The sequence below is a fragment of the Kitasatospora sp. NPDC101155 genome (assembly GCF_044768305.1).
Lineage (GTDB): Bacteria > Actinomycetota > Actinomycetes > Streptomycetales > Streptomycetaceae > Kitasatospora.
In genome coordinates this window covers 321,243-432,182 of the sequence record NZ_JBIWPN010000003.1, presented here as the reverse complement: position 1 = coordinate 432,182, position 110,940 = coordinate 321,243, and the positions used below count along the sequence as shown (strand labels likewise).

The following is a 110,940-nucleotide window of genomic DNA, read 5'->3' as shown; positions in this document are numbered from 1 at the left end:
TCGGCGGTGTCGATGAACTCGGCGACACCCCAGCGGCGCAGCGCGTCGCGCAGTTCGGCGCGGACCTCGGCGATCCGCGCCAGGTCGGCCTGGCCGATCCGGCGGCGCAGCTGCTGGGTGGTGAGCCCGCCCGCCGGGCCGTCCCAGCGCAGGAGCAGCAGCGCTATGTCGTCCTCGCGCTCGCTGGAGTCGGCGGCCTGGGAGGCGATCCGGTCGGCCAGGTCCTCCAGCGGGTCGCGCACCGCCTCCTCGGGGGCCGGCAGCGGACGGGCGAGCGCACGGGTGAGCCGGCCGATGCCCTCGTCCAGGTCCATGCCGCGCGCCTCGACCAGGCCGTCGGTGCACAGCAGCACGGTCTCGCCCGGGTCCAGGCTGAACCGGGTGACCCGGTACTCCTGGTCCGGGTCGATGCCCAGCGGCAGCCCGCCGGCCACCGGCACGGCGGCGGCGGTGCCGTCCGCGCGGCGCACCACCGGGTCGAGGTGGCCGGCCCGCACCGCGTAGACCACGCCGTAGTCCACGTTGACCTCGGCGTAGGTGCAGGTCGCGAAGTGGTCGGTGTCCAGGTCGGCGAGGAAGCGGGAGGCGCGGGCCATCACCGCGGCGGGCGGGTGGCCCTCGGCGGCGTAGGCGCGCAGCGCGATCCGCAGCTGGCCCATGATGCCCGCGGCGTGCACGTCGTGGCCCTGGACGTCGCCGATCACCAGGCCGACGTGCCCGCCGGGCAGCGGCACCACGTCGTACCAGTCGCCGCCGATCTGCAGGCCGGAGCCGGCCGCGAGGTAGCGCACGGCGGTGGTCACGCCGGGGATGGAGGGGACGGTGCGCGGCAGCATCACCCGCTGCAGGCTCGCCGCCAGCTCGTGCTCGGCGTCGTGCAGCCGGGCCCGGGCCAGCGACTGGGCGACCAGCCCGCCCAGGGTGGTCAGCAGGGTCCGCTCGTCGGCGTCCAGTTCGCGCTCGTCGTCGAAGCTGACCACGCAGACGCCGATCGCCCGGCCGCTGGCCACCAGCGGCAGGTAGGCCCAGGAGCCGCGGCCGGTGCGGCTGGTCTGCTCCCAGACGTCGGCGTGGCGCTCGCGGAACTCCTGGCGGTTGGAGACGAAGACCGGGGCGCGGTGCTTCAGCGCCTCGGCGGCCGGGTGGCCGGGCGGCAGCACGGCGCGGTCCCAGACCGCGAGCGCCTCGGCGCGGTAGCCGGAGGCGCCGAGGATCTGCGCCCGGCCGGCCTCGAAGGAGGCGAGCACCAGGCCGTCCGGCGGCAGTCCGGGCAGCGGCAGCTCGGTGAAGACCCGGGCCACGTCCCGGACGGTGACGGCCTCGGACAGGGCGCGGGCGGCCTCCTTGATGAAGCGGGAGCGCTCCTCGCGCAGCAGGGCGAGCCGGTCGGCGCGGTCGCGCTTGTGCAGTTCGACGGTGGCGTCCCAGACGAAGCCGACCATCCGGGAGGCGCGGCCGAAGGCGTCCGCGAGCACCCGGCCGCGGAAGCGCACCGCGCGCATGCTGCCGTTCGGCCCGACGGTGCGGTAGTAGGCGCCGCACTGGCCTAGTTCGGTCACGGCGCGCTCGACCCGGCGGCGCACCACGGGCGCGTCCTCGGGGTGCAGCAGGGACAGGAAGGAGGCGGCGGTGCGGTCGAAGCGGCCGCGCTCGACGTCGTCCAGGCCGATGATCGCGCAGGCGCGCTGGTCGCCCTCCAGGACGTCGCGGCGGATGTCCCAGTCGAAGGACCCGATGCCGTTGGCGGCCATCGCGGGCTCCAGCCAGTCCGGCATGGAGTCGGCCGTGGCGGGCGGCAGTCCGCCGGACAGCACGGGGGCCAGCCGTCCGGAGGCGAGTCCGGAGGGCGTGCGCAACGGGTTCCGACGGGAGGCCTGCGCGGGCGGGCGGGCGGCGGGCGGCGGCCCCACGGCGGACGCGCCGGGAGGAAGCGCCGGCCCCGGCGACTCGGGCTCAGTGGGCATGCTGCTCCTGCCGCTGCCGTGGCGGACCGCGCCGACCGTCCGGACGGGCCGCGTGGCGATGTGATGGGTCATGCTGGATCGGACGGTGCCGACGGACGGTGGTCAGTCGAGGTTCGGTCTCCCCGCTGCTTTCCCGCACGTGGACACACATTCCCACCATCCTGGCCAATGTTCGGCCGAGCGGCAATGGCAACGGGCCGGAAATCTTGCGTTCCGCCTTCTGTTCAGGGCTTGCTTCGAGAACGGATCAATCGATGACGAACAGTCGCGTGGACAGCGGGTACGAGTGGTGGCGCGGCGCGCGGTCCGACGATCGGGCCGGCGGTCGGTGCGGTACGGGACCCGCGGCAGGACTCAGGGCATCGCGAGCTCGAACCAGGTGACCTTGCCGTCGCCCCTCAGCTGCACTCCCCAGGAGTCCGCGAGCGCCTCCACCAGCAGCAGGCCGCGCCCCGAGGTCGCGTACTCGGAGTCCGGATCGCGGCGGCGCCCGGGCAGTCGGCTCGCACCGTCCTGCACCTCGACCCGCAGCCGGCTGTCCGAACCGAGCACCGCGTCGAAGACCGCGCCCTTGCCGGTGTGCAGCAGCGCGTTGGTGACCAGCTCGGAGGAGAGCAGCTCGGCGGTGTCGGACAGCTCCGGCACCCCCCAGTGGCTCAGCGCCGTGCGCAGCCGGTGCCGGACCGCGCCGACCGCGACCAGGTCGGCCGGGTCGAGCGTCAGGTGCAGCCGGTGGTGCAACGCGCAGCCGGGCGCGGACGCGCCCGACACGGTCGTCCCGGTGCCGGTGGCCGGGCCCTGGGTCTGTCCGGCCCGGTAGGTGTCGCCCGAGCCCGTCCGCTGCCGCGGGAATCGCGACTGACCGTCCATCAACACATGCCCCCGCCCTCAAATCCGGGCCCCCGCCTCCGGATCCCCCGCCGGCCGGGTGGCCCCCTCGTTCTGACCACCCATCCTCATGCCCAGTTGACGGCGTTTGCAACAGTGTGCGTCCGATCACGTGGGGTGAAAGGGGCACGGGGAGGTTCACGTGATCCAACTGCCCGCGCCGGACAGGTTTGCGAAGCGCAGAGGCGCTTTTCGAGGCCGCCCCCACCCGATCCCGCGCACACCCGGCGCCCGTCCGGACCGCGCGCCCGGACACGCGCCCCCGCCCCCGCCCCCGCCTCCGCCACCGCCACCGCCGCGCGCCGGGTCCCGACATCCGCCCTCACCGCCGCCGCCCGCGCGACAGGCCGGACCCGGTCGGAGCGGCAACGCTGGACAGGGCGGCCCGGTCCGGGTTCAATGGCCCCGAGATGTTTGAACGACGTTCTAACGATGGTCCGAACATCACCCCATAAGCCCCCCGGCCCCGTGCCGGCCCCTCTCCCGGCGACGAGCGAGCGAGGAACCGTGCGACTGACCCCCACCGAGCGGGACCGGCTGCTGATCTTCACAGCAGCCGAGTTGGCCCGCGCCCGCCGCGCCCGGGGCGTACGCCTCAACATCCCCGAGGCGACCGCCCTGATCGCGGACACCGTCTGCGAGGCCGCCCGCGACGGCCTGCGCCTGGCCGAGGCCATCGAGGCCGGCCGCTCCGTCCTGACCGCCGACGACGTGCTGCCCGGCGTGCCGGACGTGGTCACCGTCGTCCAGGTCGAGGCCGTGTTCGAGGACGGCACCCGCCTCGCCGTCGTCAACGACCCCTTCAAGGGCGCCGGCTCACTCGGCGACGAGGCCCCCGGCGGCGCGCTGATCGGCGACGGCGCCGGCTACGACCCGGTCGAGGAGACGCTGCTGATCCCCGTCCACAACACCTCCGGGGTGCCGATCTCGGTCACCTCGCACTTCCACTTCTTCGAGGCCAACCCGCGCCTGGCCTTCGACCGCGCCGCCGCCTACGGCACCCACCTGGCCGTCCCGGCCGGGTCCTCGGTGCGCTTCGACCCGGGCGCCACCGTCGAGGTCGGCCTGGTGCCGATCGGCGGCGAGCGGGTCGCGATCGGCTTCGCGGGGCTCGTGGACGGGCCCCTGGACGCGCCCGGCGCGAAGGAGGCCGCCCTCGCGAAGGCCCGCGCGACCGGCTACCTGACCAGCTTCGACGACACGGAGGTGCCCTCATGACGGCGATCAGCCCCCACGACTACATCTCCGTCCACGGCCCGCGCGCCGGGGACCGGATCCGGCTCGGCGACAGCGGCCTGATCGTCCGGGTCGAGTCCGACTCCCAGGCGCCCGGCGACGAGTTCCTGGCCGGCTTCGGCAAGACCGCCCGCGACGGCCTGCACCTCAAGCCCGCCGCCGTCCGCGACACCTGCGACGTCGTGATCAGCAACGTGCTGGTGATCGACGCGATCCAGGGCATCCGCAAGACGTCCATCGGCCTGATCGGCGGCCGGATCGCCTCGATCGGCCGGGCCGGCAACCCGGACACCCTCGACGGCGTGGACGTGGTCGTCGGCACCGGCACCACGATCGTCTCCGGCGAGGGCATGATCGCCACCGCCGGCGCCATCGACACCCACGTCCACCTGCTCTCGCCGCGGATCATGGAGGCCTCGCTCGCCTCCGGCGTCACCACGATCATCGGCCAGGAGTTCGGCCCGGTCTGGGGCGTGGGCGTCAACTCGCCCTGGGCGCTGCGCCACGCGTTCAACGCCTTCGACGCCTGGCCCGTCAACATCGGCTTCCTGGGCCGTGGTTCGTCCTCCGACGAGGCCCCGCTGATCGAGGCGCTGGCCGAGGGCGGCGCCTCCGGCTTCAAGGTGCACGAGGACATGGGCGCCCACACCCGCGCCCTGGACACCGCGCTGCGGGTCGCCGAGGAGTACGACGTGCAGGTCGCCCTGCACACCGACGGCCTGAACGAGTGCCTCTCCGTCGAGGACACCCTGAAGGTGCTGGAGGGCCGGACCATCCACGCCTTCCACATCGAGGGCTGCGGCGGCGGTCACGTCCCCAACGTGCTGAAGATGGCGGGCGTGCCGAACGTCATCGGCTCCTCCACCAACCCCACCCTGCCCTTCGGCCGGGACGCGCTGGGCGAGCACTTCGGCATGATCGTCTCCGCGCACGACCTCAAGGTCGACCTGCCCGGCGACGCCGCGATGGCCCGTGACCGCATCCGGGCCGGGACGATGGGCGCCGAGGACGTGCTGCACGACCTCGGGGTCATCGGCATCACCTCCTCCGACGCCCAGGGCATGGGCCGGGCCGGGGAGACGGTGCGCCGCACCTTCGCCATGGCCGGCAAGATGAAGGCCGAACTCGGCCCGCTGGACGGCACCGGCTCGTACGGCACCACCGACAGCGGCGACGACAACGAGCGCGTGCTGCGCTACATCGCCAAGCTGACCATCAACCCGGCCATCGCGCACGGCCTCTCGGACGAGGTCGGCTCGATCGAGGTCGGCAAGCTCGCCGACATCGTGCTCTGGCGCCCGGACCACTTCGGCGCCAAGCCGCAGCTCGTCCTCAAGGCCGGGTTCCCCGCGTACGGTGTGGTCGGCGACCCCAACGCCTCCACCGATCGCTGCGAACCGCTCGTCCTGGGGCCGCAGTTCGGCGCCCACGGCGCCACCGCCGCCGACATCTCGGTGGCCTTCGTCGCCCAGGCCGCCGCCGACGGCGCCTACCTCGACCGCCCCGCCGACGGGCTGCCCACCCGCCGCCGCCGCGTCGGCGTCCGGGGCACCCGCGGCATCGGGCCGCGCGACATGGTGCGCAACGCCCGCGTCGGCCAGGTCGAGGTCACCGAGACCGGACTGGTCTCGCTGGACGGCTCGCCGCTGCGCTCCGAGCCCGCCGACAGCGTCTCCCTCAGCCGCCTCTACTTCCTCTGATCCTCCCCTCAAGGACCCGATGATGACCACCCCCACGCCCGCCTCCCTCGGCTACCGGATGCCCGCCGAGTGGCACCCCCACGACCGCACCTGGATGGCCTTCCCGACCGCCAACCCCACCTTCGACGGCCCCGAGCAGCTGCACGCGGCCCGCGAGGCCTGGGCCGCCGTCGCCGACACCATCGTCCGCTACGAGCCGGTGACGCTGATCGTCAACACCGGTGAGACGGCGGACGCCCGCCGGTACGTCTCCGAGCAGGTCGAGATCGTCGAGCGCCCACTCAACGACGCCTGGATGCGCGACATCGGCCCGTCCTTCCTGATCGACGGCAAGGGATCGGTCGCCGCCGCCGACTGGATCTTCAACGGCTGGGGCGCGCAGTCCTGGGCCCGCTGGGACAAGGACCAGCACATCGCCGAGCACATCGGCGAGCTGACCGGCGTCCAGCGCTTCGCCTCCCGGCTGATCAACGAGGGCGGCGGCATCCACGTCGACGGCGAGGGCACGGTGCTGGTCACCGAGACCGTCCAGCTCGGCGAGGGCCGCAACGCCGACTGGACCAAGGAGGAGGTCGAGGCCGAGCTGCACGCCTTCCTCGGCACCACCAAGGCGATCTGGCTGCCGCGCGGACTCACCCGCGACTACGACGAGTTCGGCACCCGCGGCCACATCGACATCGTCGCCTCCTTCGTGCGCCCCGGCGTCGTGGTCGCCCACGTCCAGCCCGACCCGTCCCACCCGGACCACGAGGTCTGCCGGGAGCTGGTCGCCGTCCTGCGCGCCGCCACCGACGCCCAGGGCCGCCCGCTGGAGGTCATCGAACTGCCCGCCCCCACCGTCCTGTCGGACGAGGACGGCGAGCCGGTCGACTACTCCTACATCAACCACTACGTGGCCAACGGCGCCGTCGTGCTGTGCGCCTTCGCCGACCCGCGCGACCAGGAGGCCGCCGACATCCTCGCCAAGGCCTACCCGGGCCGCACCGTCGAACTCGTCGATGCCCGAGAGATCTTCGCCAACGGCGGCGGCATCCACTGCATCACCCAGCAGCAGCCGAAGGCGCTCTGACATCCACCCCGGGCGGGAGCCGCGCGCTCCCGCCCGGGGTAGCCTTCTGAGCTCCGCACCACCGAGGGAGAGCACTGCACATGGCGGACGCCCGCCCGCGCCGGCCGGCGCGCCCCCGCGAGGAGGTCTTCGCCACCGCCCGGGCCGCGATCGCCGAACACGGGCTCGCCAAGCTCACCATGGCCGGGCTCGGCAAGCAGCTCCAGATGAGCGCCGGACACCTGCTCTACTACTTCGGCAGCAAGGACCAGCTGCTGCTGGAGACCCTGCGCTGGAGCGAGGACCAGCTCGGCGCCCGCCGCCGCGAGGCCCTCGCCGACCACGCCCTCGACCCCTGGCGGCGCCTCGACGCCTACCTGCGCCTCTACCTGCCCGAGGGGCCCGGCGACCCGCGCTGGATCCTCTGGGTCGAGGTGTGGGGCCGCTCCCCCGCCAGCGCCGAGATCCGCCAGGGCCAGCAGGAGATCGAATCCCCCTGGCAGGCCGACCTGGTCGCCCTCATCGAGGAGGGCACCGCCGCCGGCCACTTCACCCCCGGCCCCGCGGCCGACCGCGCCCTCCAACTGCGCTCCCTGCTCGACGGCCTCGCCGTCCCCGTCGCCATCGGCCTGCCCGACGCCGGCCGGCCCGCCGCCCTCGACCAGGCCACCGCGGTCGCGACCATCCTGCTGCGGGCCTGAGGCACCGACTGGGGCCCACCCGCGCGAGAAGTCGGACCGGCCGACTTCTGGTGCAGACGGCGGGGGCACTGAGATGCGGCCGTCGGCATGGCCGTTGGCATTCGCCCGACCTGACGTGAGACGGCCACGGCGTCCGGGGGTGGTGGGAAGCGGGCGCCACAGATCCGGTTGCGCCAGAAGTCGGATGGGCCGACTTCTGGCGCCCGGGCACCGACTCACTCGGTCCAGACCGCGGCCGCCGTACGGTCGTCGGCGTAGCCCTTGGCGCGGACCTGGACCTGGCGCAGGAAGTCGACCGTGCCCGGCGGGTGGGGGTGCGCCCAGTGGGCGGACAGGAAATGGGCCACGGCGGGCTCGTCCGCGATCGGGGCGGCCAGGCCCGGGGTGCAGAGCAGCAGGATGTCACCGGGGGTGGCCGGAACCAGCCGGAAGCGGAACGGGCGCGGATCCGGCACCGGGGCGTCCGGCACCGGCGGCTGACCGTCGGGGTGATGGAGCAACCGGGCCGCGTAGGCGTCGATCCAGTGGCCCGAACGCAACAGGTACAGCCCGCCCGGGCCGACACCGAAGGCCGCGCGGTAGCCCGCCGCCGGGTCCAGCGACAGCATCAGGCAGTGCAGCGAGGCCGGGGACGGCGCGTCGTCCCCCTCGGCCCGGGGCGCCAGCGCGCGCAGCGGGGCGGCGGCGCTGGTGGCCAGGCGCTGCAGGCCGTAGCGCAGCCGGTCCCGGGCGCCGTCGCGCAGATCGGCGGCCAGGCCCACCCGGCTGCGCCCGATCGCGGCCGCGAGCTGACGGCCGGCCTCGCCGGTGGCGGCGGCGACGGCCCCCGCGGTGAGCGCCCCCTCCTCGGCGCCGTCCGTACGGTCGAAGCCCGCGAGGACGGCGAGCAGCAGCCCGTCGGGGCCGTCGCCGAACCTGGTCACCAGCAGGCTGTCGCGGCGCGGCTCGCCCCGGTAGCGGGCGGAGTCGCCCCGGACGGAGACGGCGCGCAGCACGGTGTTCCCGTACTGGGCGCCCTCCAGTGCGGTGTCCGGGACGACCGCGCCGAGCGAGCCGGGGTCCGCCTCCGGTACGGCGGTGGGCTCGGGCCCGTAGGTCGGGGGGCGCTCGCCGACGTGCGGGACGGCGGGGTCGGTGTCGGCGCGCTGGGTGCGGATGGCCAGGCGGGGGTCGGGGATGGCGGGTGCGGGCTCGGGGTCGGGCTGGGGGGCGTGGTCGGGCTCGGGTTCGGGGGTGGGGAGCTTGGTGGCGGCCGGGGGTTCGGGGGCGGGGTCCCCGGCGGCCGGGGGTTCGGGAGCGGGCTCAGGCTCGGGCTCCGGTTCGGCGGCGGGGGCCAGGGCGGGCTTCTCCAGGGAGACCGGGGTGGGCGGCTCCTCGGGTTCGGGCTCGGGCTCGGGCTCGGCCACCGGTTCGGGCTCGGCCTCTTCGGCACCGGCCTCCGGCACGGGCGCGGCCTCGGTCGCAGGCACGGCCTCGGCCACGGCCACGGCCTCGATCTCGGTCTCGGGCTCGCTCTCGCTCTCGGGCGCGCGCTCCGCCCGGGGCGCGTCGGAGGCGAAGGACGGGGCGGGAAACTGGTGGGTCTCGGTCGAGGCGCACCGATGCCCTGGCCCGTCGGTCCCCCCGGTCCCCTCGCTCCCCCCAGTCCCCTCGATCACGCCGACCGCGGTGTCGAACCAGTCGTCGATGCTGTCCCGCGCCACCGCAGGCTCGGGCTCGGGCTCCGGCACGGGCTCCGGCACGGGCTCCGCGACGGCCTCCGGCTCCGACTGCGGCTCCGCCGTGCGCTGCTGCCCGATCAGCCCGACCGCCGTGTCGAACCAGTCGTCCACGCTGCCGTCGCCGGGGTCGGCGTGCGGGGTGTCGGGGAGGGTGCCCGCCGGGCCGTCGTAGACCGTGTCCCACCAGCCGTCGCCCGGCCGGGGCGGCTGTGCGGGTGCACCCTGCTTGCTCATCTGGCGGCTCCTGGTCGGTCCGTGGTCGCGCCGCCCCCGGCGGGGCCGGACTGGCGTCATTGTCTCCAAGTGCAACGACGCTGTCCGGGTTTCGGCGACAACCAGTCACCGACCGGATCATCCCGGCCACCGCGCTCACCAGCCGGTTCGCCCAGACGCGGCCGGGTCGCGACGGAGCGGCGGCGGGGCCGTCGCAGGGCGGTCACGGGGCCGTCGGCACGCCGTCCGCTTCCGTTCCGTCCGTGCTTGCCGGATGTGCCCCGAGCAGGGCGTTTCCTGGACATTGCGGGGCATGAGCCGCCGAAAATGGGGGCCGAGGAGGGGCATCGCTTCACCCGTTCGGCTGATTAAATGTGCGCATGACCGCGTCGGCCCCCAGCTCGCCCCGACCGGGGAGGGCCGCACCGGCGGGCCGCCCGGCGGGTGCGCTGTTGGTCCTGCTGCTGGTCGCCCTGCTGACGGCACTGCCCTGCGCGGGCCAGTCGAGCGCGTTGGACGCTCCCGTCCGTCCGGCGCCGGCCCCGGTCAGTGCCGTGTCGGTGGTCAGCGCCGCCGAGGCCACCGCGGCCACTCCCTACGCCGGCCACGCCGCCAGGGCGTCCCAGCACCACCAGCGGCTCGCCGTGGAGCAGGACCACTGGATCCTGTGCACCGCCGACGGCCAGCCTCCGCACGACAACGGCTGCTCCAGCCACCCGTTCTGCCCGCAGGACGCGCAACTGCCGAACCCGCCGCCGCAGCCGCAGTCCGCCGTCTCACCCCTCACCGCGCCGGCGCCCGAGGCGCTGCCCCGCGTGGTGCCCGCGGGACTGCTGGACGGCCCGCACCCGGCACCCGATCTGCACAAACTCCAGGTCCACCGGTCCTGAGCGGAACCCACCGCCGACGTTGCCCGTCGGCGGGTCCGCCCCACCCCCACCACAGCCGACCGCCGTCGCCACCAGCCGTGCGCGGCGGGGACAAGGACAACCATCATGGGTTCCGCCTCGAAGCAGTCCAACAAGCCCGGCGGCAAGAACGTCGCCGACCGCCGTACGCGCATCGCCGAGCTGCGCGCCGCCGAGCAGCGCCGCGACCGCCGCAACAAGATCATCGCCTCGGTCGCGGCCGGTGTGCTGGTGATCGGTGCGATCGCCACCGGCACCTGGATCGTCATGGACCAGAACCAGCAGAAGAAGGACAGGGAGGCCGCCGCCAACGCGGACATCCCGGGCGTGAAGACCTTCGGCGACCTGAGCCGCAACCACGTCAAGGAGAAGGTCAACTACCCGATGACCCCGCCGGTCGGCGGCGACCACAACGCGATCTGGCTGGACTGCATGGGCCACGTCTACGACCAGCCGGTCGAGAACGAGCGCGCCGTCCACTCGCTGGAGCACGGCGCGGTCTGGGTGACGTACAACGGCAAGGCCACCCCGGAGGACATCAAGACCCTCTCCGACAAGGTCAAGAACACCCCGTACTCGCTGATGAGCCCCTACCCGGACGAGCAGGGCACCATCACCCTGAACGCCTGGAGCACCCAGCTGATCGTGGACAGCGCCAGCGACCCGCGGGTGAACCAGTTCTTCACCAAGTACGTCCAGGGCAAGCAGACCCAGGAGCCGGGCGCCTCCTGCACCATGGGGCAGATGTGACCGCCGACGCGACCCGCCCCGAGAAGGCCTCCGCGGCGGACGCTCCGGAGCCGGACGCGCCGGAAGCGGACGCGACCGGGGAGCCGGCGGCCCGCCCCGGCCGCCGGCGGCTGTGGTGGCCGGCCGCGCTGGCCGCCGCGGTGGCGCTGGCACTCGGGGTGCCGGCCCTGGTGGCGAGCGGGACGTCGGCCTCCGGCACGGCCTCGGTGGCCGTCCCCGCGGACGACTCGCCCGAGGCCGGGTTCGCCCGCGACATGGCGACCCACCACCAGCAGGCGGTGGACCTGTCGTTCATCGTCCGGGACCGCACCGGCGACGAGCCGACCCGCACCCTGGCCTTCGACATCATCAACACCCAGGCCAACCAGCGCGGGATGATGACGGGCTGGCTCGACCAGTGGGGGCTGTCGCAGCACTCGACCGCCAAGCCGATGGCGTGGATGAAGATGGACCACGACTACGCCGCCCACGACGGTTCGCTGATGCCCGGTATGGCCACCAACGCCCAGATGGCGAAGCTGCGTTCGCTCAGCGGGCGGGACGCCGAGGTGTACTACCTGCAGCTGATGATCGAGCACCACAAGGGCGGCGTCGAGATGGCCCAGGGCTATGTGGACCTGGCGAAGAACGACGTCGAGAAGCGGCTCGCCCAGTCGATGGTGGTCGCCCAGACCTCCGAGATGGAGCTGATGACCGACATGCTCAAGGAGCGCGGCGCCGCCCCCGGCGTCCCCGCGTCCTGACAACTGCTGTTCCCCGGACGGCCGGGGAAGGTCCTGTTTCCCCGGACGGCCGGGGCGCTGCGGCGGTCCCGTACCGCCCGCACCGCGCTCCGGCCGTCCGCCGTCCCGACTCCTGGAGAACCCCGTATGACCCCTGAGGCGCCCTGGCTGATCACCGGACTGGGCAACCCCGGCCCGTGGTTCCGGCTGACCCGGCACAACGCGGGCTTCCTCGCCGTCGACCGGCTGGCCGAGCGCCACGGCGCCCGGTTCCGCCGGCGCGGGCTCGCCACCGTGGTCGCCGAGATCGAGGTGGACGGCCGCCGGGTGCTGCTGGCCAAGCCGCTGTGGTTCATCAACTTGTCCGGCCGCCCGGTGGCCGCCCTGCTGCGCCGCTACGGGGTGCCGGTCGAGCGCCTGGTGGTCGTCCAGGACGACCTGGACTTCGCGTACGGCTCCGGCAAGTTGAAGCGCGGCGGCGGGCCGGGCGGGCACAACGGGGTGCGCTCGGTGGGTGAGGTGCTCGGCACCCGCGACTTCGTCCGGCTGCGGTTCGGCATCGGGCGTCCGCCGAAGGGGCAGAGCGTCGGCGACTATGTGCTGAAGAAGTTCTCGGACGAGGAACTGGCCGCGATGCCAGGGGTGTTGGACCGCTGCGCGGACGCCCTGGAGATGCTGGTGCGGCTCGGCCTGAACCGGGCCCAGGACGCTCTGAACGTCAGCCCGTCCTGAGGCTCCCACGGACCGGGGTCGGACCGGTCAGCGCGGTGGCCGCCACGGCGACCACCGCGAGGACGACCAGCACCGTCCGCCCACCGGACGCCGCGCCCGCCAGGTGGACGCCGAGGACGGACAGCGCCATGCCGAGCGCGGTGCCGAGGCTGCGCGCCATGTTCACCATGCCGCCGCCGACCGCCGAGCACTCCGCCGGGATCGCCCGCATCACCAGCGCGTTGTTGGCGGGCAGCAGCAGGCCCAGCCCGTACCCGGCGACCAGCAGCGGGGCCACCACCGCCGCACCGGAGACCGGCAGCACGGCGAACAGCAGCAGCCCGGCGCCCGCGAGGCCCGCGCCGAAGCGGCACCTGGCCACGTCCGACCAGCCCCGGGGCAGCAGTGCGCCGCCGACCGTCGCAGCGACCGCGAAGGCCGCCGGCAGCATGGTGACCACCAGTCCCGCGGCGGCCGTCGACACCCCGGCACCGGTGAGCAGCACCGGGCCCAGCACGAGCGGGCAGAACAGCAGCAGATAGCCGATCAGCGCGACCACCAGCCCGGACCGCACGCCCGGGGTGTTCACCAGCCCCGGCGCCAGGATCGGCCGGGCGGCCCGCCGCTCCTGGCGCACCAGGGCCAGCGCGAGGACGACGGAGACGAACAGCAGGACGGCGACGGCCCAGCCGGGCAGGGGCAGGCCGGAGGCGGTGGACAGGGCGAGCAGCAGCGCGCTGGTCGCGCCGGTGAGCAGCAGCATGCCGGGCAGGTCGAAGCGGGGCGCCCGCGGCTCGCCGTCGCGCGGTCCCGGGATCGCCACCGGAGCGCAGGTCCGGGTGCGGGGCAGCAGGTACCAGCCGGCCACGATGCCGAACACGGCGATCGGCACGTTGACCCAGAACACCCACTGCCAGGAGGCGTGCTCCACCAGCAGCCCGCCGAGGCTGGGACCGAGCGCCAGCCCGAGGCCCTGGGCGGCGGCCTGGATGCCGAGCGCGCGGCGCATCGCGCGCTCCGGGACCCCGCGCGCGACCAGGGCGACGCTGTTGGCCTGCATCATCGCGGCACCGACGGCCTGGACGGCCCGGCAGGCGACCAGGATCCACAGAGCGTCGGCGAATCCGGCGCCCAGCGAGGACAGGCCGAAGACGGCGAAGCCGCCGATGTACATGGTCTTGCGGCCGACCAGGTCGGACAGCCAGCCGATCGGGGCCAGCAGGGCGACCAGGACCAGCAGGTAGGCGAGCGCGACCCATTCGACGGCGGCGAAACCCGCGTCGAAGTGCCGGCCCAGGGCGGGGAAGACCAGGGCGATGACGCTGGCGTCGAGCTGGCCGAGGAAAGCGCCGAGGCAGACCGTACCGACGGCCAGCCAGTGGGCGTGACGCCAGCCGGCTACGCCGCGGGGCCGGGGCCGCTCGGTGAGCAGGCGCGCAGCAAGGGCAGTGGCGTTCATGGGACAAATATATCGGATGCAGATATGTTCTTTCTACGAGCTGATCGCCCTGCGATACGAAACGTCCCACCCTACGTCCGCGGCCCGTCCGAGGGGCGGACTGCGCGCCGGAAACGCCCCGTACCAGGCGATACGCTGTTCGCCATGCCGTCGTCACCGCGCGTTCCCGACCCCGCCACCGAAGCCCCGGACCCGGCGGTCGAGCACGCCCGGCAGCTGACCGACACCGTCACCCGGCTGCGCCGCGCACTGCGCAGCAGCATCCGCACCGACTACCCGTGGGAATCCCTGCCGATGGCGCAGGTCGAGCTCCTGCTGACGCTCGCCGCCGCGCCACTGCGGGTCGGCGAGCTGGCCGCCCGGCAGCGGCTCGCCCCCAACACCGTCAGCGGGCTGGTCGGGAAACTGCTGGAGGCCGGGTTCGTCGACCGCCAGGCCGACCCCGGCGACCGGCGCACCGCCCGGATCGCGCTCACCCCGGCCGGGCGGCGCCAGTTGGACGACTGGCAGCACGCCCACGAACGCCGGATCGCCACCGCCCTGGGCACCCTCACCCCGGCCGACCGCGAGGCGGTCGTCCACGCACTGCCCGCGCTGGAACAGCTCGCCCGCGCCCTGGCCCAGCCGGGGGGCGGCGGGGAGCAGGGCTGACGGGCAGGGCCCGGGAGCCGGGCCGAGGAGGCGGGTCCAGGAGCCCGGCCCGGGAGGCGAGCCCGGGAGCCGGGCCGACGAGGCCCACGGACCGGCCCCGCTCGGTAAAACCGCTGGTCCCCGAGGCCCGGCGGCGCTAGCGTCCCCCCCATGACCACCGTAGAGGTACAGATCGAGCCCTGGACGGACGCCGACCTCGCGCTGCTGCGCCGGGTCAACACGCCGGAGATGAAGAAGCACGTCGGCGGACCGGAGACCGAGGAGCAGCTGCTCCACCGGCACCGGCGCTACCTGGACTTCGTCCCGTCCGCCCTGGGCTGCATGTACCGGATCGTGCTGCTGCCCGAGGGCGAGGCGGTCGGGACGGTCGGCTACGGCACCCGGACGTGGGAGGGCGAGACCGTGCACGAGATGGGGTGGAACGTGCTGCCCGGCCACCAGGGGCGGGGCATCGCCGTCGCCGCCACCCGGGCCGCCGTCGAGGCCGCCCGGCGCGAGGCCGCGCACCGCCATCTGCACGCGTTCCCGTCGGTGGACAACCCCGCCTCCAACGCGGTCTGCGCGAAGGCCGGGTTCACCCTGCTCGGCGAGACCGACTTCGAGTTCCCGCCCGGGCGGTTCATGCGCAGCAACAACTGGCGGGTGGACCTGCGCAGTTGAGACCGCCTCGGCGCGGAAACCGGTTCAGCCGACCTCGGGCGAGAGGCCGTTGAGCCGACTGCGGGCTCACCGGGTTCACCGGGTTCAGAAGAGGGTGCCGCGCTCCAGCTCCAGCAGCCAGCGCTTGCGGTCCACGCCCGCGGCGAAGCCGGTGAGCGAGCCGTTGGCGCCCATCACCCGGTGACAGGGGCGGACGATCAGCAGCGGGTTCGCGCCCACCGCGCCGCCGACCGCCCGCACCATGCGTGGCTCCTGCCCGGCCAGCTCGGCGAGTTGGCCGTAGGTGACGGTCGTGCCGTACGGGATCTCGTCCAGCGCGGCCCAGATCCGGCGGCGGAACTCGGTGCCCTCCGGCGCGAGCGGGAGGTCGAAGGTGGTGCGCTGGCCGGCGAAGTAGGCGGTCAGCTGGGCCACCGGCTCGGCGAGGGCCTCGGGGTCGAGCACCCAGTCGTCGGCGGGCTCGGCCAGCGCGTACTTCTGGCCGGGCGCGGTGACGGTGGCCAGGGCCGCCGCACCGCCGTCCTCCGGCAGCACACCGCTGAGCAGCAGCTGGCCGAAGGGGCTCTCCATGGTGGTGTAGACGGTGGTGCTCATGCCGGGTCGTTCTCCGTTCCGGTACTGATGATGGCACTGGCGCTGGTGCTGGTGCTCGCGGGGCCGGCCCACAGCCGGTGGACGGCGTAGGAGCGCCACGGGGCCCAGGCCCCGGCCGCGCGGGCGGCGGACTTCGGGTCGCCGGCGGCGCCGAGCCGGGTCAGGCCGTGCTTGACGCCCACGTCGCTCGGGAGGAAGACGTCGGGGTCGGCGAGGGCCCGCATCCGCAGGTAGCCGACCGTCCAGGGGCCGATCCCGGGCAGGGCAAGCAGCTGGGCCGCCGCCTCCTCGCGGTCGGCCCCGCTGTCGAGGCGGACCACGCCCTCGGCGAGCGCGGCGCACAGGCCGGTGAGCGCGCGGCGACGGGCCGCGGGCATCGCGAAGTCCTCCGGGTCGGCGGTGGCCAGGGCCGCCGCCGTCGGGAAGAGCAGCCGCAGGCCGCCACTCGGCTCGGGCAGTGCGGCGCCGTACTTCTCGGCGAGCCGGCCCGCCAGGGTGCGGGCGGCACCCACGGTGATCTGCTGGCCGAGGACGGCGCGCACGGCGAGCTCGTGCGGATCCACATGGCCGGGCGAGCGCAGGCCGGGGCGCTCGCGGACCAGCGGGCCGAGCACCGGGTCGGCGCCGAGCTGTTCGTCGACGGTGTCCGGGTCGGCGTCCAGGTCGAAGAGGATGCGCAGGCGCTGGACGGCGGTCGGCAGGTCGCGCAGGTCGGCGAGCAGCAGGCGGCAGTCGAGCCAGCCGCGGGTGCGCGGCTCGCCCGGCGCGAGGCCGTCGACTTCAGCGATGCCGTGCCCGTACGGGAGCGCGAGGGTGCGCCGGTAGGTGCGCACGCCGGGGCGCGCGCTGAGTACGACCTCCTCCACGCCGGGGACGGCACGCAGGGCGAGGAAGTCGATCAGGTGGTCGCTGTCGATCGCGCCGCGGTAAGCGAGGCGCAGGGTGAGGCCGCCGGCCGGGGTCGCGGTGCGGCGGCCGGCCGCGACCTCGGCGCGCAGGCTGGTCGGGGTGCGGTCGTAGACCTCGCGGACGGTGTCGTTGAACTGGCGGACGGAGGCGAAGCCGGCCGCGAACGCGATGTCGGTGACGGGCAGCTCGGTGGTCTGCAGCAGGAGGCGGGCGGTCTGGGCGCGGCGGGCGCGGGCCAGGGCGATCGGGCCGGCGCCGAGCTCTGCGGTGAGCTGGCGCTGCAGCTGGCGGGCGCTGTAGCCGAGGCGGTCGGCCAGGCCCGCGACACCCTCGCGGTCCACCACTCCGTCGCCGATCAGGCGCATCGCGCGACCGACCAGGTCGGCGCGGTGGTTCCACTCCGGGGAGCCCGGCACCGAGTCGGGGCGGCAGCGGCGGCAGGCACGGAAGCCCGCGCCCTGGGCGGCCGCGGCGCTGGGATAGAAGCGGCAGTTGGCGCGCTTGGGGGTCACGGCGGGGCAGCTCGGTCGGCAGTAGATTCCGGTGGAGGTGACGGCTGTGAAGAAGACCCCGTCGAAACGGGCGTCGCGGCTGTCCACGGCTCGGTACCGGATGTCGTCGTCGATCACGTTGTCCAGTTTGCGGCACCGGGTGGGGGGTGACTGGCGGGAATCGGACATCGCCGTTCGGGGGCCCTCCCCTCCCCCCTCCCCCTCCCACCCGCCGCCACCTCAGCCCTCCGCCCGCCGCCCATGCCGGGGCCTCACAGGGCCCGGGTCGCCCAGACCGCCCGGGTCCCCTGAGTCGCTCAGGTCACCTCGTCGCGCCGCCCGGCGACCCAGAGGTCCCAAGGGTCCAGAGGCCCGGGCGGTCCGGACCGCCCGCGCCCGCCGCACCCCTGGCAAACCGTGGGCGAGTCGGGTCCAACCAGCTCAGGTCAGCGCTTCACCGGACCTCCCGCAGCACGCATCGACTTGGTGATCGTCTTCCACTTGTTCAGCCGGGCCTTGGCCACCCGGGCGTCCGACCGCGAGGCGATCCACTCGTTCTCGCGCTGGAGCTTGAGGTAGCTGTCCATCCGGCGCTGCGGCAGACTGCCGTCGGCCAGCGCCGCCCGGACCGCGCAGCCGGGCTCGGTGTGGTGGTTGCAGTCGTGGAAGCGGCACTGCTCGGCCAGCTCGGCTATGTCGGCGAAGGCCAGGTCCACTCCCTCGCCACCGTAGAGGCCGACCTCGCGCAGCCCGGGGGTGTCGATCAGCACGCCCCCGCCGGGCAGTGCCGCCAGTTCGCGGGTGGTCGTGGTGTGGCGGCCCTTCTGGTCGACCGAGCGGGCCTCCTGGACGGCCATCACCTCGGAGCCGACCAGTGCGTTGGTGAGGGTGGACTTGCCGACGCCGGACTGGCCGATCACCACGGTGGTACCCGGGGCGCAGGCGCGGAGCACGTCGATGCCCTCGCCCGTCTCGGCGCTGACCACCAGCACAGTGACACCGGGTGCGACCGCCTCGACGTCGGCGCGGATGAACTCGGCGTCGTCGACCAGATCGGCCTTGGTGAGGACGACCAGCGGTTCGGCGCCGGACTCCCAGGCCAGGGCGAGGAAGCGCTCGATCCGCCCGAGGTCGGGATCGGCCGCGAGCGAGGCGGCGATCAGGACGGTGTCGACGTTGGCCGCCAGCACCTGGCCGTCGGAGCGCTTGCCGGCCACCTTGCGGATGATCGCGGTGGAGCGCGGCAGCAGCGCGACGACGGCGGCCATCGGCTGGGTGTGCAGGTCGGCGGCGGCCCAGTCGCCCGTGCACGGGCAGTTGATCATGTCGGCGTCGCCCACCGGCCGGGTGTCGAGCCGGACGGTGCGCAGCTCGCCCGTCTCCAGGTCGGCCAGGACGGCGTCGCACTGGCCACGGTCGACCCGGACGATCCGGGCCGGGAGCAGCCCGGCCTCGGCGAGCGGGGCGAAGAGCTCGGCGCGCTCGGTCGTCCAGCCGTAGCGGGACAGCGGGGAGTCGTCGCCGGAAGAGAGGGAGGCGAGGGAAGGAGAGTACGACGGAACGGAGGCAGCGTTGAACAACGCAGTGGCCCTTCGGGAGGAGATGGTCCCGGCGGACTACGGCTGGCGCGGAAGGCTCAGCCTGCGGCCGGGAAAAGGAGGTGAACGCGAGTGCTGCCCAGGGCAGCTATCGGGGCGACAACGACCACGGGGTTCACCTCCTGCTCTCTACTCCTCGGGTGGCCCAACGGCCCCCGAACCGGACGCTGACACGCTAGCGGAACGGCCGTACGCGGCCAACGTATTTTTGACCTGCGGAAATGCGGCCGCGGCGGCCGGAAGGCGCTCGACAACGGCCCGACAGCGGTCCGACAGCGGTCCGGGAGCGGGCCGGCAACGGTCCGGGAGCGGGCCGAGAGCAGCGCGATAGGACAAGGCCGGCAGCAGGAGCCGGCAGGGACCAAACTTGGCCCCCTCCCCACAGAACTCCCCTACCCGCCGTACCGGTGCTTGAGGTTCGGGTCGTCCAGCCACCAGGGCCGCATGCCGGTCTCCTCCTCCTCCGGCAGCCCCGCCGCCCGGGCCTCCACGGCCGCCGCCTCGAAGCGGGCGTCCAGTTCGGCGTCCACGGCCTTGATCTCCTCGCGCCCCTGCACCACCATCCGCCGCACCAGCGCGGCCAGGAACGGCAGCCCGACGAGGTCCCCCAGGACCCAGAAGGCGTTGCCGCCCCAGGTCTGGTCCTGCGCCAGGCTCGGCCCCCAGGGCCGCCCGAGCGCCACGTAGTAGTGCTCGGCGACGAGGTGGCCGCCGTAGATCAGCACGATCCCCAGGCCCGCGTCGAAGATCACCTCGGCGAAGGTGATGAACAGCCCGACCAGGTGCGGGTACTCGTGCCCGACCGGGTCGATCTGCAGCCGCGGCCAGAAGTACGCCAGCCCGAGCAGCACCAGCGACAGGTGCAGCACCACGTTCCCGGCCCCGCTGGAGAGCGACCACTCGTACCAGGGCGTGAAGTAGAGCAGCCACGGCGGCGCCATCAGCAGCGCGGTCGAGACCGCCGGGAACATCAGCACCTTGGACGGCCGGCTGCGCAGTGCCCGCAGGACCCGCTCGCGGCGGTGCTCCGGCAAGGACTCGACCAGCAGCGAGATCGGCGCGCCGAGCGCCAGCAGCAGTGGGACGACCATGAGCAGCAGCACGACCTGCACCGCGCGGTCGGTGAAGAGGATCCGCTCGTACACGCCGAGGCCGGAGCAGGTGCACCAGATCCACAGCAGCAGCCCGCCGAGGAAGGCGGCGGTGCGGGTGGGCTGCCAGCGCCCGCCGCCCCGGTGGACGGTGCGCACCGCGATCAGGTACCAGCCGCCGAGCAGCACCGAGAGCGCGAGCACCAGTGGTTCGAAGGTCCAGGAGGTGACCAGGTCGGACCACTGCCACGCGGGCGGTCCGCTGTACGCAAGCGCCGCGCCGTCCATCCGTCCACTCACCTCGTCCGCAACCGCCGGAAGGCACCGGGCGGGGGCCGCGGCGCCCGGCCATGATGTCCTCCCCCCACGGGGTCCGCCCCGGGCGGGGCCCACCTCTATACCTGGACCTGAACAAAGCTTTACCCAGCCCCGGCAAAGCTTTGCCCAGGCAAAGTTCTCCCCTCGCCGGCCCCGGGACCGCAACCGGCGCCGGACCGCGTTCGTCTGGCAGGATGCACCGTCGGCGGATACCGGCCACGTGGGTGACGACAAGGGGACGACAAGAGGTGCGAAGCACTGCACGCGGCGAGGGCCGCCGGCTGGCCGCGCGCCACCGCAACATCGAGTTGGGCCTGCTGGTCCTCGCGGTGGCCGTCTGTCTGGCGGGACACATCGACGCCTCGCTGGCGCTGACCGGCTCGATGCCGAAGGGGCTGCTGGTACACGGCCTGTCCCTCGGGGCGCTGGTCGCGGCGGCGCACCTGGCGGTGCGCCGGTTCGCGCCGTACGCCGACCCGCTGATCCTGCCGATCGGGGTGTTCCTGACCGGCTTCGGGCTGATGCTGCTGGACCGGCTGGACTTCAGCTACAAGGCCGCGCACGCGGCCAAGGGCGACTACCAGAAGCTCCCGGCCGCGCCCTCCCAGTTCATGTGGGTGTTCATCTCGGTGGCGGCGGCGCTCGCGCTGATCGTCTTCGTCAAGCACCACCGCTTCTTCCAGCGGTACGTCTACGTGCTCATGGCGGGCGCGCTGATCCTGCTGGCCGCGCCGGTGTTCTCGCCGACCGACAGCTTCGGCGCCAAGCGGTGGATCAAGCTTCCCGGGCTGCCCTCCTTCGAGCCGGACGAGTTCGTGAAGGTCGCGATCACGATCTTCTTCGCGGGCTACCTGATGGCCAACCGGGACGCCCTGGCACTGGCCGGGCGGAAGGTCTGGGGGATGACCCTGCCGCGCGGCCGGCACGCCGGTCCGGTGCTGGCGATCTGGGCGGTCAGCCTGCTGGTGCTGATCTTCGAGCGCGACCTGGGCACCTCGCTGATCTTCTTCGGCCTCTTCATCGTGATGCTGTACGTGGCGACCGAGCGCACCAGCTGGGTGGTACTCGGCGTGATCATGGCGGTCGGCGGCGCGACGGTGGTCGGCACCCTGGAACCGCACGTGCACGGGCGTGTCGAGGCCTGGCTGCACCCGCTCGACTACTACAAGCCGGTGCACGACCCGGCGATCTCCGAACAGCCCGCCGAGGCACTGTTCAGCCTGGGCACCGGGCACATGACCGGGACCGGCCTGGGCTCGGGCCGGCCGTGGCTGATCGGCTTCGCCGGGCGCAGCGACTTCATCTTCACCACCATCGGCGAGGAGCTGGGCCTGGCCGGGGTGACGGCGGTGCTGCTGGTGTACGTGCTGCTGATCCAGCGCGGGCTGCGCACCGCGATCGGCCTGACCGACCCGTTCGGCAAGCTGCTGGCCACCGGCCTGTCGGCGGCGCTCGCGCTGCAGATCTTCGTGGTCGTCGGCGGCGTGAGCGGGCTGGTCCCGCTGACCGGTAAGGCCCTGCCGTTCCTGGCCGCCGGTGGCTCCTCGCTGCTGGCGAACTGGCTGATGATCGCGCTGCTGATCAAGCTGAGCGACTCCTCGGGCCGCACCGCCATGGAGCCGGCCCCGCCGAGCCCCGAGCCGGTCCTGGCACAGGCCGGCCCGGCCGACCGCTCCGCCGCGACCGCCCCGACCGCCCCGACCGCCCCGGGTCCGGGCGCAGGTCCGGGCGCGGGCCCCGGTACGGACCCGGGTGCCGACCCGGCGGCACCGAGCCCGACCCTGGGCGGCCTCGCGGACCCCGGCGCCCCCACCGAGCTGCGCCCCGCGTTCGGCCGCACCCCGGCCACCCCGCAGCCCGGCGGCCCCCAGCCGGACGGCCCCCGACCCTCGTACGGCTACCCGCCGGTCGCCGACCAGCCCACCCACGGCTACGGCCTGCCCTCGCAGTCCCCGTTCCCCCCGAACCCGACCGGCACCTGATCACCATCCGACCGCCACATCCGGCCGGAAAAACACACAGGGCCTCCCCCGCACCCGCGGGGGAGGCCCTGCCCGTATGTCCCGAAACGCCCGTCACCGCCGGCCACCGGCCGGCGCCCGGAACCGCCCGCTACCGCTGCTCCCACGGCGGCCGCGGCGGCCTGGGCGGGTAGCCCGGCAGCTGCCGCTCCGGCGGCGGCCCGGCCGGCCGGTCGCTGTCCGGCGGCGGCGGGGCGGGCCGGTGGTGCGGCCCGCCGCGCGAGGTGAGGCGGCCGCGCACGTTGTCGGCGGCCAGTATGTCGGCCCACCGCTCGGGGTACTCGGCGGGCACGTCGACGTCGTCGACCTCCTCCTCGCCCCACTCCTCCTCGACGCCCTCGGCCAGGCCCAGCTCGCGGGCCCGCCGGGCCCGTTCGACGGCCCGTCGGGCGGCGACCTCGCGGACCACGGCGGCGGCGGCCTCCTCGTGGGCGCGCTCGTTCTCGGCGCGGGCGTCGGCGGTCTCCAGGGTGGGCCAGCGACGGTCTATGGCGGCGTTCATGGCGGCGCCGATGAGCACCGCGAGGGCCACCACGAAGATCCACAGCAGTACGGCCACCGGCGCGGCCAGCGAGCCGTACACCGAGGGGCCCTCGACCGAGCTGACCAGGTAGAGGCGCAGGCCGACGCTGCAGAAGACCAGCACCACCAGGGCGACCAGGGCGCCGGGGATGTCCTCGCGCCAGGGCGTGGAGACCGGTACGGCCAGGTGGTAGAGGGTGGTGAGGGAGACGATCAGCAGCAGGATCGCGACCGGCCAGTAGGCGGCGCCGACCAGCCCCGCGATGCCGGGCACGGCGTTCTCGACCAGTCCGGGCCCGGCCATCATCAGTGGCAGCACCAGCGAACCGATCACCAGGGCGCCGAGGTAGAGGCCGAGCGACATCGTGCGGGTCTTGACGATGCCGCGCTTGCCGTCCAGCCCGTACATGACGGTGATGGTGTCGATGAAGATGTAGAGCGCCCGGGATCCGGACCACAGCGACAGCAGGAAGCCGATCGAGATGAGGTCGGGCCGGGTGTGGTCGAAGACCTGGCTGAGCAGCGGTTTGACGACCTGGTTGACGGAGGAGTCCGACAGCACCGTCCCGGAGGCCGAGACGATGTCGTGCTTGAGCCGGTCGATGGTGCCCGCGCCGAGGAACTCGTCGAGGTAGCCGAGGGTGGCGGCCAGGCCGAGCAGCAGCGGTGGGATCGACAGCAGGGTGAAGAAGGCCGCCTCCGCGGCGAGGCCGGTGACCCGGTACTCGACGCAGGTGTTGGTGGTGTCCCTGACCAACTCCCACACGGTGCGGCGCCAGGTGGCCTGTTTGGCCGCGCGCCGGGAGCCCTTGCCCCGGCGCCGGGAGACCCGCTCGGGATTCGGTCTGCTCGTATCGCCTGCTGCTTGCACAGGGCTAACGGTATCGGGCCCCGACAGCTGCGGTTGATCTCCCCGGGGGTACGGGCGCGCGGCCGGACACCGGGCGGGGAGCGGCGGGAACCGTACGGCGTCCCGGATTCTGAAACTCCAGCGTCCAGCATTTGGATGTTAGTGGACCGCGAGTCCCGTGCCGTGCGAATCTCTTGCCATGTCTAGCGCCGGAACCACCCTGGTAGGTCGACTCCACGTCGATCTCCTTCGCGTGTCCAGCGCCATCTGTCCGGTGATCTGAGCCCACCCCGCCGCACCACCGCACCCGGCGCCGACCTCACGCCATCCCCCGCAGCAGCGGATGCGCAGGCGCCCGCCCGGCCCGGCCACTGCTCTCCCCGGTCCTGAGAAACCCGCAGGTCACAGCAGCACTGCAGCGTCGAGCGCGCCCAGCGACCCACCCGGCTCCAGCACCACCTGCCCCGAAGGACTTCACCATGGCCACCTCCCCCGAGACCGCCGAGCCCACGGCCGACCGCACCGCCGCGCGCCGACCCGCCGCGGCTCGCAAGGTGACCCGCCACCGCGGCGAGGGCCAGTGGGGCATGGGCCACTTCACCCCTTTGAACGCCAACGAGCAGTTCAAGAAGGACGACGACGGTCTCAATGTACGGACACGCATTGAGACGATCTACGCGCACCAGGGCTTCGACTCGATCGACCCCGCCGACCTGCGCGGCCGGATGCGCTGGTGGGGCCTCTACACCCAGCGCAAGGAAGGCATCGACGGCGGCAAGACCGCGATCCTGGACCCGCACGAGCTGGACGCCGAGTACTTCATGCTCCGGGTGCGCATCGACGGCGGCCGGCTGACCGTCCCCCAGCTGCGGGCCGTCGCCGAGGTCTCCGAGCAGTACGCCCGGGGCACCGCCGACCTGACCGACCGCCAGAACATCCAGTACCACTGGATCCGGATCGAGGACGTCCCGGCGATCTGGCGGAAGCTGGAGGCCGTCGGCCTGTCCACCACCGAGGCTTGCGGCGACACCCCGCGCGTCATCCTCGGCTCCCCGGTGGCCGGCGTCGCCCAGGACGAGATCATCGACGGCACCCCGGCCATCGAGGAGATCAACCGCCGCTTCATCGGCAACAAGGAATTCTCCAACCTGCCGCGCAAGTTCAAGAGCGCGATCTCCGGCTCCCCGCTGCTGGACGTCGCGCACGAGATCAACGACGTCGCCTTCGTCGGCGTGGTCCACCCCGAGCACGGGCCCGGCTTCGACCTGTGGGTCGGCGGCGGCCTGTCCACCAACCCGCGCCTGGGCGTGCGCCTGGGCGCCTGGGTCCCCCTGGAGCAGGTGCCGGACGTCTACGGCGGCGTGATCGGCATCTTCCGCGACTACGGCTACCGGCGCCTGCGCAACCGCGCCCGGCTGAAGTTCCTGGTCGCCGACTGGGGCGCGGAGAAGTTCCGTCAGGTGCTGGAGGACGAGTACCTGAAGCACAAGCTGGTCGACGGCCCCGCGCCCGTCGAGCCCGCCGCCCGCTGGCGCGACCACGTCGGCGTCCACCGGCAGAAGGACGGCCGGTTCTACATCGGCTTCGCCCCGCGCGTCGGCCGGGTCGACGGCAAGCTGCTCGGCCGGATCGCCGACCTCGCCGCCGACCACGGCAGCGACCGGGTGCGCACCACCGCCGAGCAGAAGATGCTGATCCTCGACATCGCCGAGGAGCACGTCGAGTCGGTCGTGGCCGGCCTGGAGGCGCTCGACCTGCGGGTCACCCCCTCGCCGTTCCGCCGCGGCACCATGGCCTGCACCGGCATCGAGTACTGCAAGCTCGCCATCGTCGAGACCAAGGAGCGCGGCCGCACCCTGATCGACGAACTGGAGCAGCGCCTGCCGGAGTTCGCCGAGCCGCTGACCATCAACATCAACGGCTGCCCGAACGCCTGCGCCCGCATCCAGGTCGCCGACATCGGCCTCAAGGGCCAGCTGGTCACCGACGAGGACGGCAACCAGGTCGAGGGCTACCAGGTGCACCTGGGCGGCGCGCTCGGGCTGGAGGCCGGCTTCGGCCGCAAGGTCCGCGGTCTCAAGGTCACCAGCGCCGGCCTGCCCGACTACGTCGAGCGCCTGCTGACCCGCTACCAGGGCGACCGCGCCGAGGGCGAGCGCTTCGCCCAGTGGGCGGCCCGGGCCACCGAGGAGCAGCTGTCGTGAGCGAGAGAGCAGCTCCGTTCTTCTGCCCCTACTGCGGGGACGAGGACCTGCGCCCGTCCGAGGCCGGGCACGGCGCCTGGGAGTGCCACGGCTGCCGCCGCGCCTTCCAGTTGAAGTTCCTCGGCCTGCTGTCACCGACCAACGGGGGTTCGTCCCATGAGCGGCACGACGACTGACTACGAGGAGATCGCCGTCCACGCCGGCCGCGAGCTGGAGGAGGCCACGCCGCAGGAGATCCTGCGCTGGGCCGCCGACACCTTCGGCAAGCGGTTCTGCGTCACCTCCTCGATGGAGGACGCGGTGGTCGCCCACCTCGCCTCCTCGGTGTTCCCCGGCGTGGACGTGGTGTTCCTGGACACCGGCTACCACTTCGCGGAGACCATCGGCACCCGCGACGCGGTGGCCGCGACCATGCCGGTCAACGTCATCACGCTCACGCCGCTGAAGACCGTCGCCGAGCAGGACGCCGAGCACGGGCCGAACCTGCACGACCGCGACCCGGACCTGTGCTGCTCGCTGCGCAAGGTCGAGCCGCTCAACCGCGGCCTCGGCGGCTACGACGCCTGGGCCACCGGGCTGCGCCGCGACGAGTCGCCGACCCGCGCCAACACCCCGGTGGTGGCCTGGGACCCCAAGCGCCGCAAGGTCAAGATCGCCCCGATCGCCCGGTGGACGCAGGAGGACGTGGACGCCTACGTCGCCGCCAACGGCGTGCTGCTCAACCCGCTGCTGTGGGAGGGCTACACCTCGATCGGCTGCTCGCCGCTGTCCTGCACCCGCAAGCCCGCCGAGGGCGAGGACGCCCGGGCCGGCCGCTGGTCCGGCTCCGGCAAGACCGAGTGCGGCATCCACCTCTGATCAGCCATCACTTCTCGCGTAAGGAAGACACCGTGACAGCTCACACCCTGGCCGCCGATGGAGCCGCAGAGGCGGCCCGCGCGGCCGCCCCCTGCGAGCGCGGCGCCACCGTGTGGCTGACCGGGCTGCCCAGCGCCGGCAAGACCACCCTGGCCTTCGCGCTGGCCGAGCGGCTGCGCGCCGAGGGCCACCGGGTCGAGGTCCTGGACGGCGACGAGATCCGCGAGTTCCTCTCCAAGGGCCTCGGCTTCTCCCGCGAGGACCGGCACACCAACGTCACCCGGATCGGCTTCGTCGCCGAGAAGCTCGCCGCCAACGGCGTCAAGGTGCTCGCGCCGGTGATCGCCCCGTTCACCGACTCCCGCGCCGCCGTGCGCGAGCGGCACGCCGCGGCCGGCACCGAGTTCCTGGAGATCCACGTCGCCACCCCCGTCGAACTGTGCGCCGAACGCGACGTCAAGGGCCTGTACGCCAAGCAGGCCGCCGGCGAGATCTCCGGCCTGACCGGCGTGGACGACCCGTACGAGGCCCCGGACAACCCGGAGCTGCGCATCCAGACGCAGGGCCGCGCGGTCACCGAGTCCGCCGCCGAGCTGCACGCCTTCCTGACCGAGAGGGGTCTCGCATGACCACCGCGACCGACAGCCCGGTCCGCACCGACGCCCAGAATGAAAATTCAAGGGGCCCCTTCGCGCTGTCCCACCTGGACGCGCTGGAGGCCGAGTCGGTGCACATCTTCCGCGAGGTCGCGGGGGAGTTCGAGCGCCCGGTGATCCTGTTCTCCGGCGGCAAGGACTCCATCGTCATGCTGCACCTGGCGCTCAAGGCCTTCCACCCGGCGCCGGTGCCCTTCTCCCTGCTGCACGTCGACACCGGGCACAACTTCCCCGAGGTCATCGCCTACCGCGACCGCGTCGTCGCGCAGCACAACCTGCGCCTGCACGTCGCCCACGTCCAGGACTTCATCGACCGCGGCGTGCTGCGCGAGCGCCCGGACGGCACCCGCAACCCGCTGCAGACCGTGCCGCTGCTCGACGCGATCGAGCAGAACCGTTTCGACGCGGTGTTCGGCGGCGGCCGCCGGGACGAGGAGAAGGCCCGCGCCAAGGAGCGCGTCTTCTCGCTGCGCGACGAGTTCGGCGCCTGGGACCCGCGCCGCCAGCGCCCCGAGCTGTGGTCGCTGTACAACGGCCGGCACGCGGTCGGCGAGCACGTGCGGGTCTTCCCGCTGTCCAACTGGACCGAGCTGGACGTCTGGCAGTACATCGAGCGCGAGGGCATCGAGCTGCCGGAGATCTACTACGCGCACGAGCGGGACGTCTTCGCCCGGGGCGGCATGTGGCTGACCGCCGGCGAGTGGGGCGGCCCCAAGGACAGCGAGCCCGTCGAGCGGCGGCTGATCCGCTACCGCACCGTCGGCGACATGTCCTGCACCGGCGCCGTCGACTCCGACGCCACCACCATCGAGGCCGTGATCGCCGAGATCGCCGCCAGCCGCCTCACCGAGCGCGGCGCCACCCGCGCCGACGACAAGCTGTCCGAGGCCGCGATGGAAGACCGCAAGCGCGAGGGGTACTTCTAAGATGACCAGCACCACCCGGGAAGCCACCGCCACGTCGCTGCTGCGCTTCGCCACCGCCGGCTCCGTCGACGACGGCAAGTCCACCCTGGTCGGCCGACTGCTGCACGACTCCAAGTCGGTGCTCGCCGACCAGCTGGAGGCCGTCGAACGCGTCTCCCTGGGCCGCGGCCAGGAGGCGCCCGACCTGGCGCTGCTCACCGACGGCCTGCGGGCCGAGCGCGAGCAGGGCATCACCATCGACGTCGCCTACCGCTACTTCGCCACCCCCCGGCGGCGGTTCATCCTCGCCGACACCCCCGGACACGTGCAGTACACCCGCAACATGGTGACCGGCGCCTCCACCGCCGAGCTCGCCGTCGTGCTGGTCGACGCCCGCAACGGCGTGGTCGAGCAGACCCGCCGGCACGCCGCCGTCGCCGCGCTGCTGCGGGTGCCGCACGTCGTCCTGGCCGTCAACAAGATGGACCTGGTCGACTACGCGGAGCCCGTCTTCGCCGCCATCGCCGAGGAGTTCACCGCCTACGCCGCCTCGCTCGGCGTGGGCGACGTCCTCGCCGTCCCGATCTCCGCCCTGGCCGGGGACAACGTCGTCGAGCCGTCCGCCCACATGGACTGGTACGGCGGCCCGACCCTGCTGGAGCACCTGGAGACCGTCCCGGTCGGCACCGACCCCAGCCAGGAGGGCGCCCGCTTCCCGGTCCAGTACGTGATCCGGCCGCAGACCGAGGAGCACCCCGACTACCGCGGCTACGCGGGCCAGCTGGCCTCCGGCGTGCTGCGCGTCGGCGACAGCGTCACGGTGCTGCCCTCCGGCCGGACCAGCACGGTCGCCGGGATCGACGCGCTCGGCCGCCAGAGCGACATCGCCTGGGCGCCCCAGTCGGTCACCGTCCGCCTCACCGACGAGCTCGACATCTCCCGCGGCGACCTGATCGCCGCCGGGGCGGCCCCCGCCCCCACCCAGGACATCGAGGCCACCGTCAGCCACCTCAACGAGCGGCCGCTGCGCGCCGGGGACAAGGTGCTGCTCAAGCACACCACCCGCACGGTGCGCGCGCTGGTCAAGGAGATCTCCTACCGGATCGACATCGACACTCTCGAACGACGCTCCGGCGCCGAGGGGTTGAACGTCAACGACATCGGCCACGTGCGGCTGCGCACCGCCGAGCCGCTGGCCCTCGACACCTACGCCGACAACCGCCGCACCGGCTCGTTCCTGCTGATCGACCCGGCCGACGGCACCACCCTCACCGCCGGGATGGCGGGCGAGGCCTTCGAGACCGTACGCACCAACGACGCACCCGACGAGGAGGACTGGGTCTGATGCCCAGCGAGGCGTTCTCGGGCATGGACAAGGAAGGCGGCCGCATCGGCAGCGGCGCCCTCGGCAGCGGCCAGGGCGGCTTGACCCGATGTGTGGGCCGACAGGGCTGAGAACGCCCTGTCACCGGGCTGTCTTCCCCCCACAGCCGCCCGGCTTGCCCCGGCACCTCGATGCCGCGCGCACCACCTTCCCGACTTCCCGCCCGAGACCGCCTCCTGACGGTCCGTCCGTGAACAGGACTCACCACCATGGCACCGAACCCGGCACCCTCCCATACCCTCTCCCGCCCCAATGCCGGGCGGAGCAGACGCCGCCTGGCGGCCGTCGTCGCCTCGCTGGCCGCCCTGAGCCTGGTCAGCGCCTGCGGCTACGGGTCGAAGGCGGACGACAAGTCCTCGGACACCAAGGCCAACTCGGCGGCCGCCGGCGGGAATTCCACCGGCGCGAAGCTCTCCGCGGACACCGTGAAGATCGGCTACTTCGCCAACCTGACCCACGGCACCCCGCTGGTCGGCCTCCAGGAGGGCCTGTTCCAGAAGGAGTTGGGCGCCACGCAGATCAGGACCCAGGTCTTCAACGCGGGCCCGTCCGAGATCGAGGCGCTCAACGCCGGCTCCATCGACATCGGCTGGATCGGCCCCTCCCCCGCGATCAACGGCTACACCAAGTCCGACGGCAAGTCCCTGAAGATCATCGGCGGTTCGGCCTCCGGCGGGGTCAAGCTCGTGGTCAACCCGGCGAAGATCGCCTCGCTGGACGACCTCAAGGGCAAGAAGATCGCCACCCCGCAGCTGGGCAACACCCAGGACGTGGCACTGCTCAACTACCTCGCGGGCAAGGGCTACAAGGTCGACGCGACCTCCGGCGCGGGCGACGTCTCCGTGGTGCGCACCGACAACAAGGTCACCCCCGACGCCTACAAGCAGGGCTCCATCGACGGCGCCTGGGTGCCCGAGCCCACCGCCTCCAAGCTGGTCACGCTCGGCGCGAAGGTCCTGCTCAACGAGAAGGACGTCTGGCCGGACAAGAAGTTCGTGATCACCAACATCATCGTCTCGCAGAAGTTCCTCAAGGAGCACCCGGACGTGGTGGAGGCCGTGCTGCGCGGCTCGGTGAACACCAACGCCTTCATCAAGTCCAGCCCCTACAAGGCCAAGGCCGACGCCAACGAGGCCATCAAGCAGGCCACCGGCAACGCGCTGGAGCCGGCCGTCCTCGACCCGGCCTGGGCCGACATCGACTTCCTCGACGACCCGCTGGCGAACACCCTGCAGGCCGAGGCCGACCACGCCGTCACCGCCGGGCTCCTCAAGAAGCCGAACCTGGACGGCATCTACGACCTCACCCTGCTCAACAAGGTCCTCGCGGCACAGGGCCAGGCCCCCGTGGCGGACGCCGGACTCGGCGCCAAGTAGCGCCGGGCATACGGCAGTTCACCCCCGAACCCGCGGTCCGGTCCCCCGCCCGCCCGGTCGATCCCCGATCGATGCCCACCGGGACGGGCGGGGGCCGGACCCCGGCCCCCGCTTCGCAGCCCTTTCCCTCCTGGCCCGCCGACGGGCGGGAGGGGCCCATGACCACTCACGCAGGAGGTGCCCGGATGACCCCGGCACTGACCACCGAGGCCAACGCCACCGTCGTCGACGCCCCCGGCGGCGCGCCCGCCGTCCGGATCTCGCACGTGCACAAGTCCTTCGGCCGCCCGGGCGCGCAGACCCACGTCCTGGACGACATCACCCTCGACGTCGCGCCCGGCGAGTTCGTCACCCTGCTCGGCGCCTCCGGTTGCGGCAAGTCCACCCTGCTCAACCTGGTCGCCGGCCTGGACAAACCCAGCCGCGGCACCATCGAGGTGCCTGGCGGCCGCCCCGCCCTGATGTTCCAGGAGCACGCGCTGTTCCCCTGGCTCACCGCCGGCAAGAACATCGAACTCGCCCTCAAGCTGGCAGGCGTCCCCCGCCCCGAACGCCGCGCCGAGGCCGAGCGCCTGCTCGAACTCGTCCGCCTGGGCGGCGCGTACGGCAAGCGGGTGCACGAGCTGTCCGGCGGCATGCGCCAGCGCGTGGCGATGGCCCGCGCCCTCGCCCAGGGCAGCAAGGTCCTGCTGATGGACGAGCCGTTCGCCGCCCTCGACGCCATCACCCGGGACGTGCTGCACGACGAGATCACCCGGATCTGGGCCGAACGCCGGCTGTCCGTCCTGTTCGTCACCCACAACGTGCGCGAGGCGGTGCGCCTGGCCGAGCGCGTCGTGCTGCTCTCCTCCCGCCCCGGCCGGGTCGCCCGCGAGTGGCGGATCGACCTGCCGCAGCCGCGCCGCATCGAGTCCGCGGGCGTGGCCGACCTGTCCATCGAGATCACCGAAGAACTGCGTGGGGAGATCCGTCGCCATGTCCAGCACTGACACCACGCTGTCCCGCCCCGACAGCGACACCGCCGACGTCGGCGCCGGCCTCGACGCCCTCGACTCCGTCTCCGCGCAGCGCAGTTCACTCGGCGAGGTGCTGCGCACCAAGGCGCTGCCGCCGCTGATCGGCGTGCTGGTCGTGCTCGCGCTGTGGCAGGGCGCGTACAGCCTGCACCTCACATCCTCGTACAAGCTGCCCAGCCCCGCGGACGTGTGGCACTCCCTGCAGGACCTCTGGTACCAGGGCACGCTGTTCTCGATCATCTGGACCAGCGTCTGGCGCGGCCTGTCCGGCTTCCTGCTCGCCGTCGTCATCGGCACCCCGATCGGCCTGGTGGTCGCCCGGGTCAAGCCGGTGCGCACCGCGATCGGCCCGGTCCTGCAGGGCCTGCAGTCGCTGCCCTCGGTCGCCTGGGTGCCCGCCGCGGTCATCTGGCTCGGCATCAACGACTCGATGATGTACGCGGTGATCCTGCTCGGCGCCGTCCCCTCCATCGCCAACGGCCTGGTCGCCGGCATCGACCAGGTGCCGCCGCTGTTCCTGCGCGCCGGACGCACCATCGGCGCCACCGGCCTGACCGGCGCCCGGCACGTGCTGATCCCCGCCGCGCTGCCCGGCTACCTGGCCGGCCTCAAGCAGGGCTGGGCGTTCTCCTGGCGCTCCCTGATGGCCGCCGAGCTGGTCGCCTCCTCCCCCGACCTCGGCCGGGGCCTCGGCCGGTTCCTGGAGGACCAGCGTGAGTTCTCCGACATGTCCGGCGTCCTGCTCGGCATCATCCTCATCCTGTTCGTCGGCATCGCCATCGAACTGCTGGTGTTCACCCCGATCGAACGCCGGGTCCTGCGCAACCGCGGCCTGCTGACCGCCACCAAGTGAGGCCCCGCTGATGCCCGCCCTGCTCCTCATCGCCCACGGCAGCCGCGACCCGCGCCACGCCGCGACCGTCGCCGCCCTGGTACGGCAGGTGCGGGCGCAGCGGCCCGGCCTGGAGGTCGCCACCGCCTACCTGGACCACTGCGCCCCGCGGATCCCCCAGGTCGTGGGCCGGCTCGACGACGCGGTGGCCGTCCCGCTGCTGCTCAACCGGGCCTTCCACGCCAAGCACGACATCCCCGCCGCCCTGCGGGCCGCCGGCGCCGCACTGCCGGTGGCCGACGTGCTGGGTCCCTCGCCCCTGCTGCTGACCGCCCTGGACCGCCGCCTCGCCGAGGCCGGACTCGACGTCCGCTCGGCCGCGGTCCGCGCCCGTACGGGCGTGGTGCTGGCCGCCGCGGGCTCCTCCGACCCGGCCGCCGACGCCGCCACCCGCGCCGTCGCCGCCGCATGGCGCCGCACCCGCGGCTGGGCCGCCGTCGAGGTCGCCTACGCCTCGGCCTCCGGCCCGCGCGTCCCCGACGCCCTCGCCGCCCTGCGTGCCGCCGGCGCCGAGCGCACCGCGGTCGCCCCCTACCTGGTGGCCCCGGGCCTGCTGCCCGACCGCATCGCGGCGGCCGCGGGCGGGGCGGACACCGTGGCCGACACCCTCGGCCCCGCCCCGGAGCTGGCCGCCCTGCTGCTGGAGCGCTACGACGAGGCCCGCCGGGCGGCGGCGGTCGTCCCCGCCCTCATCGCCTGAGGGTCCCGCTCAACGCTCGCGCTTCTCGGTGCGATGCAGGCGTTCGGCACGACCGACCGCCTCCCAGTTCCGAGCCCTCTCGAAATGCCGCAGGATCCGGGCCGTGCGCTCCTTCGACCCGGCCTTGAGGTGCTGGTACTCGGCCGCCGCGGCGGTGATCACGCTGAGCGGTACCGGCTCGTCCACGTCGGCGATGGCGGCCTCGATCCACTCCCGCATGACGGCCGTCGGCTTCAGCCCCCGCTCCCGCGCCCGACGCCGCACTTCGTCCATCACCGGCTTGGGCAGCCGCAGCGAGGTGGCGATCATCGCCGACTCCGCAGCCACCTGCTCGCCCGGCTCGGCGTTCGTGATCTCGTCCTCGGTCAGCTCATGCGTCTCGTAGTGCTCGGCGATCGTTTCGAGCTCCGCCCCCTTGTCAGCCATCTGCCCCTCCACTCGGACCCTTGGCCTCGCCCGACTCCCGGCGGCGACAGCGTGCCACCGATCCCGCTCCCAAGGTCAGCCGCCCCCACACGGACGGGCGACGGCGCGCGGAAGCGCCGAAACCGCGTGGAGCCGACCGGAAGACCCGCGCCACCCGCACCCGCCGCACGGCGAGCGCGGGGCGGGCAGGTGGCGAGCCCCTCCCCCGCCAGCGGGGCGAGGAGAAAGCGCGAGACCGTACTCAGGACACCGAAGCGCAACTCGCGCTCCGGTGAGACCGTGACGGACCTTCCGGGCCGTAATGCCCGGATTGCTGATATCTGCCTACGGAATCAGCAACGGATACTGGTAGTTCGACGGCGCAGCTGCGTTCCTCCTGCGCCGAGCGGGGCGGGGAGGCGACGGCGGTGGGCCGCCGGCTGGGCCGGATGATCCAGCACGTGCGCGGCGAGCATCCGGAGGCGGACCGCTGGCTGGACGAGCACCAGGTCGCGGAGCATTCGGGCGCGGAGAATGTGGTGCGCCACGAGGAGTTGGGCGAGCTGCGGATCGACCAGCACGTGCTGCCGGCCGCGGAGGGACTGCAGTTGATCGTGATGGCGCCGCGTGACGCGGAGACGGCGGAGCGGTTGCGCCGGCTGGCGCCCGCCGCGACAGCCGAGCCCGTGGCGAGTGCCGCGCCCGCCTCGACGGCCTGACGGCAGGCGGCAGACGACAGGCGGCATGACGGCACCGGGCCCGGAAACGGCCGGGGCCCCTCACCCGAGGGGCCCCGTCACCGTCTGTCGTTCTCCTCCGGCAGCCGTCAGTCGGCCTTGCGCCGCTGGCGCCCGGTCCCGTAGTTGGAGCCGGACTTGGAGCCGGTGCCGGGCTTGGCACGGCCCGAGGAGCGTCCGATGAAGCCGGCGGCCTGGGGCCGCTCGCCCTGGCCGGCCGCGCCGAAGCGCTGCTTGGGGCGCGGGCGGCGGGGGTTGCCGTTCATGTCGACGTCGGCGGGCAGCCCGGAGCGCTTGGCGGGGCGGCGGCGCGGGGTGGCGGCCTTGCCGTCGGCGGGCTTCTCGACGGCCGGGGCGGCCGCGGCGGCGGGGACGAGCACGGCGACCGGGACGCCGCTGGGCGTGCGGGCACCGGTGATCCGGGCCAGGTCGGCGTCGCCGGGGCGGACCTTGGTGACGGTGGGGCGGATCCCGGCGACCGTCATCAGCCGGTTGACCTCGCGGCGCTGCTCGGGCAGCACCAGGGTGACGACGGTGCCGGACTCGCCGGCCCGGGCGGTGCGGCCGCCGCGGTGCAGGTAGTCCTTGTGGTCGATCGGCGGGTCGACGTTGACGACCAGGTCGAGGCCGTCGATGTGGATGCCGCGGGCGGCGACGTTGGTGGCGATCAGCGCGGTGACGTCGCCGTCGCGGAACTGGTCGAGGACCCGGTTGCGCTGCGGCTGGGACTTGCCGCCGTGCAGGGCGGCGGCCTGGACGCCGGTGGCGCGCAGTTGCTTGGCGAGCCGGTCGGCGCCGTGCTTGGTGTGCACGAACATGATCACGCGCCCGTCGCGGGAGGCGATGTGGGCGGTGGTGGAGGCCTTGTCGGTGGGGTCGAGCTGCAGGACGTGGTGGTCCATGGTGGTGACCGCGCCGGCCGAGGGGTCGACCGAGTGGGTGACCGGGTCGTTCAGGAAGCGCTTGACCAGCCGGTCGACGTTGCGGTCCAGGGTGGCGGAGAAGAGCATCCGCTGCCCGTTCTCGGCGACCTGCTCCAGCAGCTTGCTGACCTGCGGCAGGAAGCCCATGTCGGCCATCTGGTCGGCCTCGTCGAGGACGGTGATCGCGACGTCGGAGAGGTTGACGTCGCCGCGCCCGATCAGGTCGTCCAGTCGGCCGGGGGTGGCGACCAGGACCTCGGTGCCGCGGCGCACCGCGTTGGCCTGCCGGCTGATCCCCATGCCGCCGACGACGGTGGTGATCCGCAGGTTGACGGCGGTGGCGTAGGGGGTGAGCGCCTCGGTGACCTGCTGGGCGAGCTCGCGGGTGGGCACCAGGACGAGCGCCAGCGGGTGCCGGGCGTCGGCGCGGCGGCCGGCGGTGCGGGCGAGCAGCGGCAGGCCGAAGGCGAGGGTCTTGCCGGAGCCGGTGCGGCCGCGGCCGAGGACGTCGCGGCCGGCGATCGAGTCGGGCAGGGTGGCGCCCTGGATCGGGAACGGCTCGGTGACGCCTTCGCGGGTGAGGGCGCTGAGGATCGCCTTGGGCAGGTCGAGTTCGGCGAAGGTGGCCGCCGGGGGCCGGGCCGGGGTGCCCTCGACGACGGTGAAGTCGGCGGGCTCGGCGGCGGCGGTGCGGGCGTTCTTCGGGGAGCCGGCCTTGGGGGCGCCGGCGCGGCTGCGCGGCTTGCGGGGGCGCTCGGCGCTCTCCCCGCCGCGGCGCGGGCGGTCGGTGCGGCGGCCCTGGTCGGCCGGGCGGTGCTGGTCGTTGTCGCGGGCGCCGCGGTCGCGGGGCGGGCGGGCAGGGGTGGTCACGGGGTCTCCGTCCGTCGGTCGGCAGCCCGCTGTCGCGGGCAGGTCGGCCGTCGGATTGGAGTGCGCCGCCCCGGCCGTTCGGCGGCATGAACGAGGGCCCGCACCGTCGCGCGGTGCGGGCCCCCGCTTCACGAGATCAGAAGATCGCGCGTCAGCGTGGTGGCTGACGTCAGCCGATGATCTGGATGTTCTCGCCCTGCGGGCCCTTCTGGCCCTGGGTGACGTCGAACTCGACGCGCTGACCCTCGACGAGCTCACGGAAGCCCTGGGCCTGAATGTTCGAGTAGTGGGCGAACACGTCCGGGCCGCCGCCGTCCTGCTCGATGAAGCCGAAGCCCTTTTCGCTGTTGAACCACTTCACGGTGCCGGTAGCCATAACCGTCTCCTCATATTGGGGCATCAGGGATTCACACCTCGTGAATCCCCAAAGTAGCCGCGATCCCCATCCGGAGACTGAAACACCGGACAAAACAAATGCGCCTGTTGGTTGGGACCAGCAGGCGCACACAAGCGTTCATGGGAACCAAAACTGCAACTGCTTCGACTGTAGCACGGTCGTACCCCGATTGACCGGGGAGTTTCCTGCCCGGAAGATCACGTTTGCCGCCCCGGGAAAGCGGGGAGCGGCGCCCCGCCGAAGCGGGGCGCCGCCTGTGGTTCAGCCCGTGATCAGACCGTGACCGAGCGCTCGGTTCAGCGCCGGCCGGCCGGCTCCGGCATGCCGTGGGCGTCGGACAGCGGGGCCGGGCCCTCGCCGTGGCCGGGCCCCTTGGCGTCGCCGTGGCCGGGCCACCAGGCGCGGCGGCCGAGCAGGGCGGTGAGCGCCGGGGTGAAGAACATCGCCATCACGAAGGCCGCGATGATGATGCCGATGGCGATCGAGAAGCCCATCTCGCTCATCATCGTGTTGCCGGCCAGCAGCATGGTGCCGAAGGTCGCGGCCAGGATGAAGCCGGCCGCGGCCACCGTCGGGCCGCCGTGGCGGATCGCCTGGCTGGCCGCCTCGTGGGGGTCGCGGCCCTCGCGGGCCTCCTCGCGCAGTCGGGCGATCATCAGGATGTTGTAGTCGGTGCCGAGCGCGACCACGAACAGGTAGATCAGGATCGGCAGCATGAACATCAGACCGGCTTCGCCCTTGATGTTCTGGAACACCAGGGTGGTGGCGCCGAGAGTGGCGCCGAAGCCGAGGCCGACCGAGGCCATCAGGTACCACGGGGCGACCACGCTGCGCAGCAGCAGGCCGAGGATGATCATGATCAGCACCGCGGCGATCGGGAAGACCAGGCTGTAGTCGTGGACCATCGCCGTGTTGATGTCCTTGTACACGGAGGAGGTGCCGGAGACGTAGGCCTTGGTGCCGGCGGGCGCCTCGCTGTGGGCGACCTTGCGGACCTCGCCGACGGTGTCGATGGCCTTGTTGCTGGACGCCTCGTCCTTCAGGACGACGGTGACGTCGACGGTGAGCCCGTCCTTGCTGATGCCGCGCTCCGGGTTCGGCATGGCGGCACCGGCCACACCGTCGACCTTGCCGAGGTCGTTCACGTAGCCCTGGAGGGAGGCCAGGTCGATCTTGTTGCCGTTCTCGCTGGTGACGAGGACGTGGGTGGGGTCGGCGGCGCCGGCCGAGTAGGCCTTGATCATCGCGTCCTGGACGACCATCGACTCCTTGTCCTTCGGCATGGAACTGCCGGCCATGTCGAAGGTGCCCTTGTAGCCGAGGGCGGCGAGCGCGAGGCCGACCATCACCAGGCCGGAGACCAGGGCGGCGACGGCCGGGCGACGGCCCACGCCGCGGCCGATGGCGGCGAAGCGGGCGTTCGAGGGCTCGCGCTGCCAGGCCTTGGAGGGCCAGAACAGGACCTTCTCGGGGATCAGGCACAGGATCGCGGGCACCAGGGTGACCGAGGCGATCGCGGTGACCGCGACGGCGATGGCCAGCGCCGGGCCGAGCGCCTTGAACATGCCGAGGCTGGACAGCACGAGCACGGCGAAGGCGACCACGACGGCGCCGGCGGCGGAGGTGATGGCCTCGCCGACCCGGCCGACCGCGTTGGCCACGGCCTCCTTGCGGTTGTCCCCGGCCCGCAGCCGCTCGCGGTAGCGGAACATCAGGAACAGGAAGTAGTCGGTGCCGACGCCGTAGAGCACGACGGTCAGGATCTGCGACATCGAGCTGTCGGCCTTGAGGCCGAACCAGTCGCTCGCGAAGCCGATCAGACCGGTGGCGACCAGCGAGTAGATGACCACCGAGAGCACCGGCAGCAGCGCGATGATCGGGCTGCGGAAGATGATCCCGAGCGTGAGCAGGATGATCACGACGGTGCCGAGGCCGATCAGCATGCCGGCCGTCTTGCTGGAGTCCTTCTGGTCCAGCGCGGTCGCGGCCGGGCCGCCGACCTGGTACTTCAGGTTGGTGCCGGCGGCGAGTTCCTTGCCGTCGTCACGCAGCTTCTTGGCGGCGTCGGTGAACTCGTCCGACTGCATCTTGGTCTTGTCGATGGCGACGAGCGCCATCGCGTACTTGTGGTCCTTGGAGTACGAGCCCGTCTTCTCGGAGACCGGGAGGACCTGCTCGACCAGCGGGATCTTCTTGTCGGCCAGGCCCTGGGTGATCTTGTCCATGGCGGCCTGGTCGGTCCCGTCCAGCTGACCGCCGTCGGTGCGCTCGAAGAGCAGCAGCGCGGAGGGCGACTTGTCGGACGGGAAAGCCCTCTGCTGCAGGTCCATCGCCTGGATGGACTCGTAGTGCTTGGGCAGGAAGGACGACTCATCGGTGCTGGCGGTGAGCGCGGGAGCGGACCCGATGATCGCGACCGCGGCGATCAGCCACGCGCCGATCACCCACCAGGCTCGACGGACGACTACGTGTCCTAGTCGGTGGAACATGCTCGAATGCCTCCTGGGCATGGTTCACCGCAGCCCTTGGGGGACGGGACGCCGGGCGACGGCAGGACCGGCGCCGCGAGCGCGTGAGGCGCCACTAGCCGGTCGGCAGGTAAGTGGGACTGGGCGTCATCCTACGAGTACGTGCTTGCCGCCCGGCAAGGTGCCCCCGTAATCCAACCCCCGTACGGGGCCGCCCCGAACCGGCCCCGACCCAGTTTCTCCCGACCGTACCCCGGTTGACCTCGTGCTCCGGGTGGAGACATCTCCCCCTCAGGGTGGAGCCCGTCCCCTACCTCCAAGGAGGAGGCGTCAGGGTCGCGAGGTAGGGAAAACCCCACCCCGCCCCCGAGGCGGGCCCCAGGGCGCACTCACCCGCCAGCCGGATTACCGCCCAACCGCCGCTTCCCTAGTGTCAGTTGCGACGCCGGAGCGGTATCCGGCGGGCACCTTCTCCGGCGGTCGAGGCGATCGGGCCGCCGCCGCTCACCTCGGCGTCGACCGCCGCTCTCCCAGGGGGATCCCGTGAAGACCAGAATCGGCACTGCCGCCGCGATGGGCGCCTGGAGCGCCCGACACAGAAAGACCGCCGTCTTCGGCTGGCTGCTCTTCGTCGTCCTGGCCACCGTGCTCGGCGGCCTGCACGGCAGCACCGAGGTGACCGAGTCCGAGTCGATGCCCGGCCAGGTCTCCCGCGCCGCGAAGATCCTCGACCAGGCCGGACTGAAGAGCCCCGCCGGCGAGACCGTCCTGGTCCAGAGCGCCACCCGCGGTGCCGACGACCCGGACTTCAAGGCCGTCGTCTCCCAGGTGGTCGCCGCCGTCGACGGTACCGGCAAGGCCGCCGAGGTCCGCTCCCCGTACGACACCAAGGCGGTCTCCCGGGACGGCCACTCCGTGCTCGTCCTGCTCACCCTCAAGGGAGACCAGGACCAGGCGGTCAACGACGTCCGGTCCGTCATGGACGCGGTCGCCGGGGTGCAGCGGCAGCACCCGGACCTCACCGTGGTCGAGCTGGGCGACGCCAGCTCCGGCAAGTGGATCCAGGACCAGTTCAAGAACGACTTCGCCCGCGCCGAGTGGACGGCCGTGCCGCTGGCGCTCGGCATCCTGCTGATCGCCTTCGGCGCACTGGTCGCCGCCGTGCTGCCGGTGGTGCTCGCGCTGACCGCCTTCGTCGCGGCCGGCGGGCTGGTCGCGCTCAGCAGCGGCCTGCTGCACACCAGCAACGACGCCAGCTCGGTGATGCTGCTGGTCGGCCTCGCCGTCGGCGTCGACTACTGCCTCTTCTACCTGCGCCGCGAGCGCGAGGAGCGGGCCGCCGGACGCGACGCGGCCACCGCGCTGACCGTCGCCGCCGCCACCAGCGGCCGGGCCGTCCTGGTCTCCGGCGTCACCGTGGTGGTCGCCATGGCCGGCATGTTCCTCACCGGGATCGCCGACTTCCGGGCGATGGCCTACGCCACCATCGTGGTCGTGATCACCGCCGTGCTCGGCTCGCTCACCGTGCTGCCCGCGCTGCTGTCCATGCTCGGCGACCGGGTCGAGAAGGGCCGGGTGCCCCTCCTCGCCAGGCTGCGCCGCCCCGACGCCGTCCGCACCGGCGGGCGGTTCTGGAACGCGGTGCTCACCCCGGTGCTGGGCCGCCCGCTGGCCTCCACCGTGCTCGCCGGGGCCGCGCTGCTGGGCCTGGCCGCGCCGCTGCTCACCATGCACACCGCCAACCTGACCTTCCAGCAGCAGCTGCCCGCGGGCAACGAGCTGGTCGCCGCCTCGCAGAAGATCGAGGCCGCCTTCCCCGGCAGCCCCGCCCCCGCCACCGTGGTGATCAAGGCCGCCGACATCTCCTCCCCCGCGATGACCGCCGCGATCGCCGACCTGCGGAACCGGGCCCTGGCCAGCGGACGGATGCACGGGCCTGTCGAGGTCACGGTGCACGCCGACAAGAACATCGCCACCGTCGACATCCCCCTCGACGGCACCGGCAACGACGCCGTCAGCAACGCCGCGCTGAAGACCCTGCGCGAGGACCTGGTGCCCGCGACCGTCCTCAAGGTGCCCGGCACCGAGGCCCCGGTCACCGGCCGCACCGCCGGCTCCTACGACTTCAACGCCAAGATGACCGGCTCGATGCCGCTGGTCTTCGGCTTCGTGGTCGCCTTCGCCTTCCTGCTGATGCTCACCTCCTTCCGCTCGCTGGCCGTCGCCCTCACCGCCGTGGTGCTCAACCTGCTCTCGGTGGGCGCCGCGTACGGGGTCCTGACCCTGGTCTTCCAGCACGGCGTGGGCGCCTCGCTGCTGGGCACCGCCGGGGTCGGCGCGGTGGAGTCCTGGGTGCCGCTGTTCCTCTTCGTGATCCTCTTCGGACTCTCGATGGACTACCACGTCTTCGTGGTCTCCCGGATCAAGGAGGGCCGTGACCGCGGACTGCCGACCCAGGCCGCGATCGCCCACGGCATCCGCTCCACGGCCGGGGTGGTCACCAGCGCCGCGGTGATCATGGTGGCGGTGTTCGCGGTCTTCGGCACCCTGTCCATGCAGGCGATGAAGCAGATGGGCGTGGGCCTGGCGGTCGCGGTGCTCATCGACGCCACGGTGATCCGCGCGGTGCTGCTGCCCTCGGTGATGAGCCTGCTCGGCGAGCGCAACTGGTACCTGCCGCGCTGGCTGGCCTGGCTGCCGGACCTCTCGCACGGCGAGTCCTTCCCGCCGGTCGGCGCCGGGCGCGCCCTGCAGGAGCAGCCGGCCGCGCCCGCGGACGGCCCCCGGCACCGCCGGGTCGAGGCCTGAGGCCCCCGCACCGACGTCGCACGGACGCCGGGCCGCCGCACCGCGCGGGGCCCGGCGTCCGTGCGTCATGATGATCACCGTCCGGAGCCCTCCGGACACCCGCCGGCGGAACGGAGCCCAGCCATGATCCCCTTCGACGAGGGCCGCGCCCGGCTGCTGCTCGCCCACGCCTGCGAGTCCGCCGGACTGCCCGGCCCCGGCGACGCCCGGCTGCTCGCGCTCGGCGAGAACGCCGTCTTCGACCTCGGCGACCCGGCCGTGGTCGCCAAGGTCGGCCGCGGCCCCGAGCTGTACGACCGGGCGCACCGCGAGCTGGCCGTCGCGCACTGGCTGGCCGGGCAGGACGTCCCGGTGGTGCGCCCGTACCAGGAGGTGGCGTCCGAGCCGCAGCTCGCCCACGGGCACCCGGTCACCTTCTGGCACCGGCTCGCCCCCGCCGTACGCCCGGCCCGCCCGGCCGACCTCGCCCCGCTGCTGCGCGCCCTGCACCGGCTGCCGCTGCCGCCCTTCCGGCTCGGGCAGCGCGACCTGCTGGCGCCGGTGGAGCGCTGGCTGGCCTCCGCCGAGGGCCAAGTCGACCCCGAGGACGTCGCCTTCCTGCGCCACCGCCGGGACGCCTTCGAGGCCGCCCTGCCCGACCTGGTGCCGCAGCTGCACCCCGGGGTGATCCACGGCGACGCGCTGCCGCGCAACGTCCACGTCGGCCCGGACGGGCCGGTGCTGCTCGACCTGGAGAACGTCTCGCACGACCTGCGCGAGCACGACCTGGTGGTCCTCGCGCTCAGCCACGACCGGTACGGCGTGCCGGGCGAGGAGTACCGGGCGTTCACCACCGCGTACGGCTGGGACGTGCGCGACTGGCCCGGCTTCGCGGTGCTGCGCGGGGCCCGGGAGACCGCCAGCGCCTCCTGGGTCGCGCAGCAGGCGGCGGGCAACCCGGCCGCGCTGGCGGAGTTCCGACGCCGGGTCGACTCGCTCCGCGAGGGGGCCGCCGAGGTGCGGTGGTACCCGTTCTGACGGTGCGGGGATACCCCGGCTGAGGGCCGGGTGCCAACCCGGGCGAGTGTGAGAAGGCTCTTAAGGCGGATCGGTCCGGCGCGCAACCGGGGCACGTACGGTTGGCGTCTGATCGGACAGTCGTCCTGACCGAGGAATCGGCCCCCCTTCTCGTCCCTCAGGAGCCGCGCCATGCCCACGGCCGCCGCCCGTCGCCCCTCCCACCCGACCCGCCCGACCCGTGGCCGCAGCAGCCTGATCGCGGGCTGCGTCGCGGTGGCCGCCCTCCTGGGCCTGACCGCGTGCGGCACCGCCAGCGGAGCGCTGCAGTCGACCAGCGCCTCCGCCCCGTCCTCCGGTGACACGCCGCAGCAGCCGACCGGCACGGGCGCCGCCACCATCGCGCCCACCCCCAGCCCAGACGCCTCGGACGCCGCGGACGGCTCCGGCCCGGCGGCGGCGCCGCCGGTCGCCCCGAAGTCCAAGACCCCGGTGGCACCGGCAGCGCAGACCAGGACCCCGGGGCAGCCCTCCGCCGACGCGGCCCCCTCCTCGCCCGCCGCGCCGGCCGCCGCGCCGCCCGCCCACACCGGGCCGGACAAGGTCATCGGCTCCACCGCCTCCGGCGGCCGTACCGTCGCGCTCACCTTCGACGACGGCCCCGGCCCCGCCACCCCCCAGATCCTCGACCTGCTCGCCCAGTACCACGTCAAGGCCACCTTCTGCGAGATCGGCCAGAACGCCGCCGCCAACCCGGCCCTGGTCAAGCGGATCCTCGCCGAGGGCCACCGGCTCTGCGACCACAGCCTCGACCACCCCCAGCCCTTCGAGAAGCTCCCGCACGACAAGGCGGTGCACGAGATCACCAGCGCCCGGGACATGATCGTCCAGGCCGGCGGGCCGGGCACCCGGATCAGCTGGTTCCGCGCCCCCGGCGGCGGCTTCAACGCGGACAACGAGCACATCACCGCGAGCCTCGGGATGTCCTCGCTCGGCTGGTCCGTCGACCCGCGCGACTGGTCCCGCCCAGGCGTGCCCGCGATCGTCTCCACCGTGCAGAGCCAGCTCAAGCCCGGCGGCGTGATACTGATGCACGACGGCGGCGGCGACCGCAGCCAGACCGTGGCCGCGCTCAAGCAGCTGCTGCCGTGGCTGGTCGCCCAGGGGTACACCTTCGACCTCCCGGCGTCGTAAGGCAGTCGGGGTCCCCCGCGTTCACCCGGCGGGCGGCGGGCAGGTGTACCGCCCGCCGTCGCACCGGCATCACGGCACGGAAGCGGCAGCAAACGCCCAACTCCCCTGCACCGGGCCGCACATGACGTCCACCCGGACTGGGGCCGCCGTCCCGGGCCGCGAAAACGCACCCTAGAGTGGGGCGGCGTGACCGACACCCCGCTCAGCGCCGCCGAACTCGTCGCCGCCGTACCCGCCCTCGCCCGCTACCTGCGGCCCGCCACCCTGCTGCACCCGTACGCCGCGCCCGACGCCGACCCGCGCGGCGGCCGGATCGGCGGCCCGGCGCTGTGGCCGGTCGGCGAGCCCTGGCCGCACTGCGCCGCCGGTCACCCGGAGGACGAGTACGGGTTCCCCCGGAAGGTCACCGAGGAGCCCGCCGCCGCGACGGCCCTGGTCCCCCTCGCCCACCTGCGCGTCGAGGACGCCCCGCACCTGCCCTGGCCGGAGGGCACCGACCGGCTCCAGGTGCTCTGGTGCCCCAACGACCACGACGACATCCAGGGCGAACGGTTCTACTACGGCCCCGCCGTCGAACTGCGCTGGCAGCGCGCCGCCGACCTCGCCCCCGCCACTCCCCCGCCGCCCCGGCGCAGCGAGGAGGAGTACCTGCCGCAGCCGTGCGCGCTGCGCCCCGAGCAGGTCCTCGACCTGCCCGACCGGGACGATTTGCCCGGGGAACTCAACCGTGCCGTCGAGGAGTTCGCGGCGAGGCAGGGCCTCGAGTACGAGCGCGACCCGGGCCGGGCGGATGGCTGGAAGCTGGGCGGCTGGCCGTCCTGGCACTCCACCGACCTGATCGCGGTCGACTGCGGCCGCTGCGGCGAGCGGATGGCGCACCTGCTGACGGTGGAGAGCGGCGGGGACCCGGACCTGTCCGTGGGACGACACGGGGAACTGCACGTGTTCGTCTGCCCGGTGGACGTGGCGCATCCGGTGGGGCTCGACCTGCAGTAGGGGTCAGCCGAGGTGGCGCCGGTAGACCTGGCGGGTGCCGCCCTCCGGCCCGGGTTCGGCGGCCTCGGCCGGGGTGAAGCCCAGCCGTTCGTAGAACACCCGGGCGCCGCTGGTCACCTCGCCGGGGTGGCCCGGCCCGAAGGTCACCACCTCGACGACGGCCGGGGCGCGGACGTGGCGGCGCAGCGCGTCCTCGACCAGGGCGCGGCCGAGACCGGTGCCCCGGGCGCGGTCGGCGACCACCAGCCAGTGCAGGTGGTGCCGCGGGGGCGTGGTGCCGTCGGTGCCGAACAGCAGTCCGCCGAGCAGGCCTTCGCCGTCCCCTTCCGCAACCGTCGCGAGCCCCCGGTCGATGCACTTGCGCACGGCCCGGTGGAAGCCGGGCTCGGCCACCATCGGGCCGAACCAGTGCTCGACCTCGGCGGCCAGGGCGAGGAAGCCGGGCAGGTCGTCGGGACGGGCGGGCCGGACGGCTACCGGGCCGCGTCCGGCCGTCCGGCCGCGTTCCGTCATCCGGCCACGTTCCGTCATCCGGCCACGTCCGGCAGGTCCGACGGTCTGGACGGCCAGCGCGGGTCGACCACGGCCAGCGGGTCCTTGCCGCGGCGCAGCCAGGCCTGCAGGCCCTCGGCCCACTCCCGGTACCAGCCGATCTGCCGCCGGTGCAGCTCGGCCGGCGCGACCTCCCCCACCTCGGCCGGGTAACGCCCGCCCAGCGCGACGGCGACCCGTACGGCGGCCAGCGCGTCGCTGCCCGCCTCGTGCGCGTCCGTCAGCTCCACCCCGTACACCTCGCACACCCGTTGCAGGGTGCGCGAGCCCTTGCGGTACTTGTCCACGGTCCGGTCGATCACCAGCGCGTCCAGCACCGGCCCGACCGGCCCGCCCAGGCGCTCCGCGAGCGTCGCCAGCCCGTACCGGCGCAGCTCCGCGTCGAGCAGCGACAGGTCGAAGGGCGCGTTGAACGCCACGACCGGCCGCCCGGCCGCGATCCGCTCGCAGAGCGCGGCGGCTATCTCCTCCACCGCCTCCTTGGCCGGCCGCCCCTTGCCGCGGGCCACCTCGTCCCCGATCCCGTGGATGGCCTCCGCCTCGGCGGGGATCGGAATCCCGGGGTCGAGCAGCCAGTGTGCGGCCGCCACCCGCTCGGCGCCGACCGTGTCCACGAGCGCGGCCGTGACGATGCGGTCCACGGCCGGGTCGGTGCCCGTGGTCTCCAGGTCGAAGCCGACCAGTGGCTGCTGCCACCAGCTCATCAGGTGTGTCCTTCCGTCCAGCCGCTCGAAACAGCCCCTATCATCACCCGCCCCACCGACAATCCGACCCACTGGGGAGCCGATCACGGGCTCGGCCGCCCTGGGCCGCTCCTCGGACCTGAGCGAAGGAGCGGCCATGAGCACTGCCCCCCGCTGGACACGAACACGGTCGCCGAGCTCACCACGCGGCCGAAGCCGGTCCCGGCCGTCATCGAACGGGACCGATCCGTCGCCGCGAGGCCCGGTAGGTGCAGGCGGCCAGGACGCGCAGGGCCGGGGTGTCCAGTCCGGTGACCAGGGCCGCGCAGGCGGCGTCGACGATGTCGCGGGCGCGCAGCTCACCGATGGCCCAGAGCGCGGCGCGGTCGTACAGGTGGGCACGGGCTCCGTCGGGGGTCATCGGGCCGGCTGCCGGAGCATGAAGACGTCGATCGGGTCCTCGTGGACGACGGTGAAGCCGTGCCGCTCGTACAGCCGCCGGGCGGCGCTGCCCTGAAGGACGATCAGGCGCATCGGCTCCCGGGCGGCGTCGGCCTCGGCGAGGAGGTGGCGCAGGACGGCGGTGCCGAGGCCGCGGCCCTGGAGGTGCGGGGCGAGGTAGAACAGCTCCAGGTGGCGCCCGCCCTGCTCGTCGGGGCGGATCGTGACGCAGCCCGCGAAGGCGCCCTCGACCAGCAGCACGGACGTGTACCGGGTGGAGAAGGACTTCCGCACCCGCTCCCGGGAGCGGGTCGGGTCCCAGCGGCCGAGGCGTTCCAGGTCGGCGCGCATGACCTGGGCCTTGAGCTCGACTACGGCTTCGAGGTCCTTGTGGCCCGCGGGTTCCAGGGTCCAGACGGGGAGACTGTTCACGGCGGGCAGTGTTCCACCTGCGCCTGGGCTCCGACCATCACTTTCTCAGGACACGGACCGGGAGTCCGCCCAGACCCCCTCGAACTCCTCGCGGTAGACCTCCAGCAGCCCCGGCTCGGTGCCGCCCGGCTGCTGGCCGGCGCCGCCGCGCAGGATCAGCGCCGGGGACTCCATGCCCCGGGAGCGGCGCAGGTAGGGCTGGATGACGCCGAGGTCGCGGCTCTGGCGGCGGCCGCCGACCTGGCCGGTGGGGCGGGGGCCCTCGACCAGGTAGGCGGTGAAGCGCGGGGTCTCGTCGAAGACCCGGATCTCGAAGCCGCCCTGGTCGCGCAGCCGGGCCCGGACCCGGCGCACGTGCATGATGTTCATCTCGATCGAGCGGGACAACTCGCCGCGCGAGAGCCCGAGTTCGCGTTCGCGGCGGCGCACCGCGCTGCTCGCCGGGTTGAGGAACAGCAGCCGGACCCGGCAGCCCTCCCCGGCCAGGCGCACCAGGCGCTTGCCGGTGTAGTTCTGGCAGAGCATGCCGAGGCCGATGCCGAGCGCGTCGAGGCGCCGGGCGCCCTCCAGCAGGTCCTCCACGGGCAGGTCGCGCTGCAGCCGGACCCGGTCGGCGTGCACCGCAACCACGTCCGCGTAGCGCCCGGCGACCAGGGACTCCACCACGTCGGCGGGTACCCCGCCCGCGCCGCCGTCCAGGACGGCGAGCAGCCGGGCGGCGGCGCGCTCGGTCTGGGCCAGCACGGTCTGGGTGAGCACCCGGTTGCGGGAGACCACGTGCCGGGCCACCTCCAGCTCGTCCAGGGCGAGTTCGATCTCGCGCCGGTCGGCGAGGTACGGCTCGAAGCAGGGCCAGTGCTGGACCATCAGTTCGCGCAGCTGGGGCAGGGTGAGGAAGACCAGCGGGTCGTCGTCGGCCGGGTCGAGCAGGTAGCCCTTGCGGCGGCTGACCTCGCGCACGGCGCCGGCTCGGTGGGCCCACTCCTCGCCCGCCGGTCCGGCGGCGGCGGTGACCCAGTCCTCACCGTGGGCGGGGGCGTAGATGGGGTGCAGCACCTCGTCGACCAGGGAGCGCAGCCGCTGTTCGACCAGGTTGAGCCAGACGTAGGCGCGGCCGGACAGCCGTACCCGCTGGTAGGCGTCCTCCCACTCCCCGGTGGACCAGGCGAGGGCGGGAACCTCGACCGGGCCGCTCTGGGCGGGCACCAGCGCGCGGCCGGTCAGGGTGGGACGCATGACCACCGTGGGCGCCTCGCTGCGGGTACCGCCCCGGTCGGGGCCGTCGGGCCCGGAGCCGCGGCCGCCGGCGGGGAACACCATGCGCCACCTCATCTGGTTGCTGCGGCCGACCCCCGCGGACACGGGGACCGTTGACGGACCGTCGATGGTCCGCCCGGGCGGCCGGACGATCAAGGGTACTGCTCGCCGCGATCCGCCCGCAGCCGGATGCCGGAGGGCCCCCGCGCACCACCGGGCGCATTCGCCACGCGCTGCCGTCACTCTTCACACGATTCTGCGCTGGACACCCGTTCGGGCGAACCCCTGTGCTGTCTCCCGGCCGCCGGGGAAGGGCTCGGGAAGTATGCGGGCTGTGCCGTGCGTCACGGCGCGCGAGCGCCGCACATGCCCGGCCGCCCGGCCGGGAAGAGAGCGTCCGGGTCCGGGCTGATTGTCGGACTAGATGTCAGTTTCTGTCGGCAGCAAGGAAGTTGAGGACTCATGCAGGTCTGGCCCGGTAAGCCCTACCCCCTCGGCGCCACCTACGACGGGGCCGGCACCAACTTCGCGGTGTTCTCCGAGAGTGCCGACCGGATCGAGCTGTGCCTGATCGACGAGGACGGCTCCGAGACCGCCGTCGAACTGCGCGAGACGGACGCCTTCGTCCGGCACGCCTACCTCCCGGGCGTCCAACCCGGCCAGCGCTACGGCTTCCGCGTGCACGGCCCGTACAACCCGGGCCTGGGCCAGCGGCACAACAGCGCCAAACTGCTGCTGGACCCGTACGCCAAGGCGATGAGCGGGCACATCGACTGGGACGAGTCGGTCTACGGCTACCACTTCGGCGCCCCCGAGCGCCGCAACGACCTCGACTCCGCCCCGCACACCATGCACTCGGTGGTGATCAACCCGTACTTCGACTGGGGCACCGACCACCCTCCGCGCACCGACTACCACCGCACCGTCATCTACGAGGCCCACGTCAAGGGCCTCACCAGACTGCACCCGGGCATCCCCGAGGAGATCCGCGGCACCTACGCGGGCCTGGCCCACCCGGCGGTGATCGAGCACCTGGCCAAGCTCGGCGTCACCGCGATCGAGCTGATGCCGGTGCACCAGTTCGTCCGCGACCACCGGCTGCGCGACCTCGGCCTGGCCAACTACTGGGGCTACAACACGATCGGCTTCTTCGCCCCGCACTCCTCCTACTCCTCCACCGGCGACCGCGGCCAGCAGGTGCAGGAGTTCAAGTCGATGGTCAAGGCGCTGCACGCGGCCGGGATCGAGGTGATCCTCGACGTCGTCTACAACCACACCGCCGAGGGCAACCACCTCGGGCCCACGCTCTCCCTGCGCGGCCTGGACAACGTCTCCTACTACCGGCTCGCCCAGGACCAGCGCTTCTACGAGGACACCACCGGCACCGGCAACAGCCTGCTGATGCGCAGCCCCCACGTGCTCCAGCTGATCATGGACTCGCTGCGCTACTGGGTCACCGAGATGCACGTCGACGGCTTCCGCTTCGACCTCGCCGCCACCCTCGCCCGGCAGTTCCACGAGGTCGACCGGCTCTCCTCCTTCTTCGACCTGGTCCAGCAGGACCCGGTGGTCTCCCAGGCCAAGCTGATCGCCGAGCCCTGGGACCTCGGCGAGGGCGGCTACCAGGTCGGCAACTTCCCGCCGCTGTGGACGGAGTGGAACGGCATGTACCGGGACACCGTGCGCGACCTGTGGCGCGGCGAGAACGCCGCCCTCGCCGAGTTCGGCTCCCGGCTCACCGGCTCCTCCGACCTCTACCAGGACGACGGCCGCCGCCCGATCGCCTCCATCAACTTCGTGACCTGCCACGACGGTTTCACCCTGCGCGACCTGGTCTCCTACAACGACAAGCACAACCAGGCCAACGGCGAGGACAACCGGGACGGCGAATCCTTCAACCGCTCCTGGAACTGCGGCGTCGAGGGCCCCAGCACCGACCCGGCCGTCGAGGAGCTGCGCGCGCGCCAGCAGCGCAACCTCATCGCCACCCTGATGCTCTCCCAGGGCGTGCCGATGCTCTCGCACGGCGACGAGCTCGGCCGCACCCAGCTGGGCAACAACAACGCCTACTGTCAGGACAACGAGCTCACCTGGGTGCACTGGCCCGAGGGCGACGGGCCGCAGGCGCGGCTGCTGGAGTTCACCCAGGGGATGATCTGGCTGCGCCGCGACCACCCGGTGTTCCGGCGGCGGCGGTTCTTCCACGGGCGGCCGGTCTCCGCGTCCGGCGGGTACGACGACCTCACCGACATCGCCTGGTTCACCCCCACCGGGGAGGAGATGACCAAGCGCAACTGGGGCGCCAGCTACGCCAAGTCGCTGACCGTCTTCCTGAACGGCTACGCCATCTCCGAGCCGGACCGGCGCGGCGGGCGGATCGTCGACGACTCCTTCCTGCTGATGTTCAACGCCCACTTCGAGCCGCTGGAGTTCGCCGTGCCGGCCGGCCACGGGCAGGAGTGGCAGGTCGTGGTCGACACCGCCCAGCCCCGGCTGCCCGCCCCGGGCACGGGGACGAGGGTCAAGGCCGGGGACACGCTCTGGCTCATCGACCGCTCGCTGATGGTGCTGCAGCGGCCCGCCTAGCACGTGCACACCGATGCGCTCACCTGTTCGGGCCAGCAGCGGGTCTTGGCGGCGGGCCGGGCCGGGTACCTATGGACACATGACCTCCGCCGCCGAGCCCGCGCAGCCCCGCCCGGCCGCCACCGTCCCCACGTCCTCGTACCGCCTCCAGCTCCAGCCGGGCTTCACCCTGCGTGACGCCACCGCCGCCGTGCCCTACCTGGCCGCCCTCGGTGTCTCCCACCTGCACCTGTCCCCGCTGCTGGAGGCCGCCCCCGGCTCCACCCACGGCTACGACACCGTCGACCACACCCGGATCAGCGAGCAGCTCGGCGGCGAGGCGGCACTGCGCGCCCTGGCCGCCGAGGCGCACCGGCACGGAATGGGGCTGATCGCCGACGTGGTGCCCAACCACATGGCCGTACCCGTCCCCGAACGGCTCAACGGGCCGCTCTGGCAGGTGCTGCGGGACGGGCCCGACTCGCCGTACGCGCGCTGGTTCGACATCGACTGGGCCGCCCAGCCCGGCCCCACCGACGCCCCCGGGCGCGGGCGGGTGCTGCTGCCGCTGCTGGGCGACCGGCTCGGCGCCGTGCTGGACCAGCTGACGGTGGACGGCGAGGTGCTGCGCTACCACCGGCACGAGCTGCCGCTGCGGCCGGGCACCGCGGGCCTGCCGCTCACCGAGCTGCTCGCCCGGCAGTGGTACCGGCTCGCCTGGTGGCGCCTCGCCCGCACCGAGCTCAACTACCGGCGCTTCTTCACCGTCAACGAGCTGATCGCCGTCCGGGTCGAGGAGCCCGAGGTCTTCGCCGTCACCCACGCGGTGCTGCTGCGGCTGCACGCCGACGGCATCCTGGACGGCTTCCGGATCGACCACCCGGACGGACTCGCCGACCCGCGCGGCTACCTGCGCCGCCTGGCAGCGGCCACCGGCGGGGCGTCGGGGACCACCGGCGGGGCGTACGTAGTGGTCGAGAAGATCCTCACCGGCGAGGAGCGGCTGCCCGAGGACTGGCCGGTGGCCGGCACCACCGGGTACGACGCGCTGCGCCGGATCGACGGCGTGCTCACCGACCACGCGGGCGCCTGCCGGCTCGCGGGCGCGTACGAGTCCTTCCTGCACGGCGGGCCGGTCCGCGACCCCTGCCAGGACCCGCACCCGGCGATCGCCGCCGCCCGGCGCGGCCGGGCCGACATGACCGGGCCCGGCGGCGAGCTGGCCGCCGAGGTCGAGCGGCTGGTGCGGATCGCGCTGCGGATCGGTGCTGCCGAACCCGCCCACGCCGACCACCCGCCCTGGCAGCTGCGCGCCGCGCTGCGGCGGCTGCTCAGCGACTACCCGGCGTACCGGCCCTACGCGCTCCCCGGGGAGCCCGTCCTCGACGACCCGCTGCGAACCACCGGCTCCGAGGATCCGACCGAGCGCCTGGTGGCCGCGCTGGCCCTCGGCGAACTGGGGCGCGGCCCGGACAAGGACGAGTTCTGCGCCCGCTTCGCGCAGACCGCCGCCGCGGTGGCCGCCAAGGGCGTCGAGGACACCGCCTTCTACCGCTGGAACGCGCTGCCCGGCCTCAACGAGGTCGGCGGCGAGCCCTCCCGGCCCGGGGTGCACCCGGCCGAGTTCCACGACTGGTGCCGCTACCTGGAGCGCACCTGGCCGCACAGCATGACCGCGCTCTCCACCCACGACACCAAGCGCAGCGCCGACGCCCGGGCCCGACTCGCCGTCCTCGCCGAGCAGCCCGACGCCTGGGCCGCCGAGGCCGCCGCCTGGTCCACCGCCGCCGGGCCCGGATTCGACCGCGACGCCGACTGGCTGCTCTGGCACACCCTGGTCGCCGCCTGGCCGATCGACCCGGACCGGCTGGTCGCCGCCCTGCTCAAAGCCGCCCGCGAGGCCAAGCTGCACACCTCCTGGACCACCCCCGACGCCGACTACGAACAGGCCCTGGAGCGGCGGGCGCGCTCGGTGTACGGCAACCCCGGGCTGCTCCCCCGGATCGAGGGCCAGGTGCACGCGATCGCCCCCCACGCCCGCGCCAACACCCTGGCCGCCGCGCTGCTGCACCTGACCATCCCGGGCGTGCCCGACCTCTACCAGGGCAGCGAGGAACCGCTGTACACCCTGGTGGACCCGGACAACCGGGGCGTGGTCGACCTCGGCGCGCTCGCCGTGCGGCTCACCGACTCGGCCACGGCCCGCCCCGGCGACCTCGCCCGGGAGAAGCTGCACCTGACCGTCACCGCGCTGCACCTGCGCCGCTCCCGCCCGCTCGGCGCCTACCGCCCGCTGACCGCCGTGGACCTCGCCAGCGACCACCTGCTGGCCTTCGCCCGCGGCGAGGACGTGATCACCGCCGTCACCCGGCTGCCGTACGGGCTGGCCCGGGCGGGCGGCTGGCGGGACACCGTCCTGGAGCTGCCCGCGGGCGGGGCCTGGACGGACGAGCTGACGCTGCGCGCCTTCCCGGCCGGGGCGGTGCCGGTGGCGGAGCTGCTGGCGGACGCCCCGGTGGCGCTGCTGACGAGGAGGGGCTGAGCATGCCGCACTACGAGGTGTGGGCGCCGTTCGCGACTTCCCGCGTCACCGTCCGCATCAACGGATTCGACCACGAGTTGGCCCGCAGTCCGGACCGGGACGGCTGGTGGGCCGGCGAGGCCCCCGAGGGCGACTACGCCTTCCGCCTCGACGGCGGCCCACCGCTGCCCGACCCGCGCTCGCCCCGCCAGCCGCACGGCCCCGACGGCCCCAGCCGGGCGGTGGACCACGCCGCCTTCCGCTGGTCGCAGACCGGCTGGCGCGGCCGCCCGCTGGCCGGCTCGGTGCTGTACGAGCTGCACATCGGCACCTTCACCGCGCGTGGCACCTTCGACGCCGCCGCCGACCACCTGGACCACCTGGTCGAGCTGGGCGTGGACTTCGTCGAGCTGATGCCGGTCTGCCCGTTCCCCGGCAAGCACGGCTGGGGCTACGACGGGGTCTCGCTGTGGGCCGTCCACGAGCCCTACGGCGGGCCCGAGGGGCTCAAGCGCTTCGTGGACGCCGCGCACCGCAAGGGCCTCGGGGTGGTGCTGGACGTGGTGCACAACCACCTCGGCCCGTCCGGCAACTACCTTCCGCTGTACGGCCCGTACTTCACCGAGCGGCACCAGACCCCATGGGGCTCGGCGGTCAACCTGGACGCCCCCGGCTCGGACGAGGTGCGCCGCTACCTGATCGACAGCGCGCTGACCTGGCTGCGCGACTACCGGATCGACGGCCTGCGGCTGGACGCGGTGCACGCCCTCGCGGACGACCGGGCGGTCCACTTCCTGGAGGAACTCTCCTCCGAAGTCGAGAAGTTGGCGGTGGCCGTCAACCGGCCGCTGTTCCTGGTCGCCGAGTCCGACCGCAACACCCCGCGCACCACCGCCGCCCGCGAGGCCGGCGGCCAGGGCCTCACCGCGCAGTGGAGCGACGACTTCCACCACGCCCTGCACTGCGCGCTCACCGGCGAATCCCACGGCTACTACGGGGACTTCGCGCGCGCGCCGCTCGCCGCCGTTGCGAAGACGCTGCGGCGCGGGTTCTTCCACGACGGCACCTGGTCCTCCTTCCGGGGGCGCAGCCACGGACGGCCGTTCCCGCCGGGCGCGGGCCACCGGCTGCTCGGCTACCTGCAGACCCACGACCAGGTCGGCAACCGGGCGCTCGGGGACCGCCTCTCCACCACCGTGTCCACCGGCCGGCTCGCCTGCGGCGCCGCCCTGGTGCTCACCTCACCGTTCACCCCGATGCTGTTCATGGGCGAGGAATGGGGCGCCGCGACGCCCTGGCAGTACTTCACCGACCACACCGACCCCGCCCTGGCGGAGGCCGTCCGCCGGGGCCGGCGGCGGGAGTTCGCCGAGCACGGCTGGGCTGCCGAGGCCGTCCCGGACCCGCAGGAGCCGGCCACCGTGCTGCGCTCCGTCCTCGACTGGACCGAGCCCAGGCGCGCCCCGCACGCCGAACTCCTCCGCTGGTACCGGCGGTTGCTCCGGCTGCGGCGCGAGCGCCCGGAGCTTTCCGACCCGGACCTGGGCGCGGTGCGGGTCGCGTTCGAGGAGGCGGCCGGCTGGCTGGTGGTGCACCGGGGGCCGTACCGGGTGGCGGTCAACCTCGGCACGGCCGAGGCGGCGCTGCCGCTGGAGGCCGCGGGGCGGGAGCTGGTGGCGGCCTTCGGGGCGGCGGCGCTGGAGGGGACGATGGTGCGGCTGGGGCCGGACGCGGTGGCAGTCGTACGCGTTTGAGCTACCAAAGTTTGAGCTACCAAAGTTTGAGCTACCAGAGGAAGGTGCCGATCCGCTCCCGCAGCGCGGGCGCGTCCAGGCCGTAGGCGCTCAGGTGCTCCGCCATCGAGCCGTAGTGCCGGTGCTCCTCGCGCGGCACGCCCAGGGCCAGCACCCGGTGCGGGCGGTCGGCCAGCGCCGCGTGCGCCTCGTTCGCCGAGGTGCCCGCCAGGTACGGCTCCACCAGCACCACGTCCGCCCGCTCGCCGACCGCGGCGCGCAGCCCGGCGGCGTCGAAGGGGCGCACCGTCGCCGCGTAGAGCACGGTGGCGTCCAGGCCCTCGGTGGCGGCCAGCACCGCGTCCAGCATCGGGCCGACGGCGAGCACCACGCCGCGCGAACCGGTCCGCACGGTGGTGAAGCGGCCCGGCTCGACCGCGACGGGCGCGGCGTTCTGGTGGTTGGAGAGCCGAACGTACACATTGCGGTCGCCGTCCGCGACGGCGTGCGTCAGCAGTTGCTCGGCCTCGTCCGGGTGGCCCGGCACGTGCACCGTCCAGTCCGGCAGGGTGTCCAGCAGGGCGACGTCACCCGGGGACATGTGGGTGCGGCCGGCCGCCGGGTTGTCGTAGGAGCCGCCCGCACTGACCAGGACGGCGCCGACGCCCTGGTGGACCAGGCTCAACTTGAGCTGCTCGAAGGGCCGTTCCACCAGGAAGCTGGCGAAGGTGTGGGCGATCGGGCGCATCCCGCTGAGTGCCATGCCGCCGGCCGCGCCGATCAGCAGCTGCTCGCGGATGCCGACGTTGACCACCCGGTCGGGGTGGCACTCGTGGGCCGGCTCGAAGGCGGCGGCGGTGATGTCGGCCAGCACGACGGCCAGCCGGGGGTCCTCGTCCAGCAGGCGGGTGGTGACGGCGACGAAGCGCTCGCGCATGGTGTCCATCGGGGAAGTGCCTTTCGCTGCGGGTCGGTTGGCTTGCGGGAGCGGTCAGACGTTCTTCGGCTCGCCCGTGGTCTTCGGCTCCACCCGGGCGACCACCACGTGCGGGCGACCCGGGTGCTCGGCGGTGTAGGCGCGGTACAGGGCCTCGTGGTCGCGGCCGTCCACTGTCGCGGTGGACCAGCCCGCGGCCGCGAACCGCTGGGCGATGCCGCCCTGCCAGCCGTGGGTGGCCGAGGAGTTGTCGATCACCACCACGTTCAGCCGGTCCAGCCCGTACGCGCCGGCGAAGGCGACCGCCTCGTGGTTGGAGCCCTCGTCGAACTCGGCGTCACCGACCAGCACCCACACCGCCGGATCGGTCAGCCCCTGCGCCCGCAGGCCGAGCGCGGTGCCGACGGCCAGCGGCAGGCCGTGGCCGAGCGAGCCGGAGGAGATCTCCACGCCGGGCAGCAGGGTGCGGTCCGGGTGGTAGCCCAGCGGGGAGTCGTAGCCGCCGAAGCCCGGCAGGACGGCGGGGTCGATGAAGCCCTTGGCCGCCAGCACCGCGTAGTAGGCCATCGGGCCGTGGCCCTTGGAGAGCAGGAAGCGGTCGCGCTCCGGCGCCTCGACGGTGTCGGGGGCGACCCGCAGCACCCGGTCGTACAGCACCCAGAGCGCGTCCAGCGTGGAGGTGGCCGCGACGTCGTGCTTCTCGTCACCGGTCATCAGCGCCATCAGCGCCTGGAGGTCCTCGAAGCGGGCCCGACCGGCGGTCTCCGTGCTCGTCGGCGTCGTCCCGCCCTGCGTCTTCGTCGTCATGCCACGATCGTGCAACTTCAAGCGGACTTGAAGTCAAGCGGCTACACTGAGCACCCATGACGGCGAAATCCGACGACGCCCGCGCCGCCTGCCCGCGCCCGGTCGACCTGCTCACCATCGGCCAGCTCTCCGCCCGTAGCGGCCTCGCCCACTCCGCGCTGCGCTACTACGAGAGCCTCGGTCTGATCCAGGCCACCCGCACCAGCGGCGGCCAGCGCCGCTACTCCCGCGGCACGCTGCGCCGGATCGCCTTCGTACGCGCCGCCCAGCGGGTCGGCCTCTCCCTCGACGAGGCCCGCGACGCCCTGGACCGCCTGCCCGAACGCCCCGCCCCCAGCGGCACCGAATGGGACCGGGTCGCCACCGCCTGGCAGGACCGGATCGACGAGCAGATCGCCGAACTCGAACGGCTCAAGGCCAGACTCACCGGCTGCATCGGCTGCGGCTGCCTCTCACTCACCCGCTGCGCCCTGCACAACGCCGACGACCGGCTCGGCCGGGCCGGCCCCGGCGCCCACTACCTGCGCGCCCACGACCCGGCCGCGGAGCTCGACGGCGAGCGCTGAAAACCCCTTGCCGGGCGGCCGACTTGTCACGGCTACTTGGGGGCGGCCGTCATGGAGGTGACCGCTTCCGCCACGCCGGCCCGGTAGAGGCCCATCCGGGGGTTCAGGACGTGTACGCCACTGGGGAGCGGGAAGTTCTGGGTGTTCGCGAGGGGCATGTTGGTGCCCTCCTGGTCGGCCAGGACGTTGAGTTCGTTGATACCGGGGGCGGTGCCGGTGGTGGCGCCGCTCGGGTCGAGGTCGATCACCGCGTAGGCGTTCTTGCCCGCCGGGACCGCGAAGCGCGAGGTGCCGCTGGCGAGCACCGGCTTGATGTTCTTGCTCTGGTCGGGCGAGGCGGAGTTGCCCAGGTCGACCCCCGGGGTGGAACTCAGACTGCAGGCGCTCGCACCGGTGTTGTGCACGTCGATCACCCACTGGCTGGGGGCCCCGGCGCGGGCCGTCACGTGGATCGAGAGGTTCTGGATGTCGCACGGGCGGGCGGCGGAGCCGGCACTCCCCCCGTCGGACTGGGCGCTGCTCGGCGACGTGCGGGTGGTGGGGTGCGCGGCCGGCCCGCCCGCCTTCGAGGGCGGGGCGGCCACCGTGGTGGTCGCGGAGGGCGCCGAGCCGCCGGCCGAGTCGGAGTTGTCGGGCCCGCAGGCGGTCAACGCGAGCCCCGCCCCGACGACGAGGACGGCGGAAGCGAGCAGCGGACGACGGTGACGGATGGACATGGCGGCTCCCCGATGACGATGCGTGCTGACTGCTTGGACACACCACAGGACGGTCTGCCGACGGCTTTTGGTGGCATGCACAGCGTCACAATCGTCAGGACACGACCAGGACAGCACTGTGACATGCAGTCAGGTGCGGCATGGTTGACACGGCGGACCACCGGGCCCACCACGCCGCACCCTCCCCTCACTCCTCAACGAGCGTTTCCCCCGAGGGAGTCAGAGCCTCACAGGCGGCGCAGTAAGACGTCCCACTGGAGGTTGGTGTCCCCCGGCACCAGGTTGCCGTCCTGGGCGGTGAAGATCGCCGTGTCACCGGCGGCGTCCACGTAGGGGCCGTAGGCGGTCGTGTTGCTCTGCTCGCCGTCACGGGTGAGGCTGACCCGTTCGATCGTCCCGGTCGACAGGTCGCGACGGAACACGTCGGTGACCTGGTTGGTGTCGCCGGGGACCAGGTTGTCGGCGGCGGATTCGAAGTAGACCCAGCGGTCGTCGGCGGTCATGACGCCCGCGGACGAGCTGCCGTTCGGGATCGTGCCCGGCAGGCTGGTGCTGACCCTGGTGACCTTGCCGGTGGCCAGCTCCTGCACGTACACGTTCATCTGTGTGTCGCCGTGGCCGGGCACCCCGGTGCCGTGCGACGCGAGGCTGTAGACCGCGTAGCGGCCGTCCGGGCTGACCCGGGCGTCGGGGCGGGCACCGGCCGTCCGCCCGGCGTCGTCCAGGCTGCCGACGGTGATCCGGCCGGTGTCGGCCTTCCAGACGTAGTAGGGGTGGTAGTGGGGCAGGGGCGCCAACCTGGCGGAGCCGGCCTGGGGTGCGGATCCGGTGTCGGCGGCGGTGCCGGGGTCGTCGGCGGGGCCGGTGTCGTCAGCGGGGCCCGCGTCGGTGGAGTCGGCCGGGGCGGTGGAGTCGGCCGGGGCCGCCGAGAGCAGGTTGCCCGCCATGGAGCCGAAGCCGATGGTGGAGCCGTCCGCGCTGATCGTCGGGAAGTAGGAGGCGCGGTTGCCGGGCCGGCCGTTCAGGCCGGCGCTGACCAGTCGGGTGGTCCGGGTCCAGCGGTCGGTGACGTAGATGTTCTTCTCGCCGCGGTTCTCGGTGCCGGGGGCGAGGTCGGTGCGGTCGGAGACGTAGGCGACGTAGCGACCGTCCCCGCTGATCGAGGGGCTCATGGCGTCGCGGCCGCTCTGGTCGTCGGTGCTGGGCAGGCCGCCTTCGGTGACCAGCTCGGTGCTGCCGGTCCAGAGGTCGCGGACGTAGATGTCGCTGCGGTGCTTGGGCTGGTCGGGCACCACATTGGTGACGGTGGTACTGAACGCGACGTACCGGCCGTCGCCGCTGATCGAGGCCTCGGAGGTCAGGGCGTTCAGCCGGGAGCCGTCGTCGGCGACACTGACCCGCTCGACGTGGCCGTTGCGCAGGTCCCGCACGTAGATCTCGTCCGTGTTCGGGGTGCCCTCCCGGGGCAGCAGGTTGGTCGCCGCCGAGGAGAACAGCGCGTAGCGGCCGTCGTCGCTCAGCCCGAGCGCGGACGAGCTACCGTCGAGCTGCTCCCCCTTGGATCCTTCACTGACGCGGGCGGTGTCACCCTTGGGCGGCCGGGCCTCGGCGGCCGGCATCGCGGTGCCGGCCACGACGACGGCCACCAGGACTGCGGCGGCGCGGGCCGACCAGCGGCGGGTACGGGCGGTGGTCATGGATCATCCTCCCCTGATGACTGATCACGGTGCCGGGCTCGAACACCCCCCGAGCCCGGCCGAGGAAGAGCCAAGCGCCGCTCGGGGCGAACGGTCAACGCCCGTGCGCGAGGTCGGCCGGAAACCCGCCACTGTTTGGCACGCCCGCCCAAGGGCGAGGCCCGCAAAGGGACTTAGGGCCGGGGGTCAGTGCGCAGCAGGCTGTAGTAGACCGCGTCGCGCCAGGCACCGTCCCGGAAGAGCATCGCCCGGTGCACACCCTCACGGGTGAAGCCCAGCTTCTCCAGGGCACGCTGCTCGGCGAGGTTGCCGGTGTCGGTGTCCGCCTCCAGCCTCATCACCGGCGTGTGCGCGAACAGGTAGTCCACCAGCAGCCGTTGGGCCTGCGTGCCGATCCCCCGCCCGCGCGCCTTCGGGAGCAGTTGCACGCCGATGCTCCAGTACGGGGCGGTCGGCCGCGCGGCCTTCCGGGCGGCGGCGACGAAGCCGACGAACTCGCCGTCGGCGGTGACCGCGAACACCCACTGGTCGTCGCCCAGCAGCCCGTTCTCGGCCCACCGGCGGCGGAACCGGTTGGGATCGGCCCAGCCGAACCACTGGAACTCCCCCATCGCTTCGGGATCGTTGACCAGCTCACCGAAGGCCGGGAGGTCGGCTTCGGCTATCGGACGGAGGAATATCTTCTCTGGGTTCATGAAGGCGCCAACGTTCTAGATCGTTTGAGCGTTCCTCAGGCTGAGGCCCGCGAGTCGGCGCGCGAGTCCCGCACCCGGGGTCGGAGGGTTTGGATTCCGGGATCAGGAGCCTGTCGACCGGGCGAGCCGGAACCCCACGTCGTCGATCCGCAGGGTCGGGTGGCTGCGGCGGCGGACGGAGGCGCGGCAGCTCCAGTGCTCGTCGAACCAGCCGCCGCCGCGCAGGACGCGGTAACCGCCGTACACCTCGGGGTCGTAGAGCTCCCAGCACCACTCCCACACGTTGCCGAGCAGGTCGTACAGCCCGAAGGCGTTGGGCCGCAGCTCGCCGACTTCGTGCAGCCGTTCGCCGGAGTTGCCGCGGTGCCAGGCGATCTCGTCCAACGGGCCGTAGCGCGGCCCGTCCGTGCCGGCGCGGCAGGCGTGCTCCCACTCGGCCTCGGTGGGCAGCCGGTAGCCGTCGGCGGTGCGGTCCCAGGCGACGTCCTCGCCGTCCAACTCGTAGGCGGGCCGGTGGCCTTCGCGCGCGGAGAGCTCGTTGCACCAGCGGACGGCGTCGAGCCACGAGACGCTGCGGGCGGGGCGGCGGCCGCCCGCGACTCCCTCGTACTGTTCGCGGGTGACCGGGCAGGGCGCCAGCTCGAACGGGGCCACCTCGACACTCCAACTCCGCTGCGTGCGACGGTCGGAGAGCGTGACACGGCCGGGCGGCACGGCGATCAGGCCGGTTCTCAGGTCCATGATCGACGATCCTACGGCCTGCCCTCTGGCGCCCACCCCGCCTTCGGCCCGAGGATGGTGCCCGTCCTTACGGTGCGTCAGAAACGGCGGTGACGAGCATGGCGGGCATCAAGGTCAGCACGGTGGTGGCGGCTCCGGCCGAGCGGGTGTGGGAGCTGGTCGGGGACTTCCACGGCCTCGGCGACTGGCACCCGCACCTGCCGCCGAGCCGGCTCGGCAACGAACTGACGGGCAACGCGATCGGCGCGGTCCGGATCTTCGACCTCGACGGCGTGGTGCTGCACGAGACGCTGCTCGCCTACGACGACGAGGCCCGCAGCTACACGTACAGCTTCCCCGACGGCACCTTCCACTTCGACGACTACCGGTCCACCCTGCGGGTCACCCCGGTGACCGAGCTCGGCGCCAGTTTCGTGGAGTGGAGCGTCACCTTCGACATCGAGCCCGAGCACCGCAAGGAGTCCTCCGACCGGGTGCACGGCGTCTTCACCTCCGGCCTGGCCGCCCTGCGCGAGCACTTCGCGGGCTGACCGGGGGGCGGGCCCCTGGGGGCGTCGAGCCCCCGGGAGCCCACCGACCGTCGGGAACACGAGGTCGGGGCAACTCCGCGCCAGATCGCAGTGCCATTTCAGACGTCTGCCAACTCTCCTGGCACCCCACCCCGCGGCGGACAGCAGCATGGGCACGGGGGCTCACCGCGAGCACCTCGCCATGCCCGATGCCACCATTGCCGAGAGAAGGCTGTCATGAGCGCCTCCATTCGTACGAAGTTCGCCCGATTCCTGGCCGCCCCCGCCCTCGCCACGGTCGGCGTGGCCCTCGCCACCGCGCCCGCGCACGCCGGGACCCTCTTGATAGGCGTCAACAGCGCCAGCGTGGCGGATGCCGGGCAGACGCTGAACGTCTCGGTCACCTATCGGTGCCTGGCGGACTTCCAGTCGGCCGCCATCACCGTGCAGGCCTCGCAGGCCGGCACCTCGGGCCGTGGCTCGGTCCACGTTCCCTGCACCGGCGTGCTGTCGACCGCGACCGTACCGGTGAGCGTCACCTCGCCCGACGGCGCGTGGACCAAGTCCTCGGTGGACCTCTCCGCCTACATCGCCGACGGCGAGCTCACGCGCACCAGGACCACGGCCACCGTCGTCGCCGGCTGACCGCGAAACGATGAGGCCGGTCGACCCGGCGCCGCGTCGGGTCGACCGGCCTCAGGCGACCAGCGGGAACCAGCAGGCGACCGAGGCGGCCGCCGCCGACCACCCGAGAGCGACCGCCACCCGACCGCACTCGGGCCCGCGCGCCCGCTGGAAGGCGGCGATCAGCGCGGCGATCGCCGCGACGGGCATGAACAGATACGCGAGGTACCAGGCCCAGCCGCCCAAGGACAGGGCTGCCAGGAAGCCGAGGATCAGCAACGGCACCCACACCCCGGCGACCGTGAACCCGGCCGCCGCACAGGCGACCCGGAACCGGTCCTGGCGACGGTAGAAGACCGGCACGGCACAGACGGCGGCGGTCAGCAGCCCGACCGCGCACAGGAACAGCTGCAGACCGACCCCGCACGTCACCGCGATGGGCACCAGGGGCACGACGAACACGGCAACCGCCGCACTGGCCGACCACCGCGCGCTCGCGGGCACCACGGTCATACTTCCCCCACTCCTTTGAACGCGTTCAAACCTAGCACGCGGGGGTGGGCGCGATCAGGTGGATCCACCCTCCTCGATCGAGGCGAGCACGCGTCGGCGGACAGCCGCGGAGGCCTCGGGCAACCACAGCGCCAACTCCGCATCCAGGCGCCGCCGTTCGGCACGCATGAGACGGGCGACGCGAGTACGGGAGCAGCGCCGGAACCACCAGTCCCGGGCGCGGTCGATCACTCGGGCTCCCCGGTCGAGTTCGCCCAGCTGATGCGCACCTCGTGCTCGCCGACGGGGAGAACGAGGACGGGGTTCGCGGCGAGATGGCGGATGACGTCACGCTCGGCGCAGGGGCCGCTGAACTGGCGCTCCAGGAGCTGATGCTGCGGTCTCGGCATCGGAAGGAAGCAGATCGACGCCCAGATCGTTTCGAGCGTCGAGGCGTTGAGAATGCGGACGGCCGGCGGCTTGACGCCGGGGATCTCCACGAGGATGTCGTGATCGGCCCTCACGCCGCCACCTCGCCCCAGACGATCTTGCCGACGGGCCGGCGCGGGCAGCAGCCCCAGCGCTTGGTGAGCGAGTCGACGAGCCGGAGGCCGCGCCCGGTCTCGCCGTCGAGACCGGGCGCGAAGATGGCGGGGAGGTGGTCGCCCCGGGCGTCGTGGACCTCGATGCGAAAGCGGGTCGGGTCGACATCCATCGCCAAGTAGATGAGGTGCCCGACCGGCGTGCCGTGCAGGACGGCGTTCGTGACGAGTTCGGTGGCGACCACGAGCCCGGAGTCGAGGAAGCGCTTCCCGTCCGGGACGGACGAGAGGAGAACGGAGGCCCGCTGGCGGGCGATGGCAGGGGAGCGGCGGCTGCGCGGGAGCCAGATGGTCGAGGAGTTTCGAGACATGGCGAAGGAACCTTCCAGGCACATGAGTGGAGAAGGCCGGGCAACCAACAGGGCCACCCGTACACGTCCAGCACGAAGCGCCTCACGGCGGCGCACCACAGCCACATGGCATGCATGTCACACATAGCCAGCGCTTCGTTACTCACAGCATGGAGCATTGCCGCCGCAGATCGCAAGGCAAGTCTCTGAAATATGAAAACTTTCAGATTCGAGGGCAAGGTGCGCCCTCTAGGCTCTTGCCGGCGGTGGCGAACCGTCACCACTCGGATGCACACTGGTCCCTGAACGCTCTGGAGGGGTTACGTAGATGGCAGTCGCAGTGCCAGCCGTGCGGTACCGACGCATCGCCGCCGAGCTGAGGAGGCTTCGCGAGCTGAAGAACCTCTCAGCGGAAGAGGTCGTCGCCCAGGTCGATGGCATCAACCTGGTGAAGCTCAGCCGGTACGAGAACGCCCGCGTCCAGCTGAAGCCCGATGTCGTGCGCGCCCTGCTCGACTTCTACGAGTGCGACGAGGAGCTCAAGGAGGTCCTCGTCGAGATCCTCCGAGACAAGCGGCGCCCTGGCTGGATGGCGGGCTACGAGCAACTGAACCCGCTCTACACGGATCTGATCCGCCTGGAAGAGACTGCCGTAGGCAACAAGTCGTACGAGTCCGCCTACATCCCCGGCCTGCTTCAGACCCGCCAATACGCCCACGCCATCATCTCCAGCGGCGTGATAAACAAGCCCAGCGTCGAAGAACGTGTCGAAGTCCGGATCAACAGGCAATCCGTCCTCACCCGATCCGAGAACCCGCTGAAGCTTTGGGCTGTCATTCACGAAGCCGCCCTGACCATGAACGCCGCCCCAGGCGTGATGGCCGACCAGTTGGACAAGCTGCTGCAGTTCAGCCAGCTCCCCAACATCAGGATTCAGGTCATGCCGGCCATGGCTCCACCTCACCCCGGAATGACCGGGCCGTTCGCACTCCTGGAGTTTCGACAGCGCGATCTCGACCTGGTTCTGCTCAGCGGGATGCTCAGCAGCAACTGGGTTGAGGATCCGGACCAAGTCGATATCTATCGAGCGGCGTTCGACGAAATCATGGCAACCGCCCTGTCCCTCGACGAGTCGCGCAACCTCATCACACAGAAGAGAGACACGCTCAAGTGACCCACTTCCCTGTCGCCTCCGCACTCCCTGTGCAGTGGAAGAAGGCAATCGCCAGCAACCCGAACGACAACTGCGTCGAAGTAGCCGACGGCATCACCGACATCGTCCCGGTCCGCGACAGCAAGGACCCGCACGGCCCGGCCCTCGGCTTCACTCCGGGGGCCTGGCGCTCCTTCATCGCCGGCATCCGCTCCGACGACTTCCCGACCAATCACTGACGCGCTTCCCACCGGGCGGCCCCGCGTGCCACACGGGGCCGCCCGCGTGCATCGGTCAGCGCGCTGTCTCGGGCGCCACTGTGCGCCCTTGATGGCGTGCCACCTACACGCAACCGTGGCGCAAGTATCAGCAAGTGAGGTACTACGGTCCCCTCCCCCAGGTCTGGTTCACCGACGCCGAGGGCACGGTCGACACCGGCGCACTGGCCCGCTACCGCGAGACCGGGCAGGTCTGGGCTGAGTGGGACTGCTCCCCCGCGCCCGGTGACGGTGACGCGGTCCCGGACAAGACCACCGCGTGACCGCGACGCGCATCGGCAGAGCGCCCCGGCCCACAGCCGGGGCGCTCCGCCTCGTCGAAGGCCGCTCCGAGAACCCCATCAGCGTGGAGGCGTCCGCGTACGTCACCGCGATGGCCGAGCACTGCCCGTTCCTGGCTCCGTCCGTGGACCGACGGCTGACCGGTTGGACGGTGTACGAGATCGCCAGCGCCGACCGGGATGAGGTGGAAGCCGAGCTGTTCCACGCCGGAGTCCAGGCGGCTGAGTGGATCAGGCCCCTGAAAGACCGCGCCCACGGTGTCCTCACCTGCGAGAACCTCGTGATCCTCGGCTCGGTGCCAGACGCCGACCACCGGGAGTTGATGCGCCGGCCCTATTGGGCGCTCCGCAATCTGTACGCCCCGGTGGGAGTGCTGTTCGGCAAGTTCTTCGCCGGTCTACGGGAAACCGACAGCATCGGCCGACACATCCCGCCGGCCCCGTTCTCGTTCCTTCCGGTGCGGGCAGCCGTCAGGTCACGCGATCCCCGGTTCCTCGCCAACACCCCCGACATGGCACAGGCCCTTGCCATCGCCGATGACGACGGCCGTGACGTGTTCGAGCACATCCCCTGCGACTGGAAGGCGGTACAGGCATGGGCGACTTCACTCCCTGCCCCGACAAAGCGGTGAAGGCCGCCGAGGCCATCTGCGGTCCGATCGCCCTCGCGGAGATCACCGACCGGCGCGGCTCGGCCGTCTGGAAGGCGACCGGTGCCGTGGCCACGGTCGCGATCAAGGCCGGACACGGCGAGGGCGAGGAGATCACCGCTCGGGAAGGTGCCGTTCTGGACCAACTCCCCGAGTACACCGTCACCGGCGGCCGGTACGCCGAAGGTGTCTGGTACGTCACCCCCTGGCTCGTCGGCCCCTCGACCTGGGGCCTCTTCAAACCGATCCGGAGCGGCGACGGCGAGCACGAGAGAGCCCTCTCCGGAGGCGTCGATCTCTGCCAGGCCATCGCCAGGCTCCATGCGTCCGGGTGGGTACACGGCGATCTCCAACCTGCTCACTGTATCCACACCAACCACGGCGCGCGGCTGCTCGACCTGTCCTGGGCCTGGTCGCCGGACTTCCCCCCGTCTCCGCTCTTCCAGGGCGGCATCACCCACCTGATCGCCCCGGAACTGGCTGCCCTGGTGGAGTCCGGTGTGCGCCCGGTGCGGACGACCGTCGAATCCGACGTCTACGCCCTCGCGGGCACACTCTGGACGTGCATCACGGGCCGGTGGCCGCTCGACTACGACGCCGTCGGAATCGGGCCGGATGTCGGCCCGTCCGCCCGCCGCGCTGCCATCGCCACCGGCGGGATTCCGCTCCGTCGCGACGATCCCTGGCCGGCCTTCCAAGCAGCGCTTCGGCAGGTCCTACGCGCGCCCGCCCGGAGTCGGCCGACAGCCACCGAACTCGCCTCCGTGCTGGAACAGTTGTGAACCTTCGGGAGCTCACGGCGAACGATGCCCACGCGATTCACCGAATCTACAGCGGCGCCTCCGTGCGCCACCTCGGGCGTACCGCGATGGAAGACGCCGAGGCACATCGGTACGTCGAACAGGCCGTCTGCTGGGCCCAGGAGCGTCCAGGCGTTCACCACATCCTCGGCATCGACGTGGAGGGCGACCTCGTCGGCACCGTCAAGCTCAACACCGCCGCGGCCCGGGCCGGACTGAGCTACATCCTGCGCGAGGACACCTGGGGCCACGGGTACGCCACCGCGGCTGTCATCGGTGTGCTCGCCCTCGCGTTCGACGCGCTGCACCTGGATTCCGTCGCCGCCAAGCACCGCACGGCCAACCCCGCCTCCGGCCGGGTGCTGGCCAAGACCGGGTTCACTCGCATCGGCGAAACCGAGGATTTCGCGTACTACCTGGTCACGAACAGGGCATGTCTGACCATGAATCCGTCATCCGCATCCCTGTGCGGGTGATCCCCATCTCGCGAAAGGCGCGCGATGACGCAGAACGTGCCGGACTTCTCCGCCCTGCTGAAGGGAGCCCAGCGGACCGCCGTCCATCTGGAGATGCGTGACGTCTACGGAGTCGCCGGCGAGGCCGCGGACTTCGAGGAGTTCAAGCAATCCGGCCGGGCCGATCTCGACCCCGATTCCGAGTGGTGGGCCGGCTGGATACCGCTCGTGCGGGAGACCGTCGGCCGTGGTGTGGTGATGCGTCGGGCGAGGATCGTCTCCGAGCCGGTGACCGACTACATCCGCTGGGAACACGCTCTCACCCCGGTGAACATCGCCGCCGGCGAGCACGTGCGGTGGCTTCCCCGGCGGCTCGCCTCCGACATTCCGCTGCCCGGCAACGATCTATGGCTGATCGACGACCGACTGGTCCTCTTCCACTGGTTCACCGGCGACGGTGACTGGGCCGGCCACGAGTACACCGAGGATCCGGCCGTGGTGGAGTTGGTCTCCAGCGCGTTCGAGACCGTGTGGGCGCGCGGCGTCCCGCACGACCGGTACACCGTCTGATCGCTCGGGCTCCACGGACGGTTCACGGCCGCCCGTCCCGTTTGGGTGACCAACGAGGCTCCCCGGCCGGCTGGTTGAGACGTGAGACATCTCGCTCAACCGCCCCGCGGCCTCGTTCGTCCTCACCCCATACCGACTACCGGGCCGTCACCCGATCCGCACCCCCTGGAAGAGCTCAGTGATTCGAAGTTCGCGACCAGGTCGGCACTGTCACGGCCCGCCCCGGCCGGGCACTTGTGTCTTGTGACAGATGTTCACCTCATGGACGGTCGGCTTTCTTTTTGCTTGACATGGGTCGCGCCCCTTGAAATGCGGTCGCGCCTGTGTGCTAACGGTCATGCGATGGGCAGCAGTTCGTCGTGGACCCCGCGCATCGCGCGGGGTCGCTCAGCGCACAGTGACCTGGATGCTCTTGGTCACGCTGCCGCACCTGGGGATCGGAGGCGTTGACGCCTTGACGCATGTGCCTCGGTCGACGAACGTCCAGGTCAACGTGGTGCTGCCGGGGGCGAGGGCGACGAAGGTCTGGTCGCCCGATGTGGAGCAGCCGATCGCGTCCGCCGAGCAGGGCTCGGTCACGACATCCGGACCGCGCCGCAGTACGGCACCGTCGCCGGTCGAGGTGAGTTCCCAGGCCCACGCCGTAGGGTTCACCAGCCTTCCACTGACGCCGAACGGCTGTCCGACGGTCAGGGTCACCGTGCTGGGCGGGTACGGGGAGGTGGCCTTCCCCGCCTCCGCGAGGGCGGGAAGGGCGATCTCCGTCTCCGGCCGGCTGGTGGCCGGGTCAGTGGGTGACGCCTTCGGGCCACCGGGGTCACCGGTACAGGCGGTGAGCAGGAGAGCGGCGGGCACGAGTGCCGCCACAGTGGCGAAGCGAATGGACTGGTACCAGGTCTGCGAGGTGTAGACCTGGTTGGCCGACGACAGATCGGTCGCCACCTGACCGAGCATCCCGGCAAGACCGTCCAGTCCGTCGAGATGGACGGTGTACCCCTCCGGCTTGTCCCCCATCAGCCGCTTTCCCCCCGTGCTCCATTGCTCGCCGTGATCGCACGAGCGCGATCGACGAGCATAGACGGCGTGCTCCACGCCGGAACGGCCAGGGGCCGAGCCCTGTACGACTGGGCCGGGGGCGGTTCGTCGAGCAGCCCCGAGGCAGCCCTCGGGCGGCCTCCCAGCCAGCACCCAGCCGGCGCCCAGCGGCCTCCCAGTCTCTAACCCCCCTCTCATCTCCCCCGCCTAGCCTCCGCGCATGAACGTCTCCCTGCTCGACGGCTGGTTCCCCTGGACGGTCCAGGCCGCGGCCCTCGCCCTGTTCCTGACCGCGGTGGGCTGGCGGAACCGGACCTGGCAGCGCAAGTGGGGGCCGATCGCGCTCGGGACGGCGCTGGCGATCACCGCACTCCTCGCCGTCGGCGTGCTCACCCTGGCCGGGATCACCGATCCGATCCCGTTCGGGGTGTGGCTGTGGAGCGGGGTGGCGATCGCCGCGTTCAGCGTGCTGGGCTTCGGCTGGCGCGGCGCGAAGTGGTGGCGGCGGGCCCTGGTGGCGCCGACCGCCGTACTGGCGCTGTTCTGCGCCGCGAACAGCGTGAACATCGCCACCGGCTACTACCCGACGATCGACGACGCGATCGGCGAGCTCAGCGGCCAGCCACTGCCGGACCAGATCACCCTGGCCGATCTCGCCAAGATCCACGGCAAGACCAGGACCGGCCGCATCGTCCAGGTCGACATCCCGGACACCGCGAGCGGCTTCACCCACCGCCAGGAGCTGGTCTACCTCCCGCCCGCCTGGTTCCGCAGCCAGAACCGGCCCAAGCTGCCGGTGCTGGAGATGATCGGCGGCGAGTTCGCGGCGCCCGACAACTGGATCCGCTCCGGCAACGCCGTGAAGACCGCCGACGAGTTCGCCGCCAAGCACAACGGCTTCACCCCGATCCTGGTCTTCGTGGACGCCACCGGCGGCTTCCGGGTGGACACCGAGTGCGTGGACGGCCCGCACGGCAACTCCGAGAGCCACCTGGTCAAGGACATCCCGCCGTTCGTCCAGAAGACCTTCAACGCGGCCACCGACCCGCACAAGTGGGGCGTGGCCGGCTGGTCGATGGGGGGCACCTGCGCCCTCGACCTGGTCGTCGAGCACCCCAACCTCTTCACCCACTTCGGCGACTTCTCCGGCGACAAGGGCCCGTACATCGGGGACAAGGACCACACCATCCAGGAGCTGTACGGCGGCGACGCCGCGGCCTGGGCGGCCCACGACCCGCTGACCGTGCTCGCCCACCACCCCAAGTACCAGGGCGTCTCCGGCTACTTCGGCCAGGGCGACGAGGAGCACGGCCAGATCGAGTCCGCCAAGGCCCTGGAGGCGGCCGCCAAGAAGGACGGCATCCGCACCACCGGCGCCGTCGGCTCCGGCAAGCACTCCTGGCAGACCGGCGCCGCCACCTTCACCCAGGCCCTGCCCTGGCTCGCCCAGCAGCTCGGCGTCCCGGGGACCCACCCGTAGCGCAGGGCCGTCCCCGGCGGCCCCTCCCCCGTAACGGCCGGGTCCGGATTCCGTCCGGATTCCGTCCCGGCCGTACGCGCACCGCGCACCCTCCGCGTACGGCCCGGATACGTATCGTGGATGGGACCGCACCCGCCCGATACCAGGGAAAGCCTTGGTGTCGGGCGCCCTGGCGCACCCGGCGGGCACCACCCCGGACGGGTACGATCCACCGCCGAACCGGGCGCCCGGCACGGAGATCCACCGCACCGGGCGGGGTCCGCCCAGGGGCGGTGGAACCTCGCGGCCCTCCCCCACCACCCATCGCTTCCGCCACGCCCGCACACATGTTCACCACCAGCCCGCTGCAACTGCCGCAGTCCCCCGACCCCCCGGAGAAATCCCGCTTTGCTCCCGGCGCCCCCGTGTCATAGGTTTCGTCCGCCGTCGACGCAGCACCTGCTCTGACCGTCCCTCAGACCAGTGGTGGGCTGTGGAGCCAGGGGGCCGGACGGCAGCACGAAACGGGGGAGGAACAGCCATGCCGAGTGCCCGCAGCCACGGGTCGACCGGTCGGCGAGGACGGACGGTCGACGTACCTCCGCACCAGGCCCCGACCCACGACACCGGACACCCGAGGATTCGTCAGTTGCGCAGCATTCGACTGGTCACCGCCACCGCCGCCGCCCTGCTCTGCGCGGGCACCCTGAGCGCCTGCGGCCCGGACAACAGCGGCCAGGACGGCGGCAAGACCGCCGCCCCCGCGCCGACCGGCGCCACCGCGGCACCCACCGGGGGCGGCACCGCCAAGCCCACCACCGCCGCGAGCAAGCCCGCCGCCGACGGTGCCGACACCATCCCGGCCAAGGCCTGGATGGACACCAAGAGCATCCCGATGGACGAGACCTACCACTACGCCCCGCTGGCGGCCAACGCCAAGCCGGTCAGCGGCGCGGTCGCGTTCAAGGGCATGGAGCTGTGCCACACCGCGGCCGACAAGGACCAGGAGGGGCCGCTCACCGGCGTCGCCGCGAAGGCCTCGGTCGGCTTCGGCGGCGACCGCTGGACCGCCCAGCAGACCCTGCTGGTGCACGGCGACCCGACCCACAGCAGCGGCACCAAGCAGCTGACCAACCTGGCGAAGGGGTACCTGACGGACGCGCTCAAGGCCTGCGCCAAGACCGCGCCCGGCGCGACGGTGAAGGTCGACAGCGCCCAGGACGCGCCCTACTTCGCCGCGGTGCTGACCATCCCGCAGCAGGACGGCTCCACCGCCACCCTGCACGAGTACGTCACCACCGACGGCGGGTGGGTCAGCGAGCTGTCGGTCTGGGCGACCACCAAGGCGGGCGCCCAGCCCAAGGACGCCTGGAAGGGCCCGGAGGACAAGTACGTCGCCACCGGCATGTCGGCGCCGCTGTGCGAGGCCTTCCCGGGCTGCGACGGGCACCAGTAACACCTGCCGCACCGCGGCAGGCACCCACAGACGGCCGCCAGGCCCGTCCGGCACAGGGGACCGGACGGGCCTGGCGGCACACTTTCACGCGCTCAGCGCGCTCACAGCCCCAGGCGGCTGAGCGCCGTGGTCCAGTCACTGGCGATCGCGCTGCGGGCGGCCGCCAGGGTCACTCTGTGGCCGCACACCGCGGTCTTGAGCTTGTTCTCGACCGAGTCCTTGCTCTGCGCCGGCTGGCTGCCGTAGCGCGGCTCGGGCCAGAGGTTGCGCGGGTCGCGCGGCGCGCCGCCGAGCTCCAGCGGAACGAAGTGGTCCTCCTCGTAGTCCGCCGGGTTGGTGTCCGCGTAGCCGTACTGCGCGATCTGCTGCGCCTTCAGCGCGTTGGTGTAGCTGGCCGGCGGGCGCACGGTGGCGGTCCAGCCGGAGACGCAGATGGTCGAGCCGATGGTGGCCTGGGTGACCACCGGGTTGTACGCACCCGGCGTGCAGGACGGATCGGGCAGCGGCAGGTACGCCCGCGAGCAACTCGCGGCGGCCGTGCCGGACTTGACCGGCTTGTGGTTCGCCGGAGCGGCGGCCTGCGCGGTACCGGCGGCGAGCCCGGCGGTGGTGAGGGCGGCCGCCGCGGCGACGACGGTGAGACGCTGACGGAACATCATGTGACGCTCTCCAGGGGCCGGCCCGGCCGATCGCCGGGCGACTGTGCCCATGACAGCACCGTCCGCACGACGGGCGTCAGGCCCGGGATGTGAACGAGTGGTGGCCACCCCTCCACATCCCCCGGCGCTCACCCGCCCGTCAACACCTCCCCCGCACGCGTGCGCAGTGCAGGGCGTTCCGGCCGGTCCGACGGGTCATCACTCCTCCCGGACGCCACCCTCACCGCGCGGCCGGGCGCGGGCCACCACCCGTGGCCGGCCGACCCGGTGGCGCCGGCGGGCACGGTGGCGGGCTTCCTGGCATCGACCGGGCAACGGGCGGCGGCAGTCCGAGCGCCCTACCCGACCAGCAGCCGCGCCAGCAGCGCCGCCGGCCCCTCCGGCAGGCTGCCGTGCACCAGTTCGGTGCGGTGCACCAGCCGCGGCGCGGCGATCGGCGCGCAGGCGATACCGGGCGCCCGCGCCACCACCGCCTCGGGCAGCAGGGTGAGCCCGTGGCCGGTGGCGACCAGGGCGAGCAGCCCGTGCAGGTCGGTGCCCCGGTAGCGGGTGGCGGGCCGGAAGCCGTCCGTCCCGGCGGCCGCGCGCAGCCGGGCCGCGGTCGGGGTGAGGTCGGGGGCGTCGAGCCAGCGCGCGGCCGACAGGTCGGCGAGCGCGACGCCGGCGCGGCCGGCCAGCGGGTGGCCGACCGGCAGGGCGACCGCGACCGGCTGCTCGTCCACCGCGACGGTGGTCAGCGGGCCGACCTCGGGCAGCGGCAGCGGGTCGCTGGGCGCGGCCAGGCCGTCGATCAGCGCGAGGTCGACCTCGCCGGTGGCGACCTGAGCGGGCAGCACGTCCTGGGCGAGCACCCGGACGACGGGCTCGACGCTCGGGTACGCCCGGCGCACCTCGCCGAGCGCGCGCCCCAGCTCCGCCCCGACCGCCAGCGGGGTGGCGCCGAGCACAAGCCGGGCGCCGGGGGCGCCGGCCAGGCGTGCGACGTCGGCGCGCGCCGCCTCCAGCCGGACCAGCAGCGGGGCGGCGTGCTCCAGCAGCCGCCGCCCGGCCTCGGTCGGGCCGACCGGGCGACGGACCAGCAGGGCGGCGCCGAGGTCCGCCTCCAGCGCGGCGATCTGCTGGGAGACCGCGGACTGGGTGTAGCCGAGCTCGCGGGCCGCCTCGGAGAAGGAGGCGAGACGGGCGACGGTGACGAAGGTGCGCAGCTGCTGCGGATCCACGGCGGTCATCAACCGATCTGATCGATACGTAAGAAATCATCGTTGGCGCTGATCTCAGGTTGGGGGTCAGGATAGCCGCATGACCTACCTGACCCCGCGGGTCGCCCTGGTCGGCGACCGCTCCCCCGCCGTCCGCTCGCACGCCCGCATCCCCGGCCTGCTCGACGCCCTCGCCGAACAGGACCAACTCGTCCTGGACGCCTACTGGATCCCCACCGAGGACGCCGGGGCCCCGGGCGCGCTCGACGGCTTCGACGCCGTGTGGCTGCTGCCCGGCAGCCCGTACCGCAACGAGGCCGGCGCCCTGGCCGCCGTGCGCACCGCCCGCGAGCGCGGCATCCCCTTCCTCGGCACCTGCGGCGGGTTCCAGCACGCGGTGCTGGAGTACGCGCGCGACGTCTGCGGCATCACCGACGCCGTCCACGGCGAGGAGCACCCCGACCTCGACCAGCAGGTGATCGTCCCGCTCAGCTGCTCCCTGGTCGGCCACGAGGGCGCCGTCGAGATCACCCCCGGCACCCTGGCCGAGCGCGCCCTGGGCGCCACCCGCACCCAGGAGCGCTACCACTGCGCCTACGGCCTCAACACCGACTACCTGGACCGGCTGCGCGCCCACGGACTGCGTTTCAGCGGCGCGGACGAGTCCGGCCAGGTCCGGGTGCTGGAGCTGCCGGAGCACCCGTTCTTCCTGGCCTCGCTGTTCCAGCCCGAACTGTCCGGCGACGGCACCCGGGCCCACCCGATGATCCGCGCCCTGGCCGCAGCCGCCGTCGCCCACGCGGCGGGTGCCGAGCGGGCGATCGTGGGCGCCTAGCCTGCGCTCGCGAGTGCCGGGGAGACGCTCGCGCGGACAGCTGACGGCCACCCCGAACGCGCCGGTGGCCGACGCCCACGGGGGTGGTGCCGGCCACCGGCGTGCGCCCGCCACCGCGTCGGCGGCGGCTCACCGGCCGAGCGGGCGCCCGCCCGAGCGACGGTCACATGGGCAGCGAGCGCAGCCGCACCGGCCCCTCCGGCCAGCCTGCACCCTCCGCCAGCGGCCGCCACATGGTGCGCAGCGGCATCACCGCGAGCCGCCCCTGCGGCTGTTCGACGGTCACCTCCTCGGCCACCTCGCGGAAACCGAGCCCCCGGTAGAACGCGGCCAGCGGCGGGCGGCAGAACAGCAGCGCGTACCGGAAGCCGAGCGAGCGCCCGTGTTCGAGGGCGGCCCCGACCACGGCCTGGGCGAGGCCGCCCCCGCGCCGGTCGGGGGCGACGCAGACGCCGCCGACGCCGATCGCCTCCAGGTCGACGCCGCCGACGGTCAGCGGCAACGGCAGCAGCCCGGTGTGGGCGACGAGCCGGCCGTCGGCGGCCCTGATGCCGAAGTGGATCTCCTTGGGCAGGAAGGTCAGCCCGGTGTACGCGACGCCGTACGGGTCCTCACCGGGGCCGAGGATCTCCTGCTGCTCGGCGCGGGCGTACTGCTGGAGCGGGACCACGGTCGGCGGCTCGGAAGTAAAACGATCATCCATCACTCCGTGCTCCATTCCCCGCAAACCCCGTTCCACTCCCCTCCCGACCACCTGTTCGATCACATGACCGGACGCCCGACCGGACACCCGCCAGGGCACACCGTCCGGCCCGGTACCCGTCACCAACCGGCCACCCGATCCGATGATCGTCCCGCACCGCCCCGGGTATGGAAGCATTCCCCTCATGCGCCAGCCCTCCGACCAGCCGGCCGTCGACCTCACCGCACCGCTGCCCGGTCCACCGCTGCGCCTGCCCCGCCCGGTCCGGACCTTCGCGCCGACCGCCGTGGTGCTGCTGATCCTCGTCCCGCTCGCCGCGCAGGACCCGGACTTCGGCCCGACCACCTCCCCGCACGTCAACGCGAGCCTGATGGCCTTCGGCGCCCTCGCCCTCGCGTTCCGCCGCCGCTACCCGGCGGCCACCGCGACGGTCACCCTGCTGAGCGGCCAGCTCCCGCTCGCCGTCGCCCTGTACGGGCTGGCCGCGCGGCGCGGCACCAACCCGCTGCTGTACGCCCTGGCGGCGCTCTCCGAGCTGCGGCTGCTGGTGCCCTTCGACCTCGGGGACGTCAGCACCCCGTCCGCGCTCGCCAATCTGGTCGAGGACCCGATGGTCTTCGGCGCCGTCCCGCTCGCTCTCGGGCTCACCGCCCACCAGCGCGCCCGTACGGTGAGCGTGCTCGCCGAGCGGAACCGGCTGCTGACGGAGGCCCGCGAGCACGCCGAGGAGCGCGCCGCGGCCGCCGAACGCGCCCGGCTGGCGCGGGAGATGCACGACGTGGTGTCCAACCGGGTCTCGCTGATCACCCTGCACGCCGGCGCCGGGCAGATCGCGCAGGCCGACGACCCGGCCGCCGTCCGGGAGACCCTCGGCCTGATCCGTGCCCTCGGGCTGCAGGCGCTCACCGAACTGCGCGGCCTGCTCGGGGTGCTGGCCCCGGCCTCCGACCAGGCGCCCTCGCTGGGCGGCCTGCCCACCCTGGTCGAGGAGTCCCGGCGGGCCGGGCTGGCGGTGGGTCTGACACTCACCGGCCCGGACGAGGGGCTGCCCGCGCCCGGACCGGCGGTGCAGTACGCGGCCTACCGGATCGTCCAGGAGGCCCTGACCAACGCCCACAAGCACGCCCCGGCGGCCGAGGTGGCCGTCACGGTCGAGGTCGCCCCGGACGGGCTGCGCCTGACGGTGGTCAACTCCCCCGCCGGGCCGGCCGGTACGGGCCCCGGCCTGCCCTCCGGCGGGCACGGCCTGGACGGCATGCGCACCCGCGCCGACGACCTCGGCGGCACCCTGCACGCCGGGCCGACACCCGAGGGCGGCTTCGCCGTCCGGGCCCGACTGCCGCTCAGCACGGCCTGAGCCCCGGCACCGTCCGAGCCCCGGCACAGCCTGAGCCTCACTGCCGTTGGAGCCCCGGCACGGCCTGAACCCAGGGCGTGTCCTAGGCTGCGGCGCGCTTCGCCAGCTCCGCCCACACCTCGTCGACCCGCGCCGAAAGCGCCTCCAGCGGCCCGCCGTTGTCGATCACGAGGTCGGCGATCGCCAGCCGGCCCTCCCGGGTGGCCTGTGCGGCCATCCGGGCCCGGGCCTCCTGCTCGGCCATCCCGCGCAGCCGCACCAGCCGGTCCAGCCGCACCTCGTCGGCGGCGTCCACCACCACGACCACGTCGAACAACGGCGCCAGCCCGTTCTCGGCCAGCAGCGGCACGTCGTGCACCACCACCGCGTCCGGCGCGGCCGCCGCCTCCAGCTCGGCGGAGCGGGCCCGCACCAGCGGGTGGACGATCGCGTTCAGCGCCTGGAGCCGCTCCGGGTCGCCGAACACGACCGCCCCGAGGGCCGGGCGGTCCAGCGTGCCGTCCTCGCGCAGCACCTGCGGGCCGAACTCGGCGACCACGGCCGCCAGACCGTCCGTCCCGGGGGCGACCACCTCGCGGGCGATCAGGTCGGAGTCCACGATCACCGCGCCACGCGCGGCGAACAGCCGGGACACCTCGCTCTTGCCCGCGCCGATGCCACCCGTCAGTCCGATCTTCAGCATGGCGTCAGGCTACCGGTGGCCGCGCGGGCCCGTCAGTACGGGCCCGGCAGCTCATGCCCGGCAGCTCAAGCCCGCCACCCGCAACCCCTCGACCGGCGTCCCTCAGCCCAGCTCCAGGCTCTCCTTCTCGCCGAGCACGGTCAGCTCCGCGCCGGTGCCCGGCCCGTCCGGCCCGAGCAGCCGGGTGGCCACCATGTGCCCGATCGGGCTGAGCGTCGCCTCGTGGACCGGCACCGCCACGCGCGGGCCCGCCTCCCGGACGTAGTCGACCACCTCGCCGGCCTTGCTCCACGGCGCCGCGAGCGGCAGCAGCAGGGTGTCCACGGCGTGCGGCGGCACGGTGAAGGCATCGCCGGGGTGGAAGAGCCGGCCGTCGAAGAGGAACCCGATGTTCTTCACCCGCGGGACGTCCGGGTGGATCTCCGCGTGCCACTCGCCGTGCACCGAGACGCCGAGCCCGGCGATCTCGAAGGCGTCGCCCTCGCCGACCGCGGTGACCCGCTGCCCGACGCCCTCCAACTGGGCGGCGACGGTGCTGTTGGTCCACACCCGCAGCGCCGGGTGGGCCTCCAGCGCGGCGCGCAGCCGGGACTCCTCGAAGTGGTCCATGTGCTCGTGGGTGATCAGGACGGCGTCCGCCCCGGCCAGTGCGGCGGGGTCGGTGAAGGCCCCCGGGTCGACGACGACGGTGGTGGTGTCGTGCTCGATGCGTACGCAGGCGTGTCCGAACTTGGTGATTCGCATGCCCAAAACCATACAGCATGACTGTACAGTTTTGCTGTGGAAATTCCGGATAGACTGCTCCCATGCCTCGCGAAGCACCACACCCGGACACCCTGGAACTCGCCGCCGACCTGCGCACTGCCCTCGGCAGCCTGGTCCGCTCCCTGCGCGACAGCGACGAACTGCCGCCGAACCAGGCCGCCGTCCTCGGCCTGCTGGTCCGCGACGAACGCTCCTACACCGTCGCCGAACTCGCCGAACGCCGGCGCGTGCGCCACCAGTCGATGGCCCGCACCGTCGCCCTGATGAGCGAGGCCGGGCTGGTCGCCCAGCAGCCCCACCCCACCGACGGCCGCAAGCAGCTGATCGCCGCGACCGAGGCCGGCCACACCGCCCTGCTCGACCAGCGGGCCCGTCGCGAGCACCACATCGCGACCGCCATCGAGTCCCGCCTCACCGCCGAGGAACGGGCCCAGCTGCGCGCGAGCGTCGAGCTGCTACACCGCCTGAGCTGACCCCACCGGCTCCGGCCGCTGCGCCGGGACCGCCGGCTGCTCCAGCGAGGGCAGCTCGACGTGCTCGCTCAGCCCGAAGCGCTTGTGCAGCCGCTTCAGCGGGGCCGGCGCCCACCAGTTGAACTCGCCGAACAGGCTCATCGCGGCGGGTACCAGCAGGCAGCGCACCAGGGTGGCGTCCACCGCGACCGCCACCGCCAGTGCGATGCCCATCTGCTTGACCATGAGCATGTCGCCGGCCGCGAAGCCCGCAAAGACGATCACCATCAGCAACGCCGCCGAGGTGATGATCCGACCGCTGCGCTGGACGCCCAGCTCCACCGCCCGGGTACAGCTGTGCCCGCGCTGGTGCAGCTCCTTGATCCGGGCGAGCAGGAACACCTCGTAGTCCATCGACAACCCGAAGGCGAAGGCGAAGACCAGCACCGGGATGAAGGTCTCCAGCCCACCGGTCGGGCTGAAACCGAGCAGCCCGCTGAACCACCCGTCCTGGAACACCAGGGTCAGCGCGCCGAGCGAGGCGCCCAGCGAGAGCAGGTTCATCAGCAGCGCCTTGACCGGCATCACCAGCGAGCCGGTCATCAGGAACAGCAGCACCAGCGTCCCGGCCGCGACCAGGCCCAGCGCCCACGGCCCGCGCGACAGCAGCTCGTCCTTGAAGTCCACCACCGAGGCCGCGCCGCCGGTCACATAGGTCTTCAGCCCGCCCCGGTCGGCCCGGAGCTCGTCCACCACCTGCTTGGCCGTGGCGCCCTGCGGGTCGCCGTGCACCAGGACGTCCACCGTGGACACCTTGTCGCCCACCGGGGTCACCGCCCGCACCCCGCTCACCCCGGGGAGCTTGGCGACCACGTCGTCCGCGTACGCCTGGGCGACCTGGGCGCCGCCCTCGACCACCACGGTGATCGGCGCGGCCGCGACCTGCGGGAAGCGGTGGTCGACGGTCTCGGCGACCTGCCGCCCGGCCGAGGAGGCGGGCAGCACGGCGGCGCCGGAACTGCGCATCTCGGCCTGGAGGAACGGCGCCCCGGCCGCCATCAGCACCGCCACGCAGGCGAGCGCGACGAGCACCGCCCGCTTGCGGACCCGGCGGACGGTCCGGCTGAAGAAGCCCTCGTCCGGCACGGGCGCGGCAGGCGCCTTGATCCGCGAGCCGGCGAAGCCGAGCAGCGCGGGGACCAGGGTCAGCGCGGCCGCGACCGCGATCACCACCACGCTCACCCCGGCCGCGGCGACCGCGCCGAGCACCGGGCTGGTGAAGACGAACAGACCGGACAGCGCGACGGCGACGGTCAGTCCGGAGAAGGCGACGGTGCGCCCGGCGGTCGCGGCGGTGCGTTCGACGGCGGCGGCGATGCCCGCGCCGTGGCCGCGTTCCTCGCGGAAACGGTTCACCATCAGCAGGGCGTAGTCGATCGAGAGCCCGAGCCCCAGCACGGTGGCGATCGGCAGCACGCTGGTGTCGATGTCCATGATCTGACTGAACCCGAACATGGCCAGCAGTGCCCCGCCGATCGAGGCGACGGCGCCGATCAACGGCAGCGAGGCGGCGGCCAGGCCGCCGAAGACCAGCACCATGACGACCAGGGTGAGCGGCAGGGTCACCATCTCGCCGAAGCGGGTGTCGCTCTCGGTCTGCTTCTTGACCTCCTGCTGGAGCACCAGGTCCCCGCCGACGGTCACGTGCGCCCCGCCGGCGCCGTTCAGCGAGGCCAGCTGGTGGGTGACGGCGTCGGTCTGCGCGGAGGTCGAGGTGGCGGCCATCCGTACGGTGACCAGGCTCGCCGTCCCGTCGCTGGCGCGCAGCGCGGCCTGGGCCGGGTCGGAGCCGTAGGCGTCCTGCGCGGAGGAGACCCCGGGCAGGGCGGCGATCTCGGTGACGGCCTTCTCGACGGCGGCGCGTACGGCCGGGTCGTCGACCGGTTTGCCGTCCACCACCGCGGTCACGGTGCCCTTGACCGGATCGGCCGCGGCGACCACGGCGCTGCCCCGGTCCGCTTCGGCGGTCGCGGAGGAGGCTCCGGCCACCGAGCCCTCGAAGACCCGTCCCCCGATCAGGACCCCGACGACCAGGACGACGGCCCAGAAGCCGAGGACCCAGCGGCGGTGGCGGAAACAGAACCGGCCGATCGCGGCGAGCCGGCCGTCGACCACTGCGGTGGGGGCGGAGGAGCGGTTGCGCATGAAGGAGCCTTTCGGGCAGCTCCACTCAATGTAGGTGCATCCGGAACTCCGACCTATAGCAGGGCAATGAGCCTCATCTCACACTTCCCTACACATAAACCACACATAAGTCAAAGCGGAAAACGAAGAGCCGGTGAACAGTCGCCGAAAAACGCCGGCGAGGACGTGGACAGGCACCCGGGGCACGCAGGCGAACAGGCGAACAGGCGAACAGGCACACGAACACGCGAACAGGCACGGAAAAACCAACGGGCCCCACCCGGAAATCCGGGTGGGGCCCGTTGCCTAGCTGTCAGCTAGCGGGGACGAGAGCCTCAGCTCTGGCCACCGGCCAGCTTCTCGCGCAGGGCGGCCAGGGCCTCGTCGGAGGCCAGGGCGCCCGAGCCCTCGTCGCTGCTGGACGAGTAGGAGCCACCGGCAGCGGCGGCGACGGCGTCGCCACCCTCGGCAGCGGCCTCGGCGTCGGCCTCGCGGCTCTTGATGACCTGGGCCTGGTGCTGCTCGAAGCGGGCCTGCGCCTCGGCGTACTGGCGCTCCCACTCCTCACGCTGCTTCTCGAAGCCGGGCAGCCAGTCGTTCGCCTCGGGGTCGAAGCCCTCCGGGTAGATGTAGTTGCCCTGGTCGTCGTAGGAGGCGGCCATGCCGTACAGGGTCGGGTCGAACTCGGCCTCGGCCGGGCTGGCACCCAGGGCCTCGTTGGCCTGCTTCAGCGACAGGCTGATGCGACGACGCTCGAGGTCGATGTCGATGACCTTGACGAAGATCTCGTCGCCGACCTGGACGACCTGCTCCGGGATCTCGACGTGGCGCTCGGCCAGCTCGGAGATGTGGACCAGACCCTCGATGCCCTCGTCCACGCGGACGAACGCACCGAACGGAACCAGCTTGGTGACCTTACCCGGAACGACCTGGCCGATCTGGTGGGTACGGGCGAACTGCTGCCACGGGTCCTCCTGGGTCGCCTTCAGCGACAGGGAGACGCGCTCGCGGTCCATGTCAACGTCGAGAACCTCGACGGTGACCTCCTGGCCGACCTCGACAACCTCGGACGGGTGGTCGATGTGCTTCCAGGACAGCTCGGAGACGTGCACCAGGCCGTCGACGCCACCCAGGTCCACGAAGGCACCGAAGTTGACGATCGAGGAGACGACGCCGGAGCGCACCTGGCCCTTCTGCAGGGTGGTGAGGAAGGTCTGGCGGACCTCGCTCTGGGTCTGCTCCAGCCAGGCACGGCGGGACAGGACCACGTTGTTGCGGTTCTTGTCCAGCTCGATGATCTTGGCCTCGAGCTCCTTGCCCACGTAGGGCTGGAGGTCGCGGACGCGACGCATCTCGACGAGCGAGGCCGGGAGGAAGCCACGGAGGCCGATGTCGAGGATGAGACCACCCTTGACGACCTCGATGACGGTACCGGTGACGATGCCGTCCTCTTCCTTGATCTTCTCGATCGTGCCCCAGGCACGCTCGTACTGAGCGCGCTTCTTGGACAGGATGAGACGACCCTCCTTGTCCTCCTTCTGGAGAACCAGGGCCTCGATGTTGTCGCCCACGGCGACGACCTCGTGCGGGTCGACGTCGTGCTTGATCGAGAGCTCGCGGGACGGGATGACGCCCTCGGTCTTGTAACCGATGTCGAGGAGGACCTCGTCACGGTCGACCTTCACGATGACGCCCTCGACGATGTCGCCATCGTTGAAGTACTTGATGGTCTCGTCGATGGCGGCGAGGAAGGCCTCCGCGTCGCCGATGTCGTTGACCGCGACCTGCGGGGTGGTGCTGAGGGAGGAGTCGGTGGGGCTCGTCATTAGGAAAAGGGCTCCGGTACGGACATGAAAGTCGTAGGTAATGCCACGCGGAGGGCCCGTATCGCTCCCACCGAAAGCCGGACAGCCAAGAACACGGCACACCGGGAGTCTCGTCCAACGAGAACCGGCGTCCGTCTTGCGACCGTGGGGTCTTCGACAGATGCGAGCGCGACCTGCTCCGTCCGAGGCGCGCAGGCCCGCAGCGCAACTTGTAGCATACGGGGACGGCCAGGCACGGTCAACGCCAGAAGAGGCAAGACGGTGGAGCCCGGTACGGATCAGGCCATATCCTCCGATTGCGCACCTCGCGGTGGCGCCCGAAGGGGCCCTGTCCCCGGATGCCACCGCCAGGATCCGGTCCAAAATCGGGCCGGTTCGCGGCAGCGGCGCTTCCGCACTCCATACCCTACGCGATGGGCATTGTCACCGTGGCCACCACCCCCCAGTCGAACCTGCACGATCTTGACACCTCCCCCGCAGGGGTCGAGGAGGAGGACGGCGACGACGCGGTACGGCGCACGGCCGGCGTCGGGGAGAGCAGCCGGGCCAGCCGGCACTGGTGGGACCGCAACGCCGACGAGTACCAGGACGAGCACGGCGAGTTCCTCGGCGACGACCGCTTCACCTGGTGCCCCGAAGGCCTCGACGAGGCCGACGCCCGGCTGCTCGGCGAGGTCGCGGGCAAGGACGTCCTGGAGATCGGCGCCGGCGCCGCCCAGTGCTCCCGCTGGCTGGCCGCCCGGGGCGCCCGCCCGGTCGCCCTGGACATCTCCTACCGCCAGCTCCAGCACTCCCGCCGGATCGACCTCGGCCGCGGCGCCGAGCCCGTCCCGGTCGTCCAGGCCGACGCCGCCGTACTGCCCTTCGCCGACGCGTCCTTCGACCTCGCCTGCTCCGCCTACGGCGCCGTCCCGTTCAGCGCCGACACCGACCGGCTGATGCGCGAGGTGCACCGGGTGCTGCGGCCCGGCGGGCGCTGGGTGTTCTCGGTGACCCACCCGATCCGCTGGGCCTTCCCGGACGAGCCCGGCGTCGAGGGCCTCACCGCGATGTCCTCCTACTTCGACCGCACCCCGTACGTCGAGCAGGACGAGCAGGGCCGCGCCACCTACGTCGAGCACCACCGCACCCTGGGCGACCGGGTGCGTGAACTCGTCGGCGCCGGCTTCCGGTTGATCGACCTGGTCGAGCCCGAGTGGCCGGCCGGCCTGGAGCAGGAATGGGGCGGCTGGTCCCCGCTGCGCGGACGGCTGATCCCGGGCACGGCGATCTTCGTCACCGAGCGGGGCTGAGCCTGTTGCACCCGGCCTGGCGCGACCTGCCCGTCCGCACCGCCCTGCCCGCCCTGCACGACGCGCTGGACGAGCACGGCGCCGCCGTCCTCGCCGCGCCGCCCGGCACCGGCAAGACCACGCTGGTGCCGCTCGCCCTGGCCGGGCTGCTCTCCGACGGCCACCCGGTGCGGCGCGTGCTGGTCGCCGAACCGCGCCGGCTCGCCGTACGGGCCGCCGCCCGGCGGATGGCCTGGCTGCTCGGCGAGACCGTCGGCGGCCGGGTCGGCTACACCGTGCGCGGGGATCGTAAGGTCGGCCCCTCGACGGTCGTCGAGGTGGTCACCACCGGGGTGTTGCTGCAACGGCTGCAGCGCGACCAGGAACTGCCCGGGGTCGACGTGGTCGTCCTGGACGAATGCCACGAACGGCACCTGGACGCCGACACGGCCCTCGCCTTCCTGCTGGACGTCCGGGCGGCGCTGCGGCCCGAACTGCGGCTGGTCTGCGCGTCGGCCACCTCCGACACCGCGGCCTGGGCCGAACTCCTCGGCGGCGCACCGGTCGTGGAGGCGCACGGGGTGTCCCACCCGGTCGACGTGGTCTGGGCGCCGCCTCCGCGCGCCGTCCGGCCCGCCCACGGGACCCGGGTCGACCCGGCGCTGCTCGACCACGTCGCCGCGACCGTGCGCCGGGCGCTCGCCGAACAGGCGGGGGACGTGCTCTGTTTCCTGCCCGGCGTCGGCGAGATCGCCCGCGTCGCCGGGCAGTTGGCGGGAGTGGCGGCCGAGGTCCTGCAACTCCACGGCCGCGCCCCGCAGGCCGTCCAGGACGCCGCCCTCACCCCGTCCACCTCGCGTCGGGTGGTGCTCGCCACCGCCGTCGCCGAGTCCTCGCTCACCGTGCCCGGCGTCAGGATCGTGGTGGACGCCGGACTCGCCCGCGAACCCCGCACCGACCACGCCCGTGGCCTGGCCGGGCTGGTCACCGTACGGGCCTCGCTCGCTGCCGCCCGCCAGCGCGCGGGGCGCGCGGGGCGTGAAGCCCCCGGCACCGTGTACCGCTGCTGGCACGAGGCCGAGGACGCCCGCGCCGCCCGCTTCCCCACCCCCGAGATCGCCCTCGCCGACCTCACCAGCTTTGCTCTTCAGGCCGCCTGCTGGGGCGACCCGGACGCCACCGGCCTCGCCCTGCCCGACGCCCCGCCTGCGGGGGCGATGGCTGCCGCCCGGCAGACTCTCCAAGCCCTCGGCGCCGTGGACGCGGACGGCCGGGCCACGCCGCGCGGTGTGCGCCTCGCCCGCACCGGGCTGCACCCCCGACTGGGCCGCGCCCTGGTCGACGGCGCGGCGGCGGTCGGCGCGCGGCGAGCGGCCGAGGTGGTCGCCCTGCTCTCCGAGGAACCGCCGCGTGCCCTCGGCGACGACCTCGGCGCGGTCTGGCGAACAGTTCGAACCGGCAACGACCCCTACGCCGCCCGCTGGCGCGACGAAGTCCGCCGCCTCCAGCGTGCCACCTCCGACGAACCCGCCACCGCCCTGCCCGACGCGACCGCCGCCGGCCTCGTCGTCGCCCTCGCCTTCCCCGAACGCATCGCCCGCGCCCGGGTCGACAAGCCCGCCCCCGGCGAGCGCAGCCCGTACCTGATGGCCTCCGGGACGGCTGCCGAACTCGCCCCCGGCACCACGCTCGGCGCCCTGCCCTGGCTCGCCGTCGCGGTCGCCGACCGCCCGGCGGGCTCCCACTCCGCCCGGGTGCTGCACGCCGCCGCATTGGACGAGGACACCGCCCGGCTCGCCGGCGCGCCCCTCCTCACTGCGCACGAGGAGGTCCACTGGGACACCCGCCGAGGCGAAGTCGTCTCCCGCCAGGTCGAATCCCTCGGTGCGATCGAACTCGCCGAGAAGCCACTCAACCGCCCCGACCCCGCGCTTGTCCGGGGTGCCCTCCTCGAAGGCCTCACCCGCGAGGGCGTGAGCACTCTGCTGACCTGGCCCGCCCCCGGCCTGCGCGAACGTCTCGCCTTCCTGCACACCGCCCTTGGCGACCCCTGGCCGGACGTCTCCGACGCCGCATTGTTGGCCCGTGCCGACGAATGGCTGGAGCCCGAACTCTCCCGCGCCCGCCGCCGCGCCGACCTCGCCAGGATCGATACGACCTCCGTCCTCCAGCGCCTCCTGCCGTGGGCGACCGGAGAAGCGGGCCGCCTCGACGAACTGGCCCCCGAGCGCATCACCGTCCCGAGCGGGTCGAAGATACGAGTCGACTACACCACCGAACGCCCCGTGCTGGCAGTCAAGTTGCAAGAACTCTTCGGCTGGACCACCACCCCGGCCCTGGCCGGAGGCCGTGTCCCGCTGACCATCCACCTGCTCTCCCCCGCCGGCCGCCCCGCCGCCGTCACCGGCGACCTCGCGTCGTTCTGGCGCGAGGGCTACCGCGCCGTCCGCGCAGACCTAAGGGGCCGCTACCCCCGCCACCCCTGGCCCGAGGACCCGACCACGGCAGAGCCGACCCGCCGCACCAACACCCGGAAGTAGCGGGGGCGTTCCTAGAGGATCGGCTCGCAACCGATCGCCTTGCCGCCAGCGGTGAGGAACTGCCGTACCAGGCCCTCCTGGTCGGGGAACAACCGGTTCCTGAAGGACGAGTCGAACCCACCCGTGACGGTGAAGTAGACGTCCTTGCCCCGGCAGGTGGCGATGAGTGTCCCGTACGCGACCGACTGGGCCCGTCCGACGAAACCCGAGTTGTCGTGCGGCCGTCTGGCCACGGTGGTGGTCTGCGGCTCGGTCGTGATCGCGAAAACCTGCGGGGTCAGGGACGACGAGCGATCGGCGATCGTGCAGGACCAGATCGGGTCCGAGGCTGTGGTGGCCCGCTGCCGGAAGGTCACCGGGCTGCTCGGGATGCTCGGGTCCTTGGCTGGGGCGAACCCGGGCAGTCCGCACAGGTTCGCCCAGTCCGGGTCCGTCTCGGCCCCCTTCGCCGACAGGCTCTTCGGTACCGCGAGGTTCCGGTCCCCGCACGCGCGTGCCTTGGCCACCGCGTTGGCGAACGACACGGCCAAGCGGGCACGTTCCTCGTCGTGGCCCTGCTCGTCGGCGGTGTGCACCTCGGCCCGCACCCCCTTGGAGCAGCCCTCGGGAAGCACGGCCCAGGCCGCCTCCGGGGTGACCGAGCCGCCGGGAAACAGCCGGGCGTCCGATGCGGCCCACTCGCCCGGGCCCTCATCGGTGCCGCGGCGGATGGTGAACCACATGGTCTTCTCGGTAGTCCCGAACAGACCGGACTTGACGATGGCGATGCAGCTCCCGGTGGCGTTCTTCGTCGGCTCGTATCCCGCCGTAGCGTCACTGACCCGCCCGGGACCCAGGAGGTCGTGCACCAGATCCGCCGAAGCAGCTCCGTCGCAGACGCTGTCCGGTCCGCCGAGGTTCGTCAGCCGGTTCAGCGCGAACCACCCCGACCCGGCCAGGGCCAGGGAGACCGCCAGCACCACCGGCGGCAACCATCTCCGCCGGCCGTGCGTGGCGGACCCCGGGCGGTCGGGCGTCGCGGCGGGCTCGCCGGCCGGCTCGTTCTTCTTCTCGGTCTCCACGGCGCTCACGCCCTACCGAACACGGTGCGGTAGGTGTTGTCGATCCCGGTGTTGTAGGCGCTCCCCGCGCTCCGCTTGAGCTGATCGGGGACGCTGCCGTCGCCGTCCAAGGCGAAGTGGTCGTATCCGGACTCGACCAGCTTGTAGTTGAGCATCGCGTCCAGTTGCTGCCGTCCGGCCGAGAAGTGGGAGCTCAGGTCGCCTTTGAGGTGGGTGTCGATCTCTCCCTTGGCGGAGTCCGCCCACATCGAGGTCCCGACGTCGACCAAGCGCTGCGCGGCGTCCCCGAACTCCGGAATCAGGCCCACGACCCCACCGATCGCGTGGTAGGTCATCTTCGCCTGCCAGTCCACGGTCTTGTTGTCGGCGTCCGCATGGTCGAGCGCCGCGTCGGCGACCGGGCCGCCGCCGTACGGGGCGGGGTTGAAGGACGTGGTGCTGCTACCGACATCGCCCCGGAGCGCACCGGTGGCCCGTTGGTCGGCGGCGGTGGCCTTCTCGACGGCCTTCGTCAGGCGGGTGAAGATGGCCTCGGCCTTGCTCCGCAACCCCTGGGCGAGCGTCTCGCCGTCGGTGTCGTTCCTCGCCTCCTTCGGCAGGGTCCAGTTGACGACGCCGTCCGCAGTAACGGTCATCTTGTCGGTTTGCGCGTCGTGGATCGCGGTGTCGAGTTCGCGCCGGGCGGCGGCGAAGTCCTCGGCGGCGGCCTTCATGATCGAGGCCAGCGCGGTGGCGACCTTCGAGGCCTGTTTGAAGTCGCCGTCGATGCCCTGGAGCACCTTGGTCGCGCCGTCGGCGGCCGTGCCCTGCCAACCGGCCCGCTGGGCGGTGGACGTGAGGTCCTTGGTGACCCGGTCGTCCAGTGAGGTGAGGGACTTGGCGACGCCGGACCACGCGTCGGCGGCGTCTCTGATCCCGGAGAAGTCCGCCTCGTGCAGTTCTTTGAAGGACACCATGTGCCCGAGATCCCCCTTCAGGCGCCCGCGGTCAGGTTGGCGGCGGTCGCGGTTTCGTTGGTGCGGTACCCCTGCTGGGTCCGGTCGAGGTTGGCGGCGGCGGAATCGAGCCGGTCGTGCAGGGCCGTGCACTGCTGCAGCCAACGTTCGGTGCTGTCGGTGAGGGCTCCGCCGAAGGCGAAGCCGCGGACCTTCGTCGCTGCGGCGCTCGCGTACTCGGTGAGGCTGTGCGCGCCGGCCCCGGCCTTGCCGTTGGTGCTGTTCAGATCGGTGGCTATCTGCCGGGCGGCCCCGGCCGAGGCACCGAGTTCGTACGGGGTGTCCAACCGGGTGGTCACCGGTCCGGGGGCCGGGTGGGACGGGGGCCTACCGGCACCGCCGGCCAGGACGAGCCTGCCGGGTGCCGAGCCCTCGTCGGTGCCGCCGGTTTGACCGGGGGCGGCGGCCGGGGCGACCGGCCCGGTGGTGAACTGCGGGCTGACCATGTGTGTGCGACTCCCCCTCAAGTGAAGAAAGTGCGAACCGCCGCAGCGGGAGGAGGCCACATCAGCGGCCTCCGTTTGCATGCTGACGCACTCTCAGGGTGGCAGGTTGCGGAATCGTGGACAGTCTCTGTCAAGGGTTCGTCAAGGGGCCGCGGGCCCGAACCGGGGGCCTTCCGGCCCAGACCTCATGCGAAAGGCCCCGCTACCCCGTCGACGGGGTAGCGGGGCCTCGGGCAGCTCGCAAGACCCGTCAGCGCCCAGCTGTCAGTGCAGGGCGACCGCCGCGCCCGTTCGTTCGGTGGCGATCCTGGCGGCGAAGCCCGCCAGCGCGGTACCCACCACATAGCGGTGAAGGCGCTGCCAGAGCGGGTGCCGCGCGAAGAACCCGGCGACGGAGCCGGCCGTCACGATGAAGAACGCGTTGCCCGCGACCCCCACCGCGATCTGGGTCAGTCCCAACAGCAGCCCTTGCAGGCCGACATGGCCACGCGCCGGGTCGACGAACTGCGGCAGCAGCGAGATGTAGAGGATGGCCACCTTGGGATTCAGCAGGCAGGTGAGGAAGCCCATCAGGAAGAGCTTGCGGGACCCGTCCGGCGCCAACTCCTGAGTCGCGAAAGCGGATCGGCCGCCCGGCCGGACGGCCTTCCATGCCAGCCAGAGCAGGTAGCCCGCGCCGGCCAGCTTGATCGCCAAATAGATCTCCGGCACCAGAGCGAAGACCGTGGCGATGCCGGCGGACACCGCGAAAAGGTAGACCAGGAAGCCGAGGAAGACCCCGGACAGCGAGATCAGCCCCGCCCGACGGCCCTGGGTGATCGAGCGGGAAACCAGGTAGATCATGTTCGGCCCCGGCGTCAGCACCATGCCGAACTCCACCAACGCGATCCCCGCTATCGCTCCCAGCCCGATCACAGCACGACCTCCACACACGCGTTCGCCTGGGCGCAACCTAGCAGCTCACGCCCATGTGCGGCCTACCGCGCCGAGTCGAGACAGCTGCCACCAAGGGAGCTACCGGTCAGCTCCTCAGCAGCCTTGCACCGGAAGGTCACCCTTGCGAACGGCCGTCACGAAGGCTTCCCAAGCGGGGACGGGGAAGACGAGAACCGGACCCTGCGGGTCCTTGGAGTCACGTACGGGGACGAGGCCGGGGAATCCGGGGGCCACCTCGATGCAGTCGCCGCCGTTCGTACCGCTGTAGCTGCTCTTGTGCCAGCTGGCCGCGTCGAGCTCGTTCCGCATCATCTCTGAACCCTTCCAGCGCCTCGGCGATCAGCGCGAGCGATTCGCCCGCCGTGAGCGCATCGCCACGCAGCCGATCATAGCGCCGCCGATGCCCGGAAACGATGGTCGGATCGTCGCTGGGGCTACCCCTGTCGAGGCTCTCCGAGTACACCAAGTGCTGTCCATCCGGCATCTCCAGAAGGACCATTGAGGTGTTGATGATCGTTGCCCGAGCCGCGAACGGCACCACCTGAATGACGATGTTCCCACGCTGAGCAACTCGCAGCAGGTGCTGCATCTGCCGCATCATCACCCTCGGTCCGCCAACCACCGACCGGATGGCGCTTTCGTCCAGGAGAACGACCAACTGCGGTCCGCCAGCCGAGAGGAACCGCTCCTGCCTCGCAAGCCTTGCCGCGACCCGCTCCTCGCCGAACAGCTCGGCCGAGCTCGCCGTCAACTCCCGCTTGTGCCGCCGATGTGCCACAGCTGGCCCCCTCACGCACCACGTGCCCCTGGCATCGGATTTCGGCCATCACCGTACCTCCGCATCCCGGACCATTGAGACCGGAACGCAATCATCTGCATGCATAGCGTGATTGCGCACCACCCTCGCGCTCCCCCATCCGCCCCCTGAGGATCTCCGCCATGCTCAAAACCCGCCGCCCCCGCACGTTCGCCGCCCGCCTCGACTCCCGCGCCGAATCCACGCCCCTGGCGCGGCACTTGCTCCGCGCGTACCTCTCCGCCCTCCCCACCGGCGATCGCTACTCCGACATCGCCGAACTCCTCCTCGGCGAGCTGTTCGCCAACGCCGTCCAGCACTCCGACGCCCCCGCCGACCGCCTCATCGAGATCCGCTTCGCCCTCATCAGCGACCGCCTCCGCCTCGAAGTCCACGACGCCGGCAGCGGCCGCCCCACCCTCCGCCCGACCTCCCCCGCCGACGAGCACGGCCGTGGCCTCTTCCTCGTCAACGAGCTGGCCGAGCGCTGGGGTTGCTGCCCCCGAGCCGGCGGGATCGGCAAGTTCGTCTGGGCCCTGATCGCGCCCTCCCCGGTCGCCATCCTCACCGCCGTCTGAACAGGAACCCCATGCGACTCGCCCTCACCGCCCGCCACCTGTTCGACACCGGCTCGACCCCCGCCGAGGTGTACGCCAACCTCGCCCGCCGGACCCGCCAGCCCCTCCGCTCGGCCCGCGCCGTCTGCGCGGCCCTCGCGATCCCGGCCGCCGAGGTGAACCACCGCCTCAACGACCGCTACGACGCCCTGCTCGCCAACCCCCGCCCCGGCTCCGAGGCCGACACCGGCGAACTCCTCGAAGCCCTCGGCGTGTTCGACGTCCCCAAGACCCTCGACGCCCGCGACCAGACCATCGTCGACCTCTTCCTCACCGCCATCGACGCCATGGGCGGCATCCGAGCCGGCCACCAGCACGGCCTCGCCCGCTGGTTCACCACCGGCAACCTCACCGCCGCCTACCTCTCCCTCGCCGCCGCCCACCCCCTCCCCCGCACCGGCAACCCCGCCCACTACTGGACCACCCTCGTCACCGCCGGCGAACTCCTCTCCACCGCCCCCACCCCCGACCCCCGCATCAAACCCGCCCTCACCCACTGCCGCACCCACGCCACCGAAGCCACCACCGCCTGCTGACTTCCGCGTTTCGAGGTGGTCGATCCGCTCACGCCGCTGGCTGATCGCCACCTCGGCGGTATGCCGTTGGTATGCGTTCTGCGGATGGGGGCGGGCTGACGGCGAAGGCACGTCAGCGGCCCGCCCGTGGTTCGGCCGGGGGCCGGGCATACGCTGCCGCGGTGAACGAACTTCGTTACAGGGGTGGAGACCTCAAGGCCGATCGGCGCGCGGTGGCGTTGTTCCTGACCTTGCTCGGCGTCCAGGTCGTGGCGGGTGTGGTGCGGGTCGGGCTGGTCGGAACGCTGTGGACCATCGGTGCGACGGCCGTGCTGTTCGCCGTACTCCTCACCTTGTCCAGGCGCAGCTGGACCTCGGTGGGGGAGGACGGCATCCGGATCTACCGGGGCCTCGGGCGGGTCCGCAGCTACCGGTGGCGGGAGATCCACCGGATAGCGGAGCGCAGGCAGCGCAGCCAGGGTGGGGAGACTTTCAGCGTGCGGATCACTCTGGCGGACGGCCGCCGGCGGGCCCTTCCCGGCATCCACTCGAACGTCCTCTTCCCCGATCCGCACTTCGAGTTGAAACTCGCCCAGGTCCAGGCCCAATGGGAGCGGCACACCGACGAGTCCGTGCGGAACGGCCCCCTGACACCCGAGCGGCCGCTACGGCGACTGCGCGGCGTACTGCCCGGCGTCCTCGCCTGCGTCGCCGCCGTCCTGACCGTGGTCGCCACCGTCCAGCTGTTCGACGGCCTGAACGCCGCTCGCCGCTACGACTCGGCGCCGCTCTGCGCGGTCGTGCCGCCCGTCGACCCGGGCAAGTGCCGGGCGGTGGAGCAGCACAAGGTCGTCCGGATCGTCCCGGACGCGGACGGCTCCGGTGCGGAGCTGATGGTGCGCAGGGAGTCGGACTACGACCACCGGACACTCCGCTTCGCCGCTCTGCCCGCACGCCTCCGGGAGCTGCACAGCGGCGACCTGGTCCAGGTGACCACCGGGCTCGACGGCCGCACCGCCACCGAGCTGAGCGTCGACGGGGTCTCCGCCCCGACCGTCGACGCCCCGGACCGCCGGGTCGGTGAGTGCACCGCGATGCTGGTCTGGGCCCTCACCGCGGCCGTGCTGTTCACCGCGTGGTGCGTCGCCACCCGGCGCGCTCCCCGCGGCCGCTACCCGTGGTGGGCCCCGCTCGCCCTGCCCGGTCTGCTCGCGGCCGTAGTGATCGCCGGCCGCACGGAATCCTCCGCAGCGCCGCTCACCCCCTGGTCCTACTGGCCCGCCGCCGCAGCCCTCCTCCTCGCCCCCGCCCTCGGCTACGCCGTCATCGGGCCGGTCCGCGCCGCCCGCCGCCGGAGGCTGGTACTGGAGACCGCCAAGGCCTGAGCCAGGGCGGCCGCGACGACTTCGGTGCTTCAGGGCGCCGGCGGTGGGAGGCCGAGCGTGGAGTCCGACGAATCCAGCACCTCGAAGCACCAACGTCAGTAGGCGCAGGAAGTCGGCCCCATCGACTTCCTGCGCCTGACCACGCGCCGCCCTGGCTCTCAGCTCGACACCACGCAGTCCGCCCCGGGCTCAAGCCCGAGCACGCCCCGTTCCCGTAGCCGCCCTGCCGTGCCCGAGCAGCAACCACCCCATGAGCCTGGGAAGTCGACCTGACCGACTTCCTGTGCACCACCTCGACATCCAACTGTCAGCGGCCGAGATCCTTCCGGGTTCGGTGCGGCACCAGGACGGGGCACCGGGGTGCCCCGAACCGTCCAGGCCTCCCGAACCCGCGCGCCCGGCACACCCCGGAGGCGGGGCCGGGGCGCGGGCGCAGGTCGCACTCAACGAGGTCACGCACCCTCCGAACCCTCCGAGCCCCGCGTGAACGCGACGGCGTGGTCGGCAGCCCACTGGCGGAACGTCCGCGGCTCCGTCCCGAGGATGTCGGCCACCGCACTGGTGACGTACGCGGGCCGTCCGACCGCCGCGTTCCACGCGGCGAGCAGCATGTCGACGACCGAGCCGGGTGCCGTGCCCTCCGACAGGCTCCGGAACTCGTCCGGCGTCATCTCCTCGAACGCGATCCGCCGACCCAGGGCTTCACCGATGACGCCCACCTGCGCGGCCTGGGTCAGCGACTCGGGGCCCGTGAGGACGAAGTCACCCCCGACGTACCCGTCCCGATGGAGCGTCCGCGCCGCCACGGCCGCGACGTCCCGGTCATCGACCGGTGCCGTCTCGGCCGCGCCGTAGGGCCACCGGACGACCCGGTCGGCCCGGATCGCGGGCGCCCACCAGGCCAGCGAGTTCGACGCGAGCATCCCGGGCCGGATGATCGTCGACTCGACCCCGGTGGTCGCGATGAGCCGCTCGACGTCGGCGTGCAGCGCCGCGACGGGGTTGGACTGCTGGAAGAAGGGGTGCGGCGTCCGGTGCGGGGACGACAGGAAGACGACCCTCCGCACCTTGGCCGCCAGCCGCTCGACGACTGCCGCGGCGGTCTGCGGCGGGGCGGTCCAGACGAGGAAGGCCGCACCGACCCCCTGCAACGCCGGGTCGAGTGACTCGGGCGCGGTGAGGTCGCCGGCGAAGACCTCGACCTCCGACGGCAGCGTCGCCGCCGCCTCCGCGCGACGGGCGAGGGCGCGGACCGGCACGCCCGCGTCGAGGAGTCGGTCGATGACGATGCGGCCGATCCGGCCCGTCGCCCCGGTGACGAGGACGGGAGGAGTGTCTGTCCGATTCATGCCACCCATGAAATCGTTACTAGGTTAAAAACACAACTCGGTCAACCAAACGGAGCAGCGAAGGCCGCCGCCCGCCGTGTACGCCGCGTCACCCTCTCCAGGAACCGGCTCTTGACCACGATCCGCAGGTACCGACGGCGGCACTCCGGCAGGCACCCCGCCGTAATCGCGATGCCTTCCGGCGCCGTGCCGTCTAAGGTCCAGCAGATGGACGCGCAGCCCGCCGACTCCGCCGACCTGCTCGGCGACCTGCTGGCCGACCGGGGCGTGCCGCATGCGGTCATCGATCTCGACCGGTTCTGCCAGGCCTGGCCCGCCCCCGAGGACGACCCGTTCCAGCACCGCCTCCTGCCGGTCAACCTGCGGGCGGTCGCCGACAACTACCGCGCGGCGGGCCTCCACCGCCTCGTGCCGGCCGGCGTCGCCGAGAACGCCGCCGAACGGGCCGCCTACCAGGACGCCCTGGGCATGCCGCTGCGGGTGTGCCGGCTGACCGCGGCCCTCCCTACCGTCCGGGCCCGCCTCCGCACCCGGCACGAGGCCGACCACGGCACGGACTCCCTCACTGGCGCCTGCGGCGGGCCGAGGAACTCCACCTCGTCCTGGAGGCGGCCGGCATCTCCGACCTCACGGTCGACACCACCGACCTGACGCCGGAGCGAGCCGCCGCCGTCCTCGAAGCCGCCCAGCGGGGCGCCCAGGCCATCGACCGGCACGCATGACCCCGCCCGCCCTTACCACCAGGAGCACCGACATGGGATTCAACGACCACAGGGTGGTCATCACCGCCGCCGGCCGCGATTTCGGGCGCACATTGGCGATCCGTCTCGCAGACCTCGGTGCCGAGGTCTTCCTCTCCGCGCGCACCTTGGCTGCCGCGGAGCGGGTCCGGGAGGAGATCCGCGACCGAGGGCACCAGCGCGTCCACGCCTTCGCCTGCGACCTGACGGACCCCGCCTCGATCCGCAGCTTCGCCGCCGGCGTCGGCCGGCACACCGACCACATCGACGTACTGATCAACAACGGCTCCCGCTACCTCGAAGGCCCGGACCTCCTGTCCGCCTCCGATGCCGATGTCGTCGACACGATCGCCTCCGGCGCCACCGGCACCGTCCTGACCGTGAAGAACTTCCTCCCCCTCCTGCTCAACTCGGACAAGCCGGATGTGGTGACCATGGTCTCCGCCTGCGGAACCGCGGGGCATCACCGGTCGGATGCGCACGACGCCTTCTACGCGGCCAAGAGCGCCCAGGCAGGGTTCGTCGACATCCTCTCCAAGCGCCTGCGGCCCCAGGGAGTTCGGGTGATCTCCCTCTACCCTCCCGACTTCGACAACCCCGACCCCCTCGCCGAGGAGTGGGAGACCACACCGCGCGGGGCCGAGGACGCCCTCACCGCACAGTCACTCGTGGAGTGCGCCCTCTTCGCGATCGCCCAGCCCCGCGACTGCTTCATCAAGGCGTTCCACTTCGAACAGGTCTGAAGCAGGATCCTCCAGTCACCGCCCCCGGTCCTCAGGTGCCGAGCTGCTGCCGCCGGTCCGACGGGCCGGCCCCGCGCGCCGATGCGACGGACGACGAGCTCACGGTCCCGCCCGCCCGGCCGGACGGGCCCCGGCCGAGCTGAGCGACACCCGGGCCGCGGTCACGGCCTGCCGGAGGCCGAAGCGGTCGGAACCATGGCGCGGAGCAGCTCGAACGTGCGGATCCGGAGGCCGAGGTCGGGGCAGAGGGTGGTGATCGCGAGTTCGTCGGAGGCGTAGGCGGCGGTCAGGACGGCGAGTCGCTCGGCCACCTCGGCGGGGACCCCGGCGAGTACGGACATGTCGTCCGGGTCTGCCTCGGGCCATGACGTGGTGGGTGCCAGGGCGTGGAGTTCGTCCCAGGAGGGGAGGGTACGGCGGCCCGCCGAGGCGGTGCCCAGGGCGAGGCCGGCGCGCAGCAGCCGGACGTCCCCCGGGTCGTCCGCGCAGGCCACCCGGACCGCGACGGCCACGCGTGGGACCGCCCCGAGCGGGCCCGGGCGGAACTTCTGCCGGTACAGCTCGACGATCTCCGGCCGCAGCGCGCCGTGGGCGAACTGCGCGAAGCAGAACGGCAGTCCGAAATGGGCGGCGAGGTGCGCCCCGCCCGCTCCGGCGCCGGTCAGCCACAGCTGCGGCGGGGTGGAGTCGGGCAGCAGGTCCGTCCCCGCGGTGAGTTGGGCCAGCAGCTGCTCGATCTTCTCGTGGTACGGCGCCTCGCCCTCGCGGGCGAGCAGCCGGGTCACGCTCTCGACCGCACCCGGCCCACGGCCGACGCCGAGGTCGATCCGCCCGGGGTGGAGCCGTTCCAGCAGGTTGAAGGTGGTCGCCACCTTCAACGGCGCGTAGTGGGGCAGCAGGACCGAGGCGGTGCCGACCCGGATGGTGCCGGTCGCCGCCGCGGCGGCGACGACCAGGATCTCGGGCGAGCCGCACCCGCTGGTCGCACCGTGGTGCTCGGCGACCCAGAACCGGTGGTAGCCGAGGCGTTCGGCCGCCTCGGCGAGTCGGACCGACTCCCGGGCGGCGCCGGCCGGGCCGGTGCCGCCGAAGACCAGCACCTGGTCGAACGCGGTGAGCTTCATCATCGGACTCCCGTCCGGGCTCTCGCCCCGGTTCCCGTCGCGGCCGCCGTCCCCGCCCCGGCGCTCGACGCGGGTTCGGGCGGAGCCGCGTTCTGCGCCTCGTACATCTCCGCGTACAGCCCCCCGAGGCGCATCAGCTCCTGGTGGTCACCGTCCTCGACGAGCCGGCCCCGGTCGAAGACCAGCACCCGGTCCGCGCGCAGCACGGAGGAGAAGCGGTGGGCGATCAGCAGCGAGACCCGGCCCGCCGAGGCCGCGGTCAGCGTGTCGAGCAGTTCGGCCTCGGTGATGGTGTCGAGCGCGGCGGTCGGCTCGTCCATGACCCGTACGCTGGCGGACCGCACCGCGCTGCGGGCGATGGCCAGTCGCTGCCACTGGCCGCCGGAGAACTCCACGCCCCCGGTGAACAGCTTCCCCGCCTGCGTCTCGTAGCCCTGCGGCAGAGCGGTGATGTGCTCGTGCATCCCCACCTCACGGGCCGCGGCCTCGACCCGCTCGGCCGAGCGGTCGGCCTCGTGCACCATGCCGAGCGAGATGTTCTCGCCCACCGAGAGCTGGTACTCGACGTAGTTCTGGAAGACGTAGGAGACCCGGTCGCGCAGGCTGTCCAGCCGGAAGTCGGTGAGCGGGACGCCGTCGACCAGGATCGAGCCCTCGGTCGGTTCGTAGAGGCGGCCGATGAGCTTGCCGAGGGTGGACTTCCCCGCGCCGTTCAGGCCGACGATCGCCGTCACCTGGCCCGGTTTCAGCGTGAACGAGACCTTGTCCAGGGCGCGCCGCCCACTGCCGGGGTAGCTGAACGACACGTCGCGGAACTCGACACCGCCGACGATGTCCTGGGGGAACGTCACCTCGCCCTGGCTCTCCGGCTCCTGCTCGATCGCGAGGAACTCGTTCACGTTGCGCAGGTAGAGCTGGTTGACGTACATCCCGGACACCGAGCCGAAGAGCTGCTGCATGCTGGCCTGCAGCATGCCGATCGCCTGGATCACCGCCAGCAGACCGGCCACGTGCCGGGCGTCGCTGGTGCCGACCAGGATCGCCGTGGCCTGCGCGGAGATCGTCAGCAGCGCGGTCAGCACGACCATCGGAACGGCGAGGCCGAAGTTCCGGTTCGCCATCCGCAGGTCCGCGCCGACGATCCTGGCCAGCAGCTGCCGGTGGTTGGTGAGCACCACCGGGGCGAGCCGGAAGGCCAGCACCTCCTTCATCGAGTTCGGCTGCGAGGCCAGGTGCTGCCAGTAGTTGATCCGACGCCGCTCCTCGGAGCGGCCGTGCTCCAGCGCGTGGGTGCGGCGGCCCTGCAGGATCTGCGCGACCACCGTGGGGAACGGGGCGACCATGGCGAGCAGCGCGATCCGGAAGTCCAGGGTCCACAGGATCGCGCCGACCGAGCCGAAGGTGACCACCGGGGTGGCCGCCTGCACCAGCTGGGAGAGCAGCATCCCCGGCCGGTACGCCACCTCCCGGACGGCCCGCTGCAGCGAGTCCTGCACGCCCGGGTCCTCCACCTGGGAGAGCCTGAAGCGGCTCGCCCGGCTGATGATCTCATCGGCCAGATGGGCCGAGAGCCGGCTCTGGCAGCGCTGCATGGCCCGGTTCTGCAGCAGCGACAGCAGCTGCGAGCCGAGACCCAGCGCCGCCAGCACGACCAGGTAGAACAGGATGCCGCGGACCTGCTCGTGCGAGCCCTCCGCCGTGCGCAGCAGGGCCGTGGCGAAGGCCGCCGTGGTCTTGACCTGCCACGCCGGCAGGATGCCGACGACCAGCGAGATCAGCAGCACCTGCGCGGTCCCCGAGCGGTCGCAGCGCCAGGACTGGCCCAGCACGGCCAGGACCGGGCGCGGCGCGGCCGCCAGCCGCCGGAGCCGGGAGCGCGCGCTCACCTGGACTTCCCCGCCGCCGCGCCCCCGGCCGTGGCGGCGCGGTCGAGCAGCCGCCGCCACATGCCGTAGGCGGCGTCCTCCTGCTCGCGCCGCAGGCCCATCCGGTTACAGTGCATGTGGAACAGGCTGCGCAGGATGGACGTGCGGTCCGACCAGAGTTCGCCGGTCTCGGCGAACTTCGCGACCCGGGCGGCGTATCCGGTTCCCGCCGGGCGCCAGGCGGCGCTCACCCGCTCCAGCACCGCGGCCTCGCCGGCGGGCGCGGTCCGGCCCTGCCAGAGCCGGCGGGCGACGGCCCGGTACTCCGCGCCGCCGACCTGCGAACCGGTCATCGACCGCACCAGGGCGTGCCGTTCGGCGAAGTCGGGGACCAGCACCTGCCCGATGGCCTCCAGGCTGAGCACGGTGAGCGCGTCGCGCTCCAGCGGGACCTCGCCCGCCGGCACGGGTTCGGCGAGGTGCCGCAGCAGGGCCACGGTCGCGGCGCTGTCCAGGCAGAACAACTCCTCGGCCGTGTCGATCAGGTCGGGGCCGCCGTAACGCTCGATCTCGCGGCGGTACGTCGCGAACTCGACGTCCGCGATCCGGCCCTCGACGGCCAGGCCGTGCGCCCACCGGGCGACCTCGGCCAGCAGTTCGGCGGACCGGGCCGGGTCCGCGGCCCGGTAGCGCAGCCGCAGGTGCGGGGCGGGATCGCCGTACCGGAGGTAGAACATGTGCCCGCTCAGGCCGCGTTCGGCCAGCGAGCGCGTCAGCTCCGTCACCTGGTCCACCAGGAGGGCGTCCAGCGCCTCGTTCTCCACGTACAGCTTGGCGAAGACCCACGGCCCGCCGCTCGGCCGGAGCCGCTCGGCCTCGGTGATCCGCCGGCGCGCGACGGCCGCCGCCCGGGGCGCCCGGGCCCGCTGCGCGGACAGCACGGGGACCACGACCTCCGCGGCGAAGGGGGCGCCGTCCGTGTCCCGCAGGAAGCCCTCCTCGGGGCCGGGCAGCGCCTCCTCGATCCGCAGCGAGAAGGACGCCGCGTCCCGGGCGGCGGCCAGCCGCAGCTCCTCCCGCGAGGGCTCGCTCTCCAGGTCCAGCAGGATCGTGTTGTCGCCGTGCGCCAGGAAGACGAGGCGCGGCACCTTCCACTGCGCGCGCCAGGCCGCGACGGCCGCGGTGAAGTCCGTCGCCGAACCGGTGCAGCCGGCCGGCAGGTCGGTGGCGCGCAGCAGCCAGCTCGCGCGCTTCAGCACCAGGTCGCCCCGGACGACCCTGGGCAGGAACGGCATGACGGTGCCCAGGGCGCCCCAGTCGAAGGACGGGACGTTGTGGAAGGCCGCCGAGGAGACGTCCAGCAGGAAGCGGGCCACGTTCGGCGCCATCAGCGGATTGAGCATGGTGTGCTGGGTGACGTGCAGGTCGCACCCGAGGGCGGGACTGTGCAGGTACAGCCGGCCCTCGCGCACGCCGACGACCACGTCGTCGAGCGCGATCACCTCCTGCGGGCCCCGCCCCGGCGCCACGTTGACCGGCAGTTCCAGCGCCCGCACCGCCGGACGGACCGAGACGTTCGCGGCCCTGGCCTTCTCCGGCAGGTAGGTCAGCTCGACCACCGCGACCCCGGGCAGCTGCGCCGCCTCCGCCTCGGCCAGCTCCCGCAGCCGCTCGCGCTCCTCGGCGCCCAGCAGGTCGTGGAACCGGGCGAAGGTGCGCCCGCCGTTCGCCACCGCGGTGACCACCCCGCGCCAGCGCGAACCCGGGGCCGTCGGCGGCGCGAGCTGCAGGTGGACGTCGACCGTGGGCCTCGACGGCCGATCGTCGACACCGGTCGTGAGCTCGGCCATCCACCGCTCGTCGAGGACCGCCTCCATGCTGCCGCGGCTGAGCGCATCGGCGACGAGCCGGTGCAGCACCGCCTCCCGCTCGTCCCTGCTGCGGTCGCGCGCGGTCACCGGCTGCAACTCGAAGGAGCGCGGCGGATTCTGATAACTGTTCGGCGCACCGAGGCCGGTCTCCTCGGACAGCACCTCCAGGACCGGCACCTCGGCCTGCGCACCGTAGCGCTCGGTGAACGCCTTCGCGAAGTCGCCCAGCTGCGACGGGTACTGGTGGCCGGCGCCCATGGTGGCCAGGACCTCGGCGGCCTCCTCCGCCAGCGCCTGGACCTCGGCCGGCAGCTCGGGCGGGGAAGCCGGGTTCAGCCGGGCGTCGACCCGCAGCAGCGGCCCGTCGTAGTCCTCGCTCACCCGCCGCGCCGGCGGGGCGATCCGCTCCTGGAGCGCCTCCAGGCCGCTGACGTCGCCGACCGCGTTGAACTCCGCCACTGCCGCCTCGACGGACGCCAGTGCGGCGGCCGCGTCGCCGTCGTGGCTGCTCGCCAGCTGGGCCGACAGCGACGGCTGCCCCGAACCCTCCAGCAGGGCGGGCCGGTGCGAGGTGATCAGGAACGCCAACTCGACCAGTTGGTCGAGGAGCGCGGTGACCTTCTCCACCGGGACCGTCGGATAGCGCTGCGCCAGCTGCTCCCGCAGCTCGCCGAAGGTCGTCGGGGTGCGCGCCGCCTCCAGCACGAACTGGACGGCCGGGGACCAGCGGACGGAGACCGAGCGTCGCGATCCCCCGCCGTAGGCGTCGGCCGTGGACAGCCAGGCCCGGCCCCGGCCGCGGTGGATCAGGTCGTTGGCGCGCAGCTCCAGTTCGGGCCGGAGCCGCGGCGCGTCGGTGACCGCCTGGAACAGGTGCAGCACCCACCCCATGTCCGGCCTGGCCACCGCCGTGCCGATCGCGGGGACGCCGAGCCGAACGGGCTCGGCGGTCGGGTCCGGCCCCGGGAACGTGCCCATCGCGACGCCCGCCACCGTGCCCAGCGGGGTCGCCCGCATGCTCATCCGGTTCAGGTACCGGCCCAGGCTCATCATCGCCCGCCGGCGGTCCCGGGCCGAGAGCGTGTCGATTCCCGTCACCGCCCGGGCCAGGTCCGGCGCCGCCAGCGAGATCGCCGAGCGGACCCCGGGCCTCGACCACAGCTCCAGCAGGCCCTGCAGGTAGCGGTCCTCCCAGCCGGCCGCGTCCGCGCCCGCCGACCCCGATCCCGTCCCGGCGGCCAGCAGGTCGGTCAGCCCCCGGGTCGGCAGGGCCGGCGCGCGGAGCAGGAAGAAGTCACGTGCGACGTAGCTGCGGCTTCCGCCGGACTTCCGGTCGCTGGTCTCGGCGTTCCGACGAGTCACACTCATTTCCTTAGCTTTGCTGGGCGACGCGGGTACGGGGCAACGCGGTTACGGGGCAACGCGGTTACGGGGCAAGGCGGTTACGGGGCAAGGCGGTTGCGGGCGACGCCGGTACGGGACGAAGCGGTCACCGGACCAGGCGGTTCGGCGCGGCTCGCCCGGGCCGGCGCGGCCCGGGGCCCCGGTCAGGCCGGAGCGAGGAAGAAGAGCTCGTCCCACCCGGTCGCCCGCGGCTCGAGCGCCCCGCAGAGCGCGAGCAGGACGCCGGCCGCACCGTTGACGAAGCCCGGGTCGTCGACCAGCTCGCCGGGCCTGGGCTCGTCCGCCACCACGTACGGGCGGGCCTCGTCCGCCTTCGACAGCACGGCCCGGAGCGAGTCCTCGGCCATGACCCGGAAGGAATCCGTCCCGGTGACCGCGTGGGCCCGCTGGTAGACCGCCAGCAGCCCGGAGTGGCCGTGGCAGAGGTTGGGCGCGAAGATGTACCGCTCGGCCGGCGACCAGTCCACCACCCGCTGCAGGGCCCCGACCGCGGTCGCCCGGAGGGCGGCGTCACCGAGCACCCCGGCCGCGTTCAGCAGGGCGATGCCGATGCCCGGGGCGCCGAAGCACCAGGCGGCGCGGGCGGACCGTCGTCCGGTCGGGGCGAGCGGCAGCCCGGTCCCCTCCTTGGCCTGGAGCAGGTTCGGCCAGGCGGCGCCGGGCACGTCGTCCGTGAGCCGGTTCTCGACCAGCCAGGTCGTGGTGCGCGCGATCGCCTCGGTCGGGCCCGACCCGCCGATCCCGGCGGCGGCCGCGGCGCACAGCGCCGACACGATGCCCGGAAGGCCGTGCGCGAAGCCCATGTTGTACATCCCGTACGGGGCCTGCTCGTCGTACCCGGGATAGGCCCCGTAGTAGTCCGGCGGCGTGAACCAGCCGGGCCGGTGCCGGCCGTCCGGCTCGGTCACCCGCAGGAGGTACTCCGTCAGTCGCTCGGCCGCGGTGCGGACCGGGTCGCCCGGCGCGGCCTCCAGTGCCGAGCAGAGCCGCACGGCCGCGGCCAGCTGTCCGGCCGCACCCGTGATGACGTCGAAGGCGGAGAGCGGCAGACCCTCCCCGGGCTCCGGAAGCGAGCGGGCCGCGATCTGCTCGCCGAAGTTGTCGGCGACCCGGCGCAGGGACGGCAGGTAGCGGCGGTCGTGGACCGAGAACTCGAGCAGGACGCTCGCGAAGCCCGCGGTGCCGTTGTAGAGACCCGCCTCGGACAGCGGCCGGACGGCGGTGGCCCGCGCGGAACGGCGGAGCAGGGCCTGCGCCGCGTCGATCAGTCCGGGCTCGTCCAGCGCCTTTCCGGCGTGCAGCAGCGACAGTGCCATCCCCGGGTAGCCGTCGGCCAGGCTCGCCTCGTCCTTGAGCGGATCGGGCCACGTCGGCTCCTCGGACGACCCGGCCGTACCGGCGAAGGCCGTCAGCCGATCGGCCACCGCCCGGGCCACCTCCGCGGTCCGCACGTCGAGTTCCAGCACCGCCACTGCGAATTCCCCCAGATTCACATCACCAATACTCGGCGATGTTCCCGAATGGCGCACCCACAAGTGCGCCGGTCCGATTGCCGACGACTTTCCCGGAAACCGCCGGCTTTCCCCGAAGGCTCCCGGCGCAGAACAGCGCCGGGAGCCTCCCGATTCGGCTTCAGCGCCGACGGGCGATCAGCAGATGGTGGGGAAGCCCACCGTGATCGGGCAGTTGCAGGAGTCGGCGCAGGACCAGCAGGTGGTGCCGATGCTGGCGAAACCGTCGGGCGTGGCGGCCACCTTCGGAGCCACGGCCACGCGGACGTCGAGGTCGAAGTCTTGCTCCATTTTTACCTCCATAGTGAATTCATGCTTCCCGCTCCCCCGATCGGGTTTCAAACAAATTCCGCACGTAGGAGCGACTGTAGGAGATTTTTTAGCACGCCGTTCGAACGCCGGAGGATCGATTCAAGCCAGGTCGAACCGTGACCCGGACCACAGGCCCGGGAACAGCGCTGGTCAGCCGGTCGCCGGAGGTGACGGCGAGCCGCCAAGATGGCTGATACCGAACGTCGACCAGGATCGAACCTCGGGTACGAGATGTCTCTCTTGGACGTGTTCGGGAAGCTTGAATATTTCGGCCACATTGCGGTGATCATCCGTAATCAGGCAGAACGGAACGGGCCCGGACACCCCAGGTGTCCGGGCCCGCCGTCGATGGAACGCCCGCGTCAGTGCGCGGCGGCCTCCCAGTTGGCGCCGAGGCCGACGGAGACGTCCAGCGGGGCGCGCAGCGGGTAGGCGCCGGCCATCTGCTCGCGGACGACGGCCTCGACCTGCTCGCGCTCGCCCGGGGCCAGCTCCAGGACGATTTCGTCGTGGACCTGGAGCAGCATCCGGGAGGTGAGGCCGGCCGCGCGCAGGGCCTCGTCCACCCGGAGCATGGCGATCTTGACGATGTCGGCGGCCGAGCCCTGGATCGGGGCGTTGAGGGCCATCCGCTCGGCCATCTCGCGGCGCTGGCGGTTGTCGCTGTTGAGGTCCGGAAGGTAGCGGCGGCGGCCGAGCAGGGTCTCGGTGTAGCCGGTCGCGCGGGCCTCGTCGACGACCCGGCGCAGGTAGTCGCGCACGCCGCCGAAGCGCTCGAAGTAGGTGTCCATCAGGCCCTGGGCCTCGGCGGGCTTGATGCCGAGCTGCTGCGAGAGCCCGTACGCGGACAGGCCGTACGCCAGGCCGTAGGACATGGCCTTGATCTTGCGGCGCATCTCGGCGTCGACCGCGGCGCCGGGGACCTCGAAGACCTGGGAGGCGACGGTGGTGTGCAGGTCCTCGCCGGAGGCGAAGGCCTCGATCAGCGCCTCGTCCTCGGACAGGTGCGCCATGATCCGCAGTTCGATCTGCGAGTAGTCGGCGGTGAGCAGCGATTCGTAGCCCTCGCCGACGATGAAGGCGCGGCGGATCGCGCGGCCCTCCTCCGTGCGGACCGGGATGTTCTGCAGGTTCGGGTCCTGCGAGGAGAGCCGGCCGGTGGCGGCGACCATCTGGTTGAAGGTGGTGTGGATCCGGCCCTTGGGCGAGACCGTCTTGAGCAGGCCCTCGACGGTGGTGCGCAGCTTGGCCTGGTCGCGGTGGCGCAGCAGGATGACCGGCAGCTCGTTGTCGGTCTGGGTGGCGAGCCAGGTGAGCGCGTCGGCGTCGGTGGTGTAGCCGGTCTTGATCTTCTTGGTCTTCGGGAGAGCGAGGTCGCCGAAGAGGATCTCCTGGAGCTGCTTGGGCGAGCCGAGGTTGAACTCGCGCCCGGCGGCGGCGTGCGCCTCCTCGACGCAGCGCTGGATCTCGGCGGCGAACTGCGACTCCAGCCGGGTGAGCCACTCGCGGTCGGCGGCGATGCCGTAGCGCTCCATGCGGGCGAGCAGGGCGGCGATGGGCAGTTCCATGTCGTGCATCAGCTCGACGGCGCCGACCTCGGCGAGGCGGGTGTCGAAGAGCGCGGCAAGGTCGAGTACGGCGCGGGCCTGGAGCATCAGCGCCTGGGCGCCGGCGGTCTCGTCCTCCTCCGGTGCGTCGAAGGCGAGTTGGCCGCTCTCAGTGGCGGGGGCGGGGGTGAGCGAGCGGGCCAGGTACTCCTCGGCGAGCACCTCCAGGGTGAAGGTGCGGCGGCCGGGCTTCTCCAGGTAGGCGGCGAGCGCGGTATCGGCGACGACGCCCTCGATCGTCCAGCCGCGCTCGGCGAAGGCGCGCATGACCTGCTTGGCGATGTGCAGGGCCTTGGGGGCGGCCGGGTCGGCGAGCCAGGCGGCGAAGGCCTGCTCGTCCTCCTCGGCGAGCAGTGCCGGGTCGAACCAGGCGGCCGACTCCCCTGCGGCGAGGGCGACTTCGGTGACCTCGCCGGTGCCGAGCGCCCACTGGTAGACGGCGGCCAGGGCGACGGCGGTCTTGCCGTCACCGGCGTGCTCGCGCAGCCAGCCGGCCAGCGTGCCCGGGTCGGTGAGCAGTTCGCCGTCGACCTCGACGCCGGGGGCGAGTTCGGCGGCCTCCGCCTCGCCGACGGCCGGGTCGATGCCGTAGACGCGGTCGCGGAAGTTGGCGTTGCGGAACTCCAGCGACTCCATCAGGGTGCCGACGGCGGCCTTGTCGAAGGGCCGGCGGGCCAGGTCCGGCACGCCCAGCGGGAGTTCGACGTCGCGGACCAGCTCGGTGAGCACCCGGTTGCGCTTGACCGAGTCGAGGTTGTCGCGCAGCTTCTCGCCGATCTTGCCCTTCACCTCGTCGGCGCGGGAGACGAGTTCGTCGAAGGAGCCGAACTGGTTGACCCACTTGGCGGCGGTCTTCTCGCCGACGCCGGGGATGCCCGGCAGGTTGTCGGACGGGTCGCCGCGCAGGGCCGCGAGGTCGGGGTACTGGCGCGGGGTGACGCCGTACTTCTCGGCCACCTTCTCCGGGGTGAAGCGGGTGAGCTCGGAGACGCCCTTGGTGGGGTAGAGCACGGTGACGTGGTCGGTGACCAGCTGGAGCGAGTCGCGGTCACCGGTGACGATGTCGACGTCGTAGCCGGCCGCCTCGGCGGCGGTGGCCAGGGTGGCGATGATGTCGTCGGCCTCGAAGCCCTCGACGGTGAGCCGGGGGATGTTCATGGCGTCGAGCAGTTCGCCGATCAGGCCGACCTGGCTGCGGAACTCGTCCGGCGTCTTGGCGCGGTTGGCCTTGTAGTCGGGGAACTCGACGGAGCGGAAGGTCTGCCGGGAGAGGTCGAAGGCGACGGCGAGGTGGGTGGGCGCCTCGTCCCGGACGGTGTTGGCGAGCATCGAGGCGAAGCCGTAGACCGCGTTGGTGGGCTGCCCGGTGGCGGTGTTGAAGTTCTCCACGGGCAGGGCGTAGAAGGCCCGGTAGGCCATCGAGTGCCCGTCGAGCAGCATCAGCCGGGGCCGGGGGCCGGCCCCAGCGCCACCCGTCGCGCCCTTGTCCGTACTCTGCGTAGCCACGTCAACGTCCGTTCCTGCCGATTCCACTACCGGCCACCGATCCTATGGCCCGGCACCGACAAAAGGGGCACCGGCGAAAGCCCTGCCGGACGGGTGGCGCGGGCGCTACCGGCGAGTAGGACGGTCGTACGATCACAGGCAGCACGACGACGTGACCCCCGAGCGGCAGGAGTTCCCCCATGACCGACGCGGCCCCCGACACCGCCCCCGTCCTGAAGGTCCCGCAGGACGTACTGGACCACTTCGCCAAGCTCGGGGTGAGCCCGGAGACCTTCTCCGGCGGCCACCTCGGCGAGAAGCTCGGCATCAGGATCGTCGAGGCCTCCGGCGACCGCGTGGTCGGCACCATGCCGGTGGAGGGCAACCAGCAGCCGTACGGGCTGCTGCACGGCGGCGCCTCGGCGGCGCTGGCCGAGACGCTGGGCTCGATCGGCGCGATGCTGCACGCGGGCCCGGGCCGGTACGCGGTGGGCGTGGACCTCAACGCCACCCACCACCGCTCGGCCACCTCCGGTCTGGTCACCGGGGTGGCGACGGCGGTGTTCAAGGGCCGCACCGCCGCCACCTACGAGATCGCGATCACCGACGACACCGGCAAGCGGATCACCAGCTGCCGACTGACCTGCATGCTGCGCGACCTGTAGCCCCGCCGCGGTCCCGCTTCAGTCCCTGCGCAGTCCCTGCTCGATCCCGAGACGACAACGGCCGTACGGCTCCGGGGCGACATCAAACCCCTTTCCCGCCCCCTTGTTTGACCTTCCGCCACCCTGGGCAGGCGTTGGTCTGGACAAGGGGGCGGCGGCATGTCCGGGGGCGGTTGACACGACTCCAGCATTTGTGACGCTGCGTAATAAGTAGGAAATCAAGAAAACAGCGATTCCGGGGCTTCCAGGCGCCCCGGGCCCCCTCCCCCGCACACCCCCTGTCCGAAATCCGGACGCGTACGGCCGAAAGCAGCACACCGGACGCAAGTGTCCGATTATCGACGCTGCCAGCTGCAACCCTCATTTCTGGCCCTTACATCGTTCTACCAGCGGGTAAGCGCCCGACAGTTCAGGGTCGGTCGAGCCGGAACGACCACATGCTGAGACAATTGCTCCGTGTGCTCATAACAAGAGAATCACAGCCTGCCCACACCACTGCCCGAGCCGCCCAACGACGCCTAGAGTCACGGCCAGTCACCGCGCCATCCGGAATGGGCCAGGCCCTGCGCGCACCCCGGCTCCCGCCACTCAGGCGCGGGCGCCTCCTGAACCGAAGGGGACCCTCGTGCGTCATCGTTCAGCAGTTGTCGTGAGCATTGCCGTGATCGGCGCCCTCAGCCTCACCGCCTGCGGCTCCCGCGGTGCGAAGTCCGGCGACAACGCCGGCGGCAAGGACAACAGCGCCTCCACCACCGTCGTCATCGGCGTCGACGCCCCCCTCACCGGCGACCTCTCCGCCCTCGGCCTCGGCATCCGCAACTCCGTGGACCTCGCGGTCAAGAAGGCGAACGAGACCAACGAGGTCCCCGGCGTCAAGTTCGAGATCAAGGCCCTGGACGACACCGGCAAGCCCGCCCCCGGCCAGCAGAACGCCACCCAGCTCGTCGCCGACGACAAGGTCCTCGGCGTCGTCGGCCCGCTCAACTCCAGTGTCGCGCAGTCGATGCAGCAGATCTTCGACGACAAGAACCTGGTCGAGATCTCCCCCGCCAACACCGGCGTCGCCCTCAGCCAGGGCGAGAAGTGGGCCAGCGGCGACAAGAAGCGCCCCTTCAAGTCCTACTTCCGCACCGCCACCACCGACGCCGTCCAGGGCCCCTTCGCCGCCCAGTTCCTCTACAACGACGCCAAGAAGACCAAGGTCTTCCTGATCGACGACCAGAAGACCTACGGCGCCGGCCTCGCCGCCACCTTCAAGGGCGAGTTCACCAAGCTCGGCGGCACCCTGGCCGGCGAGGAGCACGTCAACCCCGACGACCGCGACTTCGCCGCCATCGTCACCAAGGTCAAGAGCTCCGGCGCCGACGCCGTCTACTACGGCGGCGAGTACCCCGCGGCCGGCCCGCTCTCCCTCCAGCTCAAGGAAGCCGGCGTCAACATCCCGCTGATGGGCGGCGACGGCATCCAGAGCGCCGACTTCATCAAGCTCAACCCCAAGAGCCAGGGCGACTTCGCCACCGCCGTCGGCCTGCCCGTCGAATCCCTCGACACCGCCAAGAAGTTCATCGCCGACTACAAGACGGCCGGCTACAAGGACGCCTACGAGACCTACGGCGGCTACTCCTACGACAGCGCCTGGGCCATCATCCAGGCCGTCAAGAACGTCGTGAAGGACAAGGGCAAGCTCCCCACCGGCGCCGACGCCCGCACCGCCGTCCGCGACGCCGTCCAGCAGGTCTCCTTCGACGGCGTCACCGGCAAGGTCTCCTTCGACCAGTTCGGCGACACCACCAACAAGCAGCTCACCGTCTACACCGTCAAGGACGGCAAGTGGGCCGTGGAGAAGTCCGGCACCTTCAGCGGCTGACGGCCCTCGGAGGCTGACGCCCCTCAGGGGCCGACAACCCCTCAGGAACAGCTCCACCAGCGCGCGGGGGCGCCACGAATGCCCCCGCGCGCCCCCACATCCACCACCCACGCGGACACCCCCGAACGCACTACGGAGGCCCAGCGGTGCACGACCTACCGCAGCAGCTGGCCAACGGCCTGATCCTCGGCGCCCTCTACGGGCTCGTCGCGATCGGCTACACGATGGTCTACGGCATCGTCCAGCTCATCAACTTCGCCCACGGCGAGATCGTCATGGTCGGCGGCTTCGGCGCCCTGACCGCCTACCTCGCCCTCCCCGGCGGCACCACCATGTGGCTGGCCCTACCACTCATGCTGATCGCCGGCATCCTGGTCTCCACCCTCACCGCCGTCGCCGCCGAGCGCTTCGCCTACCGGCCACTGCGCAACGCCCCCCGGCTCGCCCCGCTGATCACCGCGATCGGGCTGTCCATCTTCCTCCAGCAACTCGTCTTCTCCTTCTACCCCGACGCCAAGAAGGCCCGGGTCTTCCCCAAGATCCCCGGCGACCCCTTCAGCCTCGGCTCCGTCACCATCCAGCGCAGCGACCTCTTCCTGATCATCGCCGCCCCGCTGTGCATGCTCGCCCTCGGCTGGTTCGTCACCCGCACCCGCTCCGGCCGC

104 protein-coding genes (2 of these 104 running past the window's edge) are annotated in these 110,940 nt (G+C 72.6%); 55 read left to right on the top strand and 49 right to left on the bottom strand.

The window, feature by feature from the left end; all coding sequences use genetic code 11:
* Window positions 1-1,964, bottom strand: the 5' portion of a protein-coding gene (locus tag ACIRYZ_RS06685; RefSeq protein WP_402940410.1) for a SpoIIE family protein phosphatase. 289 nt of this gene lie to the left of the window's left edge; the window shows 1,964 of its 2,253 coding nt (coding positions 1-1,964); it begins with the start codon at window positions 1,962-1,964; the stop codon falls past the left edge of the window.
* A 354-nt stretch (window positions 1,965-2,318) separates the two neighbouring features.
* The gene (locus tag ACIRYZ_RS06680) at window positions 2,319-2,834 is read right to left on the bottom strand and encodes an ATP-binding protein (protein ID WP_402940408.1); all 516 of its coding nucleotides are present in this window, start codon (window positions 2,832-2,834) and stop codon (window positions 2,319-2,321) included.
* A gap of 525 nt (window positions 2,835-3,359) precedes the next feature.
* Here ACIRYZ_RS06680 and ureA point away from each other — a divergent pair.
* The 4 genes from ureA to ACIRYZ_RS06660 all read left to right on the top strand — a co-directional run bounded on the left by ureA (window position 3,360) and on the right by ACIRYZ_RS06660 (window position 7,537).
* Window positions 3,360-4,070 (top strand): urease subunit gamma, encoded by a 711-nt coding sequence (gene ureA / locus ACIRYZ_RS06675; protein ID WP_393027979.1) that lies wholly within the window; start codon window positions 3,360-3,362, stop codon window positions 4,068-4,070.
* Complete coding sequence (locus ACIRYZ_RS06670; RefSeq protein WP_402940404.1) at window positions 4,067-5,788, top strand: urease subunit alpha; 1,722 nt, start codon at window positions 4,067-4,069, stop codon at window positions 5,786-5,788. Before ureA ends, ACIRYZ_RS06670 begins: the two co-directional genes overlap by 4 nt.
* Before the next feature lie 19 nt (window positions 5,789-5,807).
* Window positions 5,808-6,857, top strand: a complete 1,050-nt coding sequence (locus tag ACIRYZ_RS06665) for an agmatine/peptidylarginine deiminase (protein WP_402940401.1) — start codon at window positions 5,808-5,810, stop codon at window positions 6,855-6,857.
* 80 nt (window positions 6,858-6,937) lie between these two features.
* Window positions 6,938-7,537: a TetR/AcrR family transcriptional regulator gene (locus ACIRYZ_RS06660; RefSeq protein WP_402940399.1), complete on the top strand. Its 600-nt coding sequence runs from the start codon at window positions 6,938-6,940 to the stop codon at window positions 7,535-7,537.
* A 215-nt stretch (window positions 7,538-7,752) separates the two neighbouring features.
* Here the strand turns inward: ACIRYZ_RS06660 and ACIRYZ_RS06655 are convergent, their stop codons facing one another.
* Window positions 7,753-9,492, bottom strand: coding sequence for a hypothetical protein (locus tag ACIRYZ_RS06655; protein ID WP_402940396.1), 1,740 nt, complete (start codon window positions 9,490-9,492; stop codon window positions 7,753-7,755).
* Between the two features lie 359 nt (window positions 9,493-9,851).
* Between ACIRYZ_RS06655 and ACIRYZ_RS06650 the strand changes: the two genes are divergently transcribed.
* The 4 genes from ACIRYZ_RS06650 (at window position 9,852) to pth (ending at window position 12,583) form a co-directional block, all read left to right on the top strand.
* Window positions 9,852-10,361, top strand: coding sequence for a hypothetical protein (locus ACIRYZ_RS06650; RefSeq protein WP_402940394.1), 510 nt, complete (start codon window positions 9,852-9,854; stop codon window positions 10,359-10,361).
* A 105-nt stretch (window positions 10,362-10,466) separates the two neighbouring features.
* The gene (locus ACIRYZ_RS06645; protein WP_402940391.1) at window positions 10,467-11,129 is read left to right on the top strand and encodes a DUF3105 domain-containing protein; all 663 of its coding nucleotides are present in this window, start codon (window positions 10,467-10,469) and stop codon (window positions 11,127-11,129) included.
* Window positions 11,130-11,239: 110 nt separating this feature from the next.
* On the top strand, window positions 11,240-11,872 hold the full coding sequence (locus ACIRYZ_RS06640; RefSeq protein ID WP_402940568.1) for a DUF305 domain-containing protein: 633 nt from the start codon (window positions 11,240-11,242) through the stop codon (window positions 11,870-11,872).
* 126 nt (window positions 11,873-11,998) lie between these two features.
* Window positions 11,999-12,583 carry an aminoacyl-tRNA hydrolase gene (pth, locus tag ACIRYZ_RS06635; RefSeq protein WP_402940388.1) on the top strand — a complete coding sequence of 195 codons (585 nt, stop codon included), beginning with the start codon at window positions 11,999-12,001 and terminating at the stop codon, window positions 12,581-12,583.
* Here the strand turns inward: pth and ACIRYZ_RS06630 are convergent.
* Entirely contained in the window at window positions 12,570-14,021 is a 1,452-nt protein-coding gene (locus tag ACIRYZ_RS06630; protein WP_402940385.1) for an MFS transporter, read from the bottom strand. The two genes, pth and ACIRYZ_RS06630, sit on opposite strands and share 14 nt — an antisense overlap.
* Before the next feature lie 144 nt (window positions 14,022-14,165).
* Between ACIRYZ_RS06630 and ACIRYZ_RS06625 the strand changes: the two genes are divergently transcribed.
* Window positions 14,166-14,672, top strand: coding sequence for a MarR family winged helix-turn-helix transcriptional regulator (locus ACIRYZ_RS06625; protein ID WP_402940382.1), 507 nt, complete (start codon window positions 14,166-14,168; stop codon window positions 14,670-14,672).
* Window positions 14,673-14,822: 150 nt separating this feature from the next.
* Window positions 14,823-15,332 (top strand): GNAT family N-acetyltransferase, encoded by a 510-nt coding sequence (locus tag ACIRYZ_RS06620; RefSeq protein WP_402940379.1) that lies wholly within the window; start codon window positions 14,823-14,825, stop codon window positions 15,330-15,332.
* Between the two features lie 84 nt (window positions 15,333-15,416).
* Here ACIRYZ_RS06620 and ACIRYZ_RS06615 read toward each other — a convergent pair whose 3' ends face one another.
* From ACIRYZ_RS06615 to ACIRYZ_RS06600, 4 genes are all read right to left on the bottom strand, one after another.
* Complete coding sequence (locus tag ACIRYZ_RS06615) at window positions 15,417-15,926, bottom strand: methylated-DNA--[protein]-cysteine S-methyltransferase (protein WP_402940376.1); 510 nt, start codon at window positions 15,924-15,926, stop codon at window positions 15,417-15,419.
* Entirely contained in the window at window positions 15,923-17,515 is a 1,593-nt protein-coding gene (locus ACIRYZ_RS06610; RefSeq protein ID WP_402940373.1) for a DNA-3-methyladenine glycosylase 2 family protein, read from the bottom strand. Before ACIRYZ_RS06610 ends, ACIRYZ_RS06615 begins: the two co-directional genes overlap by 4 nt.
* A 257-nt stretch (window positions 17,516-17,772) precedes the next feature.
* Window positions 17,773-18,906 carry a ribosome small subunit-dependent GTPase A gene (gene rsgA, locus ACIRYZ_RS06605; RefSeq protein ID WP_402940370.1) on the bottom strand — a complete coding sequence of 378 codons (1,134 nt, stop codon included), beginning with the start codon at window positions 18,904-18,906 and terminating at the stop codon, window positions 17,773-17,775.
* A 410-nt stretch (window positions 18,907-19,316) separates the two neighbouring features.
* A complete protein-coding gene (locus tag ACIRYZ_RS06600) occupies window positions 19,317-20,303 on the bottom strand; it encodes a cytochrome c oxidase assembly protein (protein WP_402940368.1) in 987 nt (328 codons plus the stop codon).
* 278 nt (window positions 20,304-20,581) lie between these two features.
* On the opposite strand from ACIRYZ_RS06600, the gene ACIRYZ_RS06595 reads away from it, so the two are divergent.
* On the top strand, window positions 20,582-22,315 hold the full coding sequence (locus ACIRYZ_RS06595; protein ID WP_402940365.1) for an FtsW/RodA/SpoVE family cell cycle protein: 1,734 nt from the start codon (window positions 20,582-20,584) through the stop codon (window positions 22,313-22,315).
* 130 nt (window positions 22,316-22,445) lie between these two features.
* Here the strand turns inward: ACIRYZ_RS06595 and ACIRYZ_RS06590 are convergent, their stop codons facing one another.
* Window positions 22,446-23,747, bottom strand: coding sequence for a YihY/virulence factor BrkB family protein (locus ACIRYZ_RS06590; protein WP_402940362.1), 1,302 nt, complete (start codon window positions 23,745-23,747; stop codon window positions 22,446-22,448).
* 178 nt (window positions 23,748-23,925) lie between these two features.
* Here ACIRYZ_RS06590 and ACIRYZ_RS06585 point away from each other — a divergent pair, with 178 nt between their 5' ends.
* From ACIRYZ_RS06585 to ACIRYZ_RS06535, 11 genes are all read left to right on the top strand, one after another.
* Window positions 23,926-24,009: a putative leader peptide gene (locus ACIRYZ_RS06585; protein ID WP_317621159.1), complete on the top strand. Its 84-nt coding sequence runs from the start codon at window positions 23,926-23,928 to the stop codon at window positions 24,007-24,009.
* A 196-nt stretch (window positions 24,010-24,205) separates the two neighbouring features.
* The gene (locus ACIRYZ_RS06580; protein WP_402940360.1) at window positions 24,206-25,930 is read left to right on the top strand and encodes a nitrite/sulfite reductase; all 1,725 of its coding nucleotides are present in this window, start codon (window positions 24,206-24,208) and stop codon (window positions 25,928-25,930) included.
* The gene (locus ACIRYZ_RS06575; RefSeq protein WP_402940357.1) at window positions 25,927-26,106 is read left to right on the top strand and encodes a hypothetical protein; all 180 of its coding nucleotides are present in this window, start codon (window positions 25,927-25,929) and stop codon (window positions 26,104-26,106) included. The genes ACIRYZ_RS06580 and ACIRYZ_RS06575 overlap by 4 nt, the downstream gene beginning before the upstream one ends.
* On the top strand, window positions 26,087-26,788 hold the full coding sequence (locus ACIRYZ_RS06570) for a phosphoadenylyl-sulfate reductase (protein WP_402940354.1): 702 nt from the start codon (window positions 26,087-26,089) through the stop codon (window positions 26,786-26,788). Before ACIRYZ_RS06575 ends, ACIRYZ_RS06570 begins: the two co-directional genes overlap by 20 nt.
* A gap of 47 nt (window positions 26,789-26,835) precedes the next feature.
* A complete protein-coding gene (gene cysC, locus ACIRYZ_RS06565; RefSeq protein ID WP_402940565.1) occupies window positions 26,836-27,417 on the top strand; it encodes an adenylyl-sulfate kinase in 582 nt (193 codons plus the stop codon).
* Window positions 27,414-28,370, top strand: coding sequence for a sulfate adenylyltransferase subunit CysD (gene cysD / locus ACIRYZ_RS06560; protein WP_402940352.1), 957 nt, complete (start codon window positions 27,414-27,416; stop codon window positions 28,368-28,370). The genes cysC and cysD overlap by 4 nt, the downstream gene beginning before the upstream one ends.
* Window position 28,371: 1 nt before the next feature.
* Window positions 28,372-29,694 (top strand): sulfate adenylyltransferase subunit 1, encoded by a 1,323-nt coding sequence (locus tag ACIRYZ_RS06555; RefSeq protein ID WP_402940349.1) that lies wholly within the window; start codon window positions 28,372-28,374, stop codon window positions 29,692-29,694.
* Window positions 29,695-29,942: 248 nt separating this feature from the next.
* On the top strand, window positions 29,943-31,109 hold the full coding sequence (locus ACIRYZ_RS06550) for an aliphatic sulfonate ABC transporter substrate-binding protein (protein ID WP_402940346.1): 1,167 nt from the start codon (window positions 29,943-29,945) through the stop codon (window positions 31,107-31,109).
* Window positions 31,110-31,294: 185 nt separating this feature from the next.
* Window positions 31,295-32,098 carry an ABC transporter ATP-binding protein gene (locus tag ACIRYZ_RS06545; RefSeq protein ID WP_402940563.1) on the top strand — a complete coding sequence of 268 codons (804 nt, stop codon included), beginning with the start codon at window positions 31,295-31,297 and terminating at the stop codon, window positions 32,096-32,098.
* Window positions 32,085-32,978, top strand: coding sequence for an ABC transporter permease (locus tag ACIRYZ_RS06540; protein ID WP_402940343.1), 894 nt, complete (start codon window positions 32,085-32,087; stop codon window positions 32,976-32,978). The genes ACIRYZ_RS06545 and ACIRYZ_RS06540 overlap by 14 nt, the downstream gene beginning before the upstream one ends.
* A gap of 10 nt (window positions 32,979-32,988) precedes the next feature.
* Window positions 32,989-33,717 carry a sirohydrochlorin chelatase gene (locus ACIRYZ_RS06535; protein ID WP_402940341.1) on the top strand — a complete coding sequence of 243 codons (729 nt, stop codon included), beginning with the start codon at window positions 32,989-32,991 and terminating at the stop codon, window positions 33,715-33,717.
* 9 nt (window positions 33,718-33,726) lie between these two features.
* Here ACIRYZ_RS06535 and ACIRYZ_RS06530 read toward each other — a convergent pair whose 3' ends face one another.
* Window positions 33,727-34,143 (bottom strand): hypothetical protein, encoded by a 417-nt coding sequence (locus ACIRYZ_RS06530; protein WP_402940338.1) that lies wholly within the window; start codon window positions 34,141-34,143, stop codon window positions 33,727-33,729.
* Between the two features lie 320 nt (window positions 34,144-34,463).
* Here ACIRYZ_RS06530 and ACIRYZ_RS06525 point away from each other — a divergent pair, with 320 nt between their 5' ends.
* Window positions 34,464-34,841, top strand: a complete 378-nt coding sequence (locus ACIRYZ_RS06525; RefSeq protein ID WP_402940561.1) for a hypothetical protein — start codon at window positions 34,464-34,466, stop codon at window positions 34,839-34,841.
* 107 nt (window positions 34,842-34,948) lie between these two features.
* On the opposite strand, the gene ACIRYZ_RS06520 is transcribed toward ACIRYZ_RS06525, so the two are convergent.
* The 3 genes from ACIRYZ_RS06520 to ACIRYZ_RS06510 all read right to left on the bottom strand — a co-directional run bounded on the left by ACIRYZ_RS06520 (window position 34,949) and on the right by ACIRYZ_RS06510 (window position 39,538).
* A complete protein-coding gene (locus tag ACIRYZ_RS06520; protein ID WP_402940335.1) occupies window positions 34,949-36,652 on the bottom strand; it encodes a DEAD/DEAH box helicase in 1,704 nt (567 codons plus the stop codon).
* 169 nt (window positions 36,653-36,821) lie between these two features.
* Window positions 36,822-37,028: a cold-shock protein gene (locus ACIRYZ_RS06515; RefSeq protein ID WP_380614299.1), complete on the bottom strand. Its 207-nt coding sequence runs from the start codon at window positions 37,026-37,028 to the stop codon at window positions 36,822-36,824.
* A 317-nt stretch (window positions 37,029-37,345) separates the two neighbouring features.
* Complete coding sequence (locus tag ACIRYZ_RS06510; protein ID WP_402940332.1) at window positions 37,346-39,538, bottom strand: MMPL family transporter; 2,193 nt, start codon at window positions 39,536-39,538, stop codon at window positions 37,346-37,348.
* A gap of 552 nt (window positions 39,539-40,090) precedes the next feature.
* Between ACIRYZ_RS06510 and ACIRYZ_RS06505 the strand changes: the two genes are divergently transcribed.
* The 4 genes from ACIRYZ_RS06505 to ACIRYZ_RS06490 all read left to right on the top strand — a co-directional run bounded on the left by ACIRYZ_RS06505 (window position 40,091) and on the right by ACIRYZ_RS06490 (window position 45,511).
* On the top strand, window positions 40,091-42,325 hold the full coding sequence (locus ACIRYZ_RS06505) for an MMPL family transporter (protein WP_402940558.1): 2,235 nt from the start codon (window positions 40,091-40,093) through the stop codon (window positions 42,323-42,325).
* Window positions 42,326-42,448: 123 nt separating this feature from the next.
* A complete protein-coding gene (locus ACIRYZ_RS06500) occupies window positions 42,449-43,342 on the top strand; it encodes a phosphotransferase enzyme family protein (RefSeq protein WP_402940329.1) in 894 nt (297 codons plus the stop codon).
* A 171-nt stretch (window positions 43,343-43,513) separates the two neighbouring features.
* Window positions 43,514-44,515: a polysaccharide deacetylase family protein gene (locus ACIRYZ_RS06495; RefSeq protein ID WP_402940326.1), complete on the top strand. Its 1,002-nt coding sequence runs from the start codon at window positions 43,514-43,516 to the stop codon at window positions 44,513-44,515.
* A gap of 186 nt (window positions 44,516-44,701) precedes the next feature.
* Window positions 44,702-45,511 carry a DUF1963 domain-containing protein gene (locus tag ACIRYZ_RS06490; protein ID WP_402940323.1) on the top strand — a complete coding sequence of 270 codons (810 nt, stop codon included), beginning with the start codon at window positions 44,702-44,704 and terminating at the stop codon, window positions 45,509-45,511.
* Window positions 45,512-45,514: 3 nt separating this feature from the next.
* Here ACIRYZ_RS06490 and ACIRYZ_RS06485 read toward each other — a convergent pair whose 3' ends face one another.
* The 5 genes from ACIRYZ_RS06485 to ACIRYZ_RS06465 form a co-directional block, all read right to left on the bottom strand.
* On the bottom strand, window positions 45,515-46,024 hold the full coding sequence (locus ACIRYZ_RS06485; RefSeq protein WP_402940320.1) for a GNAT family N-acetyltransferase: 510 nt from the start codon (window positions 46,022-46,024) through the stop codon (window positions 45,515-45,517).
* A gap of 14 nt (window positions 46,025-46,038) precedes the next feature.
* On the bottom strand, window positions 46,039-46,767 hold the full coding sequence (locus ACIRYZ_RS06480) for an exonuclease domain-containing protein (RefSeq protein ID WP_402940318.1): 729 nt from the start codon (window positions 46,765-46,767) through the stop codon (window positions 46,039-46,041).
* 208 nt (window positions 46,768-46,975) lie between these two features.
* The gene (locus tag ACIRYZ_RS06475) at window positions 46,976-47,167 is read right to left on the bottom strand and encodes a hypothetical protein (RefSeq protein WP_402940315.1); all 192 of its coding nucleotides are present in this window, start codon (window positions 47,165-47,167) and stop codon (window positions 46,976-46,978) included.
* Complete coding sequence (locus ACIRYZ_RS06470; RefSeq protein ID WP_402940312.1) at window positions 47,164-47,619, bottom strand: GNAT family N-acetyltransferase; 456 nt, start codon at window positions 47,617-47,619, stop codon at window positions 47,164-47,166. Before ACIRYZ_RS06470 ends, ACIRYZ_RS06475 begins: the two co-directional genes overlap by 4 nt.
* 45 nt (window positions 47,620-47,664) lie before the next feature.
* A complete protein-coding gene (locus ACIRYZ_RS06465) occupies window positions 47,665-48,939 on the bottom strand; it encodes an SAV2148 family HEPN domain-containing protein (RefSeq protein ID WP_402940309.1) in 1,275 nt (424 codons plus the stop codon).
* Window positions 48,940-49,338: 399 nt separating this feature from the next.
* Between ACIRYZ_RS06465 and glgX the strand changes: the two genes are divergently transcribed.
* The 3 genes from glgX (at window position 49,339) to treZ (ending at window position 55,716) form a co-directional block, all read left to right on the top strand.
* Window positions 49,339-51,462, top strand: a complete 2,124-nt coding sequence (glgX, locus tag ACIRYZ_RS06460; protein WP_402940306.1) for a glycogen debranching protein GlgX — start codon at window positions 49,339-49,341, stop codon at window positions 51,460-51,462.
* 79 nt (window positions 51,463-51,541) lie between these two features.
* Window positions 51,542-53,983, top strand: a complete 2,442-nt coding sequence (gene treY, locus ACIRYZ_RS06455; RefSeq protein WP_402940304.1) for a malto-oligosyltrehalose synthase — start codon at window positions 51,542-51,544, stop codon at window positions 53,981-53,983.
* A gap of 2 nt (window positions 53,984-53,985) precedes the next feature.
* Entirely contained in the window at window positions 53,986-55,716 is a 1,731-nt protein-coding gene (gene treZ, locus ACIRYZ_RS06450) for a malto-oligosyltrehalose trehalohydrolase (protein WP_402940301.1), read from the top strand.
* A 31-nt stretch (window positions 55,717-55,747) separates the two neighbouring features.
* Here the strand turns inward: treZ and ACIRYZ_RS06445 are convergent, their stop codons facing one another.
* On the bottom strand, window positions 55,748-56,641 hold the full coding sequence (locus ACIRYZ_RS06445; RefSeq protein ID WP_402940299.1) for a transketolase family protein: 894 nt from the start codon (window positions 56,639-56,641) through the stop codon (window positions 55,748-55,750).
* Between the two features lie 45 nt (window positions 56,642-56,686).
* Window positions 56,687-57,355 (bottom strand): thiamine pyrophosphate-dependent enzyme, encoded by a 669-nt coding sequence (locus tag ACIRYZ_RS06440; protein ID WP_402940556.1) that lies wholly within the window; start codon window positions 57,353-57,355, stop codon window positions 56,687-56,689.
* A gap of 140 nt (window positions 57,356-57,495) precedes the next feature.
* Between ACIRYZ_RS06440 and soxR the strand changes: the two genes are divergently transcribed.
* Window positions 57,496-58,005: a redox-sensitive transcriptional activator SoxR gene (gene soxR, locus ACIRYZ_RS06435; protein ID WP_393028022.1), complete on the top strand. Its 510-nt coding sequence runs from the start codon at window positions 57,496-57,498 to the stop codon at window positions 58,003-58,005.
* Between the two features lie 32 nt (window positions 58,006-58,037).
* Here soxR and ACIRYZ_RS06430 read toward each other — a convergent pair whose 3' ends face one another.
* From ACIRYZ_RS06430 to ACIRYZ_RS06415, 4 genes are all read right to left on the bottom strand, one after another.
* On the bottom strand, window positions 58,038-58,721 hold the full coding sequence (locus ACIRYZ_RS06430) for a DUF4232 domain-containing protein (RefSeq protein ID WP_402940295.1): 684 nt from the start codon (window positions 58,719-58,721) through the stop codon (window positions 58,038-58,040).
* A 227-nt stretch (window positions 58,722-58,948) separates the two neighbouring features.
* Window positions 58,949-60,418, bottom strand: a complete 1,470-nt coding sequence (locus ACIRYZ_RS06425) for a hypothetical protein (RefSeq protein WP_402940292.1) — start codon at window positions 60,416-60,418, stop codon at window positions 58,949-58,951.
* A gap of 173 nt (window positions 60,419-60,591) precedes the next feature.
* Window positions 60,592-61,113 (bottom strand): GNAT family N-acetyltransferase, encoded by a 522-nt coding sequence (locus tag ACIRYZ_RS06420; RefSeq protein ID WP_402940290.1) that lies wholly within the window; start codon window positions 61,111-61,113, stop codon window positions 60,592-60,594.
* A 102-nt stretch (window positions 61,114-61,215) separates the two neighbouring features.
* Window positions 61,216-61,854, bottom strand: coding sequence for a formylglycine-generating enzyme family protein (locus ACIRYZ_RS06415; protein ID WP_402940287.1), 639 nt, complete (start codon window positions 61,852-61,854; stop codon window positions 61,216-61,218).
* A gap of 98 nt (window positions 61,855-61,952) precedes the next feature.
* Here ACIRYZ_RS06415 and ACIRYZ_RS06410 point away from each other — a divergent pair, with 98 nt between their 5' ends.
* Window positions 61,953-62,384: an SRPBCC family protein gene (locus tag ACIRYZ_RS06410; protein WP_402940553.1), complete on the top strand. Its 432-nt coding sequence runs from the start codon at window positions 61,953-61,955 to the stop codon at window positions 62,382-62,384.
* Between the two features lie 216 nt (window positions 62,385-62,600).
* On the top strand, window positions 62,601-63,008 hold the full coding sequence (locus ACIRYZ_RS06405) for a hypothetical protein (RefSeq protein WP_402940284.1): 408 nt from the start codon (window positions 62,601-62,603) through the stop codon (window positions 63,006-63,008).
* 51 nt (window positions 63,009-63,059) lie between these two features.
* On the opposite strand, the gene ACIRYZ_RS06400 is transcribed toward ACIRYZ_RS06405, so the two are convergent.
* Genes ACIRYZ_RS06400 through ACIRYZ_RS06385 form a run of 4 tightly spaced genes read right to left on the bottom strand, consistent with a single transcriptional unit; the run spans window position 63,060 to window position 64,392 of the window.
* Window positions 63,060-63,500 (bottom strand): hypothetical protein, encoded by a 441-nt coding sequence (locus ACIRYZ_RS06400; RefSeq protein WP_402940281.1) that lies wholly within the window; start codon window positions 63,498-63,500, stop codon window positions 63,060-63,062.
* A gap of 54 nt (window positions 63,501-63,554) precedes the next feature.
* Window positions 63,555-63,731, bottom strand: coding sequence for a hypothetical protein (locus tag ACIRYZ_RS06395; RefSeq protein WP_402940278.1), 177 nt, complete (start codon window positions 63,729-63,731; stop codon window positions 63,555-63,557).
* Window positions 63,728-64,003 (bottom strand): hypothetical protein, encoded by a 276-nt coding sequence (locus ACIRYZ_RS06390; RefSeq protein ID WP_402940275.1) that lies wholly within the window; start codon window positions 64,001-64,003, stop codon window positions 63,728-63,730. The genes ACIRYZ_RS06395 and ACIRYZ_RS06390 overlap by 4 nt, the downstream gene beginning before the upstream one ends.
* Window positions 64,000-64,392, bottom strand: coding sequence for an ATP-binding protein (locus ACIRYZ_RS06385; RefSeq protein WP_402940272.1), 393 nt, complete (start codon window positions 64,390-64,392; stop codon window positions 64,000-64,002). The genes ACIRYZ_RS06390 and ACIRYZ_RS06385 overlap by 4 nt, the downstream gene beginning before the upstream one ends.
* 307 nt (window positions 64,393-64,699) lie before the next feature.
* On the opposite strand from ACIRYZ_RS06385, the gene ACIRYZ_RS06380 reads away from it, so the two are divergent.
* The 7 genes from ACIRYZ_RS06380 (at window position 64,700) to ACIRYZ_RS06350 (ending at window position 68,558) form a co-directional block, all read left to right on the top strand.
* Entirely contained in the window at window positions 64,700-65,545 is an 846-nt protein-coding gene (locus tag ACIRYZ_RS06380) for a helix-turn-helix domain-containing protein (RefSeq protein WP_402940269.1), read from the top strand.
* A complete protein-coding gene (locus ACIRYZ_RS06375; protein WP_402940266.1) occupies window positions 65,542-65,763 on the top strand; it encodes a DUF397 domain-containing protein in 222 nt (73 codons plus the stop codon). Before ACIRYZ_RS06380 ends, ACIRYZ_RS06375 begins: the two co-directional genes overlap by 4 nt.
* A gap of 134 nt (window positions 65,764-65,897) precedes the next feature.
* On the top strand, window positions 65,898-66,065 hold the full coding sequence (locus tag ACIRYZ_RS06370) for a hypothetical protein (protein WP_402940263.1): 168 nt from the start codon (window positions 65,898-65,900) through the stop codon (window positions 66,063-66,065).
* Window positions 66,062-66,715, top strand: coding sequence for a hypothetical protein (locus ACIRYZ_RS06365; protein ID WP_402940260.1), 654 nt, complete (start codon window positions 66,062-66,064; stop codon window positions 66,713-66,715). Before ACIRYZ_RS06370 ends, ACIRYZ_RS06365 begins: the two co-directional genes overlap by 4 nt.
* Window positions 66,679-67,515, top strand: a complete 837-nt coding sequence (locus tag ACIRYZ_RS06360) for a hypothetical protein (RefSeq protein WP_402940257.1) — start codon at window positions 66,679-66,681, stop codon at window positions 67,513-67,515. The genes ACIRYZ_RS06365 and ACIRYZ_RS06360 overlap by 37 nt, the downstream gene beginning before the upstream one ends.
* Complete coding sequence (locus ACIRYZ_RS06355) at window positions 67,512-68,009, top strand: GNAT family N-acetyltransferase (RefSeq protein WP_402940254.1); 498 nt, start codon at window positions 67,512-67,514, stop codon at window positions 68,007-68,009. Before ACIRYZ_RS06360 ends, ACIRYZ_RS06355 begins: the two co-directional genes overlap by 4 nt.
* 24 nt (window positions 68,010-68,033) lie before the next feature.
* A complete protein-coding gene (locus tag ACIRYZ_RS06350; protein WP_402940251.1) occupies window positions 68,034-68,558 on the top strand; it encodes a DUF6879 family protein in 525 nt (174 codons plus the stop codon).
* A 387-nt stretch (window positions 68,559-68,945) separates the two neighbouring features.
* On the opposite strand, the gene ACIRYZ_RS06345 is transcribed toward ACIRYZ_RS06350, so the two are convergent.
* Window positions 68,946-69,572, bottom strand: a complete 627-nt coding sequence (locus ACIRYZ_RS06345; protein WP_402940248.1) for a hypothetical protein — start codon at window positions 69,570-69,572, stop codon at window positions 68,946-68,948.
* A 241-nt stretch (window positions 69,573-69,813) separates the two neighbouring features.
* On the opposite strand from ACIRYZ_RS06345, the gene ACIRYZ_RS06340 reads away from it, so the two are divergent.
* Window positions 69,814-71,073 (top strand): alpha/beta hydrolase-fold protein, encoded by a 1,260-nt coding sequence (locus ACIRYZ_RS06340; protein WP_402940245.1) that lies wholly within the window; start codon window positions 69,814-69,816, stop codon window positions 71,071-71,073.
* A 628-nt stretch (window positions 71,074-71,701) separates the two neighbouring features.
* Entirely contained in the window at window positions 71,702-72,508 is an 807-nt protein-coding gene (locus tag ACIRYZ_RS06335) for a hypothetical protein (protein WP_402940243.1), read from the top strand.
* A 101-nt stretch (window positions 72,509-72,609) separates the two neighbouring features.
* Here the strand turns inward: ACIRYZ_RS06335 and ACIRYZ_RS06330 are convergent, their stop codons facing one another.
* A complete protein-coding gene (locus ACIRYZ_RS06330; RefSeq protein WP_402940240.1) occupies window positions 72,610-73,167 on the bottom strand; it encodes a hypothetical protein in 558 nt (185 codons plus the stop codon).
* Window positions 73,168-73,505: 338 nt separating this feature from the next.
* Window positions 73,506-74,396 (bottom strand): LysR family transcriptional regulator, encoded by an 891-nt coding sequence (locus ACIRYZ_RS06325; protein WP_402940237.1) that lies wholly within the window; start codon window positions 74,394-74,396, stop codon window positions 73,506-73,508.
* A 70-nt stretch (window positions 74,397-74,466) separates the two neighbouring features.
* Between ACIRYZ_RS06325 and ACIRYZ_RS06320 the strand changes: the two genes are divergently transcribed.
* Window positions 74,467-75,201: a hypothetical protein gene (locus ACIRYZ_RS06320; RefSeq protein WP_402940234.1), complete on the top strand. Its 735-nt coding sequence runs from the start codon at window positions 74,467-74,469 to the stop codon at window positions 75,199-75,201.
* Between the two features lie 163 nt (window positions 75,202-75,364).
* On the opposite strand, the gene ACIRYZ_RS06315 is transcribed toward ACIRYZ_RS06320, so the two are convergent.
* Window positions 75,365-75,919, bottom strand: coding sequence for a GNAT family N-acetyltransferase (locus ACIRYZ_RS06315; protein WP_402940231.1), 555 nt, complete (start codon window positions 75,917-75,919; stop codon window positions 75,365-75,367).
* Window positions 75,920-76,088: 169 nt separating this feature from the next.
* Between ACIRYZ_RS06315 and ACIRYZ_RS06310 the strand changes: the two genes are divergently transcribed.
* The gene (locus tag ACIRYZ_RS06310; protein WP_402940229.1) at window positions 76,089-77,261 is read left to right on the top strand and encodes a sensor histidine kinase; all 1,173 of its coding nucleotides are present in this window, start codon (window positions 76,089-76,091) and stop codon (window positions 77,259-77,261) included.
* Window positions 77,262-77,343: 82 nt separating this feature from the next.
* Here the strand turns inward: ACIRYZ_RS06310 and coaE are convergent, their stop codons facing one another.
* Both coaE and ACIRYZ_RS06300 read right to left on the bottom strand, forming a co-directional pair.
* Window positions 77,344-77,943: a dephospho-CoA kinase gene (coaE, locus tag ACIRYZ_RS06305; protein ID WP_402940227.1), complete on the bottom strand. Its 600-nt coding sequence runs from the start codon at window positions 77,941-77,943 to the stop codon at window positions 77,344-77,346.
* A gap of 102 nt (window positions 77,944-78,045) precedes the next feature.
* Window positions 78,046-78,687 carry an MBL fold metallo-hydrolase gene (locus ACIRYZ_RS06300; RefSeq protein WP_387617974.1) on the bottom strand — a complete coding sequence of 214 codons (642 nt, stop codon included), beginning with the start codon at window positions 78,685-78,687 and terminating at the stop codon, window positions 78,046-78,048.
* A gap of 62 nt (window positions 78,688-78,749) precedes the next feature.
* On the opposite strand from ACIRYZ_RS06300, the gene ACIRYZ_RS06295 reads away from it, so the two are divergent.
* Window positions 78,750-79,181, top strand: coding sequence for a MarR family winged helix-turn-helix transcriptional regulator (locus ACIRYZ_RS06295; protein ID WP_402940225.1), 432 nt, complete (start codon window positions 78,750-78,752; stop codon window positions 79,179-79,181).
* Here the strand turns inward: ACIRYZ_RS06295 and ACIRYZ_RS06290 are convergent.
* Together ACIRYZ_RS06290 and rpsA are read right to left on the bottom strand one after the other, a co-directional pair.
* Window positions 79,164-81,365 carry an MMPL family transporter gene (locus ACIRYZ_RS06290; protein ID WP_402940223.1) on the bottom strand — a complete coding sequence of 734 codons (2,202 nt, stop codon included), beginning with the start codon at window positions 81,363-81,365 and terminating at the stop codon, window positions 79,164-79,166. The two genes, ACIRYZ_RS06295 and ACIRYZ_RS06290, sit on opposite strands and share 18 nt — an antisense overlap.
* Before the next feature lie 314 nt (window positions 81,366-81,679).
* Entirely contained in the window at window positions 81,680-83,170 is a 1,491-nt protein-coding gene (rpsA, locus tag ACIRYZ_RS06285) for a 30S ribosomal protein S1 (RefSeq protein WP_355671957.1), read from the bottom strand.
* Between the two features lie 413 nt (window positions 83,171-83,583).
* On the opposite strand from rpsA, the gene ACIRYZ_RS06280 reads away from it, so the two are divergent.
* Together ACIRYZ_RS06280 and hrpB are read left to right on the top strand one after the other, a co-directional pair.
* Window positions 83,584-84,462, top strand: coding sequence for a class I SAM-dependent methyltransferase (locus ACIRYZ_RS06280; protein ID WP_393037731.1), 879 nt, complete (start codon window positions 83,584-83,586; stop codon window positions 84,460-84,462).
* Complete coding sequence (gene hrpB / locus ACIRYZ_RS06275) at window positions 84,390-86,981, top strand: ATP-dependent helicase HrpB (protein ID WP_402940220.1); 2,592 nt, start codon at window positions 84,390-84,392, stop codon at window positions 86,979-86,981. The genes ACIRYZ_RS06280 and hrpB overlap by 73 nt, the downstream gene beginning before the upstream one ends.
* A gap of 11 nt (window positions 86,982-86,992) precedes the next feature.
* On the opposite strand, the gene ACIRYZ_RS06270 is transcribed toward hrpB, so the two are convergent.
* The 6 genes from ACIRYZ_RS06270 to ACIRYZ_RS06245 all read right to left on the bottom strand — a co-directional run bounded on the left by ACIRYZ_RS06270 (window position 86,993) and on the right by ACIRYZ_RS06245 (window position 91,170).
* A complete protein-coding gene (locus tag ACIRYZ_RS06270) occupies window positions 86,993-88,051 on the bottom strand; it encodes a hypothetical protein (RefSeq protein ID WP_402940218.1) in 1,059 nt (352 codons plus the stop codon).
* A complete protein-coding gene (locus tag ACIRYZ_RS06265) occupies window positions 88,048-88,998 on the bottom strand; it encodes a hypothetical protein (protein WP_402940216.1) in 951 nt (316 codons plus the stop codon). The genes ACIRYZ_RS06270 and ACIRYZ_RS06265 overlap by 4 nt, the downstream gene beginning before the upstream one ends.
* A gap of 17 nt (window positions 88,999-89,015) precedes the next feature.
* Window positions 89,016-89,483: a hypothetical protein gene (locus ACIRYZ_RS06260; protein ID WP_402940214.1), complete on the bottom strand. Its 468-nt coding sequence runs from the start codon at window positions 89,481-89,483 to the stop codon at window positions 89,016-89,018.
* A gap of 264 nt (window positions 89,484-89,747) precedes the next feature.
* Window positions 89,748-90,398: a LysE family translocator gene (locus tag ACIRYZ_RS06255; RefSeq protein ID WP_402940212.1), complete on the bottom strand. Its 651-nt coding sequence runs from the start codon at window positions 90,396-90,398 to the stop codon at window positions 89,748-89,750.
* 114 nt (window positions 90,399-90,512) lie between these two features.
* Window positions 90,513-90,653: a DUF397 domain-containing protein gene (locus ACIRYZ_RS06250; protein ID WP_402940210.1), complete on the bottom strand. Its 141-nt coding sequence runs from the start codon at window positions 90,651-90,653 to the stop codon at window positions 90,513-90,515.
* Complete coding sequence (locus ACIRYZ_RS06245) at window positions 90,616-91,170, bottom strand: DUF5753 domain-containing protein (RefSeq protein ID WP_402940208.1); 555 nt, start codon at window positions 91,168-91,170, stop codon at window positions 90,616-90,618. Before ACIRYZ_RS06245 ends, ACIRYZ_RS06250 begins: the two co-directional genes overlap by 38 nt.
* A 188-nt stretch (window positions 91,171-91,358) precedes the next feature.
* On the opposite strand from ACIRYZ_RS06245, the gene ACIRYZ_RS06240 reads away from it, so the two are divergent.
* From ACIRYZ_RS06240 to ACIRYZ_RS06230, 3 genes are all read left to right on the top strand, one after another.
* A complete protein-coding gene (locus tag ACIRYZ_RS06240; RefSeq protein ID WP_402940207.1) occupies window positions 91,359-91,793 on the top strand; it encodes an ATP-binding protein in 435 nt (144 codons plus the stop codon).
* Window positions 91,794-91,804: 11 nt separating this feature from the next.
* Window positions 91,805-92,368 carry a hypothetical protein gene (locus ACIRYZ_RS06235; RefSeq protein WP_402940205.1) on the top strand — a complete coding sequence of 188 codons (564 nt, stop codon included), beginning with the start codon at window positions 91,805-91,807 and terminating at the stop codon, window positions 92,366-92,368.
* A gap of 161 nt (window positions 92,369-92,529) precedes the next feature.
* The gene (locus ACIRYZ_RS06230; protein WP_402940203.1) at window positions 92,530-93,732 is read left to right on the top strand and encodes a PH domain-containing protein; all 1,203 of its coding nucleotides are present in this window, start codon (window positions 92,530-92,532) and stop codon (window positions 93,730-93,732) included.
* Between the two features lie 452 nt (window positions 93,733-94,184).
* Here ACIRYZ_RS06230 and ACIRYZ_RS06225 read toward each other — a convergent pair whose 3' ends face one another.
* Window positions 94,185-95,081 (bottom strand): NAD(P)H-binding protein, encoded by an 897-nt coding sequence (locus ACIRYZ_RS06225; RefSeq protein ID WP_402940201.1) that lies wholly within the window; start codon window positions 95,079-95,081, stop codon window positions 94,185-94,187.
* 207 nt (window positions 95,082-95,288) lie between these two features.
* On the opposite strand from ACIRYZ_RS06225, the gene ACIRYZ_RS06220 reads away from it, so the two are divergent.
* Both ACIRYZ_RS06220 and ACIRYZ_RS06215 read left to right on the top strand, forming a co-directional pair.
* Complete coding sequence (locus ACIRYZ_RS06220) at window positions 95,289-95,732, top strand: hypothetical protein (protein WP_402940199.1); 444 nt, start codon at window positions 95,289-95,291, stop codon at window positions 95,730-95,732.
* A 103-nt stretch (window positions 95,733-95,835) separates the two neighbouring features.
* Window positions 95,836-96,564, top strand: a complete 729-nt coding sequence (locus ACIRYZ_RS06215) for an SDR family oxidoreductase (protein ID WP_402940197.1) — start codon at window positions 95,836-95,838, stop codon at window positions 96,562-96,564.
* Between the two features lie 161 nt (window positions 96,565-96,725).
* On the opposite strand, the gene ACIRYZ_RS06210 is transcribed toward ACIRYZ_RS06215, so the two are convergent.
* The 6 genes from ACIRYZ_RS06210 to polA all read right to left on the bottom strand — a co-directional run bounded on the left by ACIRYZ_RS06210 (window position 96,726) and on the right by polA (window position 107,698).
* Window positions 96,726-97,691, bottom strand: a complete 966-nt coding sequence (locus ACIRYZ_RS06210; protein WP_402940195.1) for an MsnO8 family LLM class oxidoreductase — start codon at window positions 97,689-97,691, stop codon at window positions 96,726-96,728.
* Window positions 97,688-99,574 carry an ABC transporter ATP-binding protein gene (locus ACIRYZ_RS06205; RefSeq protein WP_402940193.1) on the bottom strand — a complete coding sequence of 629 codons (1,887 nt, stop codon included), beginning with the start codon at window positions 99,572-99,574 and terminating at the stop codon, window positions 97,688-97,690. Before ACIRYZ_RS06205 ends, ACIRYZ_RS06210 begins: the two co-directional genes overlap by 4 nt.
* Window positions 99,571-102,786 (bottom strand): lantibiotic dehydratase, encoded by a 3,216-nt coding sequence (locus ACIRYZ_RS06200; protein WP_402940191.1) that lies wholly within the window; start codon window positions 102,784-102,786, stop codon window positions 99,571-99,573. Before ACIRYZ_RS06200 ends, ACIRYZ_RS06205 begins: the two co-directional genes overlap by 4 nt.
* 185 nt (window positions 102,787-102,971) lie before the next feature.
* Window positions 102,972-104,321 carry a lanthionine synthetase C family protein gene (locus ACIRYZ_RS06195; RefSeq protein WP_402940189.1) on the bottom strand — a complete coding sequence of 450 codons (1,350 nt, stop codon included), beginning with the start codon at window positions 104,319-104,321 and terminating at the stop codon, window positions 102,972-102,974.
* 156 nt (window positions 104,322-104,477) lie between these two features.
* The gene (locus tag ACIRYZ_RS06190) at window positions 104,478-104,630 is read right to left on the bottom strand and encodes an FDLD family class I lanthipeptide (protein WP_350516615.1); all 153 of its coding nucleotides are present in this window, start codon (window positions 104,628-104,630) and stop codon (window positions 104,478-104,480) included.
* A 383-nt stretch (window positions 104,631-105,013) separates the two neighbouring features.
* On the bottom strand, window positions 105,014-107,698 hold the full coding sequence (polA, locus tag ACIRYZ_RS06185) for a DNA polymerase I (protein ID WP_402940551.1): 2,685 nt from the start codon (window positions 107,696-107,698) through the stop codon (window positions 105,014-105,016).
* Between the two features lie 245 nt (window positions 107,699-107,943).
* Between polA and ACIRYZ_RS06180 the strand changes: the two genes are divergently transcribed.
* The 3 genes from ACIRYZ_RS06180 to ACIRYZ_RS06170 all read left to right on the top strand — a co-directional run.
* Window positions 107,944-108,408: a PaaI family thioesterase gene (locus ACIRYZ_RS06180; RefSeq protein WP_380609392.1), complete on the top strand. Its 465-nt coding sequence runs from the start codon at window positions 107,944-107,946 to the stop codon at window positions 108,406-108,408.
* Window positions 108,409-109,033: 625 nt separating this feature from the next.
* Window positions 109,034-110,275, top strand: a complete 1,242-nt coding sequence (locus ACIRYZ_RS06175) for a branched-chain amino acid ABC transporter substrate-binding protein (RefSeq protein WP_393038251.1) — start codon at window positions 109,034-109,036, stop codon at window positions 110,273-110,275.
* 146 nt (window positions 110,276-110,421) lie between these two features.
* Window positions 110,422-110,940: the 5' portion of a branched-chain amino acid ABC transporter permease gene (locus ACIRYZ_RS06170; protein ID WP_380609390.1), read on the top strand. 411 nt of this gene lie beyond the right edge of the window; the window shows 519 of its 930 coding nt (coding positions 1-519); its start codon is at window positions 110,422-110,424; its stop codon lies beyond the right edge, outside the window.

What these genes read in the sequence shown, in the direction of transcription:
- ACIRYZ_RS06510 (WP_402940332.1), bottom strand. Translation starts at nt 39,538, where the DNA reads ATGTTCCACCGACTAGGACACGTAGTCGTCCGTCGAGCCTGGTGGGTG.
- ACIRYZ_RS06430 (WP_402940295.1), bottom strand. Translation starts at nt 58,721, where the DNA reads ATGTCCATCCGTCACCGTCGTCCGCTGCTCGCTTCCGCCGTCCTCGTC.
- pth (WP_402940388.1), top strand. Translation starts at nt 11,999, where the DNA reads ATGACCCCTGAGGCGCCCTGGCTGATCACCGGACTGGGCAACCCCGGC.
- ACIRYZ_RS06405 (WP_402940284.1), top strand. Translation starts at nt 62,601, where the DNA reads ATGAGCGCCTCCATTCGTACGAAGTTCGCCCGATTCCTGGCCGCCCCC.
- ACIRYZ_RS06660 (WP_402940399.1), top strand. Translation starts at nt 6,938, where the DNA reads ATGGCGGACGCCCGCCCGCGCCGGCCGGCGCGCCCCCGCGAGGAGGTC.
- ACIRYZ_RS06410 (WP_402940553.1), top strand. Translation starts at nt 61,953, where the DNA reads ATGGCGGGCATCAAGGTCAGCACGGTGGTGGCGGCTCCGGCCGAGCGG.
- cysD (WP_402940352.1), top strand. Translation starts at nt 27,414, where the DNA reads ATGACCACCGCGACCGACAGCCCGGTCCGCACCGACGCCCAGAATGAA.
- ACIRYZ_RS06445 (WP_402940299.1), bottom strand. Translation starts at nt 56,641, where the DNA reads ATGGACACCATGCGCGAGCGCTTCGTCGCCGTCACCACCCGCCTGCTG.
- ACIRYZ_RS06495 (WP_402940326.1), top strand. Translation starts at nt 43,514, where the DNA reads ATGCCCACGGCCGCCGCCCGTCGCCCCTCCCACCCGACCCGCCCGACC.
- ACIRYZ_RS06260 (WP_402940214.1), bottom strand. Translation starts at nt 89,483, where the DNA reads ATGGTCAGCCCGCAGTTCACCACCGGGCCGGTCGCCCCGGCCGCCGCC.
- ACIRYZ_RS06670 (WP_402940404.1), top strand. Translation starts at nt 4,067, where the DNA reads ATGACGGCGATCAGCCCCCACGACTACATCTCCGTCCACGGCCCGCGC.
- ACIRYZ_RS06420 (WP_402940290.1), bottom strand. Translation starts at nt 61,113, where the DNA reads ATGAACCCAGAGAAGATATTCCTCCGTCCGATAGCCGAAGCCGACCTC.
- ACIRYZ_RS06630 (WP_402940385.1), bottom strand. Translation starts at nt 14,021, where the DNA reads ATGAACGCCACTGCCCTTGCTGCGCGCCTGCTCACCGAGCGGCCCCGG.
- ACIRYZ_RS06515 (WP_380614299.1), bottom strand. Translation starts at nt 37,028, where the DNA reads ATGGCTACCGGCACCGTGAAGTGGTTCAACAGCGAAAAGGGCTTCGGC.
- ACIRYZ_RS06680 (WP_402940408.1), bottom strand. Translation starts at nt 2,834, where the DNA reads ATGGACGGTCAGTCGCGATTCCCGCGGCAGCGGACGGGCTCGGGCGAC.
- ACIRYZ_RS06345 (WP_402940248.1), bottom strand. Translation starts at nt 69,572, where the DNA reads ATGGGGGACAAGCCGGAGGGGTACACCGTCCATCTCGACGGACTGGAC.
- ACIRYZ_RS06240 (WP_402940207.1), top strand. Translation starts at nt 91,359, where the DNA reads ATGCTCAAAACCCGCCGCCCCCGCACGTTCGCCGCCCGCCTCGACTCC.
- ACIRYZ_RS06315 (WP_402940231.1), bottom strand. Translation starts at nt 75,919, where the DNA reads ATGGAGCACGGAGTGATGGATGATCGTTTTACTTCCGAGCCGCCGACC.
- ACIRYZ_RS06475 (WP_402940315.1), bottom strand. Translation starts at nt 47,167, where the DNA reads ATGACCCCCGACGGAGCCCGTGCCCACCTGTACGACCGCGCCGCGCTC.
- ACIRYZ_RS06440 (WP_402940556.1), bottom strand. Translation starts at nt 57,355, where the DNA reads ATGGCGCTGATGACCGGTGACGAGAAGCACGACGTCGCGGCCACCTCC.
- ACIRYZ_RS06290 (WP_402940223.1), bottom strand. Translation starts at nt 81,365, where the DNA reads ATGCGCAACCGCTCCTCCGCCCCCACCGCAGTGGTCGACGGCCGGCTC.
- ACIRYZ_RS06210 (WP_402940195.1), bottom strand. Translation starts at nt 97,691, where the DNA reads ATGATGAAGCTCACCGCGTTCGACCAGGTGCTGGTCTTCGGCGGCACC.
- ACIRYZ_RS06225 (WP_402940201.1), bottom strand. Translation starts at nt 95,081, where the DNA reads ATGAATCGGACAGACACTCCTCCCGTCCTCGTCACCGGGGCGACGGGC.
- ACIRYZ_RS06385 (WP_402940272.1), bottom strand. Translation starts at nt 64,392, where the DNA reads ATGTCTCGAAACTCCTCGACCATCTGGCTCCCGCGCAGCCGCCGCTCC.
- ACIRYZ_RS06415 (WP_402940287.1), bottom strand. Translation starts at nt 61,854, where the DNA reads ATGGACCTGAGAACCGGCCTGATCGCCGTGCCGCCCGGCCGTGTCACG.
- ACIRYZ_RS06280 (WP_393037731.1), top strand. Translation starts at nt 83,584, where the DNA reads ATGGGCATTGTCACCGTGGCCACCACCCCCCAGTCGAACCTGCACGAT.
- ACIRYZ_RS06300 (WP_387617974.1), bottom strand. Translation starts at nt 78,687, where the DNA reads ATGCGAATCACCAAGTTCGGACACGCCTGCGTACGCATCGAGCACGAC.
- ACIRYZ_RS06530 (WP_402940338.1), bottom strand. Translation starts at nt 34,143, where the DNA reads ATGGCTGACAAGGGGGCGGAGCTCGAAACGATCGCCGAGCACTACGAG.
- ACIRYZ_RS06535 (WP_402940341.1), top strand. Translation starts at nt 32,989, where the DNA reads ATGCCCGCCCTGCTCCTCATCGCCCACGGCAGCCGCGACCCGCGCCAC.
- ACIRYZ_RS06235 (WP_402940205.1), top strand. Translation starts at nt 91,805, where the DNA reads ATGCGACTCGCCCTCACCGCCCGCCACCTGTTCGACACCGGCTCGACC.
- ACIRYZ_RS06550 (WP_402940346.1), top strand. Translation starts at nt 29,943, where the DNA reads ATGGCACCGAACCCGGCACCCTCCCATACCCTCTCCCGCCCCAATGCC.
- ACIRYZ_RS06180 (WP_380609392.1), top strand. Translation starts at nt 107,944, where the DNA reads ATGACCGACGCGGCCCCCGACACCGCCCCCGTCCTGAAGGTCCCGCAG.
- ACIRYZ_RS06545 (WP_402940563.1), top strand. Translation starts at nt 31,295, where the DNA reads ATGACCCCGGCACTGACCACCGAGGCCAACGCCACCGTCGTCGACGCC.
- ACIRYZ_RS06350 (WP_402940251.1), top strand. Translation starts at nt 68,034, where the DNA reads ATGACGCAGAACGTGCCGGACTTCTCCGCCCTGCTGAAGGGAGCCCAG.
- ACIRYZ_RS06485 (WP_402940320.1), bottom strand. Translation starts at nt 46,024, where the DNA reads ATGACGGAACGCGGCCGGACGGCCGGACGCGGCCCGGTAGCCGTCCGG.
- ACIRYZ_RS06625 (WP_402940382.1), top strand. Translation starts at nt 14,166, where the DNA reads ATGCCGTCGTCACCGCGCGTTCCCGACCCCGCCACCGAAGCCCCGGAC.
- soxR (WP_393028022.1), top strand. Translation starts at nt 57,496, where the DNA reads ATGACGGCGAAATCCGACGACGCCCGCGCCGCCTGCCCGCGCCCGGTC.
- glgX (WP_402940306.1), top strand. Translation starts at nt 49,339, where the DNA reads ATGCAGGTCTGGCCCGGTAAGCCCTACCCCCTCGGCGCCACCTACGAC.
- ACIRYZ_RS06340 (WP_402940245.1), top strand. Translation starts at nt 69,814, where the DNA reads ATGAACGTCTCCCTGCTCGACGGCTGGTTCCCCTGGACGGTCCAGGCC.
- ACIRYZ_RS06190 (WP_350516615.1), bottom strand. Translation starts at nt 104,630, where the DNA reads ATGGAGCAAGACTTCGACCTCGACGTCCGCGTGGCCGTGGCTCCGAAG.
- ACIRYZ_RS06480 (WP_402940318.1), bottom strand. Translation starts at nt 46,767, where the DNA reads ATGAGCTGGTGGCAGCAGCCACTGGTCGGCTTCGACCTGGAGACCACG.
- ACIRYZ_RS06215 (WP_402940197.1), top strand. Translation starts at nt 95,836, where the DNA reads ATGGGATTCAACGACCACAGGGTGGTCATCACCGCCGCCGGCCGCGAT.
- ACIRYZ_RS06265 (WP_402940216.1), bottom strand. Translation starts at nt 88,998, where the DNA reads ATGGTGTCCTTCAAAGAACTGCACGAGGCGGACTTCTCCGGGATCAGA.
- polA (WP_402940551.1), bottom strand. Translation starts at nt 107,698, where the DNA reads ATGCTGCTCGACGGGCACTCGATGGCCTACCGGGCCTTCTACGCCCTG.
- coaE (WP_402940227.1), bottom strand. Translation starts at nt 77,943, where the DNA reads ATGCTGAAGATCGGACTGACGGGTGGCATCGGCGCGGGCAAGAGCGAG.
- ACIRYZ_RS06650 (WP_402940394.1), top strand. Translation starts at nt 9,852, where the DNA reads ATGACCGCGTCGGCCCCCAGCTCGCCCCGACCGGGGAGGGCCGCACCG.
- ACIRYZ_RS06320 (WP_402940234.1), top strand. Translation starts at nt 74,467, where the DNA reads ATGACCTACCTGACCCCGCGGGTCGCCCTGGTCGGCGACCGCTCCCCC.
- ACIRYZ_RS06500 (WP_402940329.1), top strand. Translation starts at nt 42,449, where the DNA reads ATGATCCCCTTCGACGAGGGCCGCGCCCGGCTGCTGCTCGCCCACGCC.
- ACIRYZ_RS06620 (WP_402940379.1), top strand. Translation starts at nt 14,823, where the DNA reads ATGACCACCGTAGAGGTACAGATCGAGCCCTGGACGGACGCCGACCTC.
- treZ (WP_402940301.1), top strand. Translation starts at nt 53,986, where the DNA reads ATGCCGCACTACGAGGTGTGGGCGCCGTTCGCGACTTCCCGCGTCACC.
- ACIRYZ_RS06600 (WP_402940368.1), bottom strand. Translation starts at nt 20,303, where the DNA reads ATGGACGGCGCGGCGCTTGCGTACAGCGGACCGCCCGCGTGGCAGTGG.
- ACIRYZ_RS06610 (WP_402940373.1), bottom strand. Translation starts at nt 17,515, where the DNA reads ATGTCCGATTCCCGCCAGTCACCCCCCACCCGGTGCCGCAAACTGGAC.
- ACIRYZ_RS06580 (WP_402940360.1), top strand. Translation starts at nt 24,206, where the DNA reads ATGGCCACCTCCCCCGAGACCGCCGAGCCCACGGCCGACCGCACCGCC.
- ACIRYZ_RS06380 (WP_402940269.1), top strand. Translation starts at nt 64,700, where the DNA reads ATGGCAGTCGCAGTGCCAGCCGTGCGGTACCGACGCATCGCCGCCGAG.
- ACIRYZ_RS06555 (WP_402940349.1), top strand. Translation starts at nt 28,372, where the DNA reads ATGACCAGCACCACCCGGGAAGCCACCGCCACGTCGCTGCTGCGCTTC.
- ACIRYZ_RS06220 (WP_402940199.1), top strand. Translation starts at nt 95,289, where the DNA reads ATGGACGCGCAGCCCGCCGACTCCGCCGACCTGCTCGGCGACCTGCTG.
- ACIRYZ_RS06665 (WP_402940401.1), top strand. Translation starts at nt 5,808, where the DNA reads ATGATGACCACCCCCACGCCCGCCTCCCTCGGCTACCGGATGCCCGCC.
- ACIRYZ_RS06425 (WP_402940292.1), bottom strand. Translation starts at nt 60,418, where the DNA reads ATGACCACCGCCCGTACCCGCCGCTGGTCGGCCCGCGCCGCCGCAGTC.
- ACIRYZ_RS06585 (WP_317621159.1), top strand. Translation starts at nt 23,926, where the DNA reads ATGTCTAGCGCCGGAACCACCCTGGTAGGTCGACTCCACGTCGATCTC.
- ACIRYZ_RS06330 (WP_402940240.1), bottom strand. Translation starts at nt 73,167, where the DNA reads ATGATGTTCCGTCAGCGTCTCACCGTCGTCGCCGCGGCGGCCGCCCTC.
- hrpB (WP_402940220.1), top strand. Translation starts at nt 84,390, where the DNA reads ATGGGGCGGCTGGTCCCCGCTGCGCGGACGGCTGATCCCGGGCACGGC.
- ACIRYZ_RS06540 (WP_402940343.1), top strand. Translation starts at nt 32,085, where the DNA reads ATGTCCAGCACTGACACCACGCTGTCCCGCCCCGACAGCGACACCGCC.
- rpsA (WP_355671957.1), bottom strand. Translation starts at nt 83,170, where the DNA reads ATGACGAGCCCCACCGACTCCTCCCTCAGCACCACCCCGCAGGTCGCG.
- ACIRYZ_RS06325 (WP_402940237.1), bottom strand. Translation starts at nt 74,396, where the DNA reads ATGACCGCCGTGGATCCGCAGCAGCTGCGCACCTTCGTCACCGTCGCC.
- ACIRYZ_RS06615 (WP_402940376.1), bottom strand. Translation starts at nt 15,926, where the DNA reads ATGAGCACCACCGTCTACACCACCATGGAGAGCCCCTTCGGCCAGCTG.
- ACIRYZ_RS06645 (WP_402940391.1), top strand. Translation starts at nt 10,467, where the DNA reads ATGGGTTCCGCCTCGAAGCAGTCCAACAAGCCCGGCGGCAAGAACGTC.
- ACIRYZ_RS06465 (WP_402940309.1), bottom strand. Translation starts at nt 48,939, where the DNA reads ATGGTGTTCCCCGCCGGCGGCCGCGGCTCCGGGCCCGACGGCCCCGAC.
- ACIRYZ_RS06655 (WP_402940396.1), bottom strand. Translation starts at nt 9,492, where the DNA reads ATGAGCAAGCAGGGTGCACCCGCACAGCCGCCCCGGCCGGGCGACGGC.
- treY (WP_402940304.1), top strand. Translation starts at nt 51,542, where the DNA reads ATGACCTCCGCCGCCGAGCCCGCGCAGCCCCGCCCGGCCGCCACCGTC.
- ACIRYZ_RS06360 (WP_402940257.1), top strand. Translation starts at nt 66,679, where the DNA reads ATGGGCGACTTCACTCCCTGCCCCGACAAAGCGGTGAAGGCCGCCGAG.
- ACIRYZ_RS06505 (WP_402940558.1), top strand. Translation starts at nt 40,091, where the DNA reads ATGGGCGCCTGGAGCGCCCGACACAGAAAGACCGCCGTCTTCGGCTGG.
- ACIRYZ_RS06310 (WP_402940229.1), top strand. Translation starts at nt 76,089, where the DNA reads ATGCGCCAGCCCTCCGACCAGCCGGCCGTCGACCTCACCGCACCGCTG.
- ACIRYZ_RS06400 (WP_402940281.1), bottom strand. Translation starts at nt 63,500, where the DNA reads ATGACCGTGGTGCCCGCGAGCGCGCGGTGGTCGGCCAGTGCGGCGGTT.
- ACIRYZ_RS06295 (WP_402940225.1), top strand. Translation starts at nt 78,750, where the DNA reads ATGCCTCGCGAAGCACCACACCCGGACACCCTGGAACTCGCCGCCGAC.
- ACIRYZ_RS06570 (WP_402940354.1), top strand. Translation starts at nt 26,087, where the DNA reads ATGAGCGGCACGACGACTGACTACGAGGAGATCGCCGTCCACGCCGGC.